At 59.0% G+C, this 113,164-nt stretch carries 100 protein-coding genes, 2 tRNA genes, 3 rRNA genes and 7 pseudogenes (1 of these 112 only partly in view); 59 read left to right on the top strand and 53 right to left on the bottom strand.

Annotated elements, in window-relative coordinates; translation table 11 throughout:
* Positions 1 to 99: 99 nt before the first annotated feature.
* The 4 genes and pseudogenes from PPUTUW4_RS17130 to PPUTUW4_RS17120 all read left to right on the top strand — a co-directional run.
* A complete protein-coding gene (locus tag PPUTUW4_RS17130) occupies positions 100 to 1,404 on the top strand; it encodes a citrate:proton symporter (protein WP_015095832.1) in 1,305 nt (434 codons plus the stop codon).
* A gap of 92 nt (positions 1,405 to 1,496) precedes the next feature.
* Positions 1,497 to 2,750 (top strand): OprD family porin, encoded by a 1,254-nt coding sequence (locus PPUTUW4_RS17125; protein WP_015095831.1) that lies wholly within the window; start codon positions 1,497 to 1,499, stop codon positions 2,748 to 2,750.
* A 142-nt stretch (positions 2,751 to 2,892) separates the two neighbouring features.
* Positions 2,893 to 2,991, top strand: a pseudogene (locus PPUTUW4_RS29515) (AraC family transcriptional regulator); the annotation flags it as partial.
* Positions 2,982 to 3,218: pseudogene (locus tag PPUTUW4_RS17120) on the top strand (aldehyde dehydrogenase family protein); the annotation flags it as partial. The pseudogenes PPUTUW4_RS29515 and PPUTUW4_RS17120, both read left to right, overlap by 10 nt.
* Before the next feature lie 282 nt (positions 3,219 to 3,500).
* Here PPUTUW4_RS17120 and PPUTUW4_RS17115 read toward each other — a convergent pair.
* The 6 genes from PPUTUW4_RS17115 to PPUTUW4_RS17090 form a co-directional block, all read right to left on the bottom strand.
* Positions 3,501 to 4,493: a LacI family DNA-binding transcriptional regulator gene (locus tag PPUTUW4_RS17115; protein ID WP_015095830.1), complete on the bottom strand. Its 993-nt coding sequence runs from the start codon at positions 4,491 to 4,493 to the stop codon at positions 3,501 to 3,503.
* Between the two features lie 75 nt (positions 4,494 to 4,568).
* Positions 4,569 to 6,071 carry a glycoside hydrolase family 32 protein gene (locus PPUTUW4_RS17110; protein ID WP_015095829.1) on the bottom strand — a complete coding sequence of 501 codons (1,503 nt, stop codon included), beginning with the start codon at positions 6,069 to 6,071 and terminating at the stop codon, positions 4,569 to 4,571.
* Positions 6,068 to 7,213, bottom strand: coding sequence for a sn-glycerol-3-phosphate ABC transporter ATP-binding protein UgpC (gene ugpC, locus PPUTUW4_RS17105; protein WP_015095828.1), 1,146 nt, complete (start codon positions 7,211 to 7,213; stop codon positions 6,068 to 6,070). Before ugpC ends, PPUTUW4_RS17110 begins: the two co-directional genes overlap by 4 nt.
* Positions 7,214 to 7,240: 27 nt before the next feature.
* Positions 7,241 to 8,083, bottom strand: coding sequence for a carbohydrate ABC transporter permease (locus tag PPUTUW4_RS17100; protein WP_015095827.1), 843 nt, complete (start codon positions 8,081 to 8,083; stop codon positions 7,241 to 7,243).
* Positions 8,080 to 9,042, bottom strand: a complete 963-nt coding sequence (locus tag PPUTUW4_RS17095; protein ID WP_015095826.1) for a sugar ABC transporter permease — start codon at positions 9,040 to 9,042, stop codon at positions 8,080 to 8,082. Before PPUTUW4_RS17095 ends, PPUTUW4_RS17100 begins: the two co-directional genes overlap by 4 nt.
* A gap of 21 nt (positions 9,043 to 9,063) precedes the next feature.
* A complete protein-coding gene (locus tag PPUTUW4_RS17090; protein WP_015095825.1) occupies positions 9,064 to 10,338 on the bottom strand; it encodes an ABC transporter substrate-binding protein in 1,275 nt (424 codons plus the stop codon).
* Positions 10,339 to 10,505: 167 nt separating this feature from the next.
* On the opposite strand from PPUTUW4_RS17090, the gene PPUTUW4_RS17085 reads away from it, so the two are divergent.
* A complete protein-coding gene (locus PPUTUW4_RS17085; protein ID WP_015095824.1) occupies positions 10,506 to 12,071 on the top strand; it encodes a carbohydrate porin in 1,566 nt (521 codons plus the stop codon).
* 134 nt (positions 12,072 to 12,205) lie between these two features.
* Entirely contained in the window at positions 12,206 to 13,114 is a 909-nt protein-coding gene (locus PPUTUW4_RS17080; RefSeq protein ID WP_041474911.1) for a carbohydrate kinase, read from the top strand.
* A gap of 662 nt (positions 13,115 to 13,776) precedes the next feature.
* Here PPUTUW4_RS17080 and PPUTUW4_RS17075 read toward each other — a convergent pair.
* The 4 genes from PPUTUW4_RS17075 to PPUTUW4_RS17060 all read right to left on the bottom strand — a co-directional run bounded on the left by PPUTUW4_RS17075 (position 13,777) and on the right by PPUTUW4_RS17060 (position 17,341).
* Positions 13,777 to 14,970 (bottom strand): MFS transporter, encoded by a 1,194-nt coding sequence (locus tag PPUTUW4_RS17075; protein ID WP_015095822.1) that lies wholly within the window; start codon positions 14,968 to 14,970, stop codon positions 13,777 to 13,779.
* Between the two features lie 192 nt (positions 14,971 to 15,162).
* Complete coding sequence (locus PPUTUW4_RS17070; RefSeq protein ID WP_041475064.1) at positions 15,163 to 15,726, bottom strand: phosphoglycerate mutase; 564 nt, start codon at positions 15,724 to 15,726, stop codon at positions 15,163 to 15,165.
* A 124-nt stretch (positions 15,727 to 15,850) separates the two neighbouring features.
* A complete protein-coding gene (locus tag PPUTUW4_RS17065; RefSeq protein WP_015095820.1) occupies positions 15,851 to 16,918 on the bottom strand; it encodes an SDR family oxidoreductase in 1,068 nt (355 codons plus the stop codon).
* 3 nt (positions 16,919 to 16,921) lie between these two features.
* On the bottom strand, positions 16,922 to 17,341 hold the full coding sequence (locus PPUTUW4_RS17060; RefSeq protein WP_015095819.1) for a nuclear transport factor 2 family protein: 420 nt from the start codon (positions 17,339 to 17,341) through the stop codon (positions 16,922 to 16,924).
* A gap of 116 nt (positions 17,342 to 17,457) precedes the next feature.
* On the opposite strand from PPUTUW4_RS17060, the gene PPUTUW4_RS17055 reads away from it, so the two are divergent.
* On the top strand, positions 17,458 to 18,393 hold the full coding sequence (locus PPUTUW4_RS17055) for a LysR family transcriptional regulator (protein WP_015095818.1): 936 nt from the start codon (positions 17,458 to 17,460) through the stop codon (positions 18,391 to 18,393).
* A gap of 255 nt (positions 18,394 to 18,648) precedes the next feature.
* Positions 18,649 to 19,050, top strand: coding sequence for a MerR family transcriptional regulator (locus tag PPUTUW4_RS17050; RefSeq protein ID WP_015095817.1), 402 nt, complete (start codon positions 18,649 to 18,651; stop codon positions 19,048 to 19,050).
* Here PPUTUW4_RS17050 and PPUTUW4_RS17045 read toward each other — a convergent pair.
* From PPUTUW4_RS17045 to PPUTUW4_RS30350, 5 genes and pseudogenes are all read right to left on the bottom strand, one after another.
* On the bottom strand, positions 19,028 to 19,468 hold the full coding sequence (locus PPUTUW4_RS17045) for an NAD(P)H-binding protein (RefSeq protein WP_015095816.1): 441 nt from the start codon (positions 19,466 to 19,468) through the stop codon (positions 19,028 to 19,030). The genes PPUTUW4_RS17050 and PPUTUW4_RS17045 overlap by 23 nt on opposite strands.
* 176 nt (positions 19,469 to 19,644) lie before the next feature.
* The gene (locus tag PPUTUW4_RS28260) at positions 19,645 to 20,022 is read right to left on the bottom strand and encodes a hypothetical protein (protein ID WP_015095815.1); all 378 of its coding nucleotides are present in this window, start codon (positions 20,020 to 20,022) and stop codon (positions 19,645 to 19,647) included.
* A gap of 237 nt (positions 20,023 to 20,259) precedes the next feature.
* A pseudogene (locus tag PPUTUW4_RS17040) lies at positions 20,260 to 20,732 on the bottom strand (tyrosine-type recombinase/integrase); the annotation flags it as partial.
* Between the two features lie 62 nt (positions 20,733 to 20,794).
* Positions 20,795 to 21,635 (bottom strand): annotated as a pseudogene (locus tag PPUTUW4_RS28255) (IS5 family transposase).
* A gap of 175 nt (positions 21,636 to 21,810) precedes the next feature.
* A pseudogene (locus tag PPUTUW4_RS30350) lies at positions 21,811 to 21,974 on the bottom strand (integrase); the annotation flags it as partial.
* 379 nt (positions 21,975 to 22,353) lie between these two features.
* Between PPUTUW4_RS30350 and PPUTUW4_RS28250 the strand changes: the two are divergent.
* Positions 22,354 to 22,564: pseudogene (locus tag PPUTUW4_RS28250) on the top strand (cell wall hydrolase); the annotation flags it as partial.
* 172 nt (positions 22,565 to 22,736) lie between these two features.
* Here the strand turns inward: PPUTUW4_RS28250 and PPUTUW4_RS17025 are convergent.
* The 6 genes from PPUTUW4_RS17025 to PPUTUW4_RS17000 form a co-directional block, all read right to left on the bottom strand.
* On the bottom strand, positions 22,737 to 23,960 hold the full coding sequence (locus PPUTUW4_RS17025) for a GTP-binding protein (RefSeq protein WP_015095812.1): 1,224 nt from the start codon (positions 23,958 to 23,960) through the stop codon (positions 22,737 to 22,739).
* Positions 23,957 to 24,619 carry a nitrile hydratase subunit beta gene (gene nthB / locus PPUTUW4_RS17020; RefSeq protein ID WP_015095811.1) on the bottom strand — a complete coding sequence of 221 codons (663 nt, stop codon included), beginning with the start codon at positions 24,617 to 24,619 and terminating at the stop codon, positions 23,957 to 23,959. Before nthB ends, PPUTUW4_RS17025 begins: the two co-directional genes overlap by 4 nt.
* Positions 24,620 to 24,661: 42 nt before the next feature.
* Complete coding sequence (gene nthA / locus PPUTUW4_RS17015; protein ID WP_007975717.1) at positions 24,662 to 25,261, bottom strand: nitrile hydratase subunit alpha; 600 nt, start codon at positions 25,259 to 25,261, stop codon at positions 24,662 to 24,664.
* A 91-nt stretch (positions 25,262 to 25,352) separates the two neighbouring features.
* A complete protein-coding gene (locus tag PPUTUW4_RS17010) occupies positions 25,353 to 26,867 on the bottom strand; it encodes an amidase (protein ID WP_015095810.1) in 1,515 nt (504 codons plus the stop codon).
* 210 nt (positions 26,868 to 27,077) lie between these two features.
* Positions 27,078 to 27,947, bottom strand: coding sequence for a transporter (locus PPUTUW4_RS17005; RefSeq protein ID WP_015095809.1), 870 nt, complete (start codon positions 27,945 to 27,947; stop codon positions 27,078 to 27,080).
* 129 nt (positions 27,948 to 28,076) lie between these two features.
* Positions 28,077 to 29,135, bottom strand: coding sequence for a phenylacetaldoxime dehydratase family protein (locus tag PPUTUW4_RS17000; protein WP_015095808.1), 1,059 nt, complete (start codon positions 29,133 to 29,135; stop codon positions 28,077 to 28,079).
* A gap of 589 nt (positions 29,136 to 29,724) precedes the next feature.
* Here PPUTUW4_RS17000 and PPUTUW4_RS16995 point away from each other — a divergent pair.
* Complete coding sequence (locus tag PPUTUW4_RS16995) at positions 29,725 to 30,660, top strand: helix-turn-helix domain-containing protein (protein WP_015095807.1); 936 nt, start codon at positions 29,725 to 29,727, stop codon at positions 30,658 to 30,660.
* Positions 30,661 to 30,677: 17 nt separating this feature from the next.
* On the opposite strand, the pseudogene PPUTUW4_RS30345 reads toward PPUTUW4_RS16995, so the two are convergent.
* Positions 30,678 to 30,797: pseudogene (locus PPUTUW4_RS30345) on the bottom strand (site-specific integrase); the annotation flags it as partial.
* Positions 30,798 to 31,198: 401 nt separating this feature from the next.
* Here PPUTUW4_RS30345 and PPUTUW4_RS16990 point away from each other — a divergent pair.
* A complete protein-coding gene (locus PPUTUW4_RS16990) occupies positions 31,199 to 31,378 on the top strand; it encodes a hypothetical protein (RefSeq protein WP_041475062.1) in 180 nt (59 codons plus the stop codon).
* A gap of 34 nt (positions 31,379 to 31,412) precedes the next feature.
* Here the strand turns inward: PPUTUW4_RS16990 and PPUTUW4_RS16985 are convergent, their stop codons facing one another.
* The 11 genes from PPUTUW4_RS16985 to PPUTUW4_RS16935 form a co-directional block, all read right to left on the bottom strand.
* The gene (locus PPUTUW4_RS16985) at positions 31,413 to 32,888 is read right to left on the bottom strand and encodes a DUF1254 domain-containing protein (protein WP_015095806.1); all 1,476 of its coding nucleotides are present in this window, start codon (positions 32,886 to 32,888) and stop codon (positions 31,413 to 31,415) included.
* A 198-nt stretch (positions 32,889 to 33,086) separates the two neighbouring features.
* Positions 33,087 to 33,545: a DUF6130 family protein gene (locus PPUTUW4_RS16980; RefSeq protein WP_015095805.1), complete on the bottom strand. Its 459-nt coding sequence runs from the start codon at positions 33,543 to 33,545 to the stop codon at positions 33,087 to 33,089.
* 426 nt (positions 33,546 to 33,971) lie between these two features.
* Positions 33,972 to 34,313: a hypothetical protein gene (locus PPUTUW4_RS16975; protein ID WP_015095804.1), complete on the bottom strand. Its 342-nt coding sequence runs from the start codon at positions 34,311 to 34,313 to the stop codon at positions 33,972 to 33,974.
* A gap of 104 nt (positions 34,314 to 34,417) precedes the next feature.
* Complete coding sequence (locus PPUTUW4_RS16970; RefSeq protein WP_015095803.1) at positions 34,418 to 35,233, bottom strand: CoA ester lyase; 816 nt, start codon at positions 35,231 to 35,233, stop codon at positions 34,418 to 34,420.
* A complete protein-coding gene (locus PPUTUW4_RS16965) occupies positions 35,230 to 36,072 on the bottom strand; it encodes a MaoC family dehydratase N-terminal domain-containing protein (protein WP_015095802.1) in 843 nt (280 codons plus the stop codon). The genes PPUTUW4_RS16970 and PPUTUW4_RS16965 overlap by 4 nt, the downstream gene beginning before the upstream one ends.
* A 25-nt stretch (positions 36,073 to 36,097) precedes the next feature.
* Positions 36,098 to 37,042, bottom strand: a complete 945-nt coding sequence (locus tag PPUTUW4_RS16960) for an FAD-binding protein (protein WP_015095801.1) — start codon at positions 37,040 to 37,042, stop codon at positions 36,098 to 36,100.
* A gap of 16 nt (positions 37,043 to 37,058) precedes the next feature.
* On the bottom strand, positions 37,059 to 37,808 hold the full coding sequence (locus PPUTUW4_RS16955; protein ID WP_015095800.1) for an electron transfer flavoprotein subunit beta/FixA family protein: 750 nt from the start codon (positions 37,806 to 37,808) through the stop codon (positions 37,059 to 37,061).
* 37 nt (positions 37,809 to 37,845) lie between these two features.
* Positions 37,846 to 39,048 carry a CaiB/BaiF CoA-transferase family protein gene (locus PPUTUW4_RS16950; protein WP_015095799.1) on the bottom strand — a complete coding sequence of 401 codons (1,203 nt, stop codon included), beginning with the start codon at positions 39,046 to 39,048 and terminating at the stop codon, positions 37,846 to 37,848.
* An 18-nt stretch (positions 39,049 to 39,066) separates the two neighbouring features.
* Complete coding sequence (locus PPUTUW4_RS16945) at positions 39,067 to 40,230, bottom strand: acyl-CoA dehydrogenase family protein (RefSeq protein WP_015095798.1); 1,164 nt, start codon at positions 40,228 to 40,230, stop codon at positions 39,067 to 39,069.
* A 68-nt stretch (positions 40,231 to 40,298) separates the two neighbouring features.
* The gene (locus PPUTUW4_RS16940; protein ID WP_007896341.1) at positions 40,299 to 40,895 is read right to left on the bottom strand and encodes a thiamine pyrophosphate-dependent enzyme; all 597 of its coding nucleotides are present in this window, start codon (positions 40,893 to 40,895) and stop codon (positions 40,299 to 40,301) included.
* Positions 40,883 to 41,422, bottom strand: a complete 540-nt coding sequence (locus tag PPUTUW4_RS16935) for a thiamine pyrophosphate-binding protein (RefSeq protein ID WP_015095797.1) — start codon at positions 41,420 to 41,422, stop codon at positions 40,883 to 40,885. Before PPUTUW4_RS16935 ends, PPUTUW4_RS16940 begins: the two co-directional genes overlap by 13 nt.
* Positions 41,423 to 41,988: 566 nt before the next feature.
* On the opposite strand from PPUTUW4_RS16935, the gene PPUTUW4_RS16930 reads away from it, so the two are divergent.
* A complete protein-coding gene (locus tag PPUTUW4_RS16930) occupies positions 41,989 to 43,293 on the top strand; it encodes a dicarboxylate/amino acid:cation symporter (RefSeq protein WP_015095796.1) in 1,305 nt (434 codons plus the stop codon).
* Between the two features lie 56 nt (positions 43,294 to 43,349).
* On the opposite strand, the gene PPUTUW4_RS16925 is transcribed toward PPUTUW4_RS16930, so the two are convergent.
* Genes PPUTUW4_RS16925 through PPUTUW4_RS16910 form a run of 4 tightly spaced genes read right to left on the bottom strand, consistent with a single transcriptional unit; the run spans position 43,350 to position 46,526 of the window.
* Positions 43,350 to 44,564, bottom strand: coding sequence for a pyridoxal phosphate-dependent aminotransferase (locus PPUTUW4_RS16925; protein ID WP_015095795.1), 1,215 nt, complete (start codon positions 44,562 to 44,564; stop codon positions 43,350 to 43,352).
* Positions 44,561 to 45,199 (bottom strand): dimethylmenaquinone methyltransferase, encoded by a 639-nt coding sequence (locus PPUTUW4_RS16920; protein ID WP_015095794.1) that lies wholly within the window; start codon positions 45,197 to 45,199, stop codon positions 44,561 to 44,563. The genes PPUTUW4_RS16925 and PPUTUW4_RS16920 overlap by 4 nt, the downstream gene beginning before the upstream one ends.
* The gene (locus PPUTUW4_RS16915; RefSeq protein WP_015095793.1) at positions 45,199 to 45,861 is read right to left on the bottom strand and encodes an RraA family protein; all 663 of its coding nucleotides are present in this window, start codon (positions 45,859 to 45,861) and stop codon (positions 45,199 to 45,201) included. The genes PPUTUW4_RS16920 and PPUTUW4_RS16915 overlap by 1 nt, the downstream gene beginning before the upstream one ends.
* Complete coding sequence (locus PPUTUW4_RS16910; protein WP_015095792.1) at positions 45,861 to 46,526, bottom strand: RraA family protein; 666 nt, start codon at positions 46,524 to 46,526, stop codon at positions 45,861 to 45,863. Before PPUTUW4_RS16910 ends, PPUTUW4_RS16915 begins: the two co-directional genes overlap by 1 nt.
* A 105-nt stretch (positions 46,527 to 46,631) precedes the next feature.
* Here PPUTUW4_RS16910 and PPUTUW4_RS16905 point away from each other — a divergent pair, with 105 nt between their 5' ends.
* From PPUTUW4_RS16905 to PPUTUW4_RS16895, 3 genes are all read left to right on the top strand, one after another.
* Positions 46,632 to 47,525: a LysR family transcriptional regulator gene (locus PPUTUW4_RS16905; RefSeq protein WP_007980868.1), complete on the top strand. Its 894-nt coding sequence runs from the start codon at positions 46,632 to 46,634 to the stop codon at positions 47,523 to 47,525.
* A gap of 156 nt (positions 47,526 to 47,681) precedes the next feature.
* The gene (locus tag PPUTUW4_RS16900; RefSeq protein ID WP_015095791.1) at positions 47,682 to 48,500 is read left to right on the top strand and encodes an alpha/beta hydrolase; all 819 of its coding nucleotides are present in this window, start codon (positions 47,682 to 47,684) and stop codon (positions 48,498 to 48,500) included.
* A gap of 151 nt (positions 48,501 to 48,651) precedes the next feature.
* Positions 48,652 to 50,106 carry an alanine/glycine:cation symporter family protein gene (locus PPUTUW4_RS16895; RefSeq protein ID WP_015095790.1) on the top strand — a complete coding sequence of 485 codons (1,455 nt, stop codon included), beginning with the start codon at positions 48,652 to 48,654 and terminating at the stop codon, positions 50,104 to 50,106.
* Positions 50,107 to 50,167: 61 nt separating this feature from the next.
* Here PPUTUW4_RS16895 and PPUTUW4_RS16890 read toward each other — a convergent pair whose 3' ends face one another.
* The gene (locus PPUTUW4_RS16890; protein ID WP_015095789.1) at positions 50,168 to 51,544 is read right to left on the bottom strand and encodes an MFS family transporter; all 1,377 of its coding nucleotides are present in this window, start codon (positions 51,542 to 51,544) and stop codon (positions 50,168 to 50,170) included.
* Positions 51,545 to 52,038: 494 nt separating this feature from the next.
* Between PPUTUW4_RS16890 and PPUTUW4_RS16885 the strand changes: the two genes are divergently transcribed.
* From PPUTUW4_RS16885 to PPUTUW4_RS16875, 3 genes are all read left to right on the top strand, one after another.
* Positions 52,039 to 52,980, top strand: a complete 942-nt coding sequence (locus PPUTUW4_RS16885; protein WP_015095788.1) for a LysR substrate-binding domain-containing protein — start codon at positions 52,039 to 52,041, stop codon at positions 52,978 to 52,980.
* A 167-nt stretch (positions 52,981 to 53,147) separates the two neighbouring features.
* Positions 53,148 to 54,272, top strand: coding sequence for an MFS transporter (locus tag PPUTUW4_RS16880; RefSeq protein ID WP_041475060.1), 1,125 nt, complete (start codon positions 53,148 to 53,150; stop codon positions 54,270 to 54,272).
* Between the two features lie 357 nt (positions 54,273 to 54,629).
* Positions 54,630 to 54,818, top strand: a complete 189-nt coding sequence (locus tag PPUTUW4_RS16875) for a hypothetical protein (protein WP_015095786.1) — start codon at positions 54,630 to 54,632, stop codon at positions 54,816 to 54,818.
* A gap of 57 nt (positions 54,819 to 54,875) precedes the next feature.
* Here the strand turns inward: PPUTUW4_RS16875 and PPUTUW4_RS16870 are convergent, their stop codons facing one another.
* Positions 54,876 to 56,267, bottom strand: a complete 1,392-nt coding sequence (locus tag PPUTUW4_RS16870; protein ID WP_015095785.1) for an aldehyde dehydrogenase family protein — start codon at positions 56,265 to 56,267, stop codon at positions 54,876 to 54,878.
* A 100-nt stretch (positions 56,268 to 56,367) separates the two neighbouring features.
* Here PPUTUW4_RS16870 and PPUTUW4_RS16865 point away from each other — a divergent pair, with 100 nt between their 5' ends.
* From PPUTUW4_RS16865 to rrf, 7 genes are all read left to right on the top strand, one after another.
* A complete protein-coding gene (locus PPUTUW4_RS16865; protein ID WP_015095784.1) occupies positions 56,368 to 57,246 on the top strand; it encodes a LysR family transcriptional regulator in 879 nt (292 codons plus the stop codon).
* A gap of 77 nt (positions 57,247 to 57,323) precedes the next feature.
* Positions 57,324 to 59,528 (top strand): OsmC domain/YcaO domain-containing protein, encoded by a 2,205-nt coding sequence (locus PPUTUW4_RS16860; RefSeq protein WP_015095783.1) that lies wholly within the window; start codon positions 57,324 to 57,326, stop codon positions 59,526 to 59,528.
* Between the two features lie 696 nt (positions 59,529 to 60,224).
* Positions 60,225 to 61,760, top strand: a 16S ribosomal RNA gene (locus tag PPUTUW4_RS16855).
* A gap of 80 nt (positions 61,761 to 61,840) precedes the next feature.
* Positions 61,841 to 61,917, top strand: a tRNA-Ile gene (locus PPUTUW4_RS16850).
* 30 nt (positions 61,918 to 61,947) lie between these two features.
* Positions 61,948 to 62,023 (top strand) — tRNA-Ala (locus PPUTUW4_RS16845).
* Between the two features lie 247 nt (positions 62,024 to 62,270).
* A 23S ribosomal RNA gene (locus tag PPUTUW4_RS16840) occupies positions 62,271 to 65,165 on the top strand.
* Positions 65,166 to 65,335: 170 nt separating this feature from the next.
* Positions 65,336 to 65,451: ribosomal RNA gene (gene rrf, locus PPUTUW4_RS16835) — 5S ribosomal RNA — on the top strand.
* The 16S, 23S and 5S rRNA genes sit together here with 2 tRNA genes alongside, the layout of an rRNA operon.
* 65 nt (positions 65,452 to 65,516) lie before the next feature.
* Here rrf and PPUTUW4_RS16830 read toward each other — a convergent pair.
* The 5 genes from PPUTUW4_RS16830 to PPUTUW4_RS16815 form a co-directional block, all read right to left on the bottom strand.
* Positions 65,517 to 66,278, bottom strand: a complete 762-nt coding sequence (locus PPUTUW4_RS16830) for a DUF4239 domain-containing protein (RefSeq protein WP_015095782.1) — start codon at positions 66,276 to 66,278, stop codon at positions 65,517 to 65,519.
* A gap of 39 nt (positions 66,279 to 66,317) precedes the next feature.
* Positions 66,318 to 66,746, bottom strand: a complete 429-nt coding sequence (locus PPUTUW4_RS16825; protein WP_015095781.1) for a hypothetical protein — start codon at positions 66,744 to 66,746, stop codon at positions 66,318 to 66,320.
* A gap of 88 nt (positions 66,747 to 66,834) precedes the next feature.
* The gene (locus PPUTUW4_RS29930) at positions 66,835 to 66,984 is read right to left on the bottom strand and encodes a hypothetical protein (protein ID WP_158467554.1); all 150 of its coding nucleotides are present in this window, start codon (positions 66,982 to 66,984) and stop codon (positions 66,835 to 66,837) included.
* 89 nt (positions 66,985 to 67,073) lie between these two features.
* A complete protein-coding gene (locus PPUTUW4_RS16820; protein WP_041474908.1) occupies positions 67,074 to 67,733 on the bottom strand; it encodes a TetR/AcrR family transcriptional regulator in 660 nt (219 codons plus the stop codon).
* On the bottom strand, positions 67,720 to 68,571 hold the full coding sequence (locus PPUTUW4_RS16815; protein WP_015095779.1) for a 3-hydroxybutyryl-CoA dehydrogenase: 852 nt from the start codon (positions 68,569 to 68,571) through the stop codon (positions 67,720 to 67,722). Before PPUTUW4_RS16815 ends, PPUTUW4_RS16820 begins: the two co-directional genes overlap by 14 nt.
* Before the next feature lie 162 nt (positions 68,572 to 68,733).
* Between PPUTUW4_RS16815 and PPUTUW4_RS16810 the strand changes: the two genes are divergently transcribed.
* Positions 68,734 to 69,798 (top strand): AraC family transcriptional regulator, encoded by a 1,065-nt coding sequence (locus tag PPUTUW4_RS16810; RefSeq protein WP_015095778.1) that lies wholly within the window; start codon positions 68,734 to 68,736, stop codon positions 69,796 to 69,798.
* Positions 69,799 to 69,839: 41 nt separating this feature from the next.
* Here the strand turns inward: PPUTUW4_RS16810 and PPUTUW4_RS16805 are convergent, their stop codons facing one another.
* Positions 69,840 to 70,562 carry a pirin family protein gene (locus PPUTUW4_RS16805; protein WP_015095777.1) on the bottom strand — a complete coding sequence of 241 codons (723 nt, stop codon included), beginning with the start codon at positions 70,560 to 70,562 and terminating at the stop codon, positions 69,840 to 69,842.
* Positions 70,563 to 70,906: 344 nt separating this feature from the next.
* Between PPUTUW4_RS16805 and PPUTUW4_RS16800 the strand changes: the two genes are divergently transcribed.
* Both PPUTUW4_RS16800 and PPUTUW4_RS16795 read left to right on the top strand, forming a co-directional pair.
* Positions 70,907 to 71,857: a GlxA family transcriptional regulator gene (locus PPUTUW4_RS16800; protein WP_015095776.1), complete on the top strand. Its 951-nt coding sequence runs from the start codon at positions 70,907 to 70,909 to the stop codon at positions 71,855 to 71,857.
* 161 nt (positions 71,858 to 72,018) lie between these two features.
* Complete coding sequence (locus PPUTUW4_RS16795) at positions 72,019 to 73,503, top strand: winged helix-turn-helix domain-containing protein (protein ID WP_015095775.1); 1,485 nt, start codon at positions 72,019 to 72,021, stop codon at positions 73,501 to 73,503.
* Here PPUTUW4_RS16795 and PPUTUW4_RS16790 read toward each other — a convergent pair.
* Entirely contained in the window at positions 73,468 to 76,272 is a 2,805-nt protein-coding gene (locus PPUTUW4_RS16790) for a winged helix-turn-helix domain-containing protein (RefSeq protein ID WP_015095774.1), read from the bottom strand. The genes PPUTUW4_RS16795 and PPUTUW4_RS16790 overlap by 36 nt on opposite strands.
* A 408-nt stretch (positions 76,273 to 76,680) precedes the next feature.
* Here PPUTUW4_RS16790 and PPUTUW4_RS16785 point away from each other — a divergent pair, with 408 nt between their 5' ends.
* A complete protein-coding gene (locus tag PPUTUW4_RS16785; RefSeq protein WP_015095773.1) occupies positions 76,681 to 77,256 on the top strand; it encodes a flavodoxin family protein in 576 nt (191 codons plus the stop codon).
* A 35-nt stretch (positions 77,257 to 77,291) separates the two neighbouring features.
* Positions 77,292 to 78,116, top strand: a complete 825-nt coding sequence (locus tag PPUTUW4_RS16780) for an alpha/beta hydrolase (protein ID WP_015095772.1) — start codon at positions 77,292 to 77,294, stop codon at positions 78,114 to 78,116.
* Between the two features lie 36 nt (positions 78,117 to 78,152).
* Here the strand turns inward: PPUTUW4_RS16780 and PPUTUW4_RS16775 are convergent, their stop codons facing one another.
* Entirely contained in the window at positions 78,153 to 78,608 is a 456-nt protein-coding gene (locus PPUTUW4_RS16775) for an AraC family transcriptional regulator (protein ID WP_015095771.1), read from the bottom strand.
* Positions 78,609 to 78,766: 158 nt separating this feature from the next.
* On the opposite strand from PPUTUW4_RS16775, the gene PPUTUW4_RS16770 reads away from it, so the two are divergent.
* From PPUTUW4_RS16770 to ycaC, 6 genes are all read left to right on the top strand, one after another.
* Complete coding sequence (locus PPUTUW4_RS16770; protein WP_015095770.1) at positions 78,767 to 79,684, top strand: LysR family transcriptional regulator; 918 nt, start codon at positions 78,767 to 78,769, stop codon at positions 79,682 to 79,684.
* A gap of 1,078 nt (positions 79,685 to 80,762) precedes the next feature.
* Positions 80,763 to 81,020: a DUF6124 family protein gene (locus PPUTUW4_RS16765; protein ID WP_041474907.1), complete on the top strand. Its 258-nt coding sequence runs from the start codon at positions 80,763 to 80,765 to the stop codon at positions 81,018 to 81,020.
* Positions 81,021 to 81,277: 257 nt separating this feature from the next.
* Positions 81,278 to 81,694: a DoxX family protein gene (locus PPUTUW4_RS16760; RefSeq protein ID WP_015095767.1), complete on the top strand. Its 417-nt coding sequence runs from the start codon at positions 81,278 to 81,280 to the stop codon at positions 81,692 to 81,694.
* Positions 81,687 to 82,295, top strand: coding sequence for an antibiotic biosynthesis monooxygenase (locus tag PPUTUW4_RS16755; RefSeq protein ID WP_007977196.1), 609 nt, complete (start codon positions 81,687 to 81,689; stop codon positions 82,293 to 82,295). The genes PPUTUW4_RS16760 and PPUTUW4_RS16755 overlap by 8 nt, the downstream gene beginning before the upstream one ends.
* Positions 82,295 to 84,133 (top strand): amidohydrolase, encoded by a 1,839-nt coding sequence (locus PPUTUW4_RS16750; RefSeq protein ID WP_015095766.1) that lies wholly within the window; start codon positions 82,295 to 82,297, stop codon positions 84,131 to 84,133. The genes PPUTUW4_RS16755 and PPUTUW4_RS16750 overlap by 1 nt, the downstream gene beginning before the upstream one ends.
* 69 nt (positions 84,134 to 84,202) lie before the next feature.
* The gene (gene ycaC, locus PPUTUW4_RS16745; RefSeq protein ID WP_015095765.1) at positions 84,203 to 84,829 is read left to right on the top strand and encodes an isochorismate family cysteine hydrolase YcaC; all 627 of its coding nucleotides are present in this window, start codon (positions 84,203 to 84,205) and stop codon (positions 84,827 to 84,829) included.
* A gap of 121 nt (positions 84,830 to 84,950) precedes the next feature.
* Here the strand turns inward: ycaC and PPUTUW4_RS16740 are convergent, their stop codons facing one another.
* A complete protein-coding gene (locus PPUTUW4_RS16740; protein ID WP_015095764.1) occupies positions 84,951 to 86,378 on the bottom strand; it encodes a mechanosensitive ion channel family protein in 1,428 nt (475 codons plus the stop codon).
* A 145-nt stretch (positions 86,379 to 86,523) separates the two neighbouring features.
* On the opposite strand from PPUTUW4_RS16740, the gene PPUTUW4_RS16735 reads away from it, so the two are divergent.
* Complete coding sequence (locus PPUTUW4_RS16735; RefSeq protein WP_015095763.1) at positions 86,524 to 87,420, top strand: LysR family transcriptional regulator; 897 nt, start codon at positions 86,524 to 86,526, stop codon at positions 87,418 to 87,420.
* Between the two features lie 151 nt (positions 87,421 to 87,571).
* On the opposite strand, the gene PPUTUW4_RS30505 is transcribed toward PPUTUW4_RS16735, so the two are convergent.
* The 3 genes from PPUTUW4_RS30505 to gspG all read right to left on the bottom strand — a co-directional run bounded on the left by PPUTUW4_RS30505 (position 87,572) and on the right by gspG (position 89,994).
* A complete protein-coding gene (locus tag PPUTUW4_RS30505) occupies positions 87,572 to 88,201 on the bottom strand; it encodes a hypothetical protein (protein WP_083884585.1) in 630 nt (209 codons plus the stop codon).
* Positions 88,202 to 88,357: 156 nt separating this feature from the next.
* A complete protein-coding gene (locus PPUTUW4_RS16725; protein ID WP_015095761.1) occupies positions 88,358 to 89,545 on the bottom strand; it encodes a type II secretion system F family protein in 1,188 nt (395 codons plus the stop codon).
* Positions 89,546 to 89,559: 14 nt separating this feature from the next.
* Positions 89,560 to 89,994: a type II secretion system major pseudopilin GspG gene (gene gspG / locus PPUTUW4_RS16720; protein WP_015095760.1), complete on the bottom strand. Its 435-nt coding sequence runs from the start codon at positions 89,992 to 89,994 to the stop codon at positions 89,560 to 89,562.
* A gap of 194 nt (positions 89,995 to 90,188) precedes the next feature.
* Between gspG and PPUTUW4_RS16715 the strand changes: the two genes are divergently transcribed.
* The 22 genes from PPUTUW4_RS16715 (at position 90,189) to PPUTUW4_RS16610 (ending at position 111,776) form a co-directional block, all read left to right on the top strand.
* A complete protein-coding gene (locus tag PPUTUW4_RS16715) occupies positions 90,189 to 90,797 on the top strand; it encodes a lytic transglycosylase domain-containing protein (protein WP_015095759.1) in 609 nt (202 codons plus the stop codon).
* A gap of 206 nt (positions 90,798 to 91,003) precedes the next feature.
* The gene (locus PPUTUW4_RS16710; RefSeq protein ID WP_041474906.1) at positions 91,004 to 91,198 is read left to right on the top strand and encodes a hypothetical protein; all 195 of its coding nucleotides are present in this window, start codon (positions 91,004 to 91,006) and stop codon (positions 91,196 to 91,198) included.
* A gap of 12 nt (positions 91,199 to 91,210) precedes the next feature.
* Positions 91,211 to 91,867, top strand: coding sequence for an SCO family protein (locus PPUTUW4_RS16705; RefSeq protein WP_015095758.1), 657 nt, complete (start codon positions 91,211 to 91,213; stop codon positions 91,865 to 91,867).
* Entirely contained in the window at positions 91,864 to 92,484 is a 621-nt protein-coding gene (locus PPUTUW4_RS16700) for an SCO family protein (RefSeq protein ID WP_015095757.1), read from the top strand. The genes PPUTUW4_RS16705 and PPUTUW4_RS16700 overlap by 4 nt, the downstream gene beginning before the upstream one ends.
* An 8-nt stretch (positions 92,485 to 92,492) precedes the next feature.
* Positions 92,493 to 94,043, top strand: coding sequence for an ABC transporter substrate-binding protein (locus PPUTUW4_RS16695; RefSeq protein WP_041475058.1), 1,551 nt, complete (start codon positions 92,493 to 92,495; stop codon positions 94,041 to 94,043).
* A gap of 13 nt (positions 94,044 to 94,056) precedes the next feature.
* Complete coding sequence (locus PPUTUW4_RS16690; RefSeq protein ID WP_015095755.1) at positions 94,057 to 94,368, top strand: peptidylprolyl isomerase; 312 nt, start codon at positions 94,057 to 94,059, stop codon at positions 94,366 to 94,368.
* 225 nt (positions 94,369 to 94,593) lie between these two features.
* On the top strand, positions 94,594 to 95,127 hold the full coding sequence (locus PPUTUW4_RS16685; protein ID WP_041474905.1) for a response regulator: 534 nt from the start codon (positions 94,594 to 94,596) through the stop codon (positions 95,125 to 95,127).
* 84 nt (positions 95,128 to 95,211) lie between these two features.
* On the top strand, positions 95,212 to 96,918 hold the full coding sequence (locus PPUTUW4_RS16680; RefSeq protein ID WP_015095753.1) for a GspE/PulE family protein: 1,707 nt from the start codon (positions 95,212 to 95,214) through the stop codon (positions 96,916 to 96,918).
* Positions 96,899 to 97,702, top strand: a complete 804-nt coding sequence (locus tag PPUTUW4_RS16675; protein ID WP_015095752.1) for a hypothetical protein — start codon at positions 96,899 to 96,901, stop codon at positions 97,700 to 97,702. Before PPUTUW4_RS16680 ends, PPUTUW4_RS16675 begins: the two co-directional genes overlap by 20 nt.
* Position 97,703: 1 nt before the next feature.
* Positions 97,704 to 98,249, top strand: a complete 546-nt coding sequence (locus PPUTUW4_RS16670; RefSeq protein ID WP_015095751.1) for a fimbrial assembly protein — start codon at positions 97,704 to 97,706, stop codon at positions 98,247 to 98,249.
* Positions 98,236 to 98,784 carry a GspMb/PilO family protein gene (locus tag PPUTUW4_RS16665; protein WP_015095750.1) on the top strand — a complete coding sequence of 183 codons (549 nt, stop codon included), beginning with the start codon at positions 98,236 to 98,238 and terminating at the stop codon, positions 98,782 to 98,784. Before PPUTUW4_RS16670 ends, PPUTUW4_RS16665 begins: the two co-directional genes overlap by 14 nt.
* Positions 98,784 to 99,302: a hypothetical protein gene (locus PPUTUW4_RS16660; protein WP_041474904.1), complete on the top strand. Its 519-nt coding sequence runs from the start codon at positions 98,784 to 98,786 to the stop codon at positions 99,300 to 99,302. The genes PPUTUW4_RS16665 and PPUTUW4_RS16660 overlap by 1 nt, the downstream gene beginning before the upstream one ends.
* Positions 99,299 to 101,125: a secretin N-terminal domain-containing protein gene (locus tag PPUTUW4_RS16655; protein WP_015095748.1), complete on the top strand. Its 1,827-nt coding sequence runs from the start codon at positions 99,299 to 99,301 to the stop codon at positions 101,123 to 101,125. The genes PPUTUW4_RS16660 and PPUTUW4_RS16655 overlap by 4 nt, the downstream gene beginning before the upstream one ends.
* A gap of 2 nt (positions 101,126 to 101,127) precedes the next feature.
* Positions 101,128 to 101,601 (top strand): type II secretion system protein, encoded by a 474-nt coding sequence (locus tag PPUTUW4_RS16650; protein WP_015095747.1) that lies wholly within the window; start codon positions 101,128 to 101,130, stop codon positions 101,599 to 101,601.
* Between the two features lie 4 nt (positions 101,602 to 101,605).
* Positions 101,606 to 101,980: a type II secretion system protein gene (locus PPUTUW4_RS16645; RefSeq protein WP_015095746.1), complete on the top strand. Its 375-nt coding sequence runs from the start codon at positions 101,606 to 101,608 to the stop codon at positions 101,978 to 101,980.
* Positions 101,955 to 102,494, top strand: coding sequence for a type II secretion system protein (locus PPUTUW4_RS16640; protein WP_015095745.1), 540 nt, complete (start codon positions 101,955 to 101,957; stop codon positions 102,492 to 102,494). The genes PPUTUW4_RS16645 and PPUTUW4_RS16640 overlap by 26 nt, the downstream gene beginning before the upstream one ends.
* A gap of 1,009 nt (positions 102,495 to 103,503) precedes the next feature.
* Positions 103,504 to 103,827 (top strand): DUF6124 family protein, encoded by a 324-nt coding sequence (locus tag PPUTUW4_RS16635; RefSeq protein ID WP_015095743.1) that lies wholly within the window; start codon positions 103,504 to 103,506, stop codon positions 103,825 to 103,827.
* Between the two features lie 191 nt (positions 103,828 to 104,018).
* Positions 104,019 to 106,772, top strand: a complete 2,754-nt coding sequence (vgrG, locus tag PPUTUW4_RS16630) for a type VI secretion system Vgr family protein (protein ID WP_015095742.1) — start codon at positions 104,019 to 104,021, stop codon at positions 106,770 to 106,772.
* Positions 106,769 to 108,673, top strand: a complete 1,905-nt coding sequence (locus PPUTUW4_RS16625; RefSeq protein ID WP_015095741.1) for a phospholipase D-like domain-containing protein — start codon at positions 106,769 to 106,771, stop codon at positions 108,671 to 108,673. Before vgrG ends, PPUTUW4_RS16625 begins: the two co-directional genes overlap by 4 nt.
* 250 nt (positions 108,674 to 108,923) lie before the next feature.
* Positions 108,924 to 109,964, top strand: a complete 1,041-nt coding sequence (locus PPUTUW4_RS16620; protein WP_015095740.1) for a sel1 repeat family protein — start codon at positions 108,924 to 108,926, stop codon at positions 109,962 to 109,964.
* 19 nt (positions 109,965 to 109,983) lie between these two features.
* Positions 109,984 to 111,219 carry a DUF6396 domain-containing protein gene (locus PPUTUW4_RS16615; protein ID WP_015095739.1) on the top strand — a complete coding sequence of 412 codons (1,236 nt, stop codon included), beginning with the start codon at positions 109,984 to 109,986 and terminating at the stop codon, positions 111,217 to 111,219.
* 89 nt (positions 111,220 to 111,308) lie between these two features.
* Positions 111,309 to 111,776: a hypothetical protein gene (locus PPUTUW4_RS16610; protein WP_015095738.1), complete on the top strand. Its 468-nt coding sequence runs from the start codon at positions 111,309 to 111,311 to the stop codon at positions 111,774 to 111,776.
* Between the two features lie 128 nt (positions 111,777 to 111,904).
* On the opposite strand, the gene PPUTUW4_RS16605 is transcribed toward PPUTUW4_RS16610, so the two are convergent.
* Both PPUTUW4_RS16605 and ppnN read right to left on the bottom strand, forming a co-directional pair.
* Positions 111,905 to 112,351: an NUDIX domain-containing protein gene (locus PPUTUW4_RS16605; protein ID WP_015095737.1), complete on the bottom strand. Its 447-nt coding sequence runs from the start codon at positions 112,349 to 112,351 to the stop codon at positions 111,905 to 111,907.
* Between the two features lie 89 nt (positions 112,352 to 112,440).
* Positions 112,441 to 113,164: the 3' portion of a nucleotide 5'-monophosphate nucleosidase PpnN gene (ppnN, locus tag PPUTUW4_RS16600; RefSeq protein WP_015095736.1), read on the bottom strand. Its footprint extends 650 nt past the window's final position; only the last 724 of its 1,374 coding nucleotides appear in the window; its start codon lies beyond the right edge, outside the window; the stop codon is at positions 112,441 to 112,443.

Below are 113,164 nucleotides of genomic sequence, written 5' to 3'. Positions count from 1 at the left end.
AACTCCCCGCCAGGCACGACTGATCGTACCGTCTGGCGGGTTCGAGGTCGTGCGCCTGCGCATCGGCCACGCTAATGATAAGAACAAGAGAACTGACCTATGCTCGCATTTCTTGGTTTGGCCATGGTGGTGGTTTTTACCTATCTGATAATGTCGAAACGCCTATCGCCGATTGTCGCCCTGACGGTGGTGCCGATTGTGTTTGCGGTGATTGGCGGTTTTGGCGGTACTACGGGCAAGATGATGCTCGACGGCCTGAAGATGGTTGCGCCTTCGGCTGCGCTTCTGCTGTTCGCCATCCTGTTCTTCGGCCTGATGATTGATGCCGGGTTGTTCGACCCGTTGATTCGTAAAATCCTCAAGCGTGTAAACGGCGATCCGATGAAAATCGCTATCGGCACCGCGCTGCTGTCACTGGTGGTCGCCCTCGATGGCGACGGCACAACCACCTACATGATCACCTGCGCGGCAATGCTGCCGTTGTACAAGCGTATCGGCATGAACCCGATGATTCTGGCGACCATCGCCATGTTGTCCTTGAGCATCATGAGCGGCATGACCCCATGGGGCGGGCCCGCTACAAGGGCGATCGCAGCACTGGGCCTGGATGCCGGCGAGTACTTCGTGCCCTTGCTGCCGACCATGATCGGCGGCGCGATATGGGTGGTGTTCACCGCTTTCCTCCTGGGCCGTGCCGAGCGTAAGCGCATCGGTAATGTGCAGCTACAGAGTGGTGGCGGTAATTGCTACATCGACGCGATCCTGGGTGATACCCCGCACAAACGGCCTAAACTTGCATACGTGAACCTGTTGCTGGTGATCGCGGTCATGGTCGCGCTGGTAATGGGCATCATGCACTCGGCGATCCTGTTCCTGATCGGCTTTGTCCTGGCACTGATGATCAACTACCCGCAACTGGATATTCAGAAAGAGCGCATTCTCGCCCATTCCGGCAATGCAATGACGGTGGTGCTGCTGGTGTTTGCCGCCGGTATTTTTGCCGGGATCTTCTCGGGCACCAAGATGGTCGACTCCCTGGCGCAAACGCTAGTGGACTGGATTCCGCCATCCTGGGGGCACCTGTTCCCACTGGTGGTGGCTATCACCAGCATGCCGTTGACCTTTGTTCTGTCCAACGATGCTTACTACTTTGGTGTGGTACCGATCCTGGCCAACGCGGCCGCAGCCTATGGCATTGACCCGGTGGAAATCGCCCGCGCGTCGATTCTCGGTCAGCCAGTACACCTGATGAGTCCGTTGGTAGCCTCAACCCTGTTGCTGGTGGGTATGGTCGATCGTGATATCGGCGATTTCCAGAAAGCCACCGTCAAATGGGCGGTACTCACTTCATTAGTAGTCACCGCGCTAGCCCTGCTGACCGGGGCGATCAATCTCTTCTCCTGATTCACCCCAAGCATCTGTTTTCTCCTGACACGCCTCGCTTGCGAGGCGTGCGCTGTTCTGCACTCCAAATAACAACAATGAGTAGTTTGCCAATGACCACTTTGCATACCCAACGGGCGCTGTTTTCACTTCTTGGTTTGTTGCCGCTGGCCAGTGCCAGTGCAGAAGGCTTTATCGACGACAGCAAGCTCAAGCTGCAATTGCGCAACGTCTATTTCAATGAGAATTTCCGCGACGAGCATGGCATGAGTGCCAAATCAGCAAAAACGGCGAAGAGCGAACGAACCGAGTGGGCCCAGGGATTTCTGTTGGATTACCAGTCGGGATTTACACCTGGCACTATCGGGTTTGGTGTTGATGCCCTTGGCCTGCTCGGGGTCAAGCTCGACTCCGGCCGTGGCCGCAGCGGCACTGGCTTGTTGCCGGTGCATGATGACGGTCGTGCGGCTGACGAATTCGCAAGTCTGGGTATGACTGCCAAAGCCCAACTGGCCAAGACCACGGTCAAATACGGCACCTTGCTACCCAAGACTCCGGTGCTGATCTATAACGACGCGCGTCTGTTGCCGCAAACGTACCAAGGCACTCAGATCAGTAGCGTCGACATTGAAAACCTCACCCTTACCGGGGGCTACCTGGATCGATTCAAACTGCGTGATTCCAGCGACAGCATGCCGATTGTGCCCGACGGTTACGGCGGAGATAAATCAGGCGACTTCAGCTATGCAGGCGCCGAGTACAAGCTGGGAAAGAGCGTTCGTTTGAGTTATTTCTACGGCGAACTGGAAAACTTTTACCGACAGAATTTCGCTGGTATCCAGCACGACCTACCCTTGGGCGGCGGTGTGCTGACCAGTGACTTGCGCTACTTCAACAGTGTCGATAACGGCTCAGCCTACGGTGGCAAGATCGACAACAACATGCTGAGCGGGCAATTGTCCTACGCCATTTCCGGCCATACCTTCGGTGGCGGATATCAGACCCTCAGTGGTGATGCCGGATTACCATTTATCAGTGGCGCAACGGTTTATTCGTTCAGCAATGCCGGGATAGGCAAGTTTGTCGAGGAGGATGAAAAAACCTGGATGCTTAATTACGGCTATAACTTTGCTGCCGTCGGCGTACCGGGCCTGACGTTTTCCGCCCGGTATCTGAGCGGCAACGACGGTAAGTCCGACACCTCGGTCAAGGAATGGGAGCGTGATGCCGAACTGGCTTACGTCGTGCAACAAGGCACCTTCAAGGGGTTGGGTGTGCGGTTGCGTAACTACGTTTACCGCTCTGATTATTCCCGTGGCCGAGATAGCAACCGAATCTACTTTACCTACGACATCGCCCTCTGGTGATCCCCTGATTGCGGCCTCGCGATTTTCGCAGGCCGCCTTTTCAGTGGCGGCTTCAAAGGATTGGATGGTGGCCAAATCATCGACAGCGCATGCTGACGGTTACGTCCAATTTCAGAGCGTATCCTCCACCGAAACCGCAAGACATGCTTCAGCGCTTCGCGTCGATGAACTTGCGGCCTGTGTGCAGATGAGCACTCCGACCTTTCACCACCACTTGCGCCAACTCGCCGCAATGAGCCCGAATACAGCCTGCATGCCGGGATCTTCACCAATGATCTGGCAACCGCGATGAGCGCCGCACGGAGGATTGAAGCCGGGGAAGTGATGATCAACGACTCTTCCGACTACCGCTTCGATGCGATGCCGTTTGGCGGTTCCAAGTACGGTAGCCTGGGCCGGGAAGGGGTGCGTTTTGCCTACGAGGAAATGACCCAACCCAAGGTGGTATGCCTTAACACGTTGGGTTAGTCGATTCGCGGCAAATGGATCAGCTCGTATGGCATTGGGTCGGTTTGGTCACCGGCCCAATGCGTTTTGCTGAATGGGGGAAAGGAGAAGTTGAATATTTCCACTGAGCTGATAATTGCCAGGAAAGCGTCTGTTGCGATCTGAGGGGCGGTGAGATTTGAAGAATGACGACTTCTGGCCGTTTTGTGCATGTCGTGACTGACCCTTGGGCTTAAGCGGTCGGTGACAGGCCAGTGGCAAATCGAAAGCAAGCGGGCGCACTATCACCGAATTAACTGAATTTTATAGCGATGCCCTAACCACTAATGGACAATCAACTGGCTGGGTTCCCGATACATCGAGGGTCTCGATCAGGTGCCGGGCAGCCTTGCGACCGATCTCGTAGTACGGCAGTTGCACCGTGGTCAGCGGCGGGATGAACAGCTCAGCAATACCGATCATGTTGTCGTAGCCGAGCACGGCGACATCGTCGGGAATTTTCAGGCCACGGCCCAACAATAGCTGATAGGCACAAAAGGCAATGCGGTCGTTGCCACAGATCAGAATGTCGAATTGGGGACGACCCTCAATGATGTGCCGGTCGAGGATGGCTGCGGTTTCACCATAGGCGTCATGATCGGAAAGGTCGTATTGCAGGTGTGCGTCAGGCAACAGCCCGAATGCCTGACAGGCACGGTGCAGGCCTTTTTGTCGCAGGTTCCAGGCCAGACTCTGTTTTGGCAGATTGATACACAGAGGGCGCCGATAGCCCTGGCTCAACGCGTGATGTACGGCTCGATACTGCCCCGCTTCGTCGTCTGGCACATAACTCACCAGGCGACTGTCATCGGCCAGGCAATTGGCGAGTACCAGGGGTTTGCTCTTCAATCGTTCGGGAATGCATACCTGGCGAAACCCCATGGCGCTGAAGATCAACCCGTCGGGGCGGTGCGACAACATCAGGTCGATGTTCTGGTCGGTGGGCGGATTGCTCAACAGGTTAAGGATGAACACATTCCAGCCGGCTTGCTGCGCGGTCTGTTCGATGGACAGCAGCAATTCGACGGCGAACGGTGTGGTCGCGGTGTCCAGCGCGAATACACCGATGGTTCGCGACTGGAGGTTGTCGCCGCGCATCTTGCGCGCCGACAGGCTCGGTACGAACTGCAGTTCATCAATGGCGCGACGCACCCGCAGAAGGGTTTCGGGGCTCAGTTTTTCCGGATTATTGAGCGCTCGAGAAACCGTCATCAGGGACACGCCGGCCAGCTGTGCAACGTCTTTCACTGAAGTCATGCGAGGCGAGCCCGGTCAGGTTGACGCAGAATCATGACACAGGGCCCGGGCTTCTCGCGACTCGAATGACGCTGCTCATAGCCATCCAGAGCCGAGAGCCCATGCCTTGGGAATCGAGACACGCCCGCCACTCCCGCTGGCAAACAGCTTCACGCCCAGACTGTCGGGCCGCGGATAGAGGCGACTGCTGAGGCTGAAGCGCCCGTTTTCGTCGAACACCTCGATGGACGAGCGATCGAGGAACACACGCAGTGCCAGTCGCTCTTGTGTCGGGTCTATCGACACGCTGCGCTGGCCTGTGACTTGCGCACCAGAGTGGCTGCGGTCAAGCACCAGACGCCGCAACGCCGCATCGTAGTAGAGCAGGGTTTGTTCATGGCCGTCGTCGCTGCAGCGCAACGCGATTCCCAGGTGGCCATCGGTGCAACCGAGTAAATCCAGGTGCACATGGATTTCGAGCATGTCGCCATTCACTTGCGGCACGCACCGGGTTCCCGACTCCTCCCACCATGGAGTACCAGGCAATAGAGTCATGCGCAGAGCGGTGAGCTCCCGTGCCGGATACACGCAAAGGCGATCTGCGCACAGTTCAAGTTCGCGCGGCAAACCGAGCATGCCACACCAATGATGGGCCTGGCTCGGCATCGGGCTTTCCCACATGTCAAGCCATGCCCACACAAGGCGCCGACCATCGGCGGCCAATAGCGTTTGCGCGGCATAGAAATCATGGCCGTTATCCAACTCGATAAAAGGCCCGCCGGTGAAGTGCCATTCGCTGTCGAGTCGGCCCACTCGATAACCGGTCTGGTATTTGTTGAGCCGATCGTAACCCAGGGGTTGCATACCCTGGGGGGAGTAGAGCAGCACATCGCGTCCGTTGAGTCGGAACAGGTCCGGGCACTCCCACATATAGCCATCGCCCTCACTGCCGCTGGACACATAATCGAGGAACTCCCAGGCGTGCAGATCCGTGGAACGGTACAGCGGGAGCAACGGCACATCGCCCAGACGTGCGCCGGCAATCAGGTACCAGCAGTCATCCTCCTGCCATACCTTGGGGTCACGAAAGTGCATGATCGTGCCTTGCGGCGCGGTGTCGATGACGGCGCCATGCTTGACGAACCGAATACCGTCGGTGCTGGTGGCCAGGCACTGGACTTGACGGATCGAGCGTTCGTCACCCACTTCCCCCAGCCAGGTGTGTCCGGTGTAGATCAGTGCCAAGGTATCTCCACACACCACTGCGCTACCGGAAAAACATCCGTCACGGTCGAAGTCATCGCCCGGTGCCAGCGCAATGGGCAGGTGCTGCCAATGGACCAGATCAGCACTCTTGGCGTGGCCCCAATACATCGGGCCCCATTTCGCGTCGAAGGGGTAATGCTGATAGAAAACGTGATATTCGCCACGAAAGTACACTACCCCGTTAGGGTCGTTCATCCAGCCCGCCGGGGGGGCAAGATGATAACCGGGTCGATAATCGTGGATGACGCGAGTCAGGCCATCACTCAGCGCATGCTGCGCAAGGTCAAGGGCGGAAGACATTGGGTCGTTCATAGGATTCAAATACACAGTCATAGGACGCTTGCTCGTGCCGAACGCAGAGAGACGCCATCCGGCAGGGTTTCAATAGCTTGTGGGTGGCGACTCAAGGCAGTGCCATCGGCGTTGAACAGATGCAGATTGTCGAACTCCAGTTGCAGCTCGACCCGATCGCCCGCCTGCCATCCGGCGTTGACCTCGCAACGACAGATCAGTGGCTCGTCCTGACCTGTATCGAGGTGCACATAGGTTTCACTGCCCAGATACTCGACCCCGGTCACGACGACGCCGGCGGTTCCATCCGCCGCCTTAAGCGACACGTGTTCCGGGCGAATTCCCAGGCTCATCTGAGCGTCCGCCGCCAGGTTCGAGCTGTCGAAGGGCAGCGAGCTCATCCCCAATACGGGGGTATGAATCAGGCTGGTTTTACCTGGCGCATGCAGGCGCGCCTCCAGAAAATTCATTCTGGGCGAACCGAGAAAACCGGCGACAAAGCGACTGGCCGGGCGCTCGTAGAGTTCACGTGGTGAGCCGACCTGTTCTACGCGACCACCATTGAGCACGACAATTTTGTCGGCCAGGGTCATCGCTTCAACCTGATCGTGGGTGACATAGATCATGGTCGAGCTCAGCCGATCATGCAGTCGGGCGATTTCGTTGCGCATCTGCACCCGCAACGAGGCATCCAGGTTGGAAAGCGGCTCATCGAACAACAGAATGTCCGGTTCCCGCGCCATGGCTCTGCCCATGGCCACACGTTGACGCTGCCCACCAGACAGTTCCTTTGGCTTGCGTTGCAGCAGTTTGTCCAATTGCAGGATCTGCGCGGTTTTCAGCACGCGCTCGCGCAGGCTGGTTTTTTCCGTCTTGGCCAGTTTGAGGCCAAAACTGATGTTGTCGTAGACGCTCATGTGCGGGTACAGCGCATAAGACTGAAACACCATGCCGACGCCACGCTCGCGCGGCTCCAGGTCGTTGACCCGACGCCCGTCGATCAGCAGGTCGCCGCCGCAGATCGAATCCAGTCCGGCGATCAGTCGTAGCAGGGTCGACTTGCCGCAGCCCGAAGGGCCGACGAACACCACGAATTCACCCGCCGCGATTTCCAGGCTGACGTCGCGAAGAATCCGCGCGCCGCCCAATTGTTTGTTCACGTTGTCCAGTTTCAATTTGATCACGATGCTGTTCCTTGTCTTTGTTGGGCATCAACCCTTTAACGCGCCGGCAGTGAGACCGGAAACGATTCGGCGCTGGAAGATCAGCACCAGAATCACCAGTGGGACGGTGACCAGCACCGATGCGGCCATCAACAACCCCCAAGGCAACTCATGAGGGCTGCCGCCGGAAATCAAGGCGATGGCGACCGGTACCGTGCGTTGCGTGTCGGTGAGGGTGAAGGTCAGGGCAAACAGGAACTCGTTCCAGGCTGCGATGAAAGCCAATAAGCCAGTGGTGACCAGTGCGGGCCAGAGCAGTGGCAACAGCACTCGGGTCAGCGTGACCCAGGGTGAAGCGCCATCCATGATTGCCGCTTCTTCCAGTTCATGGGGCAGTTGCCCCATGAACGTGGTCAGCACCCAGACGGTGAAGGGCAGGGTGAAAATCGTGTAGCTCAGAATCAATGCCCAGGAGGTGTTGTACAGACCCAGGGCGCGGATCACTTCGAACAACCCCGACAGCACCGCGACCTGGGGAAACATCGACACGCCAAGGACCATCATCAAGACCGTGCCTCGCCCACGAAACTTCACCCGGCCCAAGGCATAGGCGGCGGTCAGGCTGAGGAACAGCGCCAGCGTCACCACGCACAGCGCTACCACCAGCGAGTTACCGATAGCTCGCAGGAATGAGGCTTGATGGAGTACCGCCGCGTAATTGGAGAAATCGGGGTTATCGATCCAGTAGCTCACCTCGAACAAGGCGCTGGACGGTTTCAGCGAAGTCACGATGGCATAGTAGAAAGGGAAGACCGCATACAGCAGCAACACCCCGATCAGGCACCAGAACCCGAGGCGCAACAACGTTTTTTTCAGTAGGCGCGGGCTCATGACCGGACCTCCAATTGACGGCGTCCGAGGTAGAGATAAAGCATGGCGATGACCGCAACCACCAGAAACAGCAGCGTCGAGGCCGCGCTGCCGTAACCGACGTCCTGGAACTCCACCAGGTGCTGGCGGGCATACACCGACATGCTCATGGTGCTCGACGAGTTCGAGGTCAGCACATAGATCACGTCGAATACCCGTAGCGAATCGAGGATGCGGAAGATCGCCGCCACCAACAAGGCGGGCATCAGCAGGGGAAGCGTGACACGCCAGAACACCCTCAGCGGATGAATGCCATCGACCCTGGCGGCTTCGTAGCAATCACTCGGCAACATCTGCAAGGCCGCTAGCATCAGCAGCGTGACAAACGGGACGGTCTTCCAGACATCGACGATGATCACCGCCCACATCGACAGGTCTGCATCGGCCGTCCAGGCCAGGGGAGCGTCAATCAGGCCGAGGCTCAGCATCAGGTGATTGATGATGCCGAACTGGTCGTTAAGCATCCATGACCAGATCTTCGCCGAGACAATGGTGGGAATCGCCCAGGGAATCAGAATCAACGCGCGCACCAGAGAGCGGCCGGTGAACTTGATGTTCAGCAGCAACGCCACCAGCAGACCCAATACGACTTCCAGGCCCACTGACACCACGGTGAAATGCAAGGTGTTGCGCACCGCGTTCCACCATTGCGGATCGACCAGGATGCCCGACCAGCTGGAGCCGTTGTGGAACAGATAATTGCTCAGGCCAACGAAGGAACCGCCACCGGTGTCCGCCAGGTTGGCGTCGGTCAGGCTGAACCAGAATGTGCGCAGTAGCGGCCACGCTGCCACCAGGGCCAGGCACAGCAACATCGGCGTCAGAAACAGCCAGGCGGCGCGTACCCGGCGACGTTGTACGGGCGTTTCCCGGGCGAGCAGGAACTCGTCACAGGGATCATGGGTAGTAGAAACAGACATGGTGATTTCCTTCCTTGTGGCTTACCAGTTCCGGCGTTTGATGCGCGTGAGTTCGCTTTCCAGTTCGGCCAGCGCCTGATCGACAGGCAACTCGCCCGCCAGCACGCCATGCACTCGATCGAAGAACGCATTGGAGACCCTTGGATAGCGATCGGCAGTGATTGAGGCAGGGCGCATGACCCCATCGTTGAGAATGCTGTGCAACTGAGCGTAATAAGGCATTGCCGCGAGCAATTCGGGATCTTGATACAGCGACTCGATAACCGGGTTATAGGCGCCTATCAGGGCACGACGTTTTTGCTCTTGGGCACGGGTCAGGTAGCTCACCAGCTCGGCGGCAAGTTTTGGATGGGCACTGTAGCGCGATACCGCCAGGCCCCAGCCACCGAGGGTGGAGGCATGGCTGCCGGTCTCGCCGCCGCGGGGCAGGGGAGCGACCCCGACCTTGTCTTTTACGGCACTGTCCTGGCTTTGCACCAACGCCCAGACATAAGGCCAGTTACGCATGAACAGCGCATTTCCCGACTGGAATACGCCACGACCTTCTTCCTCGGTGTAGTTGAGTACGCCACGCGGGGAGATGTCTCCCACCCAGCTTTTCGCCAGGGTCAAAGCCGTTCTTGAAGCCTGGTTGTTGACCACGATGTCACCTCGTGGATTGACCAGTCCGCCTTCCGGTTGGCTGCTGATCCACTCCAGTGCATTACACGTCAGGCCCTCGTAGGCGCGCCCTTGAAAGATGTAACCCCACGCATTGGGATTCCCGGCAGTGCGCTCGGCCTGTTGAATATTCCTGGCGGTAGCGGTCATTTCCTCCCAGGTCTGGGGAACCTGCTGGTTGTACTTCTCGAGCAAGTCCTTGCGGTAATACAGCAGGCCCGAGTCGGTGAACCACGGCATCGTCACCAGCCGTCCGTTCACCGTGGCGTTATCCACCTGTGCCTGGAAATAGCCTTGGGTCGGGTTGGCAGGAAGCACCTCGCGCAGATCCATCAAGTGTTTGGCCAGCATCCCTGGCCACACCATATCGATTTGAATGATGTCGATGTCGCTGGATTGCGCACTGAGGATCTGTTGATAGAACGACAACCTCTCGGTCGCCGAGTTAGGCGTGGAAACCACCTCGACGTTGTTGCCAGTCTGTTTCGACCACGCCTCGACAGCCTCCTTGCAGAGCTGTAACTCCGCACCCACCGCGCCACACGAGATCGTTAAATCGGCAGCGCTCGAGAGGCATGGAAATCCGGCACAGAGGGTGAGTAGTGCGGCTGGAAGGAGAGTTTTTAGCTGTTTCATAAAGCCCTCTTTATTTTTGTTTTTAGAAAAGTTAACGTTAACATCGCCAAATGTAGCAGCGTATTTGCGATGAGGCATCCTTTTTTTCGTCAATTTTGACAATTCACAATTGACGAAAAAAGGCCGCTCACGGGAACAGAAAAATAAAAACAAAACAGGAAATTCACATGCAGAAAGCATCAAGCTGGCTACTCGCAGGCGTGCTCGGCACCTCGGCGGTAACCTCTCAGGCCGCGACTCTGGAAGAACGCATGGCCGCGTTTGAAGCCCGTGCCAGCGCCGCGGAAAAGCGTGCAGCCGCAGCCGAGCAGCAAACCCAGGCACTCGCCAGGGAATTGCAGCAGATCAAACTCGCCACTGCTCCCTTGCAGCCCGCCGCGTCTACTGCGGCAGTAATTTCAGCGCCCGCTTTGGATACCCGACTGGCAAAACTCGAGGCCCGTCAGCAAAGCCTGGAGAAAGAGGCCAGTACCGGACACCTCACTGATGGGTTCAGCTTCAACGGCTACGCCCGCTCCGGATTGCTGATCAACGATCGGCTGGGTGGTGGTCGTGGCGGCCCTTATGAAACTCCTGCCGGTTCAGTCGGTGGTGCAGTCGGGCGACTCGGTAACGAGGACGACACCTACATGCGTATAGACCTGTCGAAAGAAATCTATGCGCAAAACGGCACCCGTTCCAAATTCACGGTCTCCATCGCCGATGGTGTGGAAAGCTCCAATGACTGGACGGCCGACGAAAGCAAACTGAACGTGCGCCAGGTATTCACAGCGCTTGACCACGTCGCTGCGTTCAAGGGCAATTCAGTGTTCGAGAACGCCACCCTGTGGGCAGGCAAGCGATTCGATAGAGATAATTTCGATATCCACTGGTTGGACTCGGACGTTGTCTATCTGGCCGGCACCGGGGGTGGAATCTACGATATGCAGATGAACAAGAATTGGCGTTCGAACTACTCTTTGATCGGGCGTAACTACGGGGATTTCAGTCAAGGCGATCTTAGTGCCGATGTGGAAAGCTACATCCTGACCTCCAACCAGTTCTTCGAGGATGGTCAGTGGCAGTGGATGTTCAATGCCATCGGCGCAAAGAAAAACGATTTCGCTACCCGCACCAATGCAGCGGGTTTGACGCCTGCGGATTCCGGCTTGCACAGCATGCTGGCCAATCACCAGAAAAACTTTTTCGGCAGGGAAGGCTTCTTCAAAACGGCGCTGCTCTATGGGCAAGGTCTGGGAGCTGAGGTCAAGAACGTCGGCTCGGATGGTGAACTGATTGATGATGCTCGCGCTCTGCGTCTGGCACTTTACGGTGAGACACCCCTTGCGTCTGACTGGCGTATCGGCCCCAGCTTGCTGGCCGAACAAAGCAAGGATAGATACGTCAAGGGTGACGACTACCGCTGGCTGACCCTGAACGTGCGATTGGCTAACAAAATCAACAGCAATTTCGAGATGGCCTACGAAATAAGCTGGCAAACCATGAACCTCGACCCGAAGGACTATCTACAACGTAATGCGGTCGACGGTAACTTTTGGAAATTCACTGTCGCCCCGACATTCAAACCCGAGGTTGGAGATCTTCTTACACGTCCCGAATTGCGAGTGTTCGCAAGCTTCATGAACTGGTCTTCGGATCTGGACAGATTCAGTACCACAGACTCCTTTGGCATGACGGACTTCAAAGCCGGAGGTGTATGGCAATACGGGATACAAATGGAAACCTGGTTTTAATGTTTGAACGCGTCGGCCAACACGCCTTCAGCTCATCGATCCCTGCTTTTCACCAAGCGTATTGAGTAGTTGATTACTGGTCAAAGCTGATCAACCAGCAGTTATCCCTACGACAAAAAATTGAGGAAATGACGATGGTGTTGCCTCGCGCAGTAGTATTTGGCGAAGCCCTGACCGACCTTGTCCAAGGCACTCCTGGACAGTGGAAGGGCTACCCGGGCGGTGCTCCCTGGAACGTTGCACGAGCGCTAAGTCGCTTGGGTGTCAGCAGCGCTTTTGCTGGGTCTGTGAGCATGGATTCACTGGGTGACGAGATAGTTTCGCAGTCGGAAGCGGCAGCATTGGATATGAGGTTTATCCAACGGGTAGATCGAGATCCTTTGGTCGCCATCGTTCCATCGAGTCGTCCCCCAAGATACTTTTTTGCTGGAGAGGCCGATCTGTTTTTTGATCCGGATCTGATGCCCGAAGGATGGATCAACCAAGCAGAGCTGTGTCATTTCAGCTGCATCAGTTTGGCTCGACAGCCACTTGCAGACAAGCTTGTTAAAATTGCTCAGCAGGCCAAAAAAGCCGGTAAACGGATTAGCTATGATCCGAACTGGCGCAATTTAATGGATAGCCATTATCGGGAGCAGACCTTCCCTACGATGACCACCCTTGCTGACATGATTAAGCTTTCCGATGAAGATCTTCGGCAAATTTATCCAGGGCTGACAGAACACCAGGCAATGGATGAGCTTCGCGCTCTTAATCCCCAGGCGCAGATCCTTTTTACCCGAGGAGAACACGGGATGATTCTCCACACCCCGGACAGCCAACTCGATCAGCCGGCTATTGCCGTGAAGGTGCAAGACACGGTTGGAGCAGGAGACGCTTGTATGGCTGGTTGGCTGGCTGCGCAGTTGCTGGGGATCGTGGACTTGAGAGAGCGCCTGCAATTTTCAGCGGCTTGCGCATCCATATCTTGCTGCCATGCCGGAGCCCATGCACCAGCGCTAGCTGATGTGGAAGGTTTGCTGCAGCTGCTAAAACATACTTGACCATGGTTGCCGACGCCGAGGAGTTGTCTAAGTAAAAAAGACGCGGCACCGACCTTGGCCACAAGCGTTGCTGAGCTCGCAAGCTCTCCAAAAAAACCAGGCAAGTTCAGGTAGCGATCAAGTCGGGGTTCTGGGGCTCAATGATTACGCACGAGCGAAAGTTGCTTGGTATGGGCGTTGAGATCATTGCGGAGGTTGGCGAGCATACACTCTATTGCAAGATTGCTGTTGAGCTCGAAACAGGGGGGGCATGCGCCTGATCACACCCTCGTCACATCCATCCAGCATAATGCAGTCAGCCAAAGGGATTTGGCCCATCTACAGAGAGCCCGGCCTGGTGCCGTAATGCTGTTCAGTTAAGGATTCTGTAGGAGCGAGCTTGCTCCGGGCGGCGTTCCGACGATGGACTCAAGAGCGCCGCGTTTAGTCAGTAAACACGCGGCATCGTTAACGACCATCGAGAGCAAGCTCGCTCCTACAGTGGATCATTCTCGCTTAACTGAACAGCATTACGGCCTGGTGCCGGGCTTTTTCATTCCACACCCTCACACAAAGGAGGTGTCAGCAAGTTGAAAAAGGTGCACTCGCCATCGCCACTGCGCAAAACCGGTTATCCAGCGTGAATCGAATCATGGTCTGGAGGCTAAGCCAGTCCCGCGGAACTAGCTTGTGCGTTCTTGGATTGAAAGCCAGGCGCGATGCTCGCTCAACATCAACGTTGCTATAGCCGCCAGCACAGGTACAAAGGCAAGCGCACAGATAACGGTCCAACCGTATCGATTCAAAATACCTCCCGATGCAAACGAGCCGAGCACCACGGCGCCAAAGACAATGAAATCATTGAGCGCCTGGACACTGTTTCTTTCGCTTGTTTTATGGCTCTGAAGGACGAGTGCAGAGGCGCCGACAAAACCGAAATTCCAACCAATCCCTAGAAGCACCAAACATAGATAAAAGTGGTAGGACTGCACACCGGCAAGCCCGACAGCAATAGACACGCCGGTTAACATCAGACCCACCAACACAACGCGGTTTGCTCCAAAACGGCGGATCAGATTTCCAGTGAAAAAACTGGGTGCGTACATTGCAATGACGTGCCACTGCAATGCCAGGTTGGATGATTCCAGTGAAAGATCCGCATGCTTCATTGCTAGTGGGGCCGAAGTCATCAGGAAATTCATCAAGGTGTAAGTTATGACGCCACAGAGCATGGCGTTGATGAGTCGAGGCTGCCGAACAATCACCGCAAGTGGGCGACCTGGAGTACGAACAGCTGCCTCATGGCGTGGCAAATCGATACCTAGCAGCACCGCCGCCGAAACCACTGCCATTAAAGCGGCTGCAACGTAAGTAGCGATAAACAGGTGGGACTCCCACAGGTCCATCGTATAGGTGACCGTCTGTGGACCAAGCACACCCGCCACTAGCCCGGCAGCCATGACGATTGAAAGCGCCCAGGGCTGCCTGTTTTCTGGAACGCATTCTGCGGCGGCGAAACGAAACGTCAGCACCACAGCGGCATAAGCGCCACCAAATAGCATCGCAGCACAGAAAATGAAGAAGGAAGACAAATAAATGCCAATCGTAGCCAGCACTCCCATCAGGATGCCGCACAAAGCTCCCAGCAGAAACACGAGACTGCGCCCATAGCGCTGCGCAATGGCACCGGCAGGTAGCGTGCAGCTCGCCATGCCCACGACAAAAATGGAGATAGGCAGCGTCGCCAACGCTTTATCCGGTGCAAGCATGTCTCCCACGATAGCGCCGGTTGCATAGACGATGACTGAGTTACCACCCGCCAATGCCTGGGCGGTTGCCAGTCGAAAAATCTTGCTGTTCCCAGATGCGGCTGACACGACTTCTCTCCCTTGAATGATTCGTCCCTGATGCACGTGCAGCGTGCCTATTATCAATGAATACTAACGACCGCGCTTCTTCTTACGATATCCAGGCGCCGGTACCGGCGCACGCCATCGACAAGGGCCTCTCGACAGCGGGTCTGCCAGCCCCCGTCATGATGGCCAGGTTCGCCGACCATCTGCCGCCTCTTACACACTGCCGTACTGATAAACGGTCGCACTCCAAAACTGTCTGCCGTTACCTTTTTGGCGAGCCCATCCGTCGGCTACCAGTTGATTGGCGATCATTTGATTCATAAAGCCATGACCGAGCAGCAGAACCGGTCCATCGCTGGCAAGGGACTGCAATCGTTTGGCTGCCGTGCTGGCGCGGATCCTCGCGGTGTCGGCGGATTCAACGTTGCGTGAGTAACCGCACAGCCATAAGACTCGAAAGATAAATGCCCAGGTAAACGGCGATAGCCGTGGCAGTTTCCAATGCCCACAAGGTAGTTGTGCTTCGCAGAAAAGTGCGTCTACCAGTGCAGGCTTCAGGCCGAGCGCCTGGACGGAGGTCAGCGCACGAGGCGCGCTGCTTGAAACAATCACCGTGGCGGTTGCGGCGAGTTGCATGCTGGCATGCGGGACCGGGTGGTGGGTAATTTCGGATCGGTCGTATTGCTCGATCCAGTCTTTCATCTCGAGCGCCGAGATCTTGTCGGTTGCAGCCAGTTTTGGCTGGCCGTGGCGCATCAGGATGATTTCCCTGTTCATCATTTTACGTCCTTGTTCTGGGGTGTGGTAATTGACCAGGAAGTGCAGTTTCGGGAGCTCAAGGTACGCCTCGCGTACCCGCATAAAACCGCACAATGAGGCTCGAGATTATCGGCTTTGAAAGTCAGTTGTCGACCATGACCGATGAGCTTTTTTTCTTCGAGGCGCGCGCACTGTGCTTTTCAAACCAGCCGTGATCGCGGTACCACGCCACGGTGTCAGTGATTGTCAGCTCTAGCGCCCGGAAACTCAGGCCAAGCTCCTGTTCACTCTTGCGGTGGTTGAAACAGGTGCGGTCCTTCTCTCGTACCAACAGGCGCAACGTGGCCATGCTCAGCAGAATGGGCTTACCGGTCAGGCGTGCATAGATCTCCTGCACAGTCGCCAAGGTATACAGAAAGGGCAGTGGTAGTTGTCGAACGGGCGTCTTGACGCCAGCGATACGTCCTAGAACAGGGACCAGCTGACGCATCGTCATATGCCGGCCCGCCGCGAGATAGCGCTCACCTCGTCGGCCCTGTTTGGCGGCAGCAATCAGCGCCCCTGCCACATCACGGGCATCGACAACGGAGAAGGTGCCAGGGATCAGCCCGGGCAACTTGCCGTTCACGACATCGTTGACCAATTGTCCGGAGGAGGTCGGGCCAATGTCGGCAGGACCCCACATCCAACCGGGCAGGACCATGCAGGCATGCATTTCGGGATGTGCTTCCAGGAACGACAAGATGACACGGTCGGCGAGGATCTTGCTGCGGTAATAGTCATCCGCGTCGGCGTCGGCCCGCAGACATGTCTCATCGATGGACATGCCAGGTGCGCCGTCGAGCACAGCAATGGAAGACGTATGGATGAACCGTCGTATACCGGCGCGGTAGGCCTGATTTAGCAGGCGCCGCGTACCAGACACATTGATCTTTTCGAGTTCCTTCCAGTGGCTGCCGCCCTTGTAGTTGTCGCGAAAGAACGCCGCGGTGTGAAACACCGTATCGCAACCTTGCAGCGATGCTGCGAATGCGTCGACATCGGCCATGTCACCCACGACCAGCTCCACCCCTGGCAGATTGTTGAACTGCTGTTCACCTTTGGCTCTTGAGCGGACCAGGCCTTTGACCGTGTAGCCACGAGCGACCAATTCACGCACCAGGTTGTTGCCCAGCAAGCCGGTTGCTCCAGTAACAAATGCACTGCGCATGGCTCAACCCTCACCCTGTTCGGCTAACGGCATCAACACCGCACTGTCGAAGAAGGCCTCTTCACGGATGGCCAGCCCGTTTCTGAAGGTGAAGTGTGCGGCGTAGTGCACGGTAATGTGGCGTCCATGAGGTGCAATCAACCGGCCTGGCAGCACCAAGGGTGCGGCGAAGGTGCCGGTCAGTAAGGCAGTCAGCGCCAAACGATCGTCAGCGACCATGAATGGGGTGAAGGTCACTTGGGCATCAGGGAACGCTTCGAACAGCGCAGTCTCTCGTTTGCGCATGGCTTCGCGACCGGTTTGAATCCCCATACCATCGAGGTAGATGAAATCTTCGCAAACCAACGCAAGCATCGCCTCCACATCACGGCGATTGAAGGCACTGGCGGCGCACTCCGCATAGTCGTTGGGGCCAGTAGTCATATAATCCATTCCATTCGTTTCGAGGGCCTGTAGATATACCTTTGAGGCCTCTGCCGAAAAACAGCGACTACTGCATAATGGATTTGCACATATGCAGACCAGGGAGGACAGGACGCATGGCGTTGCAAGCAAATTGGGACGATCTTCGTCTGCTGTTGGCAGTCTCGCGGCGTGGCAGCTTCCTTCAAGCTGGCCAGTTGCTGGGTATCGCGGCGTCTACCGTGTCCCGCCGGTTGACCCAACTTGAGGTCGCCCTGGGCGAGCCACTCGTCGAGCGGGGCGTTGAAGGATGCTGGTTGACCTCGCGGGGCCAATCCCTCGTGGAAGTTGCCCTGGCGGCGGAAGCGGGCTTGAGGCGTCAAACCGCTGTTGGCAAATCCGAGCTGCACACAGAGCTATCTGGCAGTGTCATGGTCAGTGCAGGAGAGGGTTTCTCGTCTTGTGTGCTGGAGGCCGCGAGTCGCTTCACTTCTCTGCACCCGCGTTGCTCGGTGGAGCTGATGGTCACAGCCGACTTTCACAAGATTGTCCGCGGCGTGGCAGACATTGCTGTACGCACAGCTCATCTAGGCGAACCGTCGCTGATTTATCGACCAATAGGCAGGCTCGCTTACGGTGTATTCGCCGATGCAGGTTATCTGAAACGGTTTCCGGGGGTGACCCCGGCCACTGCGGTTAATATTGCCTTGCTTCCTCCGCTGGACATGTTGCCGCAAATGCGTGCGGCAAAGGCCGCGGGTCTGGAACGTGCGCAGATCAGCGTGAACTCGTTCGCGGTTCAGCTCGAATCGGTGAGGCGAGGAATGGGTGTGGCAGTACTGCCCCGTATTCTGGCGAAGGACCTGATCGAGTTGTTCCCGGATCTCCAACTTCCAGATATGGAAGTCTATCTGGTGACCCGGCCTCAGGCATTGAAACAGGCTCACATTAAATGTTTTTTTGCCATCATGGAGCAGGTGCTGCTTGAAGCCCTTTCCATAGAAAATGTGGAAGGTTACCTCTTGGGGGGCGACCTGAAATGGTTGCATGGGGGCGCTAGCCAAAATAATTGAGATTGGTTCAGTCATGACATCAGCTAACGAAGTTACCAATGAAACCATGACCGGCAGAGATCGACCCTAAGCTACCGGTAAAAAACTGTAGAAACTGGCCAAGAGTGGCCGATCCATGAATGGAGTAAATCTGTACCCTCTCCCAAGCAAGACGGTGCCGCTGACGGAATCTGCATGAGCACCGGGTGCATCAGGACAACATCCGGCCACAGCCAGTAAACTACGGGCCGGAGTTGGATCAGGGAGGAGCGTTACATGTACATAGGTGAACTTGCCAGGTTGTCGGGGTGCACTCCCAAAGCCATTCGTTTGTATGAGCAACTGGGCCTGCTGACCCCGCAGCACCGTGGCAGTTATCGGTTATACACGGCCCATCACCTGACGCTGGTGCAGATGATCCGCACGGCCCAGGCGGTGGGGTTCAAACTGCGGGAGATGAGCGAGCTGCTGGCAGCCAAGCAACATCAGGCACCGTTTCCCCTTGCGCTGGCCAATCAGGGCATCGAGGTCAAGCGCCTGGAACTGCAAGCGCAGATCCTGGCCTTGCAGGACCGGGAGCGGCACCTGAGGCTGTTGCAACAACAGATCAACCAGCAATTCGCCCCCACGTCAGTGCCTGGCGCTGCGCCCGGTATCAGCGCGCCAACAGGTGCGTAAACGCCTGCTTGAGGGCGTTCTGCGGCGAGCGCGACTGGTAGCCCAGTTCATTGATGGCCTTGTCGATGCAGTAGACCTGGCGCACCCCATAAAACATCTGCACCTGGCTGAGCAGCAATTCGGCTGGCTGACCGGTGTACCGTGCCCGCTGTTCCTGCAGCCTGGCGATCAGCAACAGCAAGGCTTTTGGTGCTCGGCGCGGCAGACGATAGCCGGGGCATAGCGTGTTGAGCGCCTGCAGTGAGTCAGGGTCCTGCAGTTCGGCGCATACCACCTGGCAGTCGAGCCCGTTCAGGGCTGCGCTTCGGTCCGGGTCACGGACCCCGGCGCGCACCTGTTGCCCCCGGGCGAGCAGTGCCCGGACCAGGGTGTTGCCCAGGTGCCCATTGGCACCGGTGACCAGCGATAGCGTATTCATGGATTGCCTTATCCGCTGACGGCGGAACCTGAAATAGACAAGGCAGGGTACGGGTTGCCCCAAGGGACAGAGTCAAGCGCTGGCGTCAGCCAATCGAAGGTGACAGCACAGGGTCTACACCGGTTCGGGGGGACACCACCTTTGAACAATAGGGGAGAGACCAGGCACTTTAAAGGTCATCGTTTTTGTGAAATCACACCACCCATGTATTGATTTAAATCGCGCAGATCTTTAATGCTCCATGAGTGCGGCGATAGCTTTACACCATTCTCACGCAAGGTTCTTGGAATCAAGTCTCCATTTGGACGAAGTATTATCGAAGATACAATCACGCCCGGATAATCATTTAATCGTTTTTTGAAAGCGGACGTTGTTAGATCAGGTGTAGGAGGATTGCTTTTATTGGCCAGTAGTCCTGTTGCTTTGAGATCCATTCCGTGGCACATGCTGCACCGCTGTAGATAGAGATTTTTTCCATTAGCACTATCCGCGAAGGATAGTAATGTTTGAGTCAGCGATAAAATTCCTAGCGAAGCGATGAATAATATTTTCATTTTTTTTATCTTCCTTGATGAAATCAGCGTCGATTGGACGCGATTTGGAGCGCGGGAAAGATATCAGCCATCGCGTTGGCACTCACAGTCATTTCTGATGCGCAACTCGTTTTCCCGGCGCCTCCCAGTGACCGCTCTTGGCTGTGGATTCAACCGGTCATGAAGCCGAAATCAAGCTGAAGAACGTGCTCGGCGATGTTTGCGCAACTATGAGGACTCAACACTAAAGGCACCGATTTAGGACGGCGGTAAAGAGCCAGTCGCGGTATACGCAGGAAAAGACATCATCGATTCTGCTGACGGATGCTCGTAGGTGGAGGACAACATGGCGCTGAGTCGATCGCCCAACAGGTCCCAGGCACACTTCTTCTCTTCGGCATAATCGTGATGCAGGTAGTGCCGTCTTACCCGGGAGCCGGCCAGCACATGGTTTTGGCAGCGATCGATGACGTCCAGGCTGACCCCCAAGGCCTGCATCATGGTTGCGCCCGTACGGCGTAGGTCATGCGGTGTCCAGTCGACGTTTTGGCCGTCGGCAAGCACCAGCATATCGTCGTGACGCCGTCGTGAGAGGTTTTGAATCGGGTCTGGCGATCGCCGGCCTGTTTGCTCACCACTTTCACATCCACATGCCCATCATCCTGCTTGTTCGCAAAGCACCACTGAGAGTCGCCCGTCAGGGTATTGAGTTCCTGAAAGAAATGCAGGGCTTGGAAAAATCCAGAGTAAAATTTTGGAAGCTTTCAAGAAGTATGAAAAATGAGATGGGGTGCTAGGTTCTGTACGAAAAGTACTGTCGCAAACACCGCATGGCACAAGCTAATGAGACCATTGCCGCAAAACTTGTTGCGAGCTTGTCGAAGCGCATAACGATGCGGCGGTTCTCTTTCAGCCACCCGAACATGCGCTCGATGGTATTGCGCTGCCGGTATTTGGGTCGATCGAACAGCCTGGGCAAGCCCGGCTTGGATTTGCGTTTCATGCTGCGCAGCGGGATCACTGGTTGCATTCGATAACGATCACAGTAACGGCGCAGAGCTTCAGCATCGTATCCCTTGTCGGCAAACAGCCATCGGCAGCGTTTGCGAGGACGGCCGCGCACGCTTGGGATGTAAGCCCCATCCAGTAATGGTTGAGCGTAGGTAATATCGCTGGCTTGCCCGCCTGACAGCAGGAAGCGCAGCGGCACACCATTGGCGTCGCACAGCATGTGGATTTTAGTCGTCAGGCCGCCCCGGCTGCGCCCGAGCGCGTGATCTTGCGGTTCTTCAGGCCCCCTTTTTTCCCGGCGCCTGATGAGGCTCGGGTTGCACGAATGGCAGTGGAGTCGATCATCCAGGTTTCCAGATCGATCTAGCCTTGCTCGTTCAACCGGATATGAAGACGCTTGAGCATCTGATCGAAAGCGCCGTGCGAAACCGTTGATACACCGTTGACCAAGGGCCGAAACGCTCTGGCATGTCTCGCCAAGCGGCGCCCGAGCAGATCACCCAAAGGACGCCGTTGAGCATCAGGCGATCATCGGCTCGTGGGCGTCCGCTGCGACGGGTTTCTGTGAAGAGGTCGGCAACCAAATGCCAGGCTGCATCGGGGAGTTCATACCGCTTTGCCATCGTGGCCTCCTGGCTTTAATGGCGGTAGATTCTACCGGAATCGAGATTTCAAAGGATTTCGTACAGAGCCTAGGGGTCGAGTGTTCGAACCACTCCGTCCCGACCATTATTTCTGAGTAAAATCAGACACTTAAGCCGATCAGATAGATCGGCTTTTTTGTGCCTGCACAAAACCAATCGCGTTCTGTAGCCAGACTGGCGCCTTTTCCCTGATCGCTTTAAGACCTTCGACGGTATGGCGTTTGCGCTGTTTCTACTTGATGCGATTGATCGTGCTGGCGGCCAGATGTCCGGGCACAGCCCCTATGCCGCGGTGTGGTTGAAAATATCGATCAGCAGTCCCAAACGGTGATGCAATCAGCGTCGAAGGCGAACTTTCTCCCAGCTGCGATCAACGTAAAACGACCCCGTATCACCCCGAAGGGAATAAAGCGTTGCTCTGTAGAAGGCTGTCCCGCGTGAACAGTTCAGCCCACGCAGTTTTTGGTAAGCCCATTTCCATCCGTGCTTAGGTTCGGTGCTCATACTTTGCCCTGGGTCAGTATCATCCATTCCCTGATGGTAGCTCGGGGGGGATGGATGTCCAACTATCGATTTCAGGCGTCAAAAGTACGTCCTGGAGAGATTCTTTTTTCTAAAAATCTGTGCTACGTAAACAAGTAGCTGAGGTATTCCCCAGACCTGCCAAGAGCGGGCTTTTTTACGCCCGGTGAAACATATGACCGAAACTGAAAAAGTTCGCGATATCCTTGCGCGTACACTCTGGGGGAAGCCGTGGCGAATCGCTCGCAGGTCAGATCGCAGTGGTCTGGACCATTCCCAATCCTGTGAATGACGGTAAGACCAAGTCTTGGTGGGACGAGTGCTACGCCGGTGTCTGTCAGGCCAAGTACGAGTTCAGCTGCTGGAACAAGAATGATCCGAACTTCAGCGATCTCGGGTCGATCCAGCCTGTCGGCGATTGTGGCCAGTGTCCGATGGGTCGTTGTGCTGAAGAACAACATACAGCGCACCTCAGTCCGTGAAGTTGAGGTAGCAGGTCATAACGAGGCTAGTGCGGCCTCGTTATGGCTGTGCATTGATAGGCGGGTTGCCGAGCGATCAGGGTGACAATGCCTTGAGGTCGAAGGATGTTGCGCCTGGCAAGGTTGGCCACGTGTGTGGACCTTCCATGATCTCTTGCGGGGTCAGCAGACAGGCGTCCAATTGCCGCTTCAAATTATCCAGGTCGATACCCTGGCCGATGAATACTATTTCCTGTCGGCAATCCCCGGTGATTTCGTCCCATTTGGCCATTATCCCTTCGCGGCGATAGTCATCCTGAGGCCATTGCGATTGCGCAATGAATGTCCACCAGCGCCCGACATAGTCCCAACGAAATTGCCCGCCACTTTGCACCAGCATGCCAATGTCCAGATGCCGACTGGCAACCCAGAAGTAGCCTTTGCAACGCAGTAGCCGCCCGTTTTGCCACGGCCGCTGCAGGAACTCCAGCAGACGTTGCGGATGGAATGGCGCACGCTCCTGATACACCCACGAAGCAATTCCATAGGTGTCCGACTCGGGAGGACGATCGTCACTCGATTCCAGGCTTTTCATCCAGCCGGGTGACTGCACCAGACTCGGCAAATCGAAGCGACCGGTGTCGAGGATCTTCGACGGATCGACGGCACCGTAGGTCATGGGCAGGATTTCGGCCTGCGGATTGAGGCCCGCGAGAACGGCGCTCAGTTCCAGAAAGCCTTTCTCGCCAATCAGTTCCAGCCGGCTGACGAGGATGACGTTGGCGTACTCCACCTGTTCGATCAGCAGGTCGGACAAGTGGCGTAATGGTGTGCCCGTTTCGTCCTCGTCGCCGACTGTGTCCCGCGAGGTCAGCAGCGCCTGGAAGTTGCTGCCATCGACAACGGTGACCAAGGTGTCGAGCCGCGCCAGTTCGCTCAAGCTGAAGCCTTGCGAATCGAGAAAGGCGAAAGTCTCGGTGACCGGCATCGGTTCGGAGATCCCGGTGGACTCGATCAGCAGGTAATCGAAGCGCTGCTGACGCGCCAGCAGGCTGATCTGCTCAAGCAGATCAGCGCGTAGCGTGCAGCAGATGCAGCCGTTGCTCATCTCGACCAGTTCATCGCTGCCGCGGTGCAGCGACACGTTGCGTGCCACGTCCTCGGCGTCGATGTTGACTTCGCTCATGTCGTTGACGATGACCGCCACCCGCATGCCTGCGCGGTTGCGCAGGATGTGGTTGAGCAGGGTCGTCTTGCCGGAGCCGAGGAAGCCCGAAAGGACCGTCACCGGCAACCGGCCCGATAGGGCCCCGTCAATCATGCGGCCACCGTTTTCGCGTCGACGGCCTTGTCCAGGTAGCTTTCGAACAGGTCGACGACCACGAAGCCATCGTCCGCGGCATCACCCCACAGGTCCTTTACCTGGAATTCAACGTGATAGGTCGGCTGATGCGCCGCGCTCAAATCGCCGTGACCGATGGCATCCGGGAACGGCCATTTTTCCGAGGTGCGGTGTCGGACGATGCCTTCCTTGCCGCGTACATAGGCCGGCATGCGTATGTGGCCGGCCACGTATTCGTCGCGAACCACTACCCGGTCGCCAACTTCAAATGGCGGACGGCCGGTGATGGCGGGGCGGCCCTTGTCGTGGGAAGGGTTGGCCAATTTGAAGGGTGAACCCAGCGCCTGATCGAGTTCGTCCTGGGTAATAACGCCGGTTTCGACCAGCAAGGTGGCCGTGGCAATGACGTAGCGTTCGTAATATTGCGTGCCAACGTGCTGGCGGACATCAAGTCGTTCGACGGCGTGACGGATTTCGTCGACGCTGAATTTTTTCAACTGGTCGGCGCCGATAAACATCAGGCTATAAGCCAGGTGCTCCCATTCCTGTTTGAATACTTGCTTGTAATCCTGGCTATTGATGACATGGGGAACCTTGCCAAAGCCTTGAAAACCGCCGAGATCGTGAAAGCCATCCATAATGAAAACCTCCGAAAATTAGTAGATGAAGAATCTTTTGGGTCAACGTACGCGGGGTAGGGCAACCCCGATCAGCACATCCTTGGTCACCAGTTTCTGAAGCTCTTCTTCACTCATGTGCTCGGAGCCTTCGGGCCTTAAGGGCAGGACCAGGTAGCGGCTTTCTGCGCTGGTATCCCAGACTTTGACGACCACATCGCTTGGTAACTCTGTGCCCATCTCACGCAACACGGTGCGTCCTTCACGTACCAGGCGTGCCCGGAACTCAAAACCCTTGTACCACTCCGGCGGCAACCCCAGGACCGGCCAGTTGGTGCAGGAGCACAGGCTGCAGACGATGACATTTTTCAGCTGGGGCAAATCCTCCAGGGCGACGATGTATTCGCCTTGCGGACCGGTGAAACCGAACTGCGCACAGGCTGCGGTGCCGTCTTTGAGCAACAGCTCCCGGAACTGCGGATCGACCCACGCCTTGGCGACTACACGGGCGCCGTTTTCCGGACTCCATTGGTGCACCATCAATTCGGTTAGCTGTTCGATATAGCCCTCTGGAATCAGCTCTTTGTCTTTCATGACCTTGAACAAGGCCCAGGCCCGCTCGCTGGGCGTCGAAGTGGATGCTGGGGATACAGTGGCGCTCATGGTGTAACTCCTCATCGGTTTAGCACGGTCAAAAAAGTGAAGAACAACCCCCGGTTTTTTATTGATGTCCGGAAGGTCGGGTGAGGTGGGCTTACAACGTCTTCCAGTCGACAGTGGCCTCGAACGCTGCCGCCGCTTGGTAAATCGTGCCTTCGGCAAAGTGCTTGCCAACGAACATCAGCCCCACGGGCAGGTCGTCCACCAGACCACACGGGATTGACATGGCCGGATGGCCGGTAATGTCTTGCGGCGCGGTGTTGCCGATCATTTCCAGCGCACGGGCCACGTACTCGGTGATCGAACAACCGGGTTCGGGGTGAGGCTGGGCAATGATCGGCACGGTCGGCATGACCAGAAGGTCATAGGTTTCCAGTGCCTTGTCGTAACCGGCCCGGGCGAAGCGTGCGATGTTCTGAGCCTTGGCGTAGAAGCGACCGTTGTAATGTTCCAGGCCGTATTGGCCGACGAACATGCACAGCTTGAGCGACGCGGACAATGCGTCCGCTTGTTCGCGCCAGCCGGCCTGTTTATCCAGCAGGCCGACGTCATAGAGACCTTTCCAGTTAAAGCCTGCGCCATTGCCATGCATCATCTGCATGGTCAGGCCTTCGCAGCCGATGGGGTGCCACAGCGAACCCGCCAGGTTGTGCTCGGGGACGGAGACTTCCTCGACGCGAGCGCCCAGGACCTCAAGCCGGGCGATGGCGCTGCGCACCTTGTCGGCAACACGTGGATCCTGATTGGCCAGCTGGAAGCCTTCCTGCAGGATGCCGATCCGCAGCCCGCTCACCCCTCGCTCCAGATAATCGCAGTAGGCGTCGACCTGAGGAGCGGCCTGGCGAGGGTCGAGTCCGTCGGCACCGGCCATGACTTCCAGCATCAGTGCGTTGTCACGCACGTTGCGGGTGATGGGACCGGCATGGTCGATGGTGGCTTCGATCGCCATGATGCCGGTGTAAGGCACCAAACCGTGAGTCGGCTTCATACCATAGGTGCCGCAGAACGCTGAAGGGATGCGGATTGATCCACCCTGATCACCGCCAACTGCCAGGTCCACCACGCCGGCTGCTACTAACGCAGCGCTGCCCGAGGAGGATCCGCCAGCAGCGAAACCGTGCCGATACGGGTTATGTACGGGCGCCGGATCAGACGTGTGGCTGCCACCGGAGAGGCAGTAGTGTTCACAGGTCGCCTTGCCCAGAATGGTGACCCCGTCGTCCAGCAAACGGGTCACCACGGTAGCGTCGAATTTCGGTACGAAGCCTTCCAGTGGGGCGGCGCCGTTCATCATCGGGACGCCAGCCAGGGAGATGTTGTCCTTGAGCGCAACAGTCTTGCCAGCAAGTTTGCCCTCACGGGCGCCATTCACCTCAGTCCTGTAATACCAGGCATTGAGCAGGTTGTGCGAGTTTGACGGGCGGTAGCCCGAACTGCGGTCGTAGCGCACCGGCGGGGTGAAATCCGGCAACTCGTCGACCAGGTCATATGCATCGAAACTTGGCTGCATAAGTGCCAGGTATTCCGCTGCCTGCTCGTGGGTCAGCTGCATATTCAGCCGGCCAGCGATGTCCTGCAGTTGGTCGAGGGTAGGGCGAACAATGGCCATGATTTTCCTATTCTTTTTGTCTGTGATCGACGACGGTTCAGCCCGTACGGGAGCGTTCGATGGTGTTCGCAAACACCTCACGCCGGGTACCTGGAGCGACATCAATCGATGTGGGTAACAGGGTTCAAGTTAGGCATCCCTCTCGACATTTGCTTGGCCGAGAAGGACAGCCACTTGGTTGAAAAGGACAACCTGCCGAGCGTGGCGCGCTCAGAACACTTTCAAGACGCGCAGGTTCAGGCGTGCGCCTTCCTTGAAGCCTTGTTCGACCTCAATGTCGGTGCCGATCTGGGCCTGAATCTGCAGCGTGGGCTCGATGAAGTGCGTGACGGTGAAACGCCCATAGGAGGTGGAGACCCCGTCGTGCTGATCGACCCCGTTGACGGTGGTCGCCGAGCCGGTGACGTAGCCGCCGCCAACGGCGAAGGTGGTGCTCGGCGTCCAGTTGTAGCGCACGGCGGTCTGGTACTCGTAACGGGTGTTTTCTTCCAGCTTCGCCCCGGTCGGGCCGAAGTCATTGTTGGCCGACACCCATGAGGCTTCAGCCACCGTGTCCAGCGCCCATTTCGGGGAGAAATGGTGGATGTACGCCGCCTGTAGCGTGGCGCGCCAGCGGTTCTCGCCGAGGTTCAGGGCATCGTTTTTATCGTAGCTCCCCACCGGAAAGGACAGGTAGGGTGCCAAAGCGAAGATGTCCTTGTTCGCGGTGGGCAGCGTCCACTTTAGCGGCGCGGTGATGATCGGGTCGCCGATGCCGCGGGTATCGCCCAAGGCACCGATATCTCCCGAGGCGTTCATCTGGCCGAAAGGCAACAGAATCTGCGGTTCCCATGAGAGGTTTTCTGACAAGCCGATGGCGTGCACATACCGCAGGATGCCGATGTCCGAACTGAGCCTGGCGTCGTCGGAGACCTTGTGGCCGTTCTGGTACAGATCCGAGCGGTCGGCGTGCTGGTAGTAGAGCAACAAGGCGTTGGCGCCAGCCGGCAATGGTTCGAAATCACCGGGAGCTACCTCGATGGCCTGGCTTTTGACAAAGGGCAGCATGCACAGCACGAGTAAAGAGTGACTCAACTTCATGATCGATTTCCTGACAAAAGGGCCCCCAACCCCATCCGCTAGAGATGGAGGGCCAAAAGATGTTTGGGAGGTCTGTGTCAGGGCGGATCCGGATCAAGACCACCCATGGACGCCGGGTAGCGTCAGACGTCAGGTTTCAGGGATCACCGCGTCACGCAACATGCCGGTCTGCGGGTGGCAGTTGATGTACTCGAACACTTGATCCTTGGCGTCGGATACCGAGACTTCGTGATAGAGCCGTAGCTTCGACAGGCTGGTGGCCACGCGAAAGAAGGTCACGAAGATCCGCAGATGGGTCGGATGGGATTCGGCCCAGCGCTCGAGTTTTTCCAGGGAGCGCCAGTGACCGATGTTGTAGCTCAAGTTGAGAAAGTTGCCGTCCAGGTCGATGTAGTTCACGAAGCGATTGCTGTAGCAACCCAGGTCCTTGCCATTGTCACGCAGGAAGTCCATACCCGCCTGCAGCGTCGGCAGAATTTCGTTGAGATAGAGCGATCGTTCTTCTTCGCCGGCATCCGCCCAGTCCTGGCCGGAGCGGATCAGTGCGACATTGTCGTGGCCTTGCACGACCACGCGCCCACCTGTGGCCGGGTCGCCGACGATGACCGTCAGTTCACCGGAAGGAGCCATCCAGTCGGTCTGGGAAATCGGGAAGCGGTCACGCATCGATCCCCAGTAACCGTGTTCTTCGATGTCGTCACTGATGGTGTCCATCACGGCGCCAACGCCGGGCAACTCATCGCGAAAGCCATACAGTGTCTCGAACTGCTCGGCCCTCGGCGCGACAATTTCCCGAAAGTAACCGAGACCGTCGCTCAGGCGATCCTGCGAGGACCACCATTCGGTTACCTCAGGCGAGCGCAGCCAACGGCAATAAGCGGCGGGGTCTTTCCAGTAACCGACGATCATCAGGTTGTCGTAACCGCTGTTGTCGGTGTGGTGGGTCAGGTCATGGCTCAGAGGGCCATCGGGCAAACCCAGGCTGGCGGCAATGTGGCGCATCGCGTGCAGAGCTGCTTCACGCTGGTTCTCCCCGCGGTATTGCACACCCCAATACCCCATCACCACTTGTTCCACTCGCTCATCGGCGCGTGCGACCCACATGGGGAAGGGGGGTTGGTATTCATCGGGGACGCGACGAGACAACGTCCGTGGGCATTTGAGGTGCTTATCGATCGCAGATTCCATGGTGGGCTCCTTGGTTTTATTGTTGGTATGCGGTTATCTGTTCAACGTTTCGACGGGCGCGGGTACCTGGAGGTTGGCGCAACCAGTCGACGCCGCAGCGCCAGAGTCCCCAGCTCTAACAGGTAGGTGGCGAACTCTTCAGGTGCCAAGTCGCGCATCTGCAAAAGCCAGGATGAATCGGACTGTCGTTGCTGCTGCTCTGGCAGATGCATGGGACACCTCATCAGTTGTGGTTGGAGGGGCACGGTGTGGGGTAGAAGTTAGGCGGGGACGGCGCAGTACGCTTGGCTCGTACGGACAACCGTTTGGCTAGAAAGGACAGGCTCTGAAAACAGGAATACGATGCGCTGAATGGGGGCGCGCACTCCGTCAGGCGGCGAATGCATGCTTCGATAACGGGCAGGCGTCATCCGTGTGAAGCGTCAGCGGGATTCGCTCACGCAGCCTCTATCCCGAGCATGCGAGCGTCTGGCATTTCAGGCGCCCATGACGTTGGCAACCCGAAAGGGGAATGGCCTGCTATTTGCTAAGCAGGGAATCAACGTTACCGTCGCCCTTATTGTTCAGTCGCCGCCGTGAGGTGAATGCCATGAGCCATAGCAATCAGTATTCAACTCTCGCCGTTGCGGCTCCACGTCGCTTTGATTACTGGAAGGAAGTGGTGTGCCGTCATTGCCTGGCGGCGGACAGCAAACCGTTGGCGCAGAGCGATTTCGACGGGGTGCTGGAGGTGCACGGCATGGGGCCGCTGGACATCTGTACGCTGTCCTCGCCACTGCATTATTGGGAGCGCGCGCCCCGACACTTGCGCAGCGGTCCGGACGAGGATCTGTGGCTGGGTTTCACCCGGCGAGGCTATGGTGAACTGGAGCAGGCAGGGCGCAAGGCAACGCTGGCGGCGGATAGTTTGTTTCTTTATGACGCATCCCAAACGTTCCGATTCAGTCTGGGTGGTACCGAGAACCACCTGGTCCGCATTCCGCGACAGTTACTCAGCCAACGGTTGCCAGGCGTAGCAGGTTGCACCGCCGTAGTTTTGGACGATCGCCGTCCAGGGGTGATTCCGTTGCGCGAGATGTTGCATCAAGCGGCGAGCATTCCTGCGAGTTTTCAAGGTGAGGGGTTATCCAGCCGCTTTTCCAACACCTTGCTTGACCTGCTCGCGATTAGCCTGGAACTCCAGGACTTGAGGACGACTCATGACGAGCTGGATCTTTATGGTCGGATCATGAACTACATCCGCCAGCATCTGACCGATCCGGACCTGTCGATCGAACGCATCGCTCAAGTGCATTATGTGTCCACGCGAACCGTCACGCGCGCGTTCGCCCGTTATCAGAAAACGCCAGTCGCGGAGATCTGGAAGGAGCGTCTGATCGCCAGTCGTGAGGCTATAGAACGCGGTCAGGTACGCAGCATTTCTCAAGCTGCACTGGATTTCGGATTCTCCGATTTTTCCCATTACAGTCATGCTTTTCGCAAGGCTTTTGGTATGGCTCCTCATACACTCTTGCGCCGCAATTGAGCAAGGTCGCTCGCAATAGCGGGGTGAAGGTTTGCCTCCCGCCAGAGATTCGCCGCTCTCACCCGCGCTTTTTTCCAGGCCGAATCATTCATTCGGTGCATCGCATAGCCGTTGTACGGAAAAAACCAGTCCTCTGACCATGCTGTAGGCGTCCGCCCACTCATCCAGCTCGATACGATCAAACACCACGCTCTGTGTTCCGATAAGCACTTGCGTGATCACCTTGCCCCCCAGCTTGTCCCTGCAAGTCCCGCCAAGGCTCCCATAGACATATTTTTGATGATTATTGATTTTCTAATCCCCCCTTCAGCCGTTTTAAATGCGCCTCGAGGAAGGTAAGCAAAGGCAGGTCCTGCAGTTCGCTTTGACGCAAGCTTCGAATGCCGTCAAATCCGCATCTTCAGAGTCTGCTCCTCCTCACCTTGTGTACTGTTTTCCCCACGCCTTCAGCCGGGACACGCAGACGAAAGTTCACACACCGCATTTCGGTTTTTCCAGGTTAGAGACTGAGTTAAACCGCAAAAAGGAGGATGCCAGGATGCTGATAAGAATCGAAAAAGCGAGGACACCGCAAGACTGGAATGTCTGGATGAACGCCTGGTGCGTCAAGTTTCGCAGCTATGCCGAAGCCTTGGCGTTCGTGAGCAGATTGGAAGGCCGGATAAATGCACCGCACCTGTTGCCTGTCAGCGAAGACCGGCTTGTATTGGAACGGTAAACCCCCGACAAATGCCGGGGGGGCTGCGCGTGTTCTATTTCGATACCACGATGCCTGCTGGCTTCCAGGTGCCTTCGCCAGCCGGCAGGACTGAAGGCGGTGTCTCCTTGGGCCAATAGAGGCGCATCACCAGGTAAATCGGGCCGTCGGGGGCTGGCAGCCAATTGCTTTCCAGCGCCTTGCCGGGCGAGTTCCGTTGGATGTAGAGGGTCAGCGACCCGTCGGCATTCTTTTTCATGCCGGGCAGCATGGGCGAGTTCAGTAGATAGCGGTCGATCGGGTTCTTGATAAGGAGCTGTGTCTTGCCGTCGTACAGGGTCACCGACCAGAAGGCGTTCACTGGAGGTAGTTGCCCCGCCGGGAAGGTGAGTGTGTAGTTATGTTTGCTGCCATCCAGTGGCTCGCCGGTCGCGGTTGTGCGGGTGATGGGGTAAGTGGCTTCCACGGCATCGTTGCCGTAAATACCGCCTTTGGCCGCGGCCGCGCGCTTCAACCAGTCACCATTGTAGAAATGGCGGTCGCCAAAGTACGAACCGATGCCCCAGCCATTGACGTTCTTGAGTCCGCCGGACAACCACTTGTCCACCTTCTCGTCACCTTCCTTCATGCCCAGCAGGACAGCGGCCTTGTGTTCGAGCGAGAGGTCCTGGAGCTTGAAGCTCTTGCCCGGTCCAATGCCGATTTTCGCGATTCGCGCACGAATTTCCCGGTCTTCCGGTGTTGGCGGTACGTACTGGAGTGCGGCGTCAAGATACTCGAAGAAGTTCTCCTTGATCCCCTTTGTGGTGCTTGGAGGGAAATTGATAACCGGCGATGCAGGCGCCGCCGGTTGCTTCAAGAACGCTGACAGCGGCTGGGCTTTGTAGCCGGACTGCACCTTGACCACATTCGGCATGTCCTTGGGATTGAAGAGCTGGGTTCGGTAGCCTGCTACCGTGAAGGGCGTTGTCGAATAAAAGACTTTGCTGATGCCGGGTGGCGTGGAGCCCTTCCAGTCAGGCCCGACCACCATATAGTTACCCGGGCCGTTCCCCGTGGTGCGGCTGCCGATGTAGCCGTAGTTGTAGGTGTTGCCGTCGATCAGTTGCACCGAGTAATAACGTTTCTTTTCTACTGCAGGTACCGTGAGCACCATGGGCTCGGCGCGCAGATCCAGCCAGAGGAACGAATAGGGCGTATCGCTGTTGGGCGTGACGATGGCCGTATCCTGGTAAGTGAAGACACGGGGTTCGTTCTTGATCTGGTTGAAGGGGGCCTTGAACTGCGGGCCGCTTTTGTCCACGGCGTACTCATACATCACCGCATAATTCATTACGATCGGCAGTCCGTAGATGAAGGCTTCCTCGGCGATGGCCTTCGTTTCCGTGAGGCTGGGGGCGGCGATGCCCTTGGCTGCATCGGCTTTCTCAGCCTGGGCCACGGGGTCGTTCTTGCTGGCACAGCCTGATGCAAGCGCCACCGAAGCGGCAGCGATGGCGATCCATTTGATGCATGAATGTTCCGGTTTCATCCTTTGTCGCTCCCGACCAAGATCCTCTCTGCCCTGGACGTCTTGATCAGCGTTTGAACACGCCGAGACTCCAGCTGGTTTACTGCCGTATCTGAGCGTAGGCCATTAAGCAAACCTCCGCTATTGACTGGGGAACAGCCAATATTGGAGGCAAACTTCTTCGATTACGGCAAAAAGACAACTGAAGCGAAGTGGCGACTAATGAGGGGCGTCAGCCGGTTTCTTTTCCGGAACGATAAAACGCACTGTCGTACTGGTAAGGATTTTGTGAGTCGGGTCGGCCACTTCAAGAAGAACCTGGTGAGTGCCGGGGGTCAGTCCGACCAGGATAATCGGGTCTTCGCTGGTGTGCGCCCATGTACCTTTCCAGTCGTCGACGGTCACGTGAAGGTGCCCGAGGCGGGGTGATACATCAGCCGCCGCTTTACCAAATACCGGCATGATCCTCGCGTGCTCTGTGCGGTATTGGATAATGACGACTCCGCGGGCAAGGGGCTCGGCAAGCGGCGGCTCGGCAATGAGTCTTGGCGCCGTCTCGGATTCCAGGGGAAGTATTGCCGGTGGGTGGTAGGTGTCTGTGGCTCCTTCCCCGCGCGCGGCTGTGCAAAAGAACACCGCCAAAGCAAAGGCCAATGGATTTCTGAGAGAGAGGGACATGGTGGTTTTCTCCCGGGTGATCTCATTCAAGCCTAGATCAAACCGAGCCCCAGTCATTGGGTGTTTCAGCCCAAAATGTAGGGTAAGCGAACCCCTTGTTGGGGGATTTTTCACCACCCGACCAGACCGTTTCAGTGCAATTGCCGGGCCCGGGCTTTACCTGTGCCAAATGGCTTGGATTTTGCTCAGGTGCTGATACTGAAGCATTCATTGAATGCGGTATCCGGAGATTCGAGCCATGTGGGCAAAAACTCTGCTTCTGGGCGTCATGTTTGGAGTCGGGATCGTTACCAGCGGCTTGGCTACGAGCATGATTCTGTTTTGGTACGAGTTGTTTTAACCACCATCCCTTCTGCTTGAGTCGGCTGAGTAGGGCGGGGCTAGCTCCGCTTCTTCATGGTCCCTGGTGGCGGCGGTTGCGATGGTCTATGCCTGGATTCCCATCTCCCCCTGTGCAGCTTGTAACGCTCGCTCTTCGGTCAGCGGCATTAAAGTTGGCTGCGCGTTACTGGCGTGCAAGTAAAGAAAGTAGTGCCCTGAATCGACTAACAGTATCCGGTACAGTTCTGATGGCCGATAGTTGTTACCGATATGAATACTTTCCTTGAGGATCTCGAAAGACTTGATCCCATGCTGTCGCATTGCAGTTTCAAAGGCTTCGTAAAGACCTTCTCTGCGGCGTCGATTGTTTCGAGCATTTAGCTTGAAAAAAACCACCATCAGCATGCCATAGCTGATGAGGAGTATCACAAGGGCGCTAGGGCGCATGCGTGGAGCTCCATGTCCTCTCAATCGCTGTACCTTTTAGTGTAGGCGCGTTACGGGTGAAGTCTTCAGTTCATCCCGAGGTCATGGAGCGTGCTGCGGTTGAGTCAGGTCGCGCGCGCCAGGATCGCCTGCGCACGGCCTATGACAGGCGCATCGACCATTTGCCCATCGAGTACGAACACACCTTCTCCCGAACGGGCGGCGTCCATGATGCGTTGTGCCCAGAGCAGTTCCTCCAGGCCGGGTTTCAGCGCTTGATGGATAATCGCCACTTGGCTCGGATGGATACATAACGCGCCACCAAACCCCATGTCGCGGGCAAACTGAACGGCGCTGTGCAGGCCGACGGTATCCTGTATCGCCGGAAATACACCATCCAGCGCCGGAGCGAGACCGGCCACTCGAGTCGCGAGCAGTACTGCGTATCGAGCGTGACTCAGAAACTCTTTGGCGGCAGGGCTACCGGTGGTCAAATTCAGGTCCAGGCCCAGGTCAAGACTTCCGAATGACAAGCGCTCAACGCCCTGGGCCTGGGCAATCGCCTGGAGTTCGGCCAGGCCCTGGGCGCTTTCGATGATGGGCCAGATCGGCTTTTGAGTATTGGCAGCCGTGAGGACGTGCTCTGCGCTTTCCGTTTTGGGCAGCAAAATGCCGATCACGCCAACGTGTCGTCGACAAATCTCTAGATCCGCCGCGTGGGCCCAGTGATCCGGAGCATTGACTCGTACCAGAATCCGGGCTTGCGGATGGTCACTCAAGAAGCGCTCCAGGTTATCCCTCGCCTGTTCCTTGAGGTTCTCCTGCACCGCATCTTCCAGATCGACAATGACCCGGTCCGCACCGGTAGCGATGGCTTTGGGTATGCGCTCCGGACGAGTGGCCGGGACAAACAGGGCGGAGCGGACAATGGAGGTATTCATGGTGTTTCTCCCAAGCTGAACTCGACTTCGCCGATCTGCGCCGTACCGTCCTGATTGCCTGCCCACAGCTGTGCCTTGCCGCTATCGATCAGGCGTCCGCCGACTTCGAAAGGCTGAGGCGAAATCAAGGGGCGGACGCCTCGGAAGGTGAAACGCTTCAAGCGCACGTTCGGGTGCGCTTTGGTAAACGCGCGCAAATTCAACGTGGCGATCAAAGGACCATGCACCACCAATCCCGGGTAACCCTCGGTCTGCGTGACGTATGGCCAGTCGTAGTGAATCCGGTGGCCATTGAAGGTGACGGCCGAGTAACGGAACAGCAAGGTCGGGGAGGGGACGACCAGGTCCCGCCATTGGCCTTGCGGGATCGCTTCGGTGCCGCTCAGTTTGGGTGGAGTGGGTTCGCGATAGACGATGTCCTGCTCATCCTGCAGGGCGCGTTTGCCGTCCTGAAAATACTCATGGCGCACCGTGACGAACAACAAGGAACCCGTGCGCCCGTGCTTCTCTTCGACGTTGAGAATGGTTGACACGCAGGTCACGTCAGCCTCCACCGTCAACGGCTGGTAAAACTCGAGTCGACTGCCCGCCCACATGCGGTTGCGATTGTGGGCGGGCGGCAGGAATCCACCGAGCGCCGGATGACCGTCCGGACCCAGTTCATCGGCGGTAACCGGTTCCTGAAAAAACGCCCAGTGCCACAAAGGCGGCAGCGATTCACCCGACCGGGGTGCCGGCTCGCCCAATGTTGCGGCAATACGTTTGACCAATGTAAAACTGATCCGGTCCTGGCTTTCCTGACGACGTCCAATCCAGGCGGAAAAATCGGAACTGCTCATATTTATCGCTCCCGTCGGTCGATAATCAGGCCAGAGCGGCCATTTCTGGAATCGCTTCAAACAAGTCCGCCACCAGGCCGTAATCGGCCACCTGGAAGATCGGCGCTTCTTCGTCCTTGTTGATCGCAACGATCACTTTGGAGTCTTTCATGCCGGCCAGGTGCTGGATCGCGCCGGAGATACCGACGGCGATGTACAGCTGTGGAGCAACGATCTTGCCGGTCTGACCGACCTGCATGTCGTTCGGAACAAAACCTGCGTCGACCGCGGCGCGCGAAGCCCCCACGGCAGCACCCAGCTTGTCGGCCAGGGCGTACAGGTGTTTGAAGTTGTCGCCGTTCTGCATGCCGCGCCCGCCCGAAACGACGATCCTGGCAGCGGTCAGTTCCGGACGATCGGACTTGGCCAGTTCTTCGCCGACGAAGCTGGAGATACCAGCGTCGTGGGCAGCAGCAACCGCTTCAACAGCAGCCGAACCACCTTCAGCGGCAACCGGGTCGAAACCGGTGGCACGCACGGTGATCACTTTCACTGCAGCGTTCGATTGAACAGTGGCGATGGCGTTACCGGCGTAGATCGGGCGCTTGAAGGTGTCGGCGCTTTCTACCGAGATGATCTCGGAGATCTGGTCAACGTCCAGTGCAGCGGCAACGCGCGGCAGGATGTTTTTGCCGTTGGAAGTGGCGGCAGCCAGGATGTGGCTGTAGCCCTTGCCCCCTGCTTCTTGAACAAGAGCGGCGACCAGTGGAGCAACGTTTTCCGGCAGTTGGTGAGCGTAGGCAGCGTTATCGGCTACCAGCACTTTAGCCACGCCAGCGATTTTCGCAGCAGCTTCAGCCACGGCACCAGCGCCCTGGCCTGCAACCAGAACGTGGATGTCACCACCGATTTTGGCGGCGGCAGCCACAGTGTTCAGCGTGGCCGGAGCCAGCACTTTGTTGTCGTGTTCGGCGATTACCAAGATAGTCATGATCCGGCTCCTTAACTCAAAGCACCTTCGCTTCGTTTTTCAGTTTCTCGACCAGTTCAGCCACCGACTTGACCTTGATACCCGCGCTGCGTGCAGCTGGCGCTTCGACTTTCACGGTCTTGTTGGTGGAGGCGGTGGAAACGCCCAAAGCGTCCGCAGTCACTACTTCGAGAGGCTTCTTCTTGGCTTTCATGATGTTTGGCAGAGACGCGTAGCGCGGCTCGTTCAAACGCAGGTCGGTGGTAACGATGGCTGGCAGTTTCAGGGAAACGGTCTGCGCGCCGCCGTCGATTTCGCGAGTCACAGCCACGCTGTCACCGCTGATTTCGACTTTAGAAGCGAAGGTGCCCTGACCATAGCCGCTCAAGGCAGCGAGCATCTGGCCAGTCTGGTTGTTGTCGCTGTCGATGGCTTGTTTGCCAAGGATCACCAGCTGAGGCTGTTCCTTGTCGACAACGGCCTTCAACAGTTTGGCAACGGCCAGGGAAGTCAGGTCTTCGGCGATTTCTACGAGGATGGCGCGGTCGGCACCCAGAGCCAGCGCGGTGCGCAGTTGCTCTTGAGCGGTGGACGGGCCAATCGAAACCACGACGATTTCGTTCGCTATATCCTTCTCCTTCAGGCGTACGGCTTCTTCCACGGCGATCTCGCAGAACGGGTTCATCGACATCTTGACGTTGGCAAGATCGACGCCGGAATGGTCCGCCTTGACGCGAACTTTCACGTTGTAATCGATCACTCGTTTCACAGCTACCAGGATCTTCATTGGGCAGTGTTCACTCGAAAATAGTTGTTCGTTGCAGTCAGATGGCCCCGGTGGCACGCATCTCTTCAATGCGCTCCGTCCCTAGCCCCAGTTCCTTGAGCACCTGTTCGGTGTGTTGGCCAAGGCCCGGCACGGCATCCATACGAGGCTCGAACGCACTGTTGCTACCGGGCGGGATCAAGCTTGGAATGGGGCCGGCAGAGGTTTCGACTTCTCGCCAACGGTCACGGGCCTGAAGTTGCGGATGGTCCCAGACACCTTGCATATCGTTCACTCGAGCGTTAGCGATTTGCGCATGGTCCAGGCGATCAATCACCGCATCGAAGTTGAGTGTGGAGAACGACTCAATGATCAGTTCCCGTAGCGCGTTGCGGTTCTCAACACGTTTGAAGTTGGCCGAGAAACGCGGGTCTTTTGCCAGTTCAGGCGCAAGCAGAACCTTCTCGCAAAACAGCTGCCATTCACGCTCGTTCTGTAAGCCCAGCATCACGGTGGTGCCGTCACCAATGGGGAAGGGGCCATAGGGATAAATGGTGGCGTGCGCAGCGCCGGCGCGAGGGGGCGGCGGCGCTCCGTCGTAGGCGTAGTACATCGGGTAGTTCATCCACTCGACCAGGCTTTCGAGCATCGAAACATCGAGGTGACTGCCTTCGCCGGTACGTTCGCGCAACAGCAGGGCAGACAGTATCCCGGTGTAGGCGTACATGCCGGCCGCAATGTCGGCGATCGAGCAACCAGCCTTGGCCATTTCTTCATCGCCGGGGCCGCCGGTGACCGACAGGAAGCCGCCTTCACTCTGGATCAACAGGTCGTAGGCTTTTTTCTTTTCGTAGGGACCACCGGCGCCATAGCCTGAAATGTCGCAGACGATCAGGCGCGGAAATCGCTGGTGCAACACCTCAAATGACAGTCCCATTCGCGCAGCGGCACCGGGTGCCAGGTTCTGCACCAGCACATCGGTGGTGGCCAGCAAACTGTCCAGCACGTCGGTGGCTGAATCTTGCTTCAGGTCGAGGGTCAGGCTTTCTTTCGAACGGTTGGTCCAGACAAAGTGCGAGGCCAGACCGTTGACGCGTTGGTCGTAGCCCCGGGCGAAATCGCCTGTGCCTGGACGTTCGACCTTGATCACCCGGGCGCCGAGGTCGGCCAGTTGTCGGGTGCAGAAGGGCGCAGCGATAGCGTGCTCAAGGCTGACGACAGTAATGCCATCGAGCGGCCGGAGGCCTTTGGGCTGGCTCATGATTTTTCTCTCTTGTTGTTAGAAAGAGCGCGGCAGCTCGAGCAGGTGTTCCGCCACGTAGGACAGGATCAGGTTGGTGGAGATTGGCGCGACCTGATACAGACGGGTTTCGCGGAATTTGCGCTCGACGTCGTATTCGCAGGCAAAGCCGAATCCGCCGTGGGTCTGCAAGCAGGCGTTAGCCGCTTCCCAGGACGCTTTCGCTGCCAGGTACTTGGCCATGTTGGCGCTGGCCCCGGCGTTGAGGCCGCTGTCGTATTCTTCGCAGGCACGCCAGCGCATCAGGTCAGCCGCTTCGATTTCGATATGGGCTTCGGCGATGGGGAACTGCACGCCCTGGTTCTGCCCGATCGGGCGCCCGAACACCACACGATCACGGGCGTAGGCACTGGCCTTTTCGATAAACCAGCGACCGTCGCCAATGCATTCGGCAGCGATCAGGGTGCGTTCGGCATTTAGCCCGTCGAGGATGTAGCGGAAGCCTTTGCCTTCCTCGCCAATCAGGCTGTCCGCGGGGATTTCCAGGTTGTCGAAGAACAACTCGTTGGTCTCGTGGTTGACCATGTTGGCGATCGGCTGCACGGTCATGCCGTTACCGATGGCCTCGCGCAGGTCGACGAGGAAGATCGACATGCCTTCGGACTTTTTCTTCACCTCGGCCAACGGGGTAGTGCGCGCCAGCAGGATCATCAGGTCGGAATGCTGGATTCGCGAGATCCACACCTTCTGCCCATTGATCACGTACTTGTCGCCTTTGCGTACGGCGGTGGTCTTGATCTTGGTGGTGTCGGTGCCGGTGGTGGGCTCGGTCACACCCATCGATTGCAAGCGCAGTTCACCGTTGGCCAGTTTCGGCAGGTAATAGCTTTTCTGCGCTTCGCTGCCGTGTCGCAGCAGGGTGAACATGTTGTACATCTGCCCGTGAACGGTACCGGAGTTACCGCCACAGCGGTTCACTTCCTCGAGGATCACTGACGCCTCGGCCAGCCCGAGGCCGGAGCCGCCATATTCGACAGGAATCATCGCGGCCAGCCAGCCGGCATCGGTCAGGGCCTTGACGAAGGTTTCCGGAAAGCCTTTTTCTTCGTCGACTTTGCGCCAGTAAGCGGCATCGAATTCAGCGCACAGGGCGCGTACGCCCTCGCGGATGGCATTGAGTTCTTCAGAGTTGCGGTCGGTCATTTTATTATTCTCCTCAACGCGTCACGCATGGCATTGGCCCTGCGTGACCGGGTCCGGGAAGGGCGCAATCAGATCGGGTTGAAACCCAATGCAGCACGGAAGCGATTTTTGATGTAGTGGCCGTCACGCGGTGGCAGTACACGAGGCGGGTTTTCCGCTTTGATCTTGATCGTTGCGAGCTTGACGCCATCGCGGGTGGCGAAGCGCTCGCGCAGGTTGTGTACGCCTTCCATGTCGCGAATTTCGTCTGTCCAGCTGAAGCCGCAGGTCTTCGCAACCTGGTCCAGGGAAATACCGAAACCGGCGTGGCTGACTTGCATGCCGGTTTCACCGAAGTGACCGTTATCCAGAACCGCGATGGTCAGGTTGGCGGGTTTTTGCAGCGCCACCGTCGCGAGGGCGCCAAACCCCATGAGCAACTCACCGTCACCGGTGACCACCACCACAGACTTGTCCGGCTGAGCGTTGGCCAGGCCCAGCCCGACCGTGATGGCGCTGCCCATGGCGGCCCAGAGGTAGTAATTCAGATCGTTGTCACCGGCCGCCATGACGTCATAGGACGCCGAGCCCAGGCCGGTCACGACCAGCACGTCTTTGCGGTCGGCCAGCAAGGCCTTGACCACTTCGCGGCGACACAGGGTGTGGTTTGCGCTTACTTGACCCATTTCTTTTCTCCAATCAGGCGCTGGCCGAGCAGCAAGGCAGTGGCGCAATCACCGTTGAACGCCATGGTCGCGGCACCGTGCAGCAGCGGGGCGACATCTGTAGGCACGTCCGCACGCCAGGTCATGACCTTCATCAGGTTCAAAGAAGCTTCGGTGGCCTGGCCCATCGGGTTCTGCCACGCGTTGAATTCGGCCCAGTCGCCGCGCATGGTGACCACCATCAACAGCGGGAAACCGGCACACACCTGAAGTGCCAGGGTGTTGATGCAGTTGCCGACACCACTGGACTGCATCAGGAGGGCGCCACGCTCACCGCCGAGCCAGGCGCCGGCGAGGTAGCCGATGCCTTCTTCTTCGGTGGTGAGGACTACGGCCTTGATGTCCGGGTCGGCATACGACATGCGGATGGCCGCCGAGTGACCTGCATCCGGTACGAAGACCACGTGTTTGACGTCGTGGGCCTTGAGCACGCGGAATACGTCCTCCTGCCAATCCTGTCCCGCGGTTTGTTCAGCTTCTGTTGACATGCCCATCTCCCAAGCAGTGCTGCTTTTGTGTTTTCACACATTCTGGGAGCGCTGAAGGAGAACGACGACTACCGTTTTTGTCTTTGAGATATGCCCGTTTTATATAGCTGGATGGTGAATGCGTGGCGCAGTGGTGAGCGGCGATAACCACAAAATATGGGCAGCGGGAAACCGACAAGTCGTCGTTCACGAAAGCGCCGGGCTTGAGCGCGCTGTCATAGCATTTGGGCATATCTGGTAGAGCGTGATCGGCTCTTATTGGGGGAGCATGACTAGCGTAGTTTTCGGGACACGTCGGTACAGCAAGTAACCGACGCAACCACAACTATAAGATCCGAGGATTGCACCTATGTATGACAGCCTCCTGCAGTTGGCTTGCCCCGTCCTGTCCGCTGTCCATGACCTGTTCCACCCGCATCCATCCTCGGCCTGCCATTACAGGCACTTTGCACTTGCCTTTTTCATTCCGTAGCACCGTGGCTGTCCTTGCGCTTTTCAACGTTATCGCGTGATTACGCGGGCGTTTGCCCAAGCTACTTTCCAGAAAATACGACAACAGGTGCGTTATGAAAAACAGGCTACCGGCCGCGGCAGGCATTCTGATCGCCATGCTGCTGGGGATCGCTATCGGCTACATGATTTTCCTGAACTTTCCAGACAAAGCGGCGGCGACCCGGATCGCCGGGTACATCTCGATCATCTCTGACATTTTTCTACGCCTGATCAAGATGCTCATAGGTCCTTTGGTGTTTTCGACATTGGTGGTGGGCATCGCACACATGGGGGATGCATCCGCTGTCGGTCGTGTATTTGGCAAAGCGCTGGGCTGGTTCGTCACCGCTTCATTGATATCATTGTCGGTGGGGTTGGTCATGGCCAACATCCTGCAGCCAGGGCACAACCTGGGGTTGCCGTTACCAGACGTCACTAGCGCCACCAATCTGCAAACGTCTGTGTTCACCCTCAAGGACTTTATGACGCATCTGGTGCCCAAGTCTTTCGCGGAGGCCATGGCCACAAACGAGATCTTGCAGATCGTGGTGTTCTCGCTTTTTTTCGGCGTGGCATTAGCTTCCCTGGGTAAGAAAGCCGAGGGGCTGATCAATGTCATCGAGGAGCTGTCCCAGGCGATGCTGAAAGTCACCGGTTATGTGATGAAACTCGCGCCGCTGGCTGTGATGGCAGCCATGGCCGCGACCGTGGCCATTAACGGACTCTCCATTCTGGTCAAGTTCGCCGTCTTCATGCGAGACTTCTATTTCGGCCTGATCGTACTCTGGGCGATGTTGATTTTTGCCGGCTGGATGTTCCTGGGGCGGCGTGTATTCAAGCTGGTGGTGCTGATCAGGGAGGCTTTCCTTCTGTCTTTCGCCACAGCCAGCTCCGAGTCGGCTTACCCGAAGATTCTTCACGCACTGGACCGTTTCGGAGTCAGGCGCAGGATCTCCAGTTTCGTCATGCCCATGGGGTATTCCTTCAACCTCGACGGCTCGATGATGTACTGCACGTTTGCCGTGCTGTTCATCGCTCAGGCCTATGGCGTCGAGATGTCGATCGGCACGCAGATCACTATGTTGTTGACGTTGATGCTGACCTCCAAAGGCATGGCCGGCGTGCCGCGCGCTTCGCTGGTGGTCATCGCCGCGACGCTGACCCAGTTCGATATTCCTGAAGCCGGTTTGCTGCTGATTCTGGGGATCGACACCTTCCTCGATATGGGCCGCTCGGCCACTAACGCGGTGGGCAATTCCATCGCCACGGCAGTGGTGGCGAAATGGGAGGGCGAGTTGATGAGTGAGGATGAGGCCGAGCGAGACGCCGCCGCGCTGGACGCTTCGGGTGAGGTGGGGGAGAAACCGCTGACTGTCTGACCCGTGCCGAAAAAACGAAACCCGGCAATGGCCGGGTTCGTTCAAACACACTTGGGTTAACGCAGGGTGCTACAGAACGTGCTGATGGCCTCGCAGGCCTTGCGCAATGAAGCGTTATCCAGGGCGTAGGCGATGCGAATGTAGGGGCCAAGGCCAAAGGCGCTGCCATGCACCACCGCCACATTCGCTTCGTCAAGCAATGCGTGGGCGACATCTTCATCGGTGAGCAGCGCTCGACCGCCCGCGGAGGTACGACCGATCAGCCCCGCGCAGGAGGCGAACGCGTAAAACGCCCCGGCTGGGCTGACGCATTCAAGACCAGGTGTGGCGTTCAAAAGCTCCACCATCAAATCCCGACGGCCCTGGAACGCGGCACGGCTTTCGCGGATGAAGTCCTTGGGCCCCTCCAGCGCGGCGAGTGCGGCCTGTTGCGAGATCGAGCTTGCACCTGAGGTCTGCTGACCTTGCAGTTTTTCCATGGCTTCCAGCAGCCAGCGTGGCCCGGTGGCAAAACCGATGCGCCAGCCAGTCATGGCATAGGCCTTGGAAACACCGTTCATGGTCAGGGTTCGCGTGGCGAGCCGTGGTTCAACCTGGGCGAGGGTATGGAACGCTTGATCGTCGAAGATCAGGTGTTCGTAGATGTCATCGGCCAGAATCAACACGTGAGGATTGGCCAATAGCACTTCAGCCAGGGCTTGAAGTTCCTCTCGGCTGTACACCGCACCGGTCGGATTGGACGGCGAGTTGAGGATCAGCCAGCGCGTCCGGGGTGTGATCGCCTCGGCCAGCGCCGCGGCCGTCAATTTGAAGCCGGTATTGGCCTCGCAGGTCACGATCCGGGCTTCGCCACCGCACAGCTGAACCATCTCCGGATAACTGACCCAGTAGGGTGCCGGGATGATGACTTGATCCCCCTCGTTGAGGGTCGCGGCCAGGGCGTTGTAGATCACCTGCTTGCCACCGTTGCAGACGAGGGTGTCTTGCCAGGTGACGTCCAGGCCGTTTTCGCGACGGAACTTGGTGGCCACCGCTTCTCGCAGTGAGCGTACACCGGCGACCTGGGTGTAGCGCGTGTGCCCGTTCTCGATGGCCTCAATAGCCGCTTCACGTACATGTCCGGGCGTATCGAAGTCTGGCTCGCCGGCGCACAGCGAAATGATCTTCGCACCTTGCGCCCGGCGCTCAGCCACCCGATCGATTATCCGATAGGTCGCCGACGGCTGTGCACTGGCCAGGCGTTGATTGAGTCGTTGGATATCGACGGTCATGCCCGGGTCCTCCACGCTGTCAGGTTCATCAGTTCGAGAGTGGAACGACCTTCGGTCAGCGCCTGCATCATCTGTGCTTCCTTGCTTGCGCGGGCTTCGCCTTCAGCGAGGGTACGGGCCGCATCTTCCTTGGGAATGATGATCACACCATCATCGTCCGCCACTACCAGATCACCGGGCGAGACGTGTGCACCGTTGAAATTGAATGCCTGCCCGACCGAGGGAGCGCTGACCTTTACGGTGCCTTTGACCGAGATGCCACGGGCAAATGCCGGAAAGTGGCGTTTTTTCAGGGCGGCGATGTCACGAACGCCGCCGTCTATGACCAAACCGACAACACCCGCCGCTTCGGCGGCCACAGTGAGCACTTCGCCCCAGTAACCGGCGATGAAACCTCCGGTACCCACCACCAGCACGCTGCCGCGAGGCACGCGTTCCATGGCCAGGTGCAACGCCAGGTTGTCACCCGGCGAGCATTCCAGCGGGTAGGCCGGCGCGGCAATGAAAGCACCGTCCCAGACGGGACGGATCGCGCTGTCGACTGCACAGGGCAGATGGGATGCTTCATACAGCGTCGAACTGCCCAGGACTTTTGCTCGTTCGTGGAAATTCAACGGGAGGGGGAGCGTGGTCATCAGACTTTCCTCTGCAGGCTGTGGTAACCCAGTGCGGTCCGGGCTTCCTTGAGGGTTTTTCCTTGAGCGATCAAAGCCCGGATATCGGCTTCGACCGACTCGATCTGGCGGGCGCACGCGGCCACTTCAGCTGCCCGGGCGCGAGGCACAATCACCACGCCGTTGGCGTCGGCCACCACGATGTCACGGGCACACACCCGGGCCGTGCCGACGGACACTGGCTGATTGACGGATTGAACCTGCACGCGGTCCTTGCCGGTGCGCATGAAGCGGCCTTTGCTGAAGATCGGATAGCCGTCACCCAGCGCCTTGTTCACGTCACGGCATACGCCGTCGATGACCGTTGCGGCGATCTGCCGGCTGCCGGCGTACTGGGTCATGATGTCGCCCCATACCGTGCAGTCGTTACGGCCACTGTTGTCGATCACCACGACGTCACCGGGGAGCACGTCTTCGATGAAATCGCCCACGGTCCCTGGTGGCACGCTGGCCGAAACGTACTGCACGGTGAACGCCGGTCCGACGATGACCTTGCAGTAGTTGTCCAGCGGTGCCACGCCCAGGCATTGGCCGGGCAGGCCGAGTTTGTCCAGGGCATCGGAGACGCCAGGGGTGTCCAGGCCTTCAAACAGGGCCACAAGTGCTTGGTCTTCAGGATTCATCAGGAACGCTCCACCTGGATAGCTTCGAATTGGGTGTCATGCATCACTTCGGCCACTGAGCGGCCGCTGCGAACAGCTTCCACCATGCCGTCCTGGCGACGGGTAATACGCTCGCCAAGATCGACAACCTTCTCGATGTACGCGTGGGGCACGAACACCGTTCCGCAGCGATCGGCGATGACATAGTCGTCTTCGCTGACGTCGACACCCGCCACATTGATCGTCACGGCGGCATCGATCTGCACTACCCGATTGCGCGCGCTGATCATGGTGACGCCACGGCCATAGACCGGATAGCCAATCGACTCGCTGCCATCGATGTCGCGGCTGAAGCCGTCGATGACGGTGCCGCGCACCTGTTTGCCGGCCGCGGCGTTGGCAAGAATGTCGCCCCAGCAGGAAATGCCCTCGATACCACCGGCGATCACCAGCACGCGGTCGTTGCTGTCGATCTGCTCCACTACCGGGGTGATCAGATGCACGGTGGGTACGCTGTCGGTTTTTGGCGCCAGCAACACGGTGCTGGCGCGACCGACGATCTTCGGGCAGTTCCACAGTGGGCGTAGCCCCACGGTGGCACCGGCCAGGCCGAGGAAGTCTAGGGCGTCGGATACCGTGTTGGTATCCAGCGCCGCCAAGCGATCGAGCACACTCTTTTTGTTCATGGGGTAGCCCCTGCGATGACGGAGGCGACCAGTGTCGACGAGGCGATTTGATAGGTATATTACTAATCACAGAAGCGTTAGATACGCTAAACCTATGGAAAAATCATGATCAATTTCCGTCTGATCCGTCACCTCTGGCTGTTCCTGGCCGTCGCCGAAGAGCAGAATTTCGGCCGTGCAGCCAAGCGGCTTGGCATGTCTCAGCCTCCCCTGAGCGAACAGATTCAGGTGCTGGAGCAGGCACTCAAGGTCCAACTGTTCGAGCGCTCGCGACGCGGGGCGAAACTGACCCCCGTGGGGGCGGCGATTCTGCCGGCGGTGCGTAAATTCGCCGAGCAACTCGAGCGCCTGGAACTGGCGGTTGAGGAGGCGGTAGCGGGACAGTCGGGGATGTTGACTATCGGCGCCATCTCCACAGCCATGTTCGACGTACTGCCCGGTCTGATCGAACAGATGAAGGTCGATTACCCGAACCTGACCGTATCCGTGCGGGAAATCGACAGCGTAGAGGCCGTTCCGGCGCTGGAAGCCGGTGATATCGACCTGGCCTTCGCCCGCCTGGACGGTGATCTGGGCGCCTCGATCCAGTCACTGCCATTGCTGGAAGATCGCCTGGTAGTGGCGTTGCCCAGTGACCACCCATTGGCTGCGCGCACGCGTATCAGTTTGTCCAGCCTGGCCAACGAACCTTTGGTGATGTTTTCGCGAAAGGTCAGCCCGGTGTATTTCGACAACTTGATTGCAACCTGCCGAGCCAGCGGATTTTCCCCTCGCGTGCTGCACGAAGTGCGTTCTGTCGCTTCGCAAATCGCCTTTGTCAGCTATGGGCAGGGCATCGCCCTGGTACCGGCATCCTTGAAAAAAATGGCACCGGATAACGTGGTCTTTCGATCATTGAGTCAGAAGCTCAACGTGGTGACGACGGCGGTGGCCTGGAATGCGGATCGGCCCAATCCGCTCATAGCCGAAGTCATTGCCCGATTGCGGAAAAAGGCCTGAGACGGGCGAGGGCGGCGAGTGGGCGATCAACGATAGGTTTGGCGTATGGAAACCTTCCACAATTAGGAATTTACATAAGACTCCAACCGGCTGAAATTGGGCCTGTCGCCGATGACCTGTTTCGGCGGCAGACTTATCGTCCAAGGAGTCCTTTACGTGACCGCATCCGAAACGTTCACTCATACGCAGGTCCCGTTGACCGTCGAGGGCGTCCAGTTGAACGTCGCCGCCATTCATCGAGATGGCAACCTGACGTCGATCGTGTTTCTGCATGGTTTTGGTTCCACCAAAGAGGACTACGCCGACATCGTGCAGCACGCGGAATTCGCCGGGCATCCCTTCCTCGCCTACGACGCACCGGGCTGCGGTGAGAGCCAGTGCAGCGACCTTTCCAGTATTTCTATTCCTTTTCTGCTGCAGACCGCATTACAGATGCTGGAGCATTTCGGTATCGAGCGCTTCCATCTGGTCGGCCACTCCATGGGCGGACTGACTGCGCTGATGCTGGCCCATCAGTTCCCGGAACGGGTAATCAGTTTCGTCGATATAGAGGGCAATATTGCCCCGGAAGACTGTTTTCTCAGCCGGCAGATCGTCGATTTTCCAAGCGATGATCCAGAGAAGTTCTTCACGGCTTTCATCGAGCGTGCCCGGCAGGCCCCGGCATACGCCAGCGCACTCTATTCGGCGAGTCTCAGGCACAAGGTGCGTGCCGGGGCCGTGCGGGGGATATTCGAGTCGATGGTCGACCTTTCCGATAACGCCGACCTCATGAGCAAGTTTCTCGGCTTGAAGTGCCCGCGAATGTTCATGTACGGCGAGCAGAACGCTTCACTGTCCTACCTTTCGCACATCGAGGCCCGAGGCGTGCGTTTGGCGCCAATTCCGGCCTGCGGCCACTTCCCCATGTACTCCAACCCCATTGCGATGTGGAAACAGATCGCCGATTTCCAGACCAGCAGTCGAACCGGGTAAGTCCGATCGCCCCGATCGCTCCCCGATGTATCGCGCGAGCCTGACAGGGGCTCGCGGTTGCTATTCAACGCGCTTCATCCCACATGCCTGCCACGGCGATGTGTGAGGGCGCGTGCATGCCTGTAATCCATAACAACAAGAGGTTCAAATCATGCTCGAAGTCATAAACGGCTTTCTTTCCGGAAAGCTTCTGATCGTGCTCATCGTAGGCCTGGGTGGCTATTTCACGATTCGTTCACGCTTTGTCCAGTTTCGCCATTTCCTGCACATGTTCGGAGCCTTTCGCGATAGCGTGCAGAAGAGCGCCGGTCAGATCAGCTCGTTCCAGGCCTTGATGCTTAGCCTGGCGGGTCGCGTAGGGGCGGGTAATATCGCCGGGGTCGGGTTGGCCGTGACGTTGGGCGGGCCCGGTGCGGTGTTCTGGATGTGGGTGACCGCACTGGTAGGCATGTCCACCAGCTTCTTTGAGTGCAGCCTGGGACAGTTGTACAAACGATGCGACGCCAAGGGACAGTTCCGGGGTGGGCCGTCGTATTACATCCAGTACGGACTGAAACAGGCGTGGCTGGGTAAGGTCATGGCCGTGTTGCTGCTGGTGACTTTCGGTTTTGCCTTCAACGGGTTGCAGTCCCATGCCGTGACTCACTCGCTGAACAATGCGTTCGGCTTCTCTACGACTTACTCCGGCATTGCGATTGCCGTATTGCTCGGCCTGGTATTCATGGGCGGCATCAAGCGCATCGCTGCCGTCTCGGACCTGTTGGTGCCGGTCAAGACACTGGCTTACATTGGCGTGACCGTTTATGTGATCGTGCTTCAGTTTGACCATGTACCGGGCATGCTGATGACCATTTTCAAAAGTGCCTTTGGCCTCGACCAGGCATTCGCCGGCCTGGTTGGCAGTGCCATCGTCATGGGCGTCAAACGCGGGGTGTTTGCCAATGAGGCGGGCCTGGGCAGTGCGCCCAACGTAGCCGCCGTAGCGAAAGTCGATCACCCGGCGGCTCAAGGGGTGGTTCAAGCTTTCAGCGTCTTCCTGGATACCTTTGTGATCTGTACCTGCACGGCGCTGCTGATCCTGTTGTCGGGCTTTTACACGCCGGGTTTCGAAGGCGATGGCCTGGTACTGACACAGAACGCACTGGCGGCTGTGGTCGGGGACTGGGGGCGCACGTTCATCAGCGTGGCGTTGGCGCTGTTTGTCTTCACGTCGATCCTCTACAACTACTATCTGGGCGAAAACAACCTGCGCTTTCTACTGGGTGATAAACGCGCGGCGGTGATGGCCTATCGGGGCCTGGTGTTGCTGTTGATCCTTTGGGGCGCCGTGCAAAACCTGGGTACGGTCTTCGCCTTTGCCGATATCACCATGACGCTGTTGGCCTTCGTCAATCTGATCGCCCTCGCGCTGTTGTTCAACGTCGGCATGCGCCTGCTGCGTGACTATGACCGGCAGCGCAAGGCCGGCATCAAGACGCCGATCTTCGACTCCAGCCAGTTCACGGATCTTGATCTTGATTTGCAGGCATGGCCCCATCGGGAAAAGGTCGGCAACAGCATCTCCGAATCTGTAACGCCGGTAGCACCTGCACCTGCCATAAGATGATGAAAAAAGGGCCCATGACAAATCATGGGCCCTTGAAGGTCGTCTGGGGATGCTCCGTCAATCAGACTCGCGCAGCATGCGGTTTTACACATCCCTTCAAACCTGTACGTTCTTCAATCTCGCCTGAGCCACTGATATAGCCGTAACGCGACAGGTTTGGCATCAGCATCGCGGCAATGAAGGTGATGCTCACGACCGCTGCTACGTAGAAGAAGAAATACGCCTCGATGCCCTGTGAGCGAAGCGACAAGGCCACGTATTCGGCGGTGCCGCCAAATGCCGCGTTACCCACCGCATAGGGAAATCCAACCCCCAATGCACGTACGGCAGGCGGGAACAGTTCGGCTTTGACGATCCCGGCAATCGGCGTATAGAGCGACGCAATGGCCAGGCCGCCAAGCACCAGCACGAATGCCATGAACGGGTTGCTGACCGACTGTAGCGAGTAGAGCAGGGGGATCACCAGCAACATGGCCAGCCCGGAAAACATCAGCATGTGCGCCTTGATACCGATGCGGTCGGCGAGCAAGCCGAACAACGGTTGGCAAAGCATGAAGCCGATCAGGGCCGCCGTCATGATGAAGCTGACCGTTTCCGGATTGAAACCGGCGGAGATCACCAGGAACTTCTGCATGTAGGTAGTGAAGGTATAGAAATACAGCGAACCGCCGATGGTGAACGCCACCACCAGGGCAACTGCGCGTTTGTGTTTGAACATGCCGCGCAGAGAGCCGGCATCCTTGCGGCTCATGTCTTTCTTGTTGGCGGTTTCATGCATGGCGCGACGCAGATACACCACCACGATCGAACTCAGCGCGCCGATGAAGAACGGAATCCTCCAGCCCCACTCGCGCAACTCTTCGCCGGTCAGGGTTTGTTGAAGAATGACTACGGTCATCAAGGCCAGCAACTGACCGGCAATGATGGTGAAGTACTGAAACGAGCCATAGAAGCAGCGGCGGCCCGGTGTCGCGATTTCGCTGATGTAGGTGGCGCCGGTGCCGTATTCCGCACCGACCGACAGGCCCTGAATCAGCCTGGCAACCACCAGCAGGATCGGCGCCGCGACGCCGATGGTTGCGTAGGTCGGCATGACGGCGATCAGCAGCGAGCCGGCGCACATCATGAACACCGAAATAATCATCGAGACCTTGCGACCACGAGTGTCAGCGATCCAGCCGAAAATCCAGCCACCGAGCGGGCGCATGAAAAAACCGACGGCGAAGACGCCCGCGGTCGCCAGTAGCTGGCTGGTGGTGTCGCCTTTGGGGAAAAACGAAGCGGCAAAGTAGATGGCGGTATAGGCGTAAATGAAAAAGTCGTACCACTCCACCAGATTGCCCGAGCAGGCACCCATGATGGCTTTGACGCGGTTCGGCGCTCTCATCGCAGCGGTTTCGGCTGAGTGGTCTTTGGCGTCTGGGATTGATGCGGACATGTGATTCACCCTTTTTTCAAGGCGAGGAGAGACGAGGAGCGCGCTGATGCGCGTCCGAGACTGACTCGTTGGGTTTTGGGTTTAACGAAAAGGCGTGAACTCGCTCACGGCCGGTTTTCCGTAGAGAAGGGGGAGGGTGGAGGCACGAGCGTGGCGAGCGGTAGTGACCCGGGGAAATCGGACGGGTGAGACGAAGCATTGAACATCATGGCGCGAACCCTCGAATCTTATTCTTGTAATGAGTCGAGCGCTCTGTGGCGTCGACGTTGATTGCACGCTACCGCAGAGTCGGGAGGGTAATAAGCCGTCAGGCAGGCCTAACTGATATACCTGAATTATATAGCTTGATAGCTTGGCGTGCAGCCCCGGCGGGCCGGGGGTTACAGCCGGCTTGAAAGTCCCGGGGCCGCATGACACGGGGGTTGCCGGTCATTCCAAGGTGCACAAATGCGATTACACTCACAGCACTTTCGCCGCATAACGCGTCGAGCCCGATGCTGACTGGCCTGGTAATGGATGTCGTTCAACTCAAAACCCTGATTCATGTTGCCGAACTGGGCAGTCTCAGCAAGGCCTCGGATCGTCTTCACATCGCGCAACCGGCACTTAGCCGGCAAATTCGATTGTTGGAAAAGGAGCTTGGCACCTACCTGTTTGACCGACATGGGCGAGGCATGGAGATCACCGATGCCGGCCGTGAAGTGCTGGCACATGCCACCCGAATCATGGAGGAAATGGAGTCCATTCGAAGTTCTGTTGTGGGCGCAAAGTCATCTTTTCGGGGAACGGTCGTCATCGGCACGACGCCGACGGTCGCGCAAATTATCACCGTTCCATTGGTACGCAAGATCAAGGAAGCACATCCGAATCTCGCCATCAGGTTTTCCTCGGCCTTCAGCGGCTATCTGCTCGATTGGGTTCAGCGTGGCGAACTGGAGCTGGCGATTTCTTACGATCCCCAACCCCTGCATACGCTGCGTATCGTGCCGGTGATGATGGAAAATCTGCTGCTGGTCGGTCCCGCCAGCGCCAACCTGCGTCTTGATACGCCGGTTTCGTTCGAGTCATTGGCTGAGCAGCAATTGGTATTGCCAAGCGCTCGACATAGCCTTCGCGTGATTCTGGATGATTGTGCGCGTCAAGTCGGGATCAAGCTCAAGACCAGCGTTGAAGCCGACTCCTTCGGCGCCATGATCGACCTGGTCCGTAATGGCTTCGGTTTGACCGCTTTGCCTTTGGCATCGATTTACGCGCAAATCGAAGCAGGCGTGCTCAGTGCGGCCCCCTTGGTCGACCCCGTTCCCATGCGCAAGCTTGTTCAGGTTTTCCCGGCCGACAGGCGTGTCAGTCCGGCCGCCAAATTTGTCGGGGATGCCTTCATCGAAATTGCCGCCGATCTGGTCAATCGCAAAATCTGGGCTGGACACATGCTTTGAGTCAACGGCGAATCTGTTAGCTGCGAGTGCCCCGTCCCCGTGCAAATCGCCCAATTATCCGCAGTTGCGCGGTTGCTCACGACTTCCGCTTTTTTCTGATTACTGATGACATTGTCTTGAACCAACAAACGCGACTGCCTGGCGTATTCGGCATCTTCATTTTGGGGATGCTGCAAGTTCTGGTCTGGGGAGGTTCGTTCTTCCTGATGGCCGTCATGGCCGATCCGATCATGAAAGAGACCGGCTGGGCCAGCCAATGGGTGTATGGCGCACTGTCTCTGAGCATCCTGGTTTCCGCGATGCTGGCACCGTTGACCAGCCGGCTTATCGGCCGGTACGGCGGCCGCCCCATCCTGGCCAGTAGCGGCCTGGGCGTCGCCATCGGGTTGTTTCTGATGGCCAGTTCGACCTCGTTGCCGATGTTTTTTTTGTCGTGGGCAGTGATTGGCGTCGGTATGGCGCTGGGGCTGTATGAAGCGCTTTTCGCCGCTTTAGGTTCTCTCTATGGAGAGCGCGCGGGCAGTGCGATTACCGGGATTACGCTCATTTCAGGGTTTGCGACAACACTGTCATGGCCCGCGGTTGCGCTGGTCATCGAACACCTTGGCTGGCGCGCGACGTGCGTGGCTTATGGGGTGCTATTGGTCGTTGCCGTGGCACCGCTATATCTCTGGGTGCTGGCGCGGGGCGCGGGAGCACTCACAAAAAGCCAGGCAGTGAGTGATGAAGGTCGCTTGATCGATCAGCGGATCTACCTGTTGCTCACACTGATTTTCGCGTTGGGTGCAGTGATCATGACGGCGATGTCGGTCCAGCTGATTTCACTGTTGCAGGGGCAGGGGTACTCGCTTGCAACCGCCATCGGGCTGAGCGCTTTACTGGGGCCGAGCCAGGTCGGTTCACGTGTTCTACAAGTGTTTTCGCGAAAGCGTCACCCGATCTGGACGACGTTGATCTCCGTGGTGTTCGTGGCAATCGGTCTGCTGTTTGTGACTATCGCGCCGGCAATGACCGCTCTGGGGCTGGTGATCTACGGCGCGGGTAATGGTTTGCGGGCGATCGTTCGAGGCCTGCTGCCATTGGCCCTCATGTCGCCTGCCCATTATGTGTTGCTGATGGGGCGCATGGCTCGGCCTTCGCTCATTGGACAAGCCTTGACCCCGCTCGCGGGCGGTTACCTGTTGCAGGCCTGGGGCGCTGGCGGTGTGCTTGCGGGCCTGAGCTCGCTGGCCGTATTGAATGTGTTGTTGGTTTTGCTGCTCATTAGGCTGGTGTGTAAAGAGCCGCGCTGAGCCAGCGAACCACCCTGCGCTCTGAATCAGTCGTCCGGCTTGGGGAACATGGGCCAAAAAGTAAAAAGCCCGGCGCTGGGCCGGGCTTTCTGTAGATGGGCCAAATCCCTTTGGCTGTCCGTATTGTGCTTGATCGGTGTGACGAAGGTGTGACAGCTGAATACGAAATACCGTGGCGTAACCGTTGGGCCAAGTGCTACTGGAGTACGACACGACATCAAAACTTTCGATACTCTCTGCTCAGTACTCCACAATGGTTTTGGGGCAATCGAATGGCGGTCAGTGAAACGCAACTCAATGACTTGAGCATTCGCCCAGGTGGGATTTGTCTTTAATCCGGTCCGAGGTCTGATCGAGATGGCTCATTCACTTAAATACCAAATAGGCGAATCCGTCCGCACTATCGAGGCCGAGGTGGGGAAGCTGCTCGATCTGGCTGCAACGCTCAGAGAAGCAGGGGATGAAGAAATGGCTGCAGCTGTCTCGACCCAGGCGAACAAGCTGCTTGAAGCAGCAGTGGCGCTGAGGATCGCGATGTCAGGCTGACTGCTTGCGCTGCGTTCGTTGAGCCAGATTGAGCCAGATCGAAGCACTGCATTGCCCTTAACGCCGATCTCGCCAAACCGTCTGAGCATTACAGAACTCGCGCACTCCGAAGTGCGAGAGTTCCCGGCCAAAGCCACTCTTCTTCACGCCACCAAAACTGACACGCGGATCGCTGGCGCTATAGCCGTTGATGAACACTCCGCCGGTTTCAAGTTCGCCAGCCATCTGCCGGGCGAGTTCGCCATTGCGCGTATAAATAGTGGCGGTGAGGCCGAACTCGCTGTCATTGGCCAGCGCCAGCGCATGGGCGGCGTCGCGGGCCGTGATGATTGAAGCCACGGGACCAAACAACTCCTGTCTGAAGGATGTCATCTGATCGGTCACGTCGCCCAGTACAGTGGGTTCGTAGTAGTTGCCGGTGCCTTCGACCTTCTTTCCACCCAGCAGCAAGGTCGCGCCTTCTTCCAGTGTGTCGCGCACCTGTTGGTCCAGTTCGTCGCGCAGATCGAAGCGCGCCATCGGGCCGATGTAAGTGGTGGAGGCGAGTGGATCACCGATGACCAGTCGTTGGGTGGCCTCGACGAACTTGCGGGTAAATTCCTCTGCAATGCCTTGCTCGACAATCAGGCGTTTGGCAGCGGCGCAGACTTGTCCGGTGTTTTGATAGCGCCCGATCACGGCGGCTTTGACCGCCTCATCGAGGTCCGCGTCGTCGAGCACGATAAACGGGTCGGAGCCGCCCAGTTCCAATACGCATTTCTTCAGCGCGGCTCCGGCCTGGGCACCGATGGCCATGCCCGCACGCACGCTGCCGGTGAGGGTGACCGCCGCGATGCGTGGATCGGCGATCGCCTTGGATACACCGTCCGGGGTGACGTTGATGACCTCGAAGACACCTTCAGGAAAATCCGCCTGCTTGACGGCCTCCAGCAGCAGGTAGGCGCTACCCATGACGTTGGGCGCGTGCTTGAGTACGTAGGTATTGCCGGCGAGCAGGGTGGGAACCGCGCCGCGCAGCACTTGCCAGATGGGGAAGTTCCACGGCATGACGGCCAGAATCGGGCCGAGCGGGCGATATTCAATGCGTGCCTTGCCGCCTTCAACCGGGGTCGGTTCTGCGCTGAGCATGGCGGGACCCTGTTCGGCATACCACTCGCAGAGCTGTGCGCATTTTTCAATTTCGCCACGGGCCTGAGCAATCGGCTTACCCATTTCCAGGGTGATCATGCTGGCCATGGCCTCTGCATTGTTGCGCAAGGCCTGGCAGAGGTTGATCAACAGCTGCGCGCGTTGCTCTACCGGTTTGCTGCGCCAGGCTCGAAACCCGGTAGTGGCCCGCGCCAGCGCGGCCTGTAATGCCGAATCGGATTCGAAAGGGTACTGGCCGATCTGCTCGCCCGTGGTCGGGTTGATCGAAATGGCATGGGTAAGGCTGGATACGTGGGTCATGGCACCGTCCTGCTAGGTAGGAATGTGCTCAGGTTATGGGGGTATATGTTTTATGGAAACTGAATAATACTGAGCATAACGTTCACGTTTGGAGAATGACTTGGATCTGGTTCAGCTCGAAATTTTCAAGGCTGTCGCCGAGCACGGCAGCATCAGCGTGGCCGCCCAGCATATCCACCGGGTGCCATCGAATCTCACCACCCGAATCAAGCAGCTTGAGCAGGACCTGGGTGTGGATCTGTTTATCCGCGAGAAGAGTCGCCTGCGCTTGTCGCCAGCCGGCTGGAGTTTCCTGGATTACGCTCGACGCATTCTCGACCTGGTTCAAGAGGCGCGGGCCACCGTAGCGGGTGAAGAACCGCAAGGCGCCTTCGCCTTGGGGTCACTGGAAAGCACTGCAGCGGTACGAATTCCAGAGCTATTGGCTGCCTATAACCAGAAACACGCGAAGGTCGAACTGGACCTGTCCACCGGTCCCTCCGGGACCATGATCGACGGGGTGCTGTCGGGGCGGCTGGCCGCGGCATTTGTCGATGGGCCGGTGTTGCATCCGGCGCTGGAAGGCGTACCGGCATTCGAGGAGGAGATGGTCCTGATCGCACCGCTCAATCATGAGCCGATTCTTCGGGCCAAGGATGTGAATGGCGAAAACATCTATGCCTTCCGCTCCAACTGCTCCTATCGCCATCATTTCGAAAGCTGGTTTGCCAATGGCGCGGCGGTGCCCGGCAAGATTTTCGAAATGGAGTCCTATCACGGCATGCTGGCCTGCGTCAGCGCCGGGGCCGGCCTGGCGCTGATGCCACGCAGCATGCTCGAAAGCATGCCGGGGTGTTCGACGGTCAGCGTCTGGCCGTTGTCGGAGTCGTTCCGCTATCTGCGCACCTGGCTGGTGTGGCGAAGGGGGACGGTGTCGCAGAGCCTCACGATGTTTGTGCGCTTGCTGGAGGAGCGTGGTGTCGCGTTGATCGATAAATAGTGGAAAGTTAACGGTCTGCGCTGAAAAACCGGATAATGGCGGCCAAATCGTTTAGCTCGTTATTCTGGTAATCGCACATGGAAATCAAGGTCAACTTTCTCGACAACCTTCGACTTGAGGCCAAGTTCGACGACTTCACGGTGATCGCCGATCAACCCATTCGTTACAAGGGTGATGGCTCGGCGCCGGGGCCGTTCGATTATTTCCTGGCTTCGTCGGCGTTGTGTGCGGCGTACTTCGTGAAGTTGTATTGCGAGACTCGCAATATCCCCACCGAAAATATCCGCCTGTCGCAGAACAACATCGTTGACCCGGAAAACCGCTACAACCAGATTTTCAAGATTCAGGTCGAATTGCCGGCGGACATCTCCGCCAAGGACCGCCAGGGGATCTTGCGCTCCATTGACCGCTGCACGGTAAAGAAGGTGGTGCAAACCGGGCCTGAGTTCGTGATTGAAGAGGTCGAAAACCTCGACGCCGATGCCCAGGCGCTGCTGATGCCGCATTCGACCTCCGAGGCGGGCACCTACATTGCGGGCAAGGACCTGCCGCTGGAGCAAACCATCGCCAACATGTCGGGCATCCTGGCCGACCTGGGCATGAAGATTGAAATCGCTTCGTGGCGCAACATCGTTCCCAATGTGTGGTCGCTGCACATTCGCGATGCGCACTCGCCGATGTGTTTTACCAATGGCAAAGGCGCGACCAAGGAAGGCGCGCTGGCATCGGCACTGGGCGAGTTTATCGAGCGGCTCAACTGCAACTTCTTCTATAACGATCAGTTCTGGGGGGAGGACATCGCCAACGCAGCGTTTGTGCATTACCCGGACGAGCGCTGGTTCAAGCCGGGCCCGAAGGACGAACTGCCGACTGAAATCCTCGACGAGTATTGCCTGAAGGTCTACGACCGGGATGGCGAGTTGCGTGGTTCGCATCTGTACGACACCAACTCCGGCAACACCCAGCGCGGCATTTGTTCGCTACCGTTTGTGCGTCAGTCGGACAATAAGGTGGTGTACTTCCCGTCCAACCTGATCGAAAACCTGTTCCTGAGCAATGGCATGAGCGCCGGCAACACGCTGGCCGAAGCCCAGGTGCAGTGCCTGTCGGAGATCTTCGAGCGCGCGGTCAAACGCGAAATCCTCGAAGGCGAAATGGCCCTGCCGGATGTGCCGCAGGAAGTATTGGCGAAATACCCGGGCATCCTGGCCGGTATCCAGGCCCTGGAAGAGCAGGGCTTCCCGGTGCTGGTCAAGGATGCGTCGCTGGGCGGGGAGTTCCCGGTGATGTGCGTCACCTTGATGAATCCGCGTACCGGTGGCGTATTTGCCTCGTTCGGCGCGCACCCAAGCCTGGAAGTGGCGCTGGAACGCAGCTTGACGGAACTGCTGCAGGGCCGCAGTTTTGAAGGCCTGAACGATCTGCCGCAGCCGACCTTCGAAGGGCAGGCGGTGACTGAGCCGAACAATTTCGTCGAGCACTTTATCGACTCCAGCGGTGTGGTCTCGTGGCGCTTCTTCAGTGCCAGGCCGGACTTCGAATTCGTTGAGTGGGATTTCTCCGGTCAAGGCGAAAACTCCAATGTCGAAGAGGCCGCGACCCTGTTCGGCATTCTCGAAGATATGGGCAAAGAAGTGTACATGGCGGTCTATGAGCATATCGGCGCCAAGGCCTGCCGCATTCTGGTGCCGGATTACTCGGAAATTTATCCGGTCGAAGATTTGATCTGGGATAACACCAACAAGGCGCTGCAGTTCCGCGCCGACATCTTGAATCTGCACAGCCTGAGCAAAGTCGGCCTGCGATCGCTGGCCCAGGGGCTGGAAAGCAGCGAGCTGGATGATTACACCGACATCACCACCTTGATCGGCATCGAATTCGACGACAACACGCCCTGGGGCAAGTTGACGATCCTGGAGCTGAGGCTGCTGATTTATCTCGCCTTGCAGAAGTTTGATCAGGCCAAGGATCTGGTGGAAGCCTTCTTGCAGTACAACGACAACACCGTCGAGCGCGGCCTGTTTTATCAAGCGGTGAACGTCGTGCTGGAAATGCAGCTGGACGATGACCTGGAACTGAGCGACTACGAGGTCAACTTCCGCCGGATGTTCGGTGACGAGCGAATGGACGCGGCGATAGGGTCGGTCGATGGCAGCGTACGTTTCTACGGTCTGACACCGACGAGCATGAAGCTGGAAGGTCTCGACAGGCACCTTCGTCTGATCGACAGCTATAAGAAGCTACATACGGCGCGGGCCGGAGTGGCGACGTTATTCAGCTGAAAGCGCTGACAAAAAAGCACCTTGGGTGCTTTTTGTTTTTGGCGGCCAGTACAGTCTTCCATGTGAGGTGGACTCGCATTTCGGTCATGACCTGGACAGTGGCTGGCATTGAGGAAGCTCTTCTATATAGATGGCGCATTTTTCCACTCCTTTCAGGCTTCCTTCGAGGCGTTTTAGCGCCTTCTGTAAGTTATTGATAGGAAACCTGAATCAGTGCTTGACGGCTGATTTCAGATGTCTATACTTCGCCCCACTTCCGGCGCAGTCGAAACGTAAAACTCCTTGGTAAACAAAGAGTTACGCAGTTTTCGGCAGCAGGTTGCTTCAGTTCATCGAAGCGCCAAGGAAGTTGAAAAAGAGGTGTTGACAGCAGCGAGTAACGCTGTAGAATTCGCCTCCCGCTGACGAGAGATCGAAAGCGCAAGTGGTTGAAGTTGTTAAGGATTCCTTGAGAACTTCTGAAAATAATCACTTGACAGCAAATGAGGCTGCTGTAGAATGCGCGCCTCGGTTGAGACGAAAGATCTTAACCAACCGCTCTTTAACAACTGAATCAAGCAATTCGTGTGGGTGCTTGTGGGGTCAGACTGCTAGTCAACAGATTATCAGCATCACAAGTTACTCCGCGAGAAATCAAAGATGTAACCAACGATTGCTGAGCCAAGTTTAGGGTTTTCTCAAAACCCAAAGATGTTTGAACTGAAGAGTTTGATCATGGCTCAGATTGAACGCTGGCGGCAGGCCTAACACATGCAAGTCGAGCGGATGAAGAGAGCTTGCTCTCTGATTCAGCGGCGGACGGGTGAGTAATGCCTAGGAATCTGCCTGGTAGTGGGGGACAACGTTTCGAAAGGAACGCTAATACCGCATACGTCCTACGGGAGAAAGCAGGGGACCTTCGGGCCTTGCGCTATCAGATGAGCCTAGGTCGGATTAGCTAGTTGGTGAGGTAATGGCTCACCAAGGCGACGATCCGTAACTGGTCTGAGAGGATGATCAGTCACACTGGAACTGAGACACGGTCCAGACTCCTACGGGAGGCAGCAGTGGGGAATATTGGACAATGGGCGAAACGTGATCCAGCCATGCCGCGTGTGTGAAGAAGGTCTTCGGATTGTAAAGCACTTTAAGTTGGGAGGAAGGGCATTAACCTAATACGTTAGTGTTTTGACGTTACCGACAGAATAAGCACCGGCTAACTCTGTGCCAGCAGCCGCGGTAATACAGAGGGTGCAAGCGTTAATCGGAATTACTGGGCGTAAAGCGCGCGTAGGTGGTTTGTTAAGTTGGATGTGAAAGCCCCGGGCTCAACCTGGGAACTGCATTCAAAACTGACAAGCTAGAGTATGGTAGAGGGTGGTGGAATTTCCTGTGTAGCGGTGAAATGCGTAGATATAGGAAGGAACACCAGTGGCGAAGGCGACCACCTGGACTGATACTGACACTGAGGTGCGAAACGGTGGGGAGCAAACAGGATTAGATACCCTGGTAGTCCACGCCGTAAACGATGTCAACTAGCCGTTGGGAGCCTTGAGCTCTTAGTGGCGCAGCTAACGCATTAAGTTGACCGCCTGGGGAGTACGGCCGCAAGGTTAAAACTCAAATGAATTGACGGGGGCCCGCACAAGCGGTGGAGCATGTGGTTTAATTCGAAGCAACGCGAAGAACCTTACCAGGCCTTGACATCCAATGAACTTTCCAGAGATGGATTGGTGCCTTCGGGAACATTGAGACAGGTGCTGCATGGCTGTCGTCAGCTCGTGTCGTGAGATGTTGGGTTAAGTCCCGTAACGAGCGCAACCCTTGTCCTTAGTTACCAGCACGTAATGGTGGGCACTCTAAGGAGACTGCCGGTGACAAACCGGAGGAAGGTGGGGATGACGTCAAGTCATCATGGCCCTTACGGCCTGGGCTACACACGTGCTACAATGGTCGGTACAGAGGGTTGCCAAGCCGCGAGGTGGAGCTAATCCCACAAAACCGATCGTAGTCCGGATCGCAGTCTGCAACTCGACTGCGTGAAGTCGGAATCGCTAGTAATCGCGAATCAGAATGTCGCGGTGAATACGTTCCCGGGCCTTGTACACACCGCCCGTCACACCATGGGAGTGGGTTGCACCAGAAGTAGCTAGTCTAACCTTCGGGAGGACGGTTACCACGGTGTGATTCATGACTGGGGTGAAGTCGTAACAAGGTAGCCGTAGGGGAACCTGCGGCTGGATCACCTCCTTAATCGACGACTCAGCTGCTCCATAAGCTCCCACACGAATTGCTTGATTCATTGAAGAAGACGAAAGAAGCAGCCCGAAATTGGGTCTGTAGCTCAGTTGGTTAGAGCGCACCCCTGATAAGGGTGAGGTCGGCAGTTCGAATCTGCCCAGACCCACCAATTTTGTGTGGGAAACGCCTGTAGAAATACGGGGCCATAGCTCAGCTGGGAGAGCGCCTGCCTTGCACGCAGGAGGTCAACGGTTCGATCCCGTTTGGCTCCACCACTACTGCTTCTGATTGTATAAAGCTTAGAAATGAGCATTCCATCGGTTCGATGGTGAATGTTGATTTCTAGTCTTTGACTAGTTCGTTCTTTAAAAATTTGGGTATGTGATAGAAAGATAGACTGAACGTTACTTTCACTGGTAACGGATCAGGCTAAGGTAAAATTTGTGAGTTCTCTTAATTGAGAAATTCGAATTTTCGGCGAATGTCGTCTTCACAGTATAACCAGATTGCTTGGGGTTATATGGTCAAGTGAAGAAGCGCATACGGTGGATGCCTTGGCAGTCAGAGGCGATGAAAGACGTGGTAGCCTGCGAAAAGCTTCGGGGAGTCGGCAAACAGACTTTGATCCGGAGATGTCTGAATGGGGGAACCCAGCCATCATAAGATGGTTATCTTGTACTGAATACATAGGTGCAAGAGGCGAACCAGGGGAACTGAAACATCTAAGTACCCTGAGGAAAAGAAATCAACCGAGATTCCCTTAGTAGTGGCGAGCGAACGGGGACTAGCCCTTAAGTGGCTTTGAGATTAGCGGAACGCTCTGGAAAGTGCGGCCATAGTGGGTGATAGCCCTGTACGCGAAAATCTCTTAGTCATGAAATCGAGTAGGACGGAGCACGAGAAACTTTGTCTGAATATGGGGGGACCATCCTCCAAGGCTAAATACTACTGACTGACCGATAGTGAACTAGTACCGTGAGGGAAAGGCGAAAAGAACCCCGGAGAGGGGAGTGAAATAGATCCTGAAACCGTATGCGTACAAGCAGTGGGAGCCCACTTTGTTGGGTGACTGCGTACCTTTTGTATAATGGGTCAGCGACTTATTTTCAGTGGCGAGCTTAACCGAATAGGGGAGGCGTAGCGAAAGCGAGTCTTAATAGGGCGTCTAGTCGCTGGGAATAGACCCGAAACCGGGCGATCTATCCATGGGCAGGTTGAAGGTTAGGTAACACTGACTGGAGGACCGAACCGACTACCGTTGAAAAGTTAGCGGATGACCTGTGGATCGGAGTGAAAGGCTAATCAAGCTCGGAGATAGCTGGTTCTCCTCGAAAGCTATTTAGGTAGCGCCTCATGTATCACTGTAGGGGGTAGAGCACTGTTTCGGCTAGGGGGTCATCCCGACTTACCAAACCGATGCAAACTCCGAATACCTACAAGTGCCGAGCATGGGAGACACACGGCGGGTGCTAACGTCCGTCGTGAAAAGGGAAACAACCCAGACCGTCAGCTAAGGTCCCAAAGTTATGGTTAAGTGGGAAACGATGTGGGAAGGCTTAGACAGCTAGGAGGTTGGCTTAGAAGCAGCCACCCTTTAAAGAAAGCGTAATAGCTCACTAGTCGAGTCGGCCTGCGCGGAAGATGTAACGGGGCTCAAACCATACACCGAAGCTACGGGTATCATCTTCGGATGATGCGGTAGAGGAGCGTTCTGTAAGCCTGTGAAGGTGAGTTGAGAAGCTTGCTGGAGGTATCAGAAGTGCGAATGCTGACATGAGTAACGACAATGGGTGTGAAAAACACCCACGCCGAAAGACCAAGGTTTCCTGCGCAACGTTAATCGACGCAGGGTTAGTCGGTCCCTAAGGCGAGGCTGAAAAGCGTAGTCGATGGAAAACAGGTTAATATTCCTGTACTTCTGGTTATTGCGATGGAGGGACGGAGAAGGCTAGGCCAGCTTGGCGTTGGTTGTCCAAGTTTAAGGTGGTAGGCTGAGATCTTAGGTAAATCCGGGATCTTAAGGCCGAGAGCTGATGACGAGTTACCTTCTAGGTGACGAAGTGGTTGATGCCATGCTTTCCAAGAAAAGCTTCTAAGCTTCAGATAACCAGGAACCGTACCCCAAACCGACACAGGTGGTTGGGTAGAGAATACCAAGGCGCTTGAGAGAACTCGGGTGAAGGAACTAGGCAAAATGGCACCGTAACTTCGGGAGAAGGTGCGCCGGTGAGGGTGAAGGACTTGCTCCGTAAGCCCACGCCGGTCGAAGATACCAGGCCGCTGCGACTGTTTATTAAAAACACAGCACTCTGCAAACACGAAAGTGGACGTATAGGGTGTGACGCCTGCCCGGTGCCGGAAGGTTAATTGATGGGGTTAGCTAACGCGAAGCTCTTGATCGAAGCCCCGGTAAACGGCGGCCGTAACTATAACGGTCCTAAGGTAGCGAAATTCCTTGTCGGGTAAGTTCCGACCTGCACGAATGGCGTAACGATGGCGGCGCTGTCTCCACCCGAGACTCAGTGAAATTGAAATCGCTGTGAAGATGCAGTGTATCCGCGGCTAGACGGAAAGACCCCGTGAACCTTTACTATAGCTTTGCACTGGACTTTGAATTTGCTTGTGTAGGATAGGTGGGAGGCTTTGAAGCGTGGACGCCAGTTCGCGTGGAGCCATCCTTGAAATACCACCCTGGCAACTTTGAGGTTCTAACTCAGGTCCGTTATCCGGATCGAGGACAGTGTATGGTGGGTAGTTTGACTGGGGCGGTCTCCTCCTAAAGAGTAACGGAGGAGTACGAAGGTGCGCTCAGACCGGTCGGAAATCGGTCGTAGAGTATAAAGGCAAAAGCGCGCTTGACTGCGAGACAGACACGTCGAGCAGGTACGAAAGTAGGTCTTAGTGATCCGGTGGTTCTGTATGGAAGGGCCATCGCTCAACGGATAAAAGGTACTCCGGGGATAACAGGCTGATACCGCCCAAGAGTTCATATCGACGGCGGTGTTTGGCACCTCGATGTCGGCTCATCACATCCTGGGGCTGAAGCCGGTCCCAAGGGTATGGCTGTTCGCCATTTAAAGTGGTACGCGAGCTGGGTTTAGAACGTCGTGAGACAGTTCGGTCCCTATCTGCCGTGGACGTTTGAGATTTGAGAGGGGCTGCTCCTAGTACGAGAGGACCGGAGTGGACGAACCTCTGGTGTTCCGGTTGTCACGCCAGTGGCATTGCCGGGTAGCTATGTTCGGAAAAGATAACCGCTGAAAGCATCTAAGCGGGAAACTTGCCTCAAGATGAGATCTCACTGGAACCTTGAGTTCCCTGAAGGGCCGTCGAAGACTACGACGTTGATAGGTTGGGTGTGTAAGCGCTGTGAGGCGTTGAGCTAACCAATACTAATTGCCCGTGAGGCTTGACCATATAACACCCAAGCAATTTGATGCTCCTAGTTGAAAAGACGAAAGAGACCAGATTGCGGTGTGTGAAGACGAAACGAACCGAAAGTTCGAAAGACTCACAAAACACCGAAGCTATCACCTACCCAATTTGCTGAAGCGAGGCCAACCGGTCACGACTCAGTACCCGAATTTCTTGACGACCATAGAGCGTTGGAACCACCTGATCCCATCCCGAACTCAGAAGTGAAACGATGCATCGCCGATGGTAGTGTGGGGTTTCCCCATGTGAGAGTAGGTCATCGTCAAGATTAAATTCCGAAACCCCAATTGCGAAAGCAGTTGGGGTTTTGTTTTTGTCCGCAGGAAATTCAAACTACTGCCCCAACCGCTCCAGTGTGTGCTCCAGCGAATCCAGCGACACACAGATAAAACCATCAAGCGGTCGATTGAGTTCCTCCACCAGCAAGATGGTTGCCCCCGTCGACAGGGCACACATCAGCAAGACGACGACAATGGTTCCGTTGCGTGGTGCAAACAGCCCGAACGAGCCGAAGATAATCCCCAGCCACGTCACCAGAATCACCAGCATCACCGGTGGAATCGATTGATTGGACTGCAACAGGGTCAGCCAGCGGGCGGCAAACACGGCGTCCATGTCTTGCAATGCCTTGGCTTTGAGTGAGCGCTGATCATCGTTGCCAGGCGTCAGTGACTCGACCTGGCGTTGCAGGCCTTCGGAACGACGGATCACTTCGGGGCTGTCGAGTTTTGCAATCTGACGGCGATCGCGGGTCGCGAGCACTTGGGTGATTTCGGCGTAGTTGTGCTTGAGCTCGGTACGGATGCTCTGGGTATCGGGGCCATAGCGGGCCAGCAAACGGTCGAATTGAATCACTTTCGCCGCCGCGCCCTCCAGCTCGGCATTGGCCGTATCGAAGGTGTTTTTGGCTGAGGAAACGAGCAGGCCGAGGACCAGCGCCGACATCGTTGCGATGAGGCCGGTGGCCAGCTTCAACACCGCCACGGAGTCATCGCTCAGATGTTGGCTCGGTAACCGCTCCCTCACGTACGAACCCAGCAGTGCGCTGGCGGACAGGCAGGCGAAAACGATGAGGGCGATCACCAGGTCATTCAAACTCAACCTCCGTTGACGCTGCCTACCGCGGGGAGATATTTACCGGTACTTGATCACGATGCCTTTGAGCTTGCGTCCCTCGATGGTCGTCACGTCGCGAGCCCACAGCGGTCCGTTGGCATAGGCTCCCACCGCCTGAATGTGGTCATAGACGACCACCACGGCGTCGCCGCCGAGTTTGGCGGATTCTTCCCGCAGCTTCTGTTCGACTTCGGTAATCGGCGGGGCAGGGTCGACGCTGGCGTCGATCAGCACTTCACCCAGGCGCACATGTGGGCGCAGAGGCTCCGAGCGCAGCACGACAACCTCGTCCGGCAATGTCGGTGCCGGATGTTCTACCCCGACATAGGCGGTGGTCTGTGCATCGACAGTGGCGCAACCACTGAGGGTCAGCAGGCTGGTGAGCACTCCACCTGCCAGGAGCAAGAGTTTGAAACGGGTGGACCAGGACAGGTCATGGGCTGGCATAGCGGGTTTGCTCCTCTTGTTCGCTGCTATCGATGTGGCAAGTTGACGGTAGCAGACAGGCCGGGAGTTGCCAGAAAGCCCAACCGTTTCAGGCTGGGCTTTCTTGTGCCTTCATTTCTGTCGATCGATAAAGGCCGTTAACTGATCCTTTTCGCAATTGACCATCCACGACACACCAAAACGGTCGACGAGCATGCCGAAGCGCGCCGTTGAAGATAAGGTAGGGATTGATTTTCATGTTCGGCTCCAGGTGCTCGAGTGCATACATCGGTTTGGACGCCGGTTTTTTCGGCGAATTCCGATTGTGTCGAGCCGACAAGCAAAGCGCTAAATCCTTGTCGGAGCTTGTGTTTCTTTAGATGTTTTTTCCATAGGCCGGGCGAGGCTTATCGCCTCCGGCACACGCCGCGGCGCCAGCACACGTTCGATGGCGCCGCTAACCATGCTTTCCAGCAGCTCCTCACGTTCCTGCTCGTCCAGCACATGGGGCGTCAGCCAACTGGGGGCACTGTTGAGCAGCGCGCCAATGGCATGCCCGGCGGCCAGCAGGCCTTGCTCGCTGAAACGGGACTTTGCGCCCAGCATCTTCAGCAACGTTCGTTCGTATTGCTCGCGCAATTGTTGAACCCGAGCCTGCTGCTCTTCGTTCAGGCAACCGCTGTCGCGCTCCACCAGACGGAAATGCCAAGGCATCTCCCGATGCAGATTCAGATGGGCGCGGATCAGGCTGTTGAGTTTGTCGCGTTTGCCGGGTGCTTTTTGCCGGATGCGCCCCAGAGTGGCCAGCAGCTCCTCGTAGAACTCCTCGATCAGGTCCAGCAGCAGATGCTGTTTGCTGGGGTAATGGTGATACAGCGAGCCTGGGGACAGCCCCAGGCACGTCGCGAGCTCACGCATGCCGACCTGGCCGAACCCCTTGCAGGCAAACAGCTCCAGGACTTTGTCCCGGTACTCGGCAAAGCGCGAGCAACGCTCAGGCATAGGCATGGAAGCCGCGCCCCGTCTTGCGCCCCAGGTAACCGGCAGCGACCATTTCCTTGAGCAATGGCGCCGGGCGATATTTGCTGTCGTTGAATCCGTCATAGAAAGCTTCGAGGATCGACAACAGGGTATCCAGGCCAATCAGGTCCGCCAGGGCCAGCGGGCCGATAGGCTGGTTGCAGCCCAGGCGCATGCCGGCGTCGATGTCTTCGGCGCTGGCCAGGCCTTCCTGGAACACCAGGATCGCCTCGTTGATCATCGGCACCAGGATCCGGTTGACCACGAAGCCCGGACGGTTGCCGGCGGTGATCGCGGTTTTGCCGAGGGTGGTCGCCATGTCCAGCGCCAATTGGTGGGTCGCGTCACTGGTTTGCAGGCCGCGGATGACTTCGATCAGGCCCATTACCGGCACCGGGTTGAAGAAATGCAGGCCGATGAAGCGCTCTGGCTGGCTGACACTGGCGGCCAGTTGGGTGATCGACAGCGACGAGGTATTGGAGGCGATGACGCATTCGCTGCTGACTTGCGCGGCGATCTGTTGCAGCACACGCAGTTTCAGGTCGAGATTTTCAGTGGCCGCTTCGATGACCAGTTGCGCGTCATGCAGGACGCTGTAATCGGTGCTGATGCGGATTTTGTCGAGGGTGGCCTGTTTCTGCTCGGGCGTCAGGGTTTGCTTGGCGATCTGCCGGTCAAGATTTTTACCGACCGTCGCGACGGCTTTTTGCAAAGCGCTTTCAGAGATGTCGAGCAAGGTCACGTTGAAACCGGCCATGGCACAGACTTGTGCGATGCCGTTGCCCATGGTGCCTGCGCCGATTACACCGATGTTTTGCAGATTCATTTTCCGTCCTTCGATCAAACCCTGCGATACCTTGGCCGCGAATGCGACCGAAGGCGTACTATTGCCGCGAGTCTAGAGCCGGCAGGGCGGTTGTCCTATGCCAAAACTGTTCAACGGCACTGATGTTTTTTGCCATTCGGGTGATGAGAGAGAAGCGAACCAATGCGGGAAAAGGACTCGGTTGCCGCCTATTTCGTGCAGGCCATGATCCATGGGCTGAGGGACGATCCGCAGCGCGTGACGGCCGTGCTCGAACAGGCGGGCATTGATCCGGCGGTCATGCAACAACCCACGGCGCGGGTACCGGCCAACGCGTTTGCGGCGTTGTGGCTGATTCAGATCCGCGAGCTCGACGACGAGTTTTTCGGGCTCGATTCCCATGGCATGCCGCCGGGCAGTTTCGCCCTGATTTGTCGCGCCCTGATTCAGGAACCCGATCTGCACAAGGCCATGCGTCAGTGTCTGGCCAACTTCGGGTTATTCCTGCGCGACTTTCGTGGCTCGCTGTCCGTGCGGGGCAAACGTGCGGTCATCAGCCTGCAAACCCGTTCGGAGGACAACGATGCCAGCCGGTTTGGCGAAGAAACCTTCCTGGTGTTGATGATCAGTCTGCTGTGCTGGCTGGGTGGGCGGCGCATTCCCATTGACCGTGCGGACTTCCGCCATTCGCGCCTGTCGCTGAGTGACGACCGCCTGCTTTGGGGGCCCAACCTGACCTTCGGTGCCGAGCGCACTGAAATCGAATTTGCCAGCCATTACCTGCGCCTGCCGGTGGTTCAGGACCTGGCGTCGCTGAAAGTGTTCCTGCGCACCGCGCCGCAATGGCTGGTGATCCGCTTCCGTAACCAGCATGGACTGGCATCGCAGGTTCATCAGCGCCTGCGCGGCAGTCACTACAGTGAATGGCCGACGTTGCAGGCCTTTGCCATGGAACAGCACCTGAGCCCCAGCACCTTCCGCCGCAAACTGGAGCGTGAAGGCTGTTCCTATCAGGAGATCAAGGACGAAGTACGCCGTGGCGTGGCCTTTGAGCAACTGCGTCAGAGCGACGCGAGCATCAGCGATATCGCCGAGCAACTGGGCTTCCAGGAGCCCAGCGCCTTCCATCGGGCGTTCAAGAAGTGGACCGGGGAGAGTCCGGGGCGCTATCGGGCCCGTTATCAGGGGGACTGTGGGAGCGAGCCTGCTCGCGAAAGCGACAGGTCATTCAACAGTGATGTCGTCTGACACTCCGCCTTCGCGAGCAAGCCCGCTCCCACAGGGATCCGTCATGGCATTTCCGGCAGTTCCTGCGGGCGCAGGTCGAAGACCAATACTTCAGCGTCCACGCCGTTGCTCAAGGTCAGTGCCTGTTCATCACGGACTCGCACGCCGTCGCCTTCCTGCAACAACACGCCATTAAGTTCGACGCTGCCCCGGGCCACGTGCACGTAGGCATAACGGTTGGCGGCCAGCTCCAGGGTGGCGCTTTCCTTGCCGTCGATCAGGCCGGCATACACCCGTGCATCCTGACGCACCTTCAGCGAACCCTTGGCGCCGTCCGCAGAGATGATCAGTTGCAGGCGCCCGCGTTTTTTCCGGGTGCTGAAGTGCTCCTGCTGATAGCGCGGTTTGGCGCCGCTGACGTCGGGCACGATCCAGATCTGCAGAAAGTGCACCGGCCGCGTGCTGGAGTGGTTGAACTCACTGTGGGCCACGCCGCTGCCAGCGCTCATCAGTTGCACATCGCCGGGGCGGATCACCGACCCGGTGCCCAAGGTGTCCTTGTGTTCCAGAGCACCTTCAAGCACATAGGAGAAGATCTCCATGTCGCGGTGCGGGTGCTGGCCGAAGCCTTTGCCGGCGGCGACGCGGTCGTCGTTGATCACCAACAGGTCGGAAAAACCCTGCTCTTTCGGATTGCGGTAGTTGGCGAAGGAAAAGGTGTGGAACGACTTCAACCAGCCGTGATTGGCCAGACCACGATCCGAGGCTTTGCGAAGAGTCAGCATGATGAAATCTCCTGTGGGGACGTGAATTCGTCCGAGTGAGGAGAAGGTTAATGTTTACTGGTTTGTGCAATAAGTAGGTGAAAATTGAAATACTGTCTTGTTGTGGTTGACAGTATCCGGAAGTGAATCAGCTATTTTTTTCTGCGTCTGGCTTGTGTTTGGCCATAATGCACAGCACTCCCTGATGCCGGGCGCAGGCCCTGTGGGAGCGAGCCTGCTCGCGAAGGCGTTGTGTCAGTCGCTATCAACGTTGGCTGATACACCGCTTTCGCGAGCAGGCTCGCTCCCACAAGGTCCCGGTGTTTGGCGGACCGACTCAATTTGATCCCAGTGAATTCCAATCCATGAAAACCGTGGCAATGGTGTTGTTTCCCGACTTTCTCCTGCTCGATATGGCCGGGCCCATGGAAGTGTTTTCCATCGCCAATCGTTATCTGAAACCCGACGATCACTATGTGCTGTCGACCATCGGCACCGAGCCCGGCGCATTGCGGGCGTCCAATGGCGTGAGCGTGCAGGCCGACCGGCACATCGATCAGGCCTGCGAAGGTTTTGATTTGCTGCTGGTGCCCGGTGGTCCCGGTGCCTACAACGAAAAGCATCCGCCGTTGCTCGAGTGGCTCAGGCACAACGTCAGCCGGTCCGCCGCTTATGGCTCGATCTGCACCGGGGCGTTCGTGTTGGGGCATGCGGGCTTGCTCGACGGCTATCGCGTCACCACCCACTGGCACTACACCGAGCGGCTGATCAAGGGTTTCCCGAAGGCGAGCGTCGAGACTGACCAGATCTTTGTCCAGGACCGCAACCTCATCACCTCCGGTGGTGTCACCGCCGGGATCGACCTGGCGTTGTCGGTGGTGGCGCAAGACCACGGGAAAAAAGTCGCCCAGGACGTGGCCAAGGTGTTGCTGGTGGTGATGAAGCGTCAGGGCGGGCAGGCACAGTTCAGCCCGTTGATGGCGGCGGTCGCGCCTCACGAAACGGCGATTACCCGCGTGCAGAACCATGTGCTCGAGCACCTCGACGAGCCCTTCAGCATCGAGCGCATGGCGAGCCTGGCCAATATGAGCCCGCGGCATTTCGCCAGGGTGTTCGCCCGGGAGGTGGACATGACGCCGATGGAGTTTCTGCAAAGCGCGCGCATCGATTGCGCCAGGAACCTGCTGGAAACCAGCGAGTTGCCGCTCAAGACCGTGGCCTTCAAAAGCGGCTTCGGCAGCGTGCGGCACATGCGTTTTCTGTTCAGTGAAAAGCTTGGCCTGACCCCGACCCAATACCGCGAGCAGTTCAGCTAGCGCGCATGTCCGTTGCGCGCACCGCAATGGCCGTGACGCTCCCCCCGTGGCGGTTGTACCGTCACAGAGGGCTGCCAAGATACGAGGTAACTCATTGCAAGGAAGGTGCGGAGCCTGGATGGACTCACGTGCCAGATCAGGTGTCCCGCGAGTGACTGCCCATGAACAGCCTCAGAGATGTCAGCAACGAAGCGGTGCTGCAATTCGGACCCTACGCTTTCCACCTCAGTCAGCGACTGGTGCTGGAGGGCGATCGACCGCTGCGCCTGGGCGGCCGTGCCCTAGACGTGTTGCAGGTGCTGGTCGAGCACGCGGGCTCGGTGGTCAGCAAGGACGAGTTGATTGCGCAGGTCTGGCCGCGCTCCGTGGTCGAAGAGATCAACCTGCGCGTGCACATTGCTGCCCTGCGTCGGGCCTTGGGCGACGGGCAGAACGGTCAGAGCTACATCGTCAACATTCCCCAGCGCGGCTACAGTTTTGTCGCCCCGGTACAGCATTCGCCGCAGCCTGTAGCGTTCCCGAGCCAGTCCGTGAAAAAGCCCCTGCACAACCTGCCGGCGCGGCTCACGTCGATCACCGGGCGCGATGCGGTTGTCGGCAGCCTGGTGCGGCAGTTGCCGGTGCGCCGATTCATGACCCTGGTCGGACCTTGCGGGATCGGCAAGACCACCGTGGCCTTGCGCGTGGCCGAACTGCTGTTGCAACACTATCGGCATGGCGTGTGGCTGGTGGACCTGGCGGTGATCGATGATCCGGCGCAAGTGACCGATCATCTCACGCGAACCCTTGGGCTGGAGGTCGGCATCACGCTGGAGGCGCTGGTGCAGCGGCATGCCTTGTTGGTCCTGGACAACTGCGAGCATCTGCTCGAGCGCTGCCGGACGTTGGTCGAGACTTTGCTGCAATCGATGCCGCGATTGTCGATCCTCGCCACCAGCCGCGAGCCACTCAAGGCCGCGGGCGAAACCGTATTGCGTCTGCCACCGCTGGCGGTGCCGCCGGCGTCAGCGCTGCGCAGCGTTGCCGAGGTCATGGGCTATTCGGCGGTGCAGTTGTTCGTCAGTCGTGCCCGGGCCCGTGAGCAAGGCTTCACCTTGCGCGAACAAGACCTCAAGGTCGTGCGCGAAATCTGTCGGCGCCTCGACGGCCTGCCGCTGGCGATTGAATTGGCGGCGGCGCAAATCGATGCGCTGGCGCTGGTGGGGTTGCAGGCGCAACTCGATAACTGTTTTCAGTTGCTGTCTCAGGGCCGTCGCACGGCCATGCCCCGGCACCAGACGCTCAAGGCTGCACTGGACTGGAGCTACGAACGGTTGAGTCCGCTGGAACAATCCGTGTTGCAGCGTTTGGCGGTATTCAAGATGGCCTTCACCCAGGACGCCGCGATAAGCGCGATCAGCAGCGACGCGTTACCGGTCGCCGAACTGATCGAGGTGCTGGACAACCTCGCGCTCAAATCACTGCTGTCCCTGGAGCAGGGCGGCGGGGTGATCCGTTACCGCTTCCTCAACACCACCCGCACCTACGCCCTGGAAAAGCTCGAACTCAGTGGTGAGCTGCGCACCCTTGAAATGCGTTATGCCGGTTACGTCAGTCAAACGCCCCGGCTTTCAGACCGGCAAGTGGCAATGCAACTCACCGAGTAAGTGGCGCACGGCCTTCAGGTCCGGCGTGGCAAAGCCTTCGGTGAAGCGCTGGTAGACCGGCGCCAGCAATGCATGCGCCCGTTGGTGGAGGCCCTGTCGCTGCCACAATTGCGCCAGCGAGGTGGCGCTGCGCAGCTCCCAGGTCAGGGCGCCCTGGGTTTTTGCCACGTCGAGTGCCTTGAGCAGCACGGTTTCAGCCATCGTGGCGTTGGCCGGACACTCCGTTGCCAGCAGCGTCTCGGCCCTGGCCCGCAGAATCTCTGCCGTGCTCCAGCCCGACGCGCCGTTTTGCGCACGTTCAAGCAGGTCGTCATCGACGCAGGTGGAATCCAGCGTGACCATGATGTCCTTGATCAGTCCGACACTTGGTTGCCTGGCGGGCGCGATATCGACGCCGCCGATCACCTGCGCGTAGTGTTGCGCCCAGGTATGGAACAGCAGGACCGAGTGTTTCTGCGCCTGTTGCAGCAGCAGGCGCAGGAGTTCGCGGGCGCTGCGGGTGTCACCGTTGTAGTAGGCGATCAGGCAGCCGGCGAGCGCCAGGGTGTAGCAGATCGACGTGCCGTGGTTGATCTGCAACGCGATGTCCAGCGCCTGCCGGGCTGCACGCCAGGCCTGTTCCGGTTGGCCCCGCAGCCAGAGGATGCGCGCCTGGATGGTCAGCGCCGCGACGCTCTGGTCGTATTGCACGCCGAAACCATGGGTGAAGCGGTTGAGATGGCCACTGTGGGCCATGCGTTGCAGTACCTGTTCGGCATGCTCCCCGGCCTGTTGCTGGTCGCCGGAAAAATGCAGGGCGAGCACCCGCAATCGATGGGTGCTCAGGGATAACAGGGCGTCGTCATGCAGTCCCAATTGATCGAATTGCCGGCTCTGTTGCAGGGCCATCTGGTATTGGCCGCAACTGAGATTGACCGCCAGGTGACCGGAAATCGCCCGCAACTGACCGGCCACATCGTTGAGTCGGCTGGCCAGGGTCCTGGCACTGATAAAGGCGCCAACGGTTTCGGCACTCGCGCCTTGAGCGTGGTAACAGGCACTGCCCAGGGCCAGCTTGAGGGTCATCTGCAAACGCGGGCAAGGCTCGGCAGACTGCTCGAGCAGGGCCAGGGCCTTGCGCACATAACCGCCGTGTTCCTTGAGCAGTGACAGCTCCTGCCACAGGGGCGTGGACGTCGCGGCCAGGCGTATCGCCAGTGCCTGCGGCCCTTGCCCGTGCAGACCCCAGTCGAGGGCCGCGCGGATGTCCTCCAGGGTCCGGCCATAGCGCTCGAGCCACAGGCCGGTCGAGGTTTTCTCCCATTCGTCCTGCGCCTGTTGCATCAGCGCCAGGCAACGCTCGGCATGGCGCTCCCGCGTGCCGGGCAGGTCGGGGGTTTGCGCGAGTTTTTCCAGCGCATGGCTGCGGGTGGTATCGAGCAGGCGGTAGTAAACATCCTCATCGCCCACCTCCACGTTCAACAGCGACTTGGCGACCAGTTGGGTGATCGAACCGAACACTTCGCGAGGTTCGATGTGTTCGCCGACAATCACCGCCGCTGCGGACTCCAGGGTGAAGCCGCCGCGAAACACGCTCAGTCGGCGCAGGCAGGTCTTTTCGCAGGCGTTGAGCAGCTCGAAGCTCCAGTCCAGTGTCGCGCGCAGGGTCTGATGGCGTGCCGGGGGCGTCTGACAGGGCTGGGTCAACACCCGGAAACTGCTTTGCAACTGCGCCAGCAAGCCGGCTAAGCCGAAGTTGCCCACTTGCGCCGCCGCCAGTTCGATGGCCAGTGGAATGCCGTCCAGTCGGTGGCAGATGTCGATCAACAGCGGCAGTTCATCGTCCGTCAGTTCAAAGCTGTCATGGCTGGCCATGGCCCGCTCGACAAACAGTTGCAAGGCGGAAAAGGTCATGGCCTGGGCACGGTCGAGGACGGCGATGGGCGGCGGGCAGTCGAGTGATGCCAGGCGCTGGACGAACTCGCCTTCGGCCCGCAGGCCCTCGCGGCTGGTGGCGAGAATGTGCACGTGCGGCGCACTGCGCAGAATGTTTTCGCAGAGCTGGGCGATGGCGTCGACCAGGTGTTCGCAGTTGTCGATGACCAACAGCATTTGCCTGTCGCGCAGACAGTCGGCAAGGCCGCTCAGGGGCTCGTCATCGTGCAGGGCCAGTTCGAGCAACGTCGCCAGGTGGCCGTCGATCATCAGCGGGCAGTTGATCGGGGCCAGGTCCAGCAGGCGGATGCCGTCCCGGTAGCGACCGATCATTTGTTCGGCGACTCGCAAGGCCACGGTGGTCTTGCCGATGCCGCCGGGGCCGACAAGGGTGATGAAGCGCTGGCGCGGCAGTTGCACCACCAGATTGTCGACCAGCGTGCGCCGGCCGATCATGCGTGTGCGGCGCACCGGCAGGTTATGCCGGCTCGGCGCGCAAGCCATGGGCGCAGACGGTTGTTCGACCTGTTCCCTTGAGTGCGGTGCGACGAAGCTGTACCCGCGCTGGGCCACGGTGACGATGTAGCGCTGGCCGGCCTGACCGTCGCCGAGCGCCTTGCGCAACGCGGCCATGTGCACCCGCAGGTTGATGTCTTCGACCACGCTGTCGGGCCAGACCCGAGCGATCAATTGCTGCTTGCTGACCACGTTGCCGGCGTGTTCCAGCAGGATCAACAGGATGTCCATGGCGCGCCGGCCCAGGCGCAAGGGCTGGTCGGCCTCCATCACCAGGCGTTGTCCGGGGTAGACCCGGTAGGGGCCGAAATGCACAGCCTGTTCGGGGGAAAGGGTCAACGAGTCGCTCCTGCTGCAGCCGTCTGGTTCGCGGTTTACGAGCATATTCCTCAGGTTTTTTACGCAGCGCAATGTGCCGCCCCGGTGACTGAAAGGGCAGGCATTGACTCTAGCGTATCGACCAACTGCTGTCGGTCCCGAAAACATTGGGTGCGACAGATGGACGGGACAGGCCGGGGCTTTTTGCGTGCCAAGGAAAATTAACAACGTTTAACTCGTCGCGCGTCCGGTCTACGCCCAAAACTCTCCTTCTTCAACTTCCACTGAAGGCAGGGATGAAATGTCAGTAAGCCGCGAGCAGCTCGATGTGGGAGCGAGCCTGCTCGCGAAGGCGGTGTCACATTTAGTCTATGCGGTGACTGACACAGCGCTTTCGCGAGCAGGCTCGCTCCCACAAAGGACAGAGCAATGAGCAAGGTGGTGGTGGTCTATCACAGTGGCTACGGGCACACCCGGGTCATGGCCGAAGCCGTGGCCGCGGGCGTGGAGCGGCACCTGGGCAGCACTTGCCAGTTGATCCCGGTCGAGGAAGTGGACGAGCACTGGGCGCGGCTGCACAACGCCGACGCCATCATCTTCGGCGCGCCGACCTACATGGGCAGTGCCTCGGCGGCCTTCAAGGCGTTCATGGAGGCCACGGCCGCGTTCTACCTGACCCAGCCCTGGCGCGACAAACTCGCGGCGGGCTTCACCAATTCCGGCTGCCTGTGCGGCGACAAACTCAACACCTTGCTGCAGATGGCGGTGTTCGCCGCGCAGCACTCGATGATCTGGGTCGGCCTCGACCTGCTGCCGGCGCGTTCCGGCACCGGCGCGTTCAACGGCCAACTCAATCGCCTGGGCAGCTCACTGGGCGCCATGGCCCAGTCGAATGTCGAGCAATCCCCCGACGATGCGCCGCCCCCCGAGGATCGCTGCACCGCCGCGCACCTGGGCGAGCGGGTGGCGCGCCTGGCCGATCGCCTGAACCCACTTGCGGTTTGATTCACCCCCCAACCCTCGTTAAGGAGGCATCACCCATGAGCACTTTCACTACCCGCGACGGCGTCGAGATTTACTACAAGGACTGGGGCACCGGTCAGCCGGTTGTCTTCAGTCACGGCTGGCCGCTGAACGCCGACAGTTGGGAATCGCAGATGATTTTCCTGGCCTCCAACGGCTACCGGGTCATCGCCCACGACCGTCGCGGTCATGGGCGTTCCAGTCAGCCGTGGTCAGGCAATGACATGGACCATTACGCCGACGATCTGGCGCAGTTGATCGAGCTGCTCGACCTGCAAGACGCGGTGCTGTTCGGCTTCTCCACCGGCGGTGGCGAGGTGGCGCGCTACATCGGTCGCCACGGCACCGGCCGCGTGGCCAAGGCCGGGCTGATTTCCGCAGTGCCGCCCCTGATGCTCAAGACCGAAGCCAACCCCGGTGGCTTGCCACTGGAAGTGTTCGACGGCATCCGCCAGGCCTCGCTGGCCGACCGCTCGCAGCTCTACATCGACCTCGCCAGCGGGCCGTTTTTCGGCTTCAACAAGCCCGGCGCGAAACCGTCTCAGGGCATGATCGACTGGTTCTGGATGCAAGGCATGATGGCCGGCCACAAGAACGCTCATGACTGCATCAAGGCGTTCTCGGAAACCGACTTCACCGAAGACTTGAAGAAGTTCGACGTGCCGACGCTGGTGGTGCATGGCGACGCGGATCAGGTCGTGCCTTACGAGGCGGCGGGTGTCTCCTCGGCCAGGCTGGTGAAAGGCTCGACCCTGAAGATTTACCCGGGCGCCCCTCACGGGCTGACGGACACCCACAAGGATCAGCTCAACGCTGACCTGTTGGCGTTCTTGAAAGGTTAAAAAGCCAGATCAAAAGATCGCAGGCTTCGCCAGCGCCTAAACGCTAGCGTGCATGGCCATAGGAGCTGGCGAAGGCTGCGATCTTTTGCTTTCAAGGCCACGCACCATCTGACAGCGCCAGGCAAACGGATTGATGCCTTCGCTGCGGGTGAAGAGGTGGCAGAAGTGCGCCTGATCGCAGAAGCCGCATTCGAGGCTGATCTGCGTCAGGCTCATGTCGGTGTACTGGATCAATTGCTTGGCCAGGATTATGCGTTGCCGGCGAATCCAGTCCTGCGGCGAGAGTCCGGTGCTGCACTTGAAGGCGCGGGAGAAATGACTGCGCGAGAGGGCGCAGGCCTGTGCCAGTTCAGTGACTTCCAGGCTGTCGCCGAGTCGCTCGAGGATCAGTTGTTTAACCAGCCGTTCGCGCTGCGGGCTGAGGCCGCCGGTGCTTTTCTTTGGCACAGGCGTGAATGGCGCGGGCGCGGCATTTTGCTGAACGTGAGCCATGGTGAATGTCCGTGTCGGTAGGCTTCATTCTTGGACCCGAAGGCTCTGGCTTGCGAGTTAATCGTTGTTAATTCCTCGTTAAGCGCGGGACGTCCCGGGCAAAGTCAGACACACTTCTCAACCTCGCGCCTGGCCGAACACACAAGGGAACCGTGCTTATGAACCGTAACGATCTGCGTCGCGTCGACATGAACCTGCTGGTGATTTTCGAGGCGCTGATGTTCGAAAAGAACCTGACCCGCGTCGCGGAAAAACTGTTCATGGGCCAACCGGCGGTGAGCGCCGCGCTGGGGCGTCTGCGTGATCTGTTCGACGACCCGTTGCTGCTGCGCAACGGGCGCGGCATGGAACCGACGGCGCGGGCGCTGACGATTCTCAGGGAGCTGCAGCCGGCGATGGATACCATTTCCGGTGCGGTCAGCCGGGCCAGGGAATTCGATCCGGCGACCAGTTGCGATGTGTTCCGCATCGGGCTGTCGGACGATACCGAGTTCGGTTTGTTTCCGCCGTTGCTGCGTCAGTTGCAAGAGGAAGCACCGGGCATCGTCGTGGTCGTGCGGCGGGCCAATTACCTGTTGATGCCAGCGCTGCTGGCGTCGGGGGAGATCTCGGTGGGCGTGAGCTACACCACGGATCTGCCGGCCAATGCCAAGCGCAAGAAGCTGCGCGATATTCCCTGCAAAGTGCTGCGCGGTGATACCCGGCCGGGGCCGCTGACCCTGGATGAGTACTGCGAACGGCCCCATGCGATGGTGTCGTTTTCCGGTGACTTGAGCGGCAATATCGATCTGGATCTGGCGAAGGTCGGGCGTAGTCGTCGCGTGGTGCTTGGCGTGCCGCAGTTCAGTGGGTTGCGGGCGTTGCTGGCGGGGACGGAGATGATCGCCACCGTGCCGGATTATGCGGCCTGTGCGCTGGTCGAGGGGTGTGGGTTGCGGGCTGAGGATCCGCCGTTCGAGATTGAGGCGGCGCAGTTGTCGATGGCCTGGAGCGGGGTGCATGACAATGATCCGGCAGAGCGGTGGTTGCGGGCGCGGATTGGGCAGTTCATGTCTTTGGCTTTGGATGTTTCTTAGGTGTTGACCTTGGCGGCCTCTGGGCCGACCAGGCTCTTGGTTGATTGAGTACATATCCGTTGCTGCGGTAACGGCGGCTTATGGTTCCGCTCTTACAGCGGGTCACTTTGGCAAACGCCGGAGTGCCGGCCCAGCCCAAAGTAACCAAAGGTCTCGCCCCTTACGTACGGCCCCTCGCTTAGGCTCGGCGTTCCTTCGCTCCGGCATTCATCCGGGGGCATTGCCCTCCGGTCGGCTTCGCTTCGACCTGCATGCAATGAGTTCGACTGCGTCGAACGGCGCTGCGCGCCCATCCCCGGATGAACACCTGCGCTCAGCCTGCCGAGGGGGCGGGTGGATCAAGATCAAGAGCTGCAGGCGAGCTAACGCTCGGCCTGATGAGTGGTGAGAAGCGGCGCGGTGTGGGCTGCTCTGCCTTTGCTCTTCTGTGGGAGCGAGCTTGCTCGCGATGGCGGCCTGCCGGTCAGCCAATTTCTTTCGAATGTACCCAGCCCAACTGTGGGAGCCTGCTCGCGAAGGCGGTCTGCCAGCCGACCTGATTTTTGCAGATGTCCCCAATCTCTGTGGGAGCGGGCTTGCCCGCGATGGCGGACTGCCAGCCAACCAATCTCTCGCAGATACATGCAAATCAACCTGTGGGCTTGCTCGCGAAGGCGTCATGACAGTTAGCATTGATGTTGACTGACCCACCGCTTTCGCGAGCAAGCCCGCTCCCACAGGGAATGCGCAGTGTTTCGGCAGCTCTGTTTAAAAGCCGTCAGCCTCTATTCCTGAAAGCCACACCGCCTTGCGTCGTTGCCTACAACTACGCCAGAATCCGCCGGCTTGTGTGTCTTGGCCCTGATCTCTAACGTTCTCCGCGTCGCTGTCCATGCAGCGATCGGGTTTAGCCGCTCGGTAAGTTTCAAGGCTCGCCAGTGTCACCTCAAGATCATTTCGGTCTGCATGATGGTGGCTGTGCGTGGGGCACTTCGGTGCGCCGGGTTCCTTGATCCCTGGTCTGCTAACCCGCGTACAGCCGCCACCCAATTCGTTTAGCAGCGACCTGTGGCGGCTCCATTGATCAAGGAGTTCCACCATGTTCAAACCCACCCCGAATCCCCCCGCCTCACCGCGCAATCCCAGCACAATGTTTGTCATCACCCCCGACATCAACACCGAAACTCTGTTGGCCCACGCCTGCGAATCCCTGGCCTCGGCCAGCATCATGGCCAGTGATCTTGCAGGCTTTCTGCAGAGCCCGCATCGCAACGCGCTGCTTGGGATTGCGCAGATCATCATGTTGGGTGAGCTGGCGGTGAATCGGGCGCTGGATAATCTCGATCCGCAGGAGTAGCCCGGTAGAAGCAACCACAAATAACCCTGTGGGAGCGAGCTTGCTCGCGATGGCGGTGGATCAGCCAACATCAATGTTGAATGTTGTGCCGCAATCGCGAGCAAGCTCGCTCCCACAGGGAACTATGTCGTTTGGTCGCTCTCGGTCTTCCTGCAAACAGAGCACGTACATTCAATTTTTCCTCCTCCCGTCCCGGCACTATCGAATCCTGTCCCGGCGCATCGATGCCGGTGGTTTTTCATTTGTGCAGGTGGGCCATGGACACTTCGCGACGTGATGATCGGGCGCATGACTGGGGGCTGCTGTTCCTGCGGGTCAGCGGCGGTTTGTTTGTGTTGTGGGTGCATGGTTTGCCCAAGCTGCTTTACTACAGTGCCGAGTTGCAGAACATCGAAGATCCTTTCCACCTGGGCGCGAACCTGACGCTGATGCTGGCGATCTTCGCCGAGGTGGTGTGCCCGCTGCTGATCGTCGGCGGGTTGCTGGTGCGTCTGGCATGTTTGCCTATTCTGTTTTTGTTGTGGGTGTCGATGTTGCTCGTGCATCCGCAGTGGACCCTCTTCGAAGGCCAGTTCGGCTGGCTGTTGTTGATCGTGTTCACCAGCATTCTCATCGCCGGGCCGGGACGGCTGGCGCTCAATGTCCGTCTTGCCGGAGCCTTGCGTTATGTCTGATCTCAATCGCCGTGAGCCGGCAAGTCCCGGGCCTGATGAGGTGGTGACGCTGATCGTCAAGCACCGGGTCAAGGCCGGTTTCGAAGTGCCTTATGAAGCCTGGCTGCGCAACATCGTCAAGGTGGCCGCGCAGAATGTCGGGCACCTGGGCGTGGATGTGGTGCGCGGCAAGAACGCCGGCCTCGACACCTATACCTGCGTGCTGCGCTTTTGCTCGACCGAGGCGATGCAGAACTGGCTCGATTCGCCGCAGCGCCAGGCGTTGGTCGACGAAGCCGCGCCGATGCTGGCCGATGGCGACCAGACCGAAGTCAATCCGGTCAACGAGTTCTGGTTTTCGCCCCAGGCCGAAGCCGGTACGCCACCGCCGCGCTGGAAGCAGGCCGTGGTGACGTTGCTGGTGATCCTGCCGCACACCTTGTTGGTGCCGCTGCTCTGGGGGCCGCTGCTACGGCTCAACGCCTTGCTCTCCAACTATGTGGTGGCCACGTTCCTGATCACCCTGACCATCGTGCTCTCGGTGGTTTACATCTTCATGCCCATGGCGACGCGTCTGTTCGCGCCCTGGCTGTCTCCTGCCACATTGCACGAGGAACCCTGATGAACGCCGATCTGATTCTGTTCAATGGTCAATTTCATACCGTTGACCGCGAAAAACCGCTCGCCAGCGCGGTGGCGATCAGCGACGGTCGCTTTGTCGTGGTGGGCAGTGATGCCCAGGCCATGGCCCTGCGTGGCTCGAACACCCAAGTGATCGACCTCAAGGGCCGCTGTGTAATTCCCGGGCTCAACGACTCGCACTTGCACCTGATCCGTGGTGGCTTGAACTACAACCTGGAACTGCGCTGGGAAGGTGTGCCGTCCCTGGCCGATGCCTTGCGCATGCTCAAGGATCAGGCCGACCGCACGCCGACGCCGCAGTGGGTGCGGGTGGTCGGTGGCTGGAACGAATTCCAGTTCGCCGAGAAGCGCATGCCGACCCTGGCCGAGCTCAACCAGGCGGCACCGGACACCCCGGTATTCGTGTTGCACCTGTACGACCGCGCCTTGCTCAACCGCGCGGCGTTGCGTGTAGCCGGTTACACCCGCGACACGCCGAACCCGCCGGGTGGCGAGATCGTGCGCGACGCCAATGGCGAGCCGACCGGCATGTTGGTGGCGCGGCCCAATGCGATGATCCTGTACTCGACCCTGGCCAAGGGGCCGAAGCTGCCGCTGGAATATCAGGTCAACTCGACCCGTCAGTTCATGCGCGAACTCAACCGCCTGGGCCTGACCAGCGCCATCGATGCCGGCGGTGGTTTCCAGAATTATCCGGACGATTACCAGGTGATCGAGCAGTTGGCGAAGGATGAGCAACTGACCGTGCGCATCGCCTACAACCTGTTCACCCAGAAACCCAAGGAAGAGTTGACCGATTTCAAGAACTGGACCGACAGCGTAAAGCTGCACCAGGGTGACGATTACCTGCGGCACAACGGCGCCGGGGAAATGCTGGTGTTCTCGGCGGCGGACTTCGAAGACTTCCTCGAACCACGCCCGGACCTGCCGCAAACCATGGAAGCCGAACTGGAACCGGTGGTGCGCCATCTGGTCGAGCAACGCTGGCCGTTCCGTTTGCACGCGACCTACAACGAATCCATCAGCCGCATGCTCGACGTGTTCGAGAAGGTCAACCGCGACATTCCGTTCAACGGCTTGCCGTGGTTTTTCGATCACGCCGAAACCATCACCCCGCAGAACATCGAGCGGGTGAGGGCGCTGGGTGGCGGCATTGCGATTCAGGATCGCATGGCCTTCCAGGGCGAATATTTCGTCGAGCGGTACGGCGCGAAAGCTGCCGAAGCCACGCCTCCGATCAAGCGCATGCTGGCCGAGGGGGTACCGGTCGGTGCCGGCACCGACGCCACGCGGGTATCGAGTTACAACCCATGGACTTCGCTGTACTGGATGGTCAGCGGCCGCACCGTCGGCGGCATGGAACTGCACGCCGAAGGCCTGTCGCGCCTGACGGCGCTGGAACTGTTCACCCACGGCAGCGCCTGGTTCTCGTCGGAGCAAGGCAAGAAAGGCCAGATCAAGGTCGGGCAACTGGCCGACGTCGCCGCCCTCAGCGCGGACTTCTTCAGCGTCGATGAAGAGGCGATCAAGTGGATCGAGTCGGTACTGACCGTGGTCGGCGGCAAGGTGGTGTACGGCGCCGGTGACTTCGAGAAACTCGGGCCGGCCAGCGTGCCGGTGCTACCGGACTGGTCGCCGGTGGTGAAGGTGCCGGGCCACTGGCGCCCGACATCGCCGATGCAGGCCCAGGTTCACCACTGCAGCGGGCCCTGTGCGGTGCACTCCCACAGCCATGAACGGGCGCGCCTGTCGAATGCGCCGGTCAGCGATTTCGCCGGTTTCTGGGGCGCCTTTGGCTGCTCGTGTTTTGCCTTCTGACGCATTCAAAAAAGCGCCGACCCAACAGGGCGGCGCGGTATGCAACAACCATCCATCAAGGAGCTTCCAATGAGCAACGTTCCGTACAATCGCCTGAACAAAGACGATGCCGTGGTATTGCTGGTCGACCACCAGACCGGTCTGATCTCGCTGGTGCAGGATTTCTCGCCCAACGAGTTCAAGAACAACGTGCTGGCGCTGGGCGACATCGCCAAGTTCTTCAACCTGCCGACCATCCTCACCACCAGTTTCGACAGCGGTCCGAACGGGCCGATCGTGCCGGAGCTCAAGGCGCAGTTCCCGGACGCGCCGTTCATTGCCCGCCCGGGCCAGATCAACGCCTGGGACAACGAAGACTTCGTCAAGGCGATCAAGGCCACCGGTCGCAAGCAACTGATCATCGCCGGTGTGGTGACCGACGTGTGCGTGGCGTTCCCGACCCTGTCAGCCATTGCCGAAGGCTATGAGGTGTTTGTGGTGACCGACGCTTCCGGCACCTTCAACACCACCGTGCAACAAGCGGCCTGGGCACGCATGTCGGCCGCCGGTGCGCACCTGCTGAACTGGTTCTCCGTGGCCTGCGAGCTGCAAGGCGACTGGCGCAACGACATGGAAGGCCTGGCCAACCTGCTGTCCGAGCGCCTGCCGAACTATCGCAACCTGATCAACAGCTACATGAAGTTCACGGCCAAGTAAGACGTACACCTGTGGGAGCGAGCTTGCTCGCGATGGCGGCGTATCAGTCGACACATGTGTTGACTGACAGAAAGCTATCGCGAGCAAGCTCGCTCCCACAGTGTTTTGTGTCAGCCGTGGATCAGCGACTCTGCAACCACCCCAAAAACCCACCTTTCCTGACCGCCACCGGTTTGGCCATCAACGCCATCCGGCTGTTCTGCTGGCGCACCGCTTGCAGCTTGTTCAACGCCCGGTCGACCTCCCGACGTTGCCCCATGCAGTCGCGGGTCAGGGATTTGTCGAGGCGGTAGATGATGCTTGAAGTCATGGCGGTGAACCGTGCCTGGGACGGCGTATCGGCGAGGATGCTTTGTTCGCCCATGACTTCACTGGGCCCCATGCGCCCGGCTTCGATCTGCGTGCTGCCGTCGGGGACGGTGGCGCTGACTACGCCGGTGGCGATGACGAACAGACTGTCCGGTACTTCCTCCAGGTCCAGCACCACATCACCGGCTGCGTATTGCTGCGCCACCATGTTCTGGGCCAGGCGATCCCGTTCCTCGGCGCTCAGGGAACGGAAGATTTTCACTTCATCGAGCAAGGCCCGTGCGCGGGTCGACGGCTCGATCACGCCATCGGGTTGCCGGGAAATGCCTGCCGCTTCGAGGTGCCGATGAGCCAGGTCGAACAGTTGGTTGCGCACTTCACCCTTTTTGCCCAATTCGGCGATGAAGCCGCTGGCCACGTATTCGGACATGGTTTCGCCGGCTTCCTTGAGCACGGCTTTGGGCGCCGGATCGAGGAGCAGGCTGCTGCTGCCCTGAAGAGTACGGTCCAGGGCATCGAGTACCCGACGCGGGCGAATGTGGTTGGGCACCTGAATGCTGATCGACACGCCGTGCATGTTGAACGGGCGGCTGAGGTTGACGATCTTCGCCTTGGCCGCCACCGAGTTCGGCACCACCGCGGTGCTGCCGGCGCTGGTCAGCAGGTGAGTGGCACGCCAGTCGATGTCCAGCACCTTGCCCTCGATACCGTCGATGGAAACCCGGTCATCGACTTGGTAGGGCTTGGTGGTGTTGAGCACGATGCCGGAGAAGACGTCGCTCAAGGTGCTCTGCAATGCCAGACCCACCACGATGGCGACGACGCCGGAGGTCGCCAGCAAACCTTTCACTGGCAGTTCCAGCACGTAGCCGGCGGCGGCCACCACCGCAATCAGGAACACCAGTGCGCCGATGACATCCTGCAACAGCCGGCCGCTGTGGCCAATGCGCCGCATCAGGGCCAGGCCGATCACTTCGGTGAGCACCCGCGCCGCGTACAGCCACCAGAGAATCCCCAGTGCCGTGGCCCCCAGTTGTGCCACGCGATCATCGGCAAACAACGGCGCCTGCAACGGGCTGACGCCGGCGTTGATGAGCACCGCGCTGAACAGCAGAAACAGCGCCAGGCGCACACCGACCCGGCTGACGCGATGCTTGAATGGCGCGAGGTGCCAGAGCAGGGCGTCGATGGCCAACAGCAGGGAACTCAGGGAAAGCAGGTGGGAGAAAATGTATGACATGGGGCTGCTCCGGTGTGCGTAGATCTGAAGAGCGCAGAGGCACTTTGTGGTGGGGGTGAATTCAACACCGTGAACACAGAGTAATAGGGTGCCTGAAAGGGAAATAGCGGCTATAAAGTGTTTGACTGTCAACCAGGAAGTGACAATGAACCCCTTCGAAGATATGCGTATTTTTTGCCAGGTGATGGAGTCTGGAAGCTTCACCGCTGCCGCCGATCAACTGGGGCTGTCCAAGCAGTTTGTCAGTCGTCGCTTGATGCAACTCGAAGAGCGCCTGGGCGTGCGCCTGCTCAATCGCTCGACCCGGCGACTGGATGTCACGCCGCTGGGGCAAAGTTATTACGAGTCAGCCTTGCGCCTGCTCAGCGAAGTCGAACAAGTGGAGCAGGGCATTGCCGGCCAGACCACCGAGCCACGCGGGACCATTCGTGTGAGCGCTCCGCTGTCGTTCGCACTGGCGCATCTGGGCTGCCTGTTGCCGGTGTTTTTGCAGCGCTATCGCGACGTGACGGTGGAGATGGATCTGAGCGATCGGCCTGTGGATTTGCTGGGTGAGGGATACGACCTGGCGTTGCGCATCGGCACGCTCGAGGACTCGACCTTGATTGCCCGGCGGATCGCGTCGATCCAGCGGGTGTACTGCGCAAGCCCGGCGTACCTGGCCGAGCGCGGCACGCCGCTCAAACCTGATGATTTATACGGTCATGACTGTCTGCCGTACGGCCATGGTCGACAGGTGCAATGGCGTTTTGCGGGGCAGGGCAAGCCGCTGACGGTCAACGTCACCGGGCGGATGCGGGTCAATAACGGCGAGGTGCTCAGGGATGCGGCTATCGCCGGCCTGGGGATCACGTATTTGCCGGCGTTCATCGTCGGCTCGGCGTTGGAGGATGGACGGCTGGTGGAGGTACTGGGGGATTGGCGGCCGGAGCCGCTGACATTGTCGGCGGTGTATCCGCAGCATCGTCAGAGTTCGCGGCCGGTGCAGGTGCTGGTTGAGTTCTTGCGCGAGGCGCTGGATCAGTCTGAGGGTGGGTTGTAGAAGTGCGGAGTCCCTGACTCAAACGAACCTGTGGGAGCGAGCTTGCTCGCGATGGCGTCGTGTCATCCAACATTGAAGTCGTCTGACACTCCGCCTTCGCGAGCAGGCTCGCTCCCACAGGGTTTTTGCGTTGTTTGGGAATCAGCAGGAATCAGCTCCGTTTGTCATCACCGGGTTCGGCATGGACACCACGGTCATCGCCGGGTTCGCCATTGGCATGGACGCCACGGTCATCGCCGGGTTCGCCATTGGCATGGACGCCACGGTCATCGCCGGGTTCGCCATTGGCATGGACGCCACGGTCATCGCCTGGCTCGCCATTGGCATGGACGCCACGGTCATCTCCAGCTTCATCATGGGTGCCGCTGCGTCCCGAGGACGAGGCCGTTCCGGAGTGGCTCGAACCGCTGTTGGCACTGCCATGGCCGCTGTTGCTGCCATGGTCGCCGCTATGGCCACTGCCGCTGTTGCCGCCACTGCCGCTTCCGCCGTGACTGCCGCCACCGCTGCCACCGCTGCCACCGCTGCCTCCATTACCGCCGCCGCCGTGACTGCCGCCTCCGCCGCCTCCATTGCCGCCGCCGCCACCTCCATTGCCACCGCCACCTCCATTGCCACCACCGCCTCCACCACTACCGCCACCACCCCCGCCGCCACCACCACTACCCCCATCCTTGGCCTGAGCACTGGATACCCCGGACAGGCTGTCCGGAATCAGTACGGTAGACGCCGACAGAACCGCGCCAATAGCTACTGCCAGTAAAAGCTTACTGATCTGCATGTCGTTCTCCGTCTTCTTGTTTGAGCCTGGAACGTTGATGAACCCTGCAACGTGCTGCTTTTTTCCCATGGGAGCCTGTTAAACACCTCGGCGGGCTGATTTATTCAGTTGGGTGGTTGAAGAAATGCAACGGACAGCGCGGCCCTGTTCCAAAGGTCAGTGAATACTCGAGGCCAGTTCGAAAATCGGGATGTACATCAGGATCACGATCACCCCGATCAACAGGCCGATGAAGGTCATGAGCAAGGGTTCGAACAGCCGTACGAACCATTCGATCCAGCGGCTGATTTCTTCGTCGTAGAAATCGGCGCTGCGCTCCATCATCTGCCCGAGGTTGCCGGACTGTTCGCCAGCGCGCAGCAGGCGCAGGGAAACGGGGGTCACCAGTTGATTGAGCTCCAGCGCGGTGGACAACGATTGCCCTTCGCGCACCCGTTCGCAGGCCTGGTCCAGGCGGCCGCGGGAGGCGACGGTGAGCAGGTTGCGGACCATGCCCATGGCGGTGACGAGGGGAATGCCGCCTTGCAGCAGAATGCCCAGGGAACGGTAGAAGCGTGCCAGCTCATACATGAAGATGCGCTGGTGCACCGCGGGGAGTTTTTCGATCACGCGGTCCAGTCCCCGCCGAAACGCCGGTTGGCGCTGCAGCAGGACGAGGGCGACGATGATGGCCAGCAAGCCACCGAAGAATTCGCCCTGGTGGGCGTGAAGGAACATGCCGCTGCTCATCAGGATCTGCGACAACCACGGCAGGTTCGACCCCAGCCCTTCGAACACCAGGCTGAAACGCGGCACGACGTAGCCCATCAGGAACAACACCACACCGCCGCCCACAACCAGCAACAGCATGGGGTAGATCGACGCGCTGATGATCTTCTGGCGAACCTCGTCCATGCGCTGTCGATAACTGACATATCGGCCCAGGGCATCGCCGACGGCACCGGTCTTCTCGCTGGACTGCACCAGCGCCACGTACAAAGGCGGGAAAACGGCCGCCAACTGGCCCAGGGCCTGGGAAAACGATTTGCCCTCGTAAAGCAGGCGCACCAGCTCGCTCAGGGTTTTGCGGGCTTGTGGCGCGTTTTCCTTTTCCGCCAGGCTTTCCAGCGCATCGATCAACGGCAGGCCGGCGTTGAGCAAGGTGGTCAGCTCCTGGCTGAACAACACCAGGTTGAACGTCTCGCGCCTTTGCAGGCGCAGCGCGCGCCAATGTCGCTCGGCATGCAGGCTGAGAACCCGCAGGCCCTGGTCTTCGGCGATGCGCCTGGCTTCGCTTTGCCCCGGCGCATCGACGGTCATTGAGACGACACCGGCCTTGCCGACGGCTTTGAGATGAAAGCGCATGGTCGCCATATCCGTCAGTTCCAGTTGGTGACTTCGGCGTTCTCGCCTTCGCCGCCGGGTTGCCCGTCCTTGCCCATGGACAACAGGTCGTACTCGCTGTTTTCACCGGGATAGCGATAGCTGTAGTTGCGGCCCCAAGGGTCTTGGGGGAGTTTTTTCTGCAGGTACGGGCCGGTCCAGCGCGGTTCGTCGGCGGGGGCCGTGACCAGCGCCTGCAATCCCTGTTCGGTCGAGGGGTAATGGCCGACCTCCAGCCGATAAATGTCCAGGGCTTTGCTCAAGCCTTCTATTTGTGCCTTGGCCACTTTCACTTCGGAACGGCCCAACTGGGCGAAATACTTCGGCGCCACGATGCCGGCCAACAGCCCCAGCACCACCAGCACCACCAACAGTTCGAGCAGGGTGAACCCGCTTTGGGTTCGCCGGGCATAACGCAGATGCTGATTCATGATGACCTCGCACGGTAGGCAGCAGTGTTGCCATGCAGTTGCATGCAATTGCCATGCTCATGATCGGTGATCCTTCTGCACCCCCCGTGCCATGCGCCTTCTCACTTACGGCACAGTGCTTGCGTATGGCTGTTGCACGACTGGCCATTGGGGCAATACCCCCATTTTTCGGGGCCGGGAGGGGAGGTCTGACAATGAAGTTACTCACCACCGGGTTGCTGGGTCTGCTGGTGTTGACCGGCGCCGCCCAGGCCGATGTGTTTGTTTCCATAGACGCCAATGGCAGCTACGTCCTGTCCAATGTCCACCGCCCCGGACGCCACTATGAACGGGTGATCCGAGAACCTGATGCGCCGGTCGTCAGCCTCGACCAGCAGCCGCAGATGATCGCCGCGCAACCCTACGCCGAACTGGTGGCGGCGGCGGCCACGGCCAACGAACTGCCGGCGGCGCTGCTGCATGCGGTGATCAAGACCGAATCGAGCTACAACGCCCGCGCTACGTCACCCAAGGGCGCTGGCGGACTGATGCAGTTGATGCCCGACACCGCCCGCGAAATGGGCGTGACCAACGTCTACGACCCCAAGGCCAACATCCAGGGCGGCGCCCGCTATCTCAAACGCCTGATGACGATGTTCGACAACGATATCCGCCTCGCCGTGGCGGCCTACAACGCCGGCCCGCAAGCGGTGCTCAGCCGTGGCAACGTGGTCCCGCCGTTCGCCGAAACCCAGCGTTATGTGCCCAACGTGCTGAAGCAGTATCGGCGTTTGCAGGGTTTGTCCGCGGATGCGCCGCTGTGATCGAAACCCCGGGGGGGCGATTTTCCCCAATAGTGGGGAATGGTGGCCCCAGTCGGAAAGTGGGGGATTGGGTGGGGAATATCCCCCGGCTTATCAAGTCGTGATTATAACATGCTGATTAATAACGTATTTTTCTTGGCATGCGGATTGCTCCAGACGATTTATCGAGAAGTTTTCCCCGATAACCCGCAGCGAGGTCCGAGTCCATGATCGGCATATCCCGCGCTTTGTCCTTGATTAATTTGCAGCGGGTGGCTGCCGACGATTGCCTGACCATCAATCTGCAGAACCTGCTGGCCTACCCCGCCGACGTGCAATTTCGTGTGATGGACAAAGCCTCGGGCCAACCCTTGTCCGGTGACGCTTCGGGTGTTCGGGGCGAACCAGGCGATACCCGCTAAGAGGAAACTGACATGAACCGATTCGCGCATCGCGCAATGCTGACGTTCTGCCTGTTGGCCTTCGGTATCGACCAGGTGCCGGCTCATTCGACGGACGAGCACGCCGGGCACGACATGGCAGCCAGGAAGGTCGGCCAGGAGACCGCCCGGATCAGGATTGCCGACGTGGCCTTGCTGGACCAGAACGGCAAGGTCGTCAGCCTGGAAAAAGACCTGGTGAGCAACAAGATCGTGGTCATGGGTTTCATCTACACCAACTGCACCACGGTCTGCCCGGTGGTGTCCTCGATCATGGGCAAGGTGCAGAAACGGCTGGGTGCGCGGGTCGGCACCGAGGTGCAACTGGTGTCGATCAGCATCGACCCGCAGCGTGACGATCCCCAACGCCTGAACGACTACGCCCGCACCTTCCAGCAGGGACCGGGCTGGAGCTGGCTGACCGGTTCGCCGCAGTCGGTCGATGCCACCCTCAAGGGCCTGGGTGCCTACAGCGGTGACTTCCAGAACCACTCGCCGCTGATTCTGGTGGGCGACGGCAACAACCGCCTCTGGACCCGCTATTACGGTTTCACCGACCCGACGGAACTGGCCCGGGCCGTCGAGAAGCTCAGTGGTGAACGCAATACCCACGTCAAGCACACTGCCATTGCCATGGAGCGACAGCCATGAGAGCCATCGACTGCTTCACCCTGGGCATCTGCTACTGCATTTTCAGTTCAGTGGCGTTTGCCCACGAAGGGCATGAGCAGACCGCGCCTGTGGCGGCCGCCGCGCAACCGTCCAGCGGCACCCACGATGCGAAAACCTGGTTCACCGACACGCCGTTGCAGGACCAGAACGGCAACACGCTGCGCTTCTACAGCGACGCATTGAAGGACCGTGTGGTGCTGCTCAATGTGATTTTCACCCGTTGCGACGATGCTTGCCCGCTGATTACCCGCAAGCTCAAAGAAGTGCGTGAAGTGCTCGGCGACAAGGCCGACGGCATCACCTTTATCTCCCTTACCAGTGATCCGCTGCGGGACACCCCGGCGGTACTCAAGGCTTACACCTTGAAACAGGGCATCGATGGGCCCCACTGGTTTTTTCTTACCGGCGACAAGGCGCAAATGGACCTTGTACTGGGTCGTATCGGTCAGATCGTGCCGACCCCCGAGCAGCACTCCACTCACTTGATCGTCGGTGACGTGGCGAACAATCGCTGGAGCAAAATCAGTCCCGATGCCCCGGCAGCCACCATCGCCCAGCGCCTGCAGTTGCTGACAACGCCCGTGGCCGGACGCTAGCCATGGCCATCAATACTGCCCTCGTCCTTGGTCTGCTGCTCTTCGGCGGCCTCACGCTCAGCGTCCAGGCGCTGCCGCTGAACCTCAGCGAAAGTGCCGGCAAGCGCCTGTACCGCGAAGGTATATCGGCCAGCGGCGAGCCGATCATGGTCCGGGTCGGCGCATCGAACATGCTGCTGCCGGCCACCAGCCTGCCGTGCGCCAAATGTCATGGCGACGACGGCCTCGGGCGCCCGGAAGGCGGGGTGCGCCCACCGGACCTGAATTGGTCGCGGCTGGCCGGCAGCCATGGCCAGCAGCACATCAACGGCCGCAGTTACCCGGCCTACAGCGACAGCACCCTGGCGCAGGCGGTGCAGGAGGGGCGCGACCCCGGCAATAACCGGCTCGATCCGTCGATGCCACGATTCGTGTTGTCGATGAACGATCAACGCAATCTCACGGCGTACCTCAAACGCCTGGCCGAAGACCGCGATCCGGGCCTGACCCCCGACAGCCTGCACCTGGGCACGTTGCTGCCGGGCACCGGGCCATTGCGCGAGGAGAGCGTCACGGTGGCGGCGGTGCTCAAGGGCTGCGTGACGCGTATCAACGAGGCGGGGGGCATTCACGGCCGGCAGTTGCGCCTGACCATCCTCGACCCCGGTACCGATCGCGCCAGTGCCGAAAAGGCGCTGAACCGGTTGATCGATGAAGAGCAGGTGTTCGCCCTGATCGCTCCGCTGGCGCCGGCATTGGACATGGACCTCGGCGTGCACCTGGAACGGGCTGGCATTCCGCTGATCGGGCCGCTGTCCTTGCAGGGCACGCCCCACGCCAGCCCGCAGATATTCGAACCACTACCGGGGCTTCGCGAGCAATTGATCGCCCTGGCCGATTACGCCAGTGCCAGCCTGCGGGTGCTTCAGGGGCCGACGTTGATCGCCTATCCGGACGAATCCGGCCAACGGCTGGCGGCACAGGAACTCAGCCGGTACTTGCAGGGGCGCGCCTGGCAAAAGGTGCGCCTGCAAGCCTACGACCCGAGCGGGGACGACTTGCCCCTGGGCTCGCGCTCGGTGTTTTACCTGGGCACAAGCAGCGGCTTCAGCCGACTGGCCGAGCGCCTGCAAACGGCGGGGCAGGTGCCTTACCTGTTCGCCACCTCGAACCAGGTGGCGGGCAATCTGACGCAGGTGCCCAGCGGATTTTCCCGGCGGGTGTTCCTGGCCTATCCGTTCGTGCCCAGCGACTGGACCCTGGCCGGGCGCCTGGCCCTGACTCAGTTGCGCGAACACCAGGGCCTCGGTGGCCAGCACGCGATACTGCAAGTGGGCGCGTTCAGTTCGATGATGCTGCTCAGCGAAGGCATGAAGCAGGCCGGGCGGGATGCCAGCCGCGAAAAGCTGGTCAGTGCCCTGGAAGGCCTGCAAGACTTCGATACCGGGCTGACGCCCCTGATGAGCTTTGGTCCAGGCCGACGCCTGGGCTTGAGCGGTGCCCATATCGTCACGGTGGATCTGCCGGACCAGCGGTTCTATCTGGTCGCCCCCTATAAACCTGTCGCTGCCACGCCCTGACCGGAGGCCGATCATGAAACTCGACACTTTGCCGGTCCTGCGGGCCCTACATACCCCGGTCAAGGTAGCGCCCGGTGCTGACGCTTCCACAGTCGAGGCCGCGGGTCTACGCTTAACTGCGATCAGGGCCCCCATCGTTACCGGGGCCGATTTCGGCCACGTTGCCCGTGGCGGGTCCGAAGAGGCGTCGGCCTGCGAAGGGGGTCACCTGGGTTACTTTCCCCGTGGACGGAGGGTGCCGCAGTTCGAGGCTGCAGCGTTTGCCCTGGCACCGGGGGCCATCAGCCACTCGCACAATCGGATCGAGCGGATTGATGATGACTAGGGGGCGTTCCCCAACAGTGGGGGAAAAACTTCAATGCCAATCCGATCGCTTTCCCCGTTTTTGGGGGAAGGGATTGCTGTACAAAAAAGGCATTGTTTTTAAATTCAAGGACATGAATGCCTGAAATTACCGGCGCTCAGTCTGGCATGAAGTGTGCGTTAGTCCTCTCAGGGCACGCGCTCCGCCAGGTTCAAAACCCGGACCTGCGGTTTCAAGGAGTCGACCTTGTTGAACAAAGTACTGGTTGTTGATGACGAACAGCTGCTGGCACAAAACCTCCAGGATTACCTGCAGGCGCAAGCGCTGGAAGTCCGGATTGCTCACGACGGTGCACATGGAATCGCCGAAGCAGACGATTTCGCACCCGATGTGATGGTGTTCGATTACCGCTTGCCCGATATGGAAGGCTTTCAGGTGCTCGATGCCGTCCGCCAGAACAGGAAGTGCCATTTTGTGCTGATCACAGGGCATCCAACCGCGGAAGTTTGCGAGCGGGCCCGGCTACTGGGAGTCAGCCATATCCTGTTCAAGCCCTTTCCGTTGGCGGAATTGGCCCGTGCAGTGCTTGATCTTCTGGACAGGCGGCGCGAGCCCAGGCCGGGTGTGAGCACCTCCGAAGGATTCGTCGAACGACGCCAGAGCAGGACCGAGAGTTTCCCGCTGCAGTTGTACGACGGTAGTTGGGTGCTTGCAGATCGCCGAAAAAATACATCGGCTTCCATGGCGCCAGACGACGAACAATTGCTCACCGGGGAGTAGTGGCGCGACAAGACGTTCCGGCCCGTGCCGAAATGGCTCGCCGCGCTGACAGGGTTCAAAGCCCCGGGCGTTGGAGAGCAAGCCATGGACCGTCTATCCCTTGCCGTAGAACCGGCGCAAGTGGAAGGTGTACCGACTCGTTTCACCAGTGAACAACTGGCCCAGGCCCGCGCCCTGGCCACCAGTTCCGGCGAGCGGATGCTGGACACCCTCGGGGAGTTGAGTGAACTGGCTCCCATGCCTTTCATCCAGTGCCTGGGTGTAACCCTGCACTATCCGGTGCTCGACACCGACAGCCTGTTCAGTGCCACCCCGGTGTTCGACCGGGTGACCCTGGCCCAATGCATCAAGCGAGAATTCATCCTGCTGCGTCACGACGATGCGGTCATCGGCGTGTTCGCCGACCCCTTCGACAGCGCACGCCTGGCCTGGATCGACGAATGCCTGCATGGCGCACCGCTGTACCTGGTGCATGCCGACGACCTGAAGGCCTACCTGGCGCGTCACGAAGAAAGTTTCCACGCGGTGGAGTCGCTCAACGCCCATGCCGAGGGCGCAACCGAGATCGACACCCTGCAAAGCCTGTCCCTGACCAGCATCAGCGAAGACGCCAGCGTGGTGGTCAAGCTGGTCAACTCGACGCTGTACGACGCGCTGAAAATGCACGCCAGCGACATCCACCTCGGCACCACCGGCAGCGGCCTGGTGATCAAGTACCGGATCGACGGTGTGCTCAACAACATCAGCAAGATCCAGGGCAGCGAGTTCGCCGAGCAAGTGATTTCCCGGGTCAAGGTCATGGCTGAACTGGACATCGGCGAAAAGCGCGTGCCCCAGGACGGTCGTTTCAAGATCGGCATCAGCGGCCGGCAGATCGACTTCCGGGTGTCGATCATGCCGAGCATCTTCGGCGAAGACGCGGTGCTGCGGGTGCTCGACAAACAGGACCTCGCCGACAAAGTCAGTGGCGTACAACTGCAAGCCCTGGGCTTTGAAGAAGATACCCTGCGCCAGTTGCGCCGGCTGGCCGCCGAACCTTACGGCATGGTGCTGGTGACCGGGCCTACCGGTAGCGGCAAGACCACCACCCTGTACGCGATGATCACCGAGATCAATCACGGTGTGGACAAGATCATCACCATTGAAGACCCGGTGGAATATCAACTGCCGGGCGTACTGCAAATCCCCGTCAACGAGAAAAAGGGCCTGACCTTCGCCCGGGGCCTGCGCTCGATCCTGCGTCATGACCCGGACAAGATCATGGTCGGTGAAATCCGCGACCCGGACACCGCACAGATCGCCGTGCAATCGGCGCTCACCGGTCACCTGGTGTTCACCACCATCCACGCCAACAACGTGTTCGACGTGATCGGCCGGTTCACCCAGATGGAAATCGATCCCTACAGCCTGGTCTCGGCGCTCAATGCCGTACTGGCCCAGCGTTTGATCCGCCTGGTCTGCACCAGTTGCAGCGCCCCTTACAGCCCGACAGAAGAAGAGCTGGAGGTCTCGGGGCTCGATCCGCAAAAGGTCGCTCACTACCGGTTCGTCCACGGCAAGGGTTGCGGGCATTGCCGGGGCACCGGGTATCGCGGGCGCAGTGCAATTGCCGAGTTGCTGCACCTGGATGACGAACTGCGGCAAATGATCGTCGAGCGCCAGCCCATCTCGAAAATCAAGGCCCATGCCTGCAAACGTGGCTTGCGCCTGTTGCGCGAGTCGGCGCTGGAGATGGTGGAACAAGGCCGGACCACTCTCGAGGAGATCAATCGTGTCACTTTTATCTCGTGAGCAATTTGTCGCCGTGCTCGGCGCCAGCGGTGTAGGCCTGGGGTATCGGCAAGGCAATGCAACCAGCTGGCTGGGCAGCGTCGGCTACATCGACGAAGGTTTCCAGGCCTGGGCGGTGGCCCTCGACACCCTCGACCGTTTGCTGGCCGAGCACGCCGTTGCCAGGGCGGAACTGACGGTGGTGGTCTCCGCACACTTCAGCCGCTATTGCCTGGTGCCCTGGAGCGATCAGATCAGCAGCCCGGCCGAATTGCTCGGCTTCGCCCAACTGTGTTTCGAAGACCTCTACGGTGCACCGACGCAACCCTGGAGCCTGGTGCTGTCGGCTGAACCTGCAGGTTATGACCGCATCGCCACCGCGCTGCCCCAGGATTTGCTCGAGCGCCTGCGCGCCCTGGTCAGCACGCGTGGCTTGCGCCTGCGTTCGGTGCAGCCGTACCTGATGGCGGCGTTCAACCATTTCGATAAAAGCCTTGATGCCGGGGACTTCCTGTTCGTGGTCGCCGAACCGGTACGCAGCGTGTTGCTGCTGGCCCGGGAAGGGCGCTGGGCTTCGGTGCGCTCGGTGGGCAGCAGCGACAGTGATGCGGCCCTGACGGCGCTGATCGGCCGTGAGAACCAGTTGCAGGCGTCCACCAGCGAACGACCGTTGACGGTCTACCTGCATGCGCCGGCGCGCATCGACTCGCACCCTGATGTGCCCGGTGTGCATCTGCGCACCCTCGAAGAAGACCGGACAGCCGTACGCGATTGCCTGTACGTCATGTCCCGGGCGGTGGCCTGACATGCGCCCCCTGATGCTCGACTTTCAGCCGCGCCGCCGTGCAGGTCCCCTGGGCTGGGGCCTGCTGGCCGGTGGCGTGGTGCTGACACTGACTTGCGCTCTGGTGCAGCAGCACCTGAGCAACGAGGCCGAACAACAGCAGGGCCACCTGCAAACCACCCAGAGGGTGCTCACCGGCGACAACGGCAGCAAGCCCGGCCTGACACCGGCGGAAACTCGCGAGCAGGCGCAGAACCTGGCCGAAATGCGCAAGGTCTCCCAGCAGTTGCGCCGCCCTTGGGAACGTCTGTTCGCCACGCTGGAAGCCATGCCGCGGGACAACATTGCCCTGCTGACCCTGACCCCGGACGCCCGCAAAGGCCTGGTCCGGATCAGCGCCGAGGCGATGGACCTGGACGCCATGCTCGATTTCCACCGTCGCCTCGAGGCCAGTGACGAGCTGTCCGACGTGTCGCTGCTGAGCCACGAAATTGTCGCCAACGTGCCGGAACACCCGGTGCAGTTCAACCTGTCGGCTACCTGGGAGATCGGCGATGCAAATCCATAAATTGATCGTCCACGAATACCTGCAAGGCCTGGGGGCTCCGGGGCTGGCAGGGTTGGCCATGCTGGTGCTGGCGCTGAGCTATGGCCTGGCCGGATTGCTGCCGGACTGGCAGTCGCTGCAAAGCCTCAGCCAGCAGACCCGCGAAGCCACCGAGTACCTGGCCAGGGTCGAAGACGGCACAGTGGCTGCACCGGTGGTGCCGCAACGCCAGCTCGACGATTTCCGCAGCAAGTTGCCGTCCCAGCCCCAGGCCACCGTGGCCATCGACAAGATCTACGCCCTGGCCGCCCAGGAGCGCATCACCTTGTCCCGGGGGGAATACTCCCTGGGCGTGGACCCCAAGACGCACCTGGCCCGTTATCAGATTCTGCTGCCGGTACGTGGCAGCTATCCGCAACTGCGGCGTTTCCTGCACGCCTTGCTCGGCCAGTTGCCGGCGGTGGTGCTCGAGGATGTAGAGCTTCAGCGCAAGAATATCGCCGATACCGACCTGACCGGGCGGATCCGCATGACCCTTTATCTGTCGAGGTCATGATGAATACCAAACGAGTGGCGGGCTGGGTGGCGTTCTTCGGTGTAGCGACAGCGCTCGCCTGGTTCCCCGAATACTTCAGGCAGGCTGACGACAGCGACCCTGCGGTGGCCGCCGTGGCCACGTCAGCCAAAGGCAAGGCCCCGGGCGCAGCGGCGGCTGCATCGAGCGCCGCGGCGGTAGTGCCGATCAAGGACCTGAGCCCTGCAGGCGACCTGTTCGCCGCCCGCAGCTGGAACGCGGAGCCGGCCCTCGGCACCGTCATTGAACAACCGGTAGTCGTGACTCCAGAGGTGCAGGTCCCCACTGCACCGCCGTTGCCCTTCCAGTTTGTCGGCAGGCTGGGTGACCGTTCCGATCTGCAGGTGTTCTTGCAGAGCGGCGAAAAAATATACGTCGTGCGCAAAGGGGATGTCATCGACGAAACCTGGCGGCTCGAGCGCATTTCCGATAAGGAACTGAGCCTGGTCTACCTGCCTTTGCGTTTGGCTCAGACTCTGTCTGTGGGGAGTACGGAATGAACAAATCCCGTTTGCTGATGAGCCTTTGTCTCTGCGCAGGGCTGGCTGCATGCAGTTCGGCGCAGATCGCCAAGGACGAAGCTTCCGCCCTGATGGAATCAGGCCAGTACGAAGCCGGTCTGGCTCGCATCGAACAGGGATTGCGCGAGAACCCTCGCGATACCGATCTGCACATAGCACTCAATAGCGGCCGGGCCCGCGCCGTGACGGCACTGCTGACCCAGGCCGACATGGACCGCGCCCAGCGTAATTTCGCCGGGGCCCGCATGGGCTACAGCCGGGTCCTGAGCATCGAACCGAACAACCGTCGTGCCCAGGACTCCCTGCGTCAACTCGACTACCTGCGCAGCATGGACGAGAAACTCGAAATGGCCCGTGGCGACCTGCGTCGCGGTGACATCTACGGTGCCGACCGCCAGGTCAAGCAGATTCTCGAACTGGACCCGCAGAACGAGGGTGCCCGGGAACTGCAAGACAGCATCCGCCTGGTGCAGAGCCGCAACGTGGTGCAGTACCCGCAGCTGCGTACACGCCTGGACCGGCCGGTGACCCTGGAGTTTCGCGACGCCAACCTGAAGACCATTTTCGAAGTGCTGTCCCAGGTCGCCGGCCTGAACTTCATCTTCGACAAGGACCTGCGCCCGGACATGAAAGCCACGATCTTCGTACGTGATGTGCGCATCGAAGACGCCGTGGAACTGCTGCTGCAACAGAACCAGTTGCATCAGAAAGTGGTGAATGAAAACACCTTGCTGATCTACCCGGACTCTCCGCAGAAGCTCAAGGATTATCAGGAACTGGTGATGCGTACCTTCTACCTGACCAGCATCGATGCCAACACCGCGCTGAACATGATCAAGACCATGCTCAAGACCCGCGACGTGTTCGTCGATGAACGCCTCAATACCCTGACCATGCGCGACACGGGCGACGCCATCCGCATGGCGGAAAAACTGCTGCAATCGCAGGACCAGTCCAACCCCGAAGTGGTGCTGGAAGTGGAAGTGATGGAAGTGGCCCGTCAGCGCATTCTCGACCTCGGCCTGCAATGGCCCAACACCTTCGGTGTGATCAACAGCGACGGCTCGCCAGTGTCCATCCTTGACCAGCTCAAAGGTATCGACTCCAGCCGGATTTCCATCAGCCCGGCGCCACAGGCAAAGATCAACGCCCAGGACAAGGACATCAATACCCTGGCCAGCCCGGTGATCCGGGTGAGCAACCGCGAACAGGCGCGCATCCACATCGGTCAGCGCGTGCCCATCATCAGCGCCACCTCGGTGCCTTCGACCCAGGGGCCGGTGATCACCGAAAGCGTGACTTACCTCGACGTCGGTCTGAAGCTTGAAGTGCAGCCCATCGTGCACCTGAACAACGAAGTGGCGATCAAGGTCGCGCTGGAAGTCAGTAACGCCACGCCGCTGGCGCCGACCGCTCAGGGCACCATCCCGGTCCAGGTCGATACCCGCAACGCGCAGACCACCTTGCGTCTGCATGATGGCGAAACCCAGATCCTCGCCGGTCTGGTGCGCAACGACCATGGCAGCAGCGGTAACAAGATCCCTGGCCTTGGCGACATTCCTGGCCTGGGCCGCCTGTTCGGCAGCAACAAAGACGACATCAGCAAATCCGAACTGGTGCTGTCGATCACCCCGCGGATCGTGCGCAACCTGCCATACCAGAGCCCGTCGGACATGGAATTCTCGACCGGCACCGAAACCAGCATGCACATCCAGGCCCCTGACCGTTCGATGAGCACGACGGTTCAGACCGGCCCCATGAGCGCACCGATCGCCACCACGGTTACTGTCGGGAAGCCTTGATCATGAGCGCCTCGCAACGCGGTTTTACCCTGGTCGAAGTCGTGGTGACGCTGGCCCTGGTCGGCCTGTTGGCCGGCATGGCCGCACCGCTGACCGAGACGGTGGTGCGCCGTGGCAAAGAGCAGGAACTGCGGACCGCGCTGTACCAGATCCGCGATGGCATCGACGCCTACAAACGCGCCTTCGACGCCGGCTACATCGAGAAGTCGCTCGACAGCAACGGCTACCCGCCGAACCTGAAAGTGCTGGTCGAGGGTGTACGTGACGTGCGCAGCGCCAAGGGGGCCAAGTTCTACTTCCTGCGGCGCATCCCCCGTGATCCGCTGGCCACCGTCAAGCGTGACGACGAGGGCGGCTGGGGCCTGCGTGCCTATGACAGTTCGGCTGAGAACCCGCGTGAGGGCCAGGACGTCTTTGACGTTTACTCCAAGGCCCGGGGCAAAGGTCTCAACGGCATCGCCTATCGTGAGTGGTGAGCATATGCGTCGGCAAAAGGGTTTTACCCTGTTGGAACTGATGGTGGTCATGGCAATCATCGCGACCCTGATGACGATCGCCATGCCACGCTACTTCACCAGCCTGGAAGCCTCGAAAGAGACCACCCTGCGCCAGAGCCTGTCGTCCATGCGCGAGGCGCTGGATCACTACTACGGCGACACCGGGCGTTATCCCGACTCCATCGAACAACTGGTCGAACTGCGCTACCTGCGTAACCAGCCGCTGGACCCGATTGCCGAGCGCAAGGACACCTGGGTCGTGGTCGCGCCACCGGATGGCGTGGCGGGCGGGGTGGCCGATATCAAGAGTGGCGCCAGCGGGAGGGCGCGTGATGGCAGCCTTTATTCCGAGTGGTAAGCCTTCGGGTCAGGACGGCTTCACCTACCTGGGTGTGCTGTTTCTGATTGTCGTGATCGGCATGGGCCTGGCCAGTGCCGGCGAGTTGTGGGCCACCGCTTCACGCCGGGATCGCGAACACCAGTTGCTCTGGGTCGGTACGCAGTATGCCCAGGCGCTGCGCAGCTATTACCGCAGTTCGCCCGGCGTCGCCATGTACCCGAAAGAGCTCGCGGACCTGTTGCAGGACGAGCGCTTCCCGTCGGCCAGGCACCATATCCGCCAGTTGTACCCGGAGCCGATGACGGGGGGCGAATGGGAGCTGATGCGCGGTATCGACGGACGGATCAGCGGTGTGTACTGCCCGTCCGAGCAGAAGCCGCTCAAACAAGAGAACTTTCCCAGCGAGTGGTCGGACTTCAAAGGCATGGCCAGCTACAAGGATTGGCAGTTCGTGGCCGAGAAAGTTGTCCTCGATGGCACCGAGGGGCTGCCGAAAGAACAGTCCACCGCGCCCCAGGCATTGCAGCCTTGAACCTCGGGAGCGGGTTTTAACAGCCAGCACATTTGCGCCAAATGTACCTGGTCCAATTGTGGGAGCGGGCTTGCTCGCGAAGGCGGCCTGACAGCCGACCTGTCTTTTGTTGACTGTGTACATATCCGTTTTTTTGGTAACGGCGGCTTATGGTTCCGCTCTTACAGCGGGTCACTTTTGGCAAACGCCCGGAGTGCCGGCCCAGCCAAAAGTAACCAAAACGTCTCGCCCCTTACGTACGGCCCCTCGCCAAGGCTCGGGGTTCCTTCGCTACGGTATTCATCCGGGGGCATTGCCCTCCGGTCGGCTTCGCTTCGACCTACATGCAATGAGTTCGACTGCGTCGAACGGCGCTGCGCGCCCATCCCCGGATGAACACCTGCGCTCAGCCTTCCGAGGGGGCGGGTGGATCAAGATCAAAAGCTGCAGGCGAGCTAACGCTCGGCCTGATGAGTGGTGAGGAGCGTGGGGGGACGCGGATCTGCTTTTGCTCTGCTCTTCTGTGGGAGCGAGCTTGCTCGCGATGGCGGCCTGCCAGCCAACCAATTTCTTTCGAATGTACCCAGCCCAACTGTGGGAGCGAGCCTGCTCGCGAAGACGGCCTTGCAGCCAACGAAAATCCTCTGCCTCACACCAGCAAAATGGCCAGAAATTATGGATGTCAGGCAAGGCTGTAGGACCAGGAGTGAGGCTACACCGCCTTGCGTCGTTGCCTACAACTACGCCAGAATCCGCCGGCTTGTGGGCCTTGGACCCTGACTCTATCGTTGTCGGGTCGCTGCAAATTCAGCGACCGGATTTAGCGATCCGAACAGATACAGGGACACCAGCACTCCAGTCTTGATTGCATTCGTTTCTATGCCTGCAATTTGATTATGGCGGCTGTGCGTCGGAGACCTTCGGGTCTGCCGGGTTTGCCTGTAACCGGTTCGCTAACCTTCGTACAGTCGCCACCCTTACTTGTTTAGCGACAGGTCTTGGTGGTTCCAGTTTCTACAGGAGCTCCACCATGTTCAAACCCACACCCAATCCCCCCGAATCAGAAACCGATACCACCCGGAGTGCATCAACTCTCCACCTCAAACCCGCCATCCTCAAGAACAACGCACCCCACAACCCCAGCACAATGTTCATCATCGCGCCAAACATCGACACCGAAAGCCTGTTGGCCCACGCCTGCGAATCGCTGGCCTCGGCGAGCGTCATGGCCAGTGATTTCGCAACATTCCTGGATGGTCCGCAACGCAGCATGTTGCTGGGGATCCAGCAGGTGATCATGCTGGCGGACCTGGCAGTCAACCGCGCACTGGATAACGTCGCCCCACTGGACTAAGCGCTGAACCTAGTGGCGCGGGAGCCAGCTTCCTCGCCACAGAAAGCACATCAACTTTTGGATGCGTCCTACGCACACTTCGGAAACATCCTATATCAATCTTTTTTCCCTTCCTGAAAGCTGCCCAGCGTTTGAACGAGGGTGGCAACGAAGCCTCCCCGTCCGCTTCAAAAGCCAAGGGAGGCCTGATTTTGTCCAACACACCGCGCACCTTCTTCGACCACAGCCGCCACACACTCAAGATCGACCAGCTCGACACCCACCTCGACGTCCTCACCTTCGAGGGCCATGAGCACCTTAGCCAACCCTACCTCTACCGCATCGAATTCACCGCCAGCGACCTCGACATCGGCGCGGAAAAATTCATCGGCCAGTACGCCGAGTTCAGCCTGTACGACGCACCGTCCAACGTGCCCGTGTTCGACTGGGAAGTGCCCAGACCGCCCAAGCCCCTGCGCACCGTCTATGGCCGCATTACCGCCTGCCAGCGCCTGTCCGGCTCAATCGACGAAGCCCGCTACGAAGTCACCCTGCAACCGCGCCTGGCCCTGCTCGATCGCGGCCAGCAAACGCGGATCTATCAGCACCAGTCCGTGCCAGACATCGTCAAAAGCATTCTGCGCGACCGCCACGGTCTGGACACCGGGCACTTTCGCTTCAACCTCAAGCGCGAATACCCGCAGCGCGAGCAGGTGATGCAGTACCAGGAAAGCGACCTGGCCTTCATCAGCCGGATCCTGGCCGACGTCGGCATCTGGTACCGCTGCATCCAGCACGAAGAGCTCGCCTTCGACGTCGTCGAGTTCTGCGACGACCAGCGCTGCTACCAGTTCGACGTCGAGCTGCCGCTGCGCTCGCCGTCGGGCTTCAGCAACAGCGAGCAGGACAGCGTCTGGGCCCTGAAAACCCGCCACCGGGTGGTGGAACAGCAGGTCAGCGTACGCGCCTATCACCCCGACGACAGCCGTGCCTACCTCGACGGCGAGGTCGACCAGACCCGCGGCGAGCCCGCCACCCACGGTGTGGCCACAACCCGCGGCGTCGCCGACAACACCTACGGCGACGCCTACCACTACGCCGAACCCTATCGCGTGCTCGGCAAGTCCCACCTGCGCGACGAAGACCTGCAAAGCGAAAGCGGCTTTTTCTACGCGCGCCTGCGCCACGAACGCTACCTCAACAACCAGACCCACCTCAGCGGCACCAGCAGCAGCGCCACCCTGGCCCCGGGTCAGGTCCTGACCATCAGCGGCGGCGCACCGAAGGCCTTCGCCTCCCGGGTGGTGATCACAAAGATCACCACCCGCGCCGCCCGCGACCGCAGCCTGACCTGCGATTTCGAAGCCATGCCCTACGCCTTGCGCTTGTGCTTTCGCCCACCCTTGCTAGCCAAACCACAAATCGCCGGCACCCTGCCGGCACGCATCACTCACCCCCAGAGCAACCCCCTGTACACCGAAATCGACATGCAAGGGCGCTACCGGGTCAAATTCCTCTTCGACCGCGACACCTGGCCCGCCGGCCGCGAAAGCAAATGGCTGCGCCAGGCCCGCGCCTACGCCGGCGACACCTACGGCCTGCACCTGCCGCTGATCGCCGGCACCGAAGTGGCGATCGCTTTCGAACAGGGCGATCCGGACAAACCCTACATCGCCCACGCCCTGCACGACGACCAGCACCCCGACCTGGTGACCCAGCGCAACGACCACCGCAACGTGCTGCGTACGCCGGCCAATAACAAGTTGCGCATGGACGACACGCGGGGGCAGGAGCACGTCAAGCTCAGCACCGAGTATGGCGGCAAGAGCCAACTCAACCTCGGGCATCTGGTGGATGGCCAGCGGAAGAAACGTGGGGAAGGGTTTGAACTGCGTAGCGATGGTCATGGTGCCATTCGTGGCGGCAAAGGCCTGTTCATCAGTGCCGATGCGCAGACCAAGGCGCAGGGCCCGGTGCTGGACATGGACGCTGCCGTCGGCCGCCTGCAACAGGCCGGCGAACAGCTGCAAAAGCTGTCGGTCGACGCCCAGGCCGCCAATGCCGAACCGGCGGACGTAACGGCGCAACTGGACTTGCTCAAGCAAGACCTGGAGCAGCTCAAGGCCTCAGTACTCTTGCTCAGCGCCCCGCAAGGCATCGCCCTGACCAGCGGGAAGCACCTGCAACTGGCGGCGCAAGACAACCTGATGCTCAACGCCGGCGGTGAAGCCGACCTCAGCGTGGTCAAGCGCCTGTTCATTGGCGTCGGCCAAGGCCTGAGCCTGTTCGTGCGCAAGCTGGGGATCAAGCTGATCGCCAATCAGGGCCCGATAAGCGTCCAAGCGCAAAACGACAAGCTGGAACTGATCGCCCGGCATGGCCTGGACATAACCAGCACCGAAGACGAAGTCCACATCACCGCGAAGAAGAAAATCGTCCTCAACGGGGGCGGCAGCTACCTCAGCCTGGAACAGAGCGGCATCGAATCGGGCACGGCGGGCGACCACAAGGTCAAGGCGGCGCATTTCGAATACAGCGGCCCGGCGAGCATGAAGGCCACGCATCCGGATTACCCGCAAAGCCTGTCCAGACAAATGCTGCGATTCAACGTATCGCAAGCCCCCAACACCCACCACCAAGTCTGGGCTGGCATGCCTTACACGCTTTACGCCGATGGTGCCGAGCTCAAGCAAGGTGTGCTGGACGATTCCGGGCAGCTGCTGATCGACCATCAGGTAGTGACCCGGGGCTACCGGTTGGTGATGGCCAACGGTGTGACCTACCAGATCCCGGTACCCACCGACTATCGCAACGCCGAGCAGGCGGAACTCGCCAATCGTGGCTTGCACAACCATCCCTCACAAGCCGATGCCGAGGTGAGTCAACCCACATCGCACACGGATCACCGAGGCCTGTATGCCACGGTGATGGAAGGAGCCAGTGATCAGGAAGGGAAAAACCCATGAGCCAATACGAAATCGTCACACCGGTCGCACTCCAGCACACCCAAGAGGTGACCTGTACCCCGCCATGGTATGTGCGTAATACCGAATACCCTCCCGCCATGGCGACTTATCAACCATTGATCAATGGGGAAGAAACGTTCCGGGCCGTGCACCTGGCCATTTCAAAGGCCAAGGCAACCGTCGACATCATCTGCTGGGGCTTTCAGCCGTCGATGTATTTCATCCGCGATGGAATATCGCCGTGTATCGGTGAATTGCTGATGGCCATGGCGCGAGAAGGCGTCAAGGTGCGGATACTGGGGTGGGAAATGCCATTCAATACCGCTGGCAAAGCCGGAGAAGCCAACCTGCCCGGTAAAGGCCCATTCCGATACCACGACCGGGAGCTGCAACCCTCCACGGATGAGCAATATGCTTATGACCGCCAGTGGTTTGCCAACTGTTCGCTTGCCGACAACATGGCCGCTGCGCATCTGGCGGCTCGCGGTACTCCGGTGTTCGTCAGTCGCGGTTTCAGCGTGTTTGAGAGGGCCGAAATAGCCCATCAGGCGATGTACAAAAGTCTCGACCCACAAGTCAGCGCCACTACGCAATTCATCCTGACCGCGACAGCGACCCATCATCAAAAAACCGTTCTCGTCGATTATGAACTGCCGGACCGTGCCGTCGGTTTCGTCATGGGCCACAACATGCTCGACGAGTACTGGGACACCAATGACCATCTGGCGGTGAACCGTGCCAAGGACACCAAGCCTGCCCCCAACAAGGGGCCGCGTGGCGATACCCCACGCCAGGACATTTCAAGCCAGGTCAGCGGGCCGATCCTGGAACACCTGCATCACAACTTCGCCAGCGCTTGGCGCAAGGAAACCGGCGAGGACCTGCTCGACCTGCGCCAAGCCAAAGTGGTAGGGCCGCAACTGCAATGCGCCCCGGACGCCACCCGACAAATCGCGCAGATCCTGCGCACCCAGGCTCAGGAGGGCAAGCGCGATATCGAGAAGCTTTACCTGCAAGCCGTCAACAACGCGACCCAGTTCATCTACATCGAGAATCAGTATTTCCGCTGGCCGCCCCTGGCCGAACTGATCAAGGCCGTCGCCGCCGGCCAGACCAAGGCTGGGCGCGACCCAGCCATACACGGCCCCTTGCACCTGTTTGTGATCACCAATGCAAGCAAGAGCGGCATTGGCTCCGGCACCGTGAACACCCAACGCATGCTCGAAAGCCTCGGGCGCGGCCATACCATGCCTGCAATCACCAAGTTACGGCGGATTGAAAAGGCAAAAGTCGAGGCCGCCGCGCTGGAGTCCGGCCTGGGCGAACGCCTGGAGCAGCATGCCCTGGTCACACTAACGAAACTCACCGACGCATTGGGCGGAACCGATTTCAGCGACGAGGCCAGGGAGGCCCAGCGGCGCAAGAATCTGGACAACGATTTGCGCAAAGGCTCACTCCAGAGCCAGATCGAGGCAATCGAGGGTGAGACTTTTGCTCAACTACCGGAACTCTCCGGCCTGAAAGTCCATGTGTGCTCGCTGGTCGCCCCCGACTCGCCTGCTGGCAAAAAATGGATGGAGGTGTACATCCACTCCAAGCTGATGATCGTCGACGATGTGTTCACCACTCATGGTTCGGCCAACATCAATACGCGCAGCATGCAGGTGGATAGCGAACTGAACATTGCGCATGAGTGGGCGAGTGTGACGCAGGGGCTGCGGCGGCGGTTGTGGGAGATGCATACGGACAAAAGAGGGGCGCAGGACAATCCGGAACAAGCGTTTATAGCTTGGCAGAAGATTATTAAGGAAAACAAAAGCCGTCAGACAGACGAGCTTGTTCCCTACGCCCCCCTCGTCGAGTTCTATTTCGGCGATTCCAAACTGTCGGACCTCGACTGATGCGCCCGGTCTTGTTGCTGGCATGCCTGCTGCTGGTCGCCTGCGATACCAGTAATCCTACTTCTACTTCAACCAAGGAGACGCCCTTGAACCCCTTAACTGAAGCCAAGGCCAAGCTGGCTTTCAGCTGTGTACACGAGCAGATCCCTGCGGCCTCCGCCGAAGCCGATGTGCTGTTCCATTACGCACGCTGGTTGCAAAAAACAACCAGCTCAAGCAGGACGAGACTGTTGATGCAGAGATCGAGCGCTTGTACCGCATCGCGAGTGAAAACGGCCATTACAAAGCCAATATCAACCTACAGAACGGTGCGATGCGCGGTACTTTCAAACTCCGTGGTGAAGAGCATTTGCGCATGAGTGAGCAACTGATCAACGCGGGAGTGGCAACGGGATATTACTTTGTCGGCATTTTCCTGCAGCATGGTTCGTCGGGGCTGCAGAAAGATCACGAAATGGCGTTGCGTTACTACCGCAAGGCCGCCGACCAAGGCAATGCGTTAGCTCAAGCCTATGTCGCCGACAAATTGGCGCCGATCAACGTCGCCCCGGATGTTGCGCGGCAGTTGCGTCGTTGCGCAGCAGAACAGGGCAATGGTGAGGCAGCTGTCGATCTGGGTATTCATCTTAAAAACAAGAGGCAATACAAGGAGGCACTCGAAATATTCCAGATGGGCGTAGCCGCAGGTAATGAAAGCGCTGCTGCCTGGTTAAATGATGGATTTCGCGGCCCGGAACCAACCGACAAGCTGGATTACCTTGGTCAACTTGAAGACCTCGAACGCGCCGATCGTTACAAAAAAATCTGGAAAATCCTATCGGGTTACTCCTACGCCAATCCCAAGGTCCCCGAGATCAACGAGATCGTCCCTCTGCCGCCCGCCACGTTGCCCGCCTGGGACGGCAAACTGCAATGGCTCGAAGAACGCCTGGCCAATGTCCCACCAGAAAAGCCCAGCGAAGCGCTGATTCACCAACTGGCCAAGGCCAAAATTCTCGAACCCGCCACCGGCCGGCCCATGCCGGGCTCCCCGGCCTTTATAACGATCGACTACATCAAAAGACCGATCTGCAACAGCGGCCAAGCCTGCACGCATACCGGTTATTGGCTGGCGGAAAGTATCGCCGGTCAATCCTGGTCGCGCCTGGAACAAGGCGAGCCTCGGCGCTTCGAGAAGGGCGAGATCATGCCGACCCTTAACGTACGGCATCGGCAAAGCCGATTTCTGCTCGCCGACCGAGTGACGGTCGAGGAGGAAAATATCGAATGGAGGCTGCTCGGTGAAGCCTGAGTATTTATGGGGTTGTTGGATGTTCATTGCCTTGACCGGTTGTGGCGCCAACAGTGCCGAACCTTTGTCGGTGGGCGTTGTAAACCCGCTCACCGATATCAACGTTAATCTCGCCTTCACCTGCCAACACGAGACAATTTCGGCGCTGCCTGCAGAGGCCGATGTGCTGTTCAAATATGCGCGCTGGTTGCAAAAGAACAACCAGCTCAAGCAGGACAAGACTGTCGATTCAGAGATTGAGCGCCTGTACCGCATCGCCAGTGAGAATGGCCATTACAAGGCCAATATCAATCTGCAGAACGGTGCCATGCGCGGGTATTTCAGACTCCGCGGTGAAGAAAGTCTGCGCATGAGTGAACAACTGATCAACGCGGGAGTGGCGACTGGCTATTACTTTGTCGGAATCTTTCTGCAGCACGGCGCAGCCGGATTGCAGCAGGATCACGAAATGGCGTTGCGTTACTACCGCAAAGCCGCTGATGAAGGTAATCCGCTAGCTCAAGCCTATGTCGCAGACAAGTTGGCGCCGATCAAAATTGCCCCGGTTGTTGCGCGGCAGATGCGCCGCTGTGCGGCTGAACAGGGCAATGGCAAGGCAGCCGTCGCTCTGGGTATCAACCTTAAAAACAAAGGGGAGTACCAAGAAGCGCTTGAGGTCTTCCAGATGGGCGTTGTAGCTGGTAACGACGGCGCTGCCGGGTGGTTGGAAGAAGGCTTCCGTGGCCCTAAGCCGGATGATCGCTTGCACTACCTCGGCCAACAGGAAGACCTCGAACGCGCCGATCGCTACGAAAAAATCTGGAAAATCCTCTATGGCTACTCCTACGCCAATCCCAAGGTCCCCGAGATCAACGAGATCGTCCCGCTGCCCCCCGCCACGTTGCCCGCCTGGGACGGCAAGCTGCAATGGCTCGAAGAACGACTGGCCAATGTCCCGCCCGAAAAACCCAGCGAAGCACTGATCCACCAACTGGCCAAGGCCAAACTCCTCGATCCCGCCTCCGGTCGACCGCTGCCGGACTCTCCCGATTTCATCCGGGAGCCTTACCCCAGGCTGACCTGCAACAGTGGCCAAGCCTGCCCGCAGACCGGCTATTGGAAAGCCGAAGGCATCGTCGACAAAATCCAACTCTTCGAAAAAGGCGAAATCATGCCGACCCTGAATGTCCAGCGCAGCCATAGCCGCTTCCTGCTCGCCGACCGGGTCACCATCGCCGAAGAAAACATTAGATGGAGTCTGTTCGGTGAGTCCTGATTTGTTTTTTGCTGCGCTGGCCGGTTGTTGCGCCAGCAACGCAGAACGCTAAAACACCGCCAATTCCGGCAACTGCAAGGAGCAGCAAAATGACCAAACTTAAAGCAGGCAAAATAAACGTAGAGTTTGAGGCAGCCCCACAAGGAACTGAAACGACTGCAGGCGATGGCTATGTTCAGGTAGACCGCGAAGGTAACTTCGTTGGCGCCCAGGTTTCTGGCGGCGTGGTGGAAAAGGTAGAGGGCGGCGTGAAAGTCACTCGCCCGGACGGGGCAATAGTGTTCCTGCATGACGCGGGAAATATCACGATCGAGAATATGATCCCCAAATCGGTAGGGGTCGAGGATCTATTCGAGATTGAATCCTTCGCGATGCGAACCGTGGATCAGTTGCGTATTTATCGCGTGGAGTATTTTGGCGGGGGGTATGTCGAGGTGACGTATTCACAGGAGGGTCAGGTGATAGGCCTCACCGGTCACAATATCAAGCAGTCCATCAGCAAGGACAATGAGATTCTGGTTCGCCAAGGTGATTCGGCCAGCGGTCAGGTGCATTGATGCCCTGTAGGAGCGAGCTTGCTCGCGATGCACTCAAGGACGCCGCGTGCAGTCAGAATGCCCGCGTTATCGTTGACCACCATCGCGAGCAAGCTCGCTCCTACAGGGGGCTGTTTGCGTAACGCTCGTTAATTCAGTGCGCTCTCCAGCATCTCGATCAACTGTTCTGGCCAGACCGTTTCGCTGGTCGTTAACAGATCTTCCACCGACCACCACTTATGGTGAGCCATTACCCGGACTTCGTGAGCCGTCCATCCCTCACGGGACAGGCGTTCACTGTCGGTATGAACCACAAAATACCGCTCAACCGACAGAACCGTTTCGCCGCTTGGCAGCATCATCGGAAAACTGCGCTCTGCAACGCTGGCTCCCACGGCAGTGATATTCAGCCCGGTTTCTTCAAACAGTTCACGAACCGCCGCAGCCTCAAAGGATTCACCCGGCTCAAGCCCGCCACCGGGTGTCGCCCAGTGGCTTTGGCCGTCGAGGGCATCGCCTTTGTGCTGGAAGTGAAACAGCAGAACCTGTTGCGAGGGATTGATCACCAGCAGTCTGGCGGAATTACGTTGGCGCATTTTTTTCTTTCCATAGAGTGCCGCGAACCGCAGCTTTCACTGCGGCCCGCGACGGTAAAGCTCATGTCGGCGTTATTACACCGAAAGGGTTAAGCCACCACCCGATAACACGGCACATACGCCGCGCCGCCCGGCAGTTTCATGCGGTGCTGGGCGACGAAGGCTTTGAGCAGCAGGTCCAGCGGTTGCATGATCGCCGCGTCGCCACGGATCTGGTAGGGCCCGTGCTCTTCGATCAGGCGAATGCCCTTGTCCTTGACGTTGCCGGCGACGATGCCGGAGAACGCGCGGCGCAGGTTGGCCGCCAGTTCGTGGGAGGGCAGGTCGAGGCTCAGTTTCAGGTTGGCCATGTTTTCGTGGGTCGGGTCGAACGGGCGCTGGAAGCCTTCGTCGATTTTCAGCAGCCAGTTGAAGTGGAACGCGTCGTTGCGCTCGCGGCGGAACTGCTTGACCGCTTTGAGGCCCAGGGTCATCTGGCGCGCCACTTCGGCCGGGTTATCGATGATGATCTGGTAGTGCTGCTTGGCGGCGTCGCCCAGGGTGGCGCCGACGAACGCGTCCAGTTGCTCCAGGTACGGCGCGGCATGTTTCGGCCCGGTGAGGACAACCGGGAAGGGCAGGCCTGCGTTGTCCGGGTGCATCAGGATGCCCAGCAGGTACAGGAATTCTTCGGCCGTACCGGCGCCGCCCGGGAAGATGATGATGCCGTGACCGACGCGGACGAAGGCTTCCAGGCGTTTTTCGATGTCCGGCAGGATCACCAGTTCGTTGACGATCGGGTTCGGCGCTTCGGCGGCGATGATGCCGGGTTCG

The sequence above is a fragment of the Pseudomonas sp. UW4 genome (assembly GCF_000316175.1).
In the GTDB taxonomy this organism is placed as follows: domain Bacteria; phylum Pseudomonadota; class Gammaproteobacteria; order Pseudomonadales; family Pseudomonadaceae; genus Aquipseudomonas; species Aquipseudomonas laurylsulfatiphila.
This window is presented reverse-complemented; position numbering and strand designations above follow the sequence as displayed.

What these genes read in the sequence shown, in the direction of transcription:
- PPUTUW4_RS16610 (WP_015095738.1), top strand. Translation starts at nt 111,309, where the DNA reads ATGACCAAACTTAAAGCAGGCAAAATAAACGTAGAGTTTGAGGCAGCC.
- PPUTUW4_RS16735 (WP_015095763.1), top strand. Translation starts at nt 86,524, where the DNA reads ATGAACCCCTTCGAAGATATGCGTATTTTTTGCCAGGTGATGGAGTCT.
- PPUTUW4_RS16880 (WP_041475060.1), top strand. Translation starts at nt 53,148, where the DNA reads ATGCTGCAAGTTCTGGTCTGGGGAGGTTCGTTCTTCCTGATGGCCGTC.
- PPUTUW4_RS17070 (WP_041475064.1), bottom strand. Translation starts at nt 15,726, where the DNA reads ATGAACAGGGAAATCATCCTGATGCGCCACGGCCAGCCAAAACTGGCT.
- PPUTUW4_RS16985 (WP_015095806.1), bottom strand. Translation starts at nt 32,888, where the DNA reads ATGAAACCGGAACATTCATGCATCAAATGGATCGCCATCGCTGCCGCT.
- PPUTUW4_RS16765 (WP_041474907.1), top strand. Translation starts at nt 80,763, where the DNA reads ATGTTCAAACCCACCCCGAATCCCCCCGCCTCACCGCGCAATCCCAGC.
- PPUTUW4_RS17085 (WP_015095824.1), top strand. Translation starts at nt 10,506, where the DNA reads ATGCAGAAAGCATCAAGCTGGCTACTCGCAGGCGTGCTCGGCACCTCG.
- PPUTUW4_RS16875 (WP_015095786.1), top strand. Translation starts at nt 54,630, where the DNA reads ATGGCTCATTCACTTAAATACCAAATAGGCGAATCCGTCCGCACTATC.
- PPUTUW4_RS16870 (WP_015095785.1), bottom strand. Translation starts at nt 56,267, where the DNA reads ATGACCCACGTATCCAGCCTTACCCATGCCATTTCGATCAACCCGACC.
- PPUTUW4_RS16935 (WP_015095797.1), bottom strand. Translation starts at nt 41,422, where the DNA reads ATGTCAACAGAAGCTGAACAAACCGCGGGACAGGATTGGCAGGAGGAC.
- PPUTUW4_RS16980 (WP_015095805.1), bottom strand. Translation starts at nt 33,545, where the DNA reads ATGTCCCTCTCTCTCAGAAATCCATTGGCCTTTGCTTTGGCGGTGTTC.
- PPUTUW4_RS16750 (WP_015095766.1), top strand. Translation starts at nt 82,295, where the DNA reads ATGAACGCCGATCTGATTCTGTTCAATGGTCAATTTCATACCGTTGAC.
- PPUTUW4_RS17045 (WP_015095816.1), bottom strand. Translation starts at nt 19,468, where the DNA reads ATGAATACGCTATCGCTGGTCACCGGTGCCAATGGGCACCTGGGCAAC.
- nthB (WP_015095811.1), bottom strand. Translation starts at nt 24,619, where the DNA reads ATGGATGGCTTTCACGATCTCGGCGGTTTTCAAGGCTTTGGCAAGGTT.
- PPUTUW4_RS16905 (WP_007980868.1), top strand. Translation starts at nt 46,632, where the DNA reads ATGATCAATTTCCGTCTGATCCGTCACCTCTGGCTGTTCCTGGCCGTC.
- PPUTUW4_RS17055 (WP_015095818.1), top strand. Translation starts at nt 17,458, where the DNA reads ATGGCGTTGCAAGCAAATTGGGACGATCTTCGTCTGCTGTTGGCAGTC.
- PPUTUW4_RS16725 (WP_015095761.1), bottom strand. Translation starts at nt 89,545, where the DNA reads ATGCGCTTTCATCTCAAAGCCGTCGGCAAGGCCGGTGTCGTCTCAATG.
- PPUTUW4_RS16715 (WP_015095759.1), top strand. Translation starts at nt 90,189, where the DNA reads ATGAAGTTACTCACCACCGGGTTGCTGGGTCTGCTGGTGTTGACCGGC.
- PPUTUW4_RS16950 (WP_015095799.1), bottom strand. Translation starts at nt 39,048, where the DNA reads ATGAGCCAGCCCAAAGGCCTCCGGCCGCTCGATGGCATTACTGTCGTC.
- PPUTUW4_RS16975 (WP_015095804.1), bottom strand. Translation starts at nt 34,313, where the DNA reads ATGCGCCCTAGCGCCCTTGTGATACTCCTCATCAGCTATGGCATGCTG.
- PPUTUW4_RS16925 (WP_015095795.1), bottom strand. Translation starts at nt 44,564, where the DNA reads ATGACCGTCGATATCCAACGACTCAATCAACGCCTGGCCAGTGCACAG.
- PPUTUW4_RS17010 (WP_015095810.1), bottom strand. Translation starts at nt 26,867, where the DNA reads ATGGCCATTGTTCGCCCTACCCTCGACCAACTGCAGGACATCGCTGGC.
- PPUTUW4_RS16680 (WP_015095753.1), top strand. Translation starts at nt 95,212, where the DNA reads ATGGACCGTCTATCCCTTGCCGTAGAACCGGCGCAAGTGGAAGGTGTA.
- PPUTUW4_RS16825 (WP_015095781.1), bottom strand. Translation starts at nt 66,746, where the DNA reads ATGCCAGCCCATGACCTGTCCTGGTCCACCCGTTTCAAACTCTTGCTC.
- PPUTUW4_RS16945 (WP_015095798.1), bottom strand. Translation starts at nt 40,230, where the DNA reads ATGACCGACCGCAACTCTGAAGAACTCAATGCCATCCGCGAGGGCGTA.
- PPUTUW4_RS16640 (WP_015095745.1), top strand. Translation starts at nt 101,955, where the DNA reads ATGGCAGCCTTTATTCCGAGTGGTAAGCCTTCGGGTCAGGACGGCTTC.
- PPUTUW4_RS16785 (WP_015095773.1), top strand. Translation starts at nt 76,681, where the DNA reads ATGAGCAAGGTGGTGGTGGTCTATCACAGTGGCTACGGGCACACCCGG.
- PPUTUW4_RS17090 (WP_015095825.1), bottom strand. Translation starts at nt 10,338, where the DNA reads ATGAAACAGCTAAAAACTCTCCTTCCAGCCGCACTACTCACCCTCTGT.
- PPUTUW4_RS17025 (WP_015095812.1), bottom strand. Translation starts at nt 23,960, where the DNA reads ATGATTGACGGGGCCCTATCGGGCCGGTTGCCGGTGACGGTCCTTTCG.
- PPUTUW4_RS16645 (WP_015095746.1), top strand. Translation starts at nt 101,606, where the DNA reads ATGCGTCGGCAAAAGGGTTTTACCCTGTTGGAACTGATGGTGGTCATG.
- PPUTUW4_RS16660 (WP_041474904.1), top strand. Translation starts at nt 98,784, where the DNA reads ATGAATACCAAACGAGTGGCGGGCTGGGTGGCGTTCTTCGGTGTAGCG.
- PPUTUW4_RS16960 (WP_015095801.1), bottom strand. Translation starts at nt 37,042, where the DNA reads ATGACTATCTTGGTAATCGCCGAACACGACAACAAAGTGCTGGCTCCG.
- PPUTUW4_RS17005 (WP_015095809.1), bottom strand. Translation starts at nt 27,947, where the DNA reads ATGAAGTTGAGTCACTCTTTACTCGTGCTGTGCATGCTGCCCTTTGTC.
- PPUTUW4_RS16605 (WP_015095737.1), bottom strand. Translation starts at nt 112,351, where the DNA reads ATGCGCCAACGTAATTCCGCCAGACTGCTGGTGATCAATCCCTCGCAA.
- PPUTUW4_RS16615 (WP_015095739.1), top strand. Translation starts at nt 109,984, where the DNA reads ATGTTCATTGCCTTGACCGGTTGTGGCGCCAACAGTGCCGAACCTTTG.
- PPUTUW4_RS16780 (WP_015095772.1), top strand. Translation starts at nt 77,292, where the DNA reads ATGAGCACTTTCACTACCCGCGACGGCGTCGAGATTTACTACAAGGAC.
- PPUTUW4_RS16665 (WP_015095750.1), top strand. Translation starts at nt 98,236, where the DNA reads ATGCAAATCCATAAATTGATCGTCCACGAATACCTGCAAGGCCTGGGG.
- PPUTUW4_RS28260 (WP_015095815.1), bottom strand. Translation starts at nt 20,022, where the DNA reads ATGAAAATATTATTCATCGCTTCGCTAGGAATTTTATCGCTGACTCAA.
- PPUTUW4_RS16930 (WP_015095796.1), top strand. Translation starts at nt 41,989, where the DNA reads ATGAAAAACAGGCTACCGGCCGCGGCAGGCATTCTGATCGCCATGCTG.
- PPUTUW4_RS16890 (WP_015095789.1), bottom strand. Translation starts at nt 51,544, where the DNA reads ATGTCCGCATCAATCCCAGACGCCAAAGACCACTCAGCCGAAACCGCT.
- PPUTUW4_RS16650 (WP_015095747.1), top strand. Translation starts at nt 101,128, where the DNA reads ATGAGCGCCTCGCAACGCGGTTTTACCCTGGTCGAAGTCGTGGTGACG.
- PPUTUW4_RS16860 (WP_015095783.1), top strand. Translation starts at nt 57,324, where the DNA reads ATGGAAATCAAGGTCAACTTTCTCGACAACCTTCGACTTGAGGCCAAG.
- PPUTUW4_RS16990 (WP_041475062.1), top strand. Translation starts at nt 31,199, where the DNA reads ATGCTGATAAGAATCGAAAAAGCGAGGACACCGCAAGACTGGAATGTC.
- PPUTUW4_RS16755 (WP_007977196.1), top strand. Translation starts at nt 81,687, where the DNA reads ATGTCTGATCTCAATCGCCGTGAGCCGGCAAGTCCCGGGCCTGATGAG.
- ycaC (WP_015095765.1), top strand. Translation starts at nt 84,203, where the DNA reads ATGAGCAACGTTCCGTACAATCGCCTGAACAAAGACGATGCCGTGGTA.
- PPUTUW4_RS16760 (WP_015095767.1), top strand. Translation starts at nt 81,278, where the DNA reads ATGGACACTTCGCGACGTGATGATCGGGCGCATGACTGGGGGCTGCTG.
- PPUTUW4_RS16740 (WP_015095764.1), bottom strand. Translation starts at nt 86,378, where the DNA reads ATGTCATACATTTTCTCCCACCTGCTTTCCCTGAGTTCCCTGCTGTTG.
- PPUTUW4_RS16885 (WP_015095788.1), top strand. Translation starts at nt 52,039, where the DNA reads ATGCTGACTGGCCTGGTAATGGATGTCGTTCAACTCAAAACCCTGATT.
- PPUTUW4_RS16940 (WP_007896341.1), bottom strand. Translation starts at nt 40,895, where the DNA reads ATGGGTCAAGTAAGCGCAAACCACACCCTGTGTCGCCGCGAAGTGGTC.
- PPUTUW4_RS29930 (WP_158467554.1), bottom strand. Translation starts at nt 66,984, where the DNA reads ATGAAAATCAATCCCTACCTTATCTTCAACGGCGCGCTTCGGCATGCT.
- PPUTUW4_RS16770 (WP_015095770.1), top strand. Translation starts at nt 78,767, where the DNA reads ATGAACCGTAACGATCTGCGTCGCGTCGACATGAACCTGCTGGTGATT.
- PPUTUW4_RS16910 (WP_015095792.1), bottom strand. Translation starts at nt 46,526, where the DNA reads ATGAACAAAAAGAGTGTGCTCGATCGCTTGGCGGCGCTGGATACCAAC.
- PPUTUW4_RS17110 (WP_015095829.1), bottom strand. Translation starts at nt 6,071, where the DNA reads ATGACTGTGTATTTGAATCCTATGAACGACCCAATGTCTTCCGCCCTT.
- PPUTUW4_RS16955 (WP_015095800.1), bottom strand. Translation starts at nt 37,808, where the DNA reads ATGAAGATCCTGGTAGCTGTGAAACGAGTGATCGATTACAACGTGAAA.
- gspG (WP_015095760.1), bottom strand. Translation starts at nt 89,994, where the DNA reads ATGAATCAGCATCTGCGTTATGCCCGGCGAACCCAAAGCGGGTTCACC.
- PPUTUW4_RS16690 (WP_015095755.1), top strand. Translation starts at nt 94,057, where the DNA reads ATGAAACTCGACACTTTGCCGGTCCTGCGGGCCCTACATACCCCGGTC.
- PPUTUW4_RS17125 (WP_015095831.1), top strand. Translation starts at nt 1,497, where the DNA reads ATGACCACTTTGCATACCCAACGGGCGCTGTTTTCACTTCTTGGTTTG.
- PPUTUW4_RS16810 (WP_015095778.1), top strand. Translation starts at nt 68,734, where the DNA reads ATGCGGGAAAAGGACTCGGTTGCCGCCTATTTCGTGCAGGCCATGATC.
- PPUTUW4_RS16625 (WP_015095741.1), top strand. Translation starts at nt 106,769, where the DNA reads ATGAGCCAATACGAAATCGTCACACCGGTCGCACTCCAGCACACCCAA.
- PPUTUW4_RS17065 (WP_015095820.1), bottom strand. Translation starts at nt 16,918, where the DNA reads ATGCGCAGTGCATTTGTTACTGGAGCAACCGGCTTGCTGGGCAACAAC.
- PPUTUW4_RS16705 (WP_015095758.1), top strand. Translation starts at nt 91,211, where the DNA reads ATGAACCGATTCGCGCATCGCGCAATGCTGACGTTCTGCCTGTTGGCC.
- PPUTUW4_RS16635 (WP_015095743.1), top strand. Translation starts at nt 103,504, where the DNA reads ATGTTCAAACCCACACCCAATCCCCCCGAATCAGAAACCGATACCACC.
- nthA (WP_007975717.1), bottom strand. Translation starts at nt 25,261, where the DNA reads ATGAGCGCCACTGTATCCCCAGCATCCACTTCGACGCCCAGCGAGCGG.
- PPUTUW4_RS16775 (WP_015095771.1), bottom strand. Translation starts at nt 78,608, where the DNA reads ATGGCTCACGTTCAGCAAAATGCCGCGCCCGCGCCATTCACGCCTGTG.
- PPUTUW4_RS17115 (WP_015095830.1), bottom strand. Translation starts at nt 4,493, where the DNA reads ATGACTTCAGTGAAAGACGTTGCACAGCTGGCCGGCGTGTCCCTGATG.
- PPUTUW4_RS16800 (WP_015095776.1), top strand. Translation starts at nt 70,907, where the DNA reads ATGAAAACCGTGGCAATGGTGTTGTTTCCCGACTTTCTCCTGCTCGAT.
- PPUTUW4_RS16805 (WP_015095777.1), bottom strand. Translation starts at nt 70,562, where the DNA reads ATGCTGACTCTTCGCAAAGCCTCGGATCGTGGTCTGGCCAATCACGGC.
- PPUTUW4_RS16700 (WP_015095757.1), top strand. Translation starts at nt 91,864, where the DNA reads ATGAGAGCCATCGACTGCTTCACCCTGGGCATCTGCTACTGCATTTTC.
- PPUTUW4_RS17000 (WP_015095808.1), bottom strand. Translation starts at nt 29,135, where the DNA reads ATGGAATCTGCGATCGATAAGCACCTCAAATGCCCACGGACGTTGTCT.
- PPUTUW4_RS16995 (WP_015095807.1), top strand. Translation starts at nt 29,725, where the DNA reads ATGAGCCATAGCAATCAGTATTCAACTCTCGCCGTTGCGGCTCCACGT.
- PPUTUW4_RS16915 (WP_015095793.1), bottom strand. Translation starts at nt 45,861, where the DNA reads ATGAATCCTGAAGACCAAGCACTTGTGGCCCTGTTTGAAGGCCTGGAC.
- PPUTUW4_RS16655 (WP_015095748.1), top strand. Translation starts at nt 99,299, where the DNA reads ATGAACAAATCCCGTTTGCTGATGAGCCTTTGTCTCTGCGCAGGGCTG.
- PPUTUW4_RS30505 (WP_083884585.1), bottom strand. Translation starts at nt 88,201, where the DNA reads ATGCAGATCAGTAAGCTTTTACTGGCAGTAGCTATTGGCGCGGTTCTG.
- PPUTUW4_RS16710 (WP_041474906.1), top strand. Translation starts at nt 91,004, where the DNA reads ATGATCGGCATATCCCGCGCTTTGTCCTTGATTAATTTGCAGCGGGTG.
- PPUTUW4_RS16920 (WP_015095794.1), bottom strand. Translation starts at nt 45,199, where the DNA reads ATGACCACGCTCCCCCTCCCGTTGAATTTCCACGAACGAGCAAAAGTC.
- PPUTUW4_RS17080 (WP_041474911.1), top strand. Translation starts at nt 12,206, where the DNA reads ATGGTGTTGCCTCGCGCAGTAGTATTTGGCGAAGCCCTGACCGACCTT.
- PPUTUW4_RS17130 (WP_015095832.1), top strand. Translation starts at nt 100, where the DNA reads ATGCTCGCATTTCTTGGTTTGGCCATGGTGGTGGTTTTTACCTATCTG.
- PPUTUW4_RS17100 (WP_015095827.1), bottom strand. Translation starts at nt 8,083, where the DNA reads ATGAGCCCGCGCCTACTGAAAAAAACGTTGTTGCGCCTCGGGTTCTGG.
- PPUTUW4_RS16895 (WP_015095790.1), top strand. Translation starts at nt 48,652, where the DNA reads ATGCTCGAAGTCATAAACGGCTTTCTTTCCGGAAAGCTTCTGATCGTG.
- PPUTUW4_RS16820 (WP_041474908.1), bottom strand. Translation starts at nt 67,733, where the DNA reads ATGCCTATGCCTGAGCGTTGCTCGCGCTTTGCCGAGTACCGGGACAAA.
- PPUTUW4_RS16670 (WP_015095751.1), top strand. Translation starts at nt 97,704, where the DNA reads ATGCGCCCCCTGATGCTCGACTTTCAGCCGCGCCGCCGTGCAGGTCCC.
- PPUTUW4_RS17050 (WP_015095817.1), top strand. Translation starts at nt 18,649, where the DNA reads ATGTACATAGGTGAACTTGCCAGGTTGTCGGGGTGCACTCCCAAAGCC.
- PPUTUW4_RS16815 (WP_015095779.1), bottom strand. Translation starts at nt 68,571, where the DNA reads ATGAATCTGCAAAACATCGGTGTAATCGGCGCAGGCACCATGGGCAAC.
- PPUTUW4_RS17095 (WP_015095826.1), bottom strand. Translation starts at nt 9,042, where the DNA reads ATGTCTGTTTCTACTACCCATGATCCCTGTGACGAGTTCCTGCTCGCC.
- PPUTUW4_RS16965 (WP_015095802.1), bottom strand. Translation starts at nt 36,072, where the DNA reads ATGAGCAGTTCCGATTTTTCCGCCTGGATTGGACGTCGTCAGGAAAGC.
- PPUTUW4_RS16970 (WP_015095803.1), bottom strand. Translation starts at nt 35,233, where the DNA reads ATGAATACCTCCATTGTCCGCTCCGCCCTGTTTGTCCCGGCCACTCGT.
- PPUTUW4_RS16795 (WP_015095775.1), top strand. Translation starts at nt 72,019, where the DNA reads ATGAACAGCCTCAGAGATGTCAGCAACGAAGCGGTGCTGCAATTCGGA.
- PPUTUW4_RS17060 (WP_015095819.1), bottom strand. Translation starts at nt 17,341, where the DNA reads ATGACTACTGGCCCCAACGACTATGCGGAGTGCGCCGCCAGTGCCTTC.